The following is a 109786-nucleotide window of genomic DNA, read 5'->3' on the forward strand; positions in this document are numbered from 1 at the left end:
GACGGCAGGCACGAGCGGTCCACATCTCACGGAGCGTTAGCACCTTCGCGAGCGTGGCCCTCGTGCCTGCCCCCAACGATCAGCCACGCCGAAGGCGACGATCACGCCTACTGGCGGGGACTCTTAGGGGACGGGTTCGCGTCGGTGCCATCTCGTCCCGGATCTCGAGACGGCCGAGCTCGCGTCCCTGAGGCGGCGAGCACGGTGACGACCGCACGACAACAGGAGCCAGCATGCCGAGCGTCGCGATGCAATCGGGGTCGACCCAGGCCCGCCCTGGCATCAGTATCCCGGAGGTGCGGGGCCCTGTCCCTCCTGCGTCGTCGATGCCGGTGAGACCTTCGTCGCCTGGGGCGACACGCCTGAATGGCCCGGTGATGACGAGCTGTGAGCCAAGGACAACTCGGCCTGTGGATCTCCATCCACAATCTCGCGCGTGCTGCGGGTCCCGGCCCCGTCGGGCTTGTAGCGTGGCCCGCGTCCCCAGTCGTGGTCGCCCGACGCCGCGGCCGGCCTCAGGAAGGTGAGCGGTTGAAGTTCGATGTAATCCTCACGAATCCGCCCTTCCAGGACTCGGTGAACCGCAAGAAGACGCCACACAAGCTGTGGATCGACTTCACGTTGGCCGTCTTCGATCGCCTACTGGCCGAGGGTGGCAGCCTGGTGCAGGTCTCCCCGGCGAGCTTCTCCAGCCCGAGCAATGTGGTCTTGGAGCTCATGGAGGAGAACCAGACCAACGTCCTCCGCTTCGAGAACGAGCACCACTTCCCCGACGTTGCTTCGACCTTCTCTGATTACTGGATCAAGAAGACGGAGAACGACCCGACGCCCACGACCGTCATCAAGGGCGACGAGACGTTCGACATCGAGCTGGACAAGTCGATGTTGTATCTGCCGAACGACCTCGGCCGGCTGTCGATGTCGATCCACGGCAAGGTCATGTTCACGCCCCGCACCCGCCTTGGCGTGCAGTGGGACTACGTCGCCTGCCACAACATTCGGCGCTACGACAAGAACCCGACGCTCGTAGAAGTCGAGACGCCGGAACACCCGTATCCCATCTTCCACACGAACCGCTCGACCTGGTGGTCATCGGTCCGGCAGGACTGGGCCGGCAATCTCAAGGTGATGTGGACGCGCAGCGGCTACACCAAGCCGTTCTACGATCACGGCAAGCTCGGCGGGACCGACATGGTCTATTACGTGCCCGTAGAGACCGAGGAGCAGGGGCGGGTCCTCGCCCACAATCTCAACACCGAGCTGATGCAGTACATCTACAAGACCGCGAAGTGGTCCGGGTTCGGTAACGAGCGAGTGTTCTCGCGCCTGCCCGCGTTGCCCCGGTTTGAGGCGCTCACCGACGAGGAGATGTTCGCCTTCTTCGAGCTGACAGAGGAGGAGGTCGCGTATGTCCGAGCTGCTGTGGCGCCGCGTCGCCGAAAAGCTGGCTGAGCACGACTACATGGCGGGCGTCGAGCGCACGGTCGAACGTGCGCGCGCTACGGGTGAAGTCTTCACCCCGTCCAAGCTGGTCATCGAGATGCTGCAGTACGTCGACCTCGACCTCTTCTTGCCGGGCAAGACGGTCCTCGACCCCGCGTGCGGCGATGGACAGTTTCTGGTCGCGGCAAAGTGGGTGAAGGTGTTCCACCACGGCATGTCCGAGGCGGACGCGCTTGCCGACATCTACGGCGTCGACATCATGCGCGACAACGTCGACCTCTGCCGGCGGCGTCTCGGTGGCGGGACGATCGTGATGGGCGACGCCCTCAAGCCAGCCCGTCACCTCGACGGCCAGACCGACGAGGAACGGGGGCTGATGCTGTCGATCTTCGACGAGCCGCCCACCAAGGTCCGCAAGAAGGAACGGGTCAACGGCATGAAGCCCAGGTCAAAGACGCTGCGCGGCCAGCGTCTGCCTGTGGACGCCCCATACCCGGCCGAACGCGGCCTGGCGGTGGAGGTCGAGGTCGACGAGGAGCAGCGCGACCTGGCCCTGTTCTGATCGCTAGAGCAGGGCCAGGCCGGCCGGTCTGTCACTTGCCGAAGATGCCCACTCGACGCAGGTCGAGGTACGTGTTCGTCGATGTGGCGATCTCCTTACTCTTGTACGGGCGCCGCTGGCCCCACTTGAGCTTGATGAGGTGGCCCTTGTCGTCCTTCTCACGGAGCCCCTCGTAGCGCTCCTTGGGGCGGTACCAGGCTCCGTTCGTGTTGATCGTGAACGGCACGTCCGTGGCGAGCAGCACCTTGCCGGGCTGATCGGTGAACTCGAACCGGATGTTCTGCAGGTGCTGGCGGGCGGTGAACGTCGTGGTCTCGGCGTTCAGCTTCTCGCGGAGCTTGTGGTACGCCGGGTTCGTGATGCTGTCGACGTAGCGCGCGGAGTCGAAGAAGAGCGCCTCCTCCTTGCCGTCCATGCCGATGCGCGCGAGGAACTTCTCGCGGACCTGGTCCAGGCCGACCAGCCGGAAGATCTCGAGCACGGCTTCCATGCCGGGCTCAGCGGCCCGTTCGACGGCGGCGCGGACGCGCGCTTGGTCGTACATCTCACAGTCCGGACCCAGGAGGTCCGCCCGCATTTCGGCCTGGAGTCGGTCGAGCGTCTCCAGCGGAGCCTTCAGATCCACACGTCTCATGAAGTCGAGGACTGCGTTGCGGCGCGTGACATCGCTGCCGCTGAACGCCGGCGAGGGAGCATCCGGCCGCGGGTCTTCGTACGTCCCCACCCCGATCCGATTAAAGACGAAGCCGGCAGCGAAGGACAGGAACGTCCCGCTCGACACCTGCGGTCGGGTGATCCCGCCGCCGCCGATGTAGTTCTTCAGGCTGACCGGGATCGGCTCCCGCAGTCCGCTGACGTGGATGAAGACGTCGGCCTTACGGCCGGCGTTGCGTTCCCTTGCCTCCACGTTCTCGAAGAAGAACGTCGAGCCCTTGTAGTGCTGGGCCAGTCGCTGCACGAAGTTCGGCAGCTGGAGGTCGGCGTTCCGCTTGTACTTCCCATACTCGCCGAGTTCGAAGTCATCCAGCGTCAGGCCGCAGCCCGTCAGGTAGGACACGAACTCAGCCCAGCGCTCATGACTGCAGCGGATGGTCGCGACTCCGAGGTCCTCGGCGGTCTTCTGGAGGACGTACACGAAGTACGCCTCGCAACTGTCCTGAATGCCGTGCTGATCATCGTCCACGTTGGGCCCCGTCTTGTCGTCGGTCCACCTCTGCTTACGGACCGTGTTGCGGTGGCAACCTAGCGACATTCAGGTTGCGAACGAGGGACATTCGAGATGTTTCCCCCGTCCGAGTGGTCCGCGAGGTCGAACCTCCGCGGATCGGGGCAGGTGGAAATCTGACCGTAGCGACCCACCCAGCGCGCTCTGGCGAGCCACCGTCCGTGGCCGTCGCTGTGGTTCCTGTCGGTGTGACCTGCAGCGGATTGACCTGCGTGTTGACCAGTCCAAGGCGGTCGTGTCAGCCTGAGGTGTCCCGTTTGGGTCGGCGCACTGCCCGGGGCTAACGCCGACGGTCACGTCCCCGGGGATGGTGTAGCTCGTCCGCGTGCTGCTCTGCGGGAGTGCTGACTATGCCGTGTATAGGGCGGGCTGGTCGATCACCCCGCCGGGGTCGGTGCGGCGGGGCTTGAGAGCGGTCGGCTCGGGCGGGGTGAGCAGGGCCATGGAGGCCTCGGAGAGGTAGCGGCGGTCGGCGACCTGCCACTCGTCGTGGGCCTCGATGAGCACGCAGCCGGCGAGCCGGAGCAGGGAGGCGTCGTCGGGGAAGATGCCGACCACGTCGGTGCGGCGCTTGACCTCCTTGTTTAGCCGTTCCAGCGGGTTCGTGCTCCAGATCTTGCGCCAGTGGGCCTAGGGGAAGTCGGCGAAGGCGGTGATCTCCTCGCGGGCGTCGCGCAGCAGGCCGGCCACCGACGGGAACTGGCGCTCCAGGGTCAGGGCCACGTTCTCCACCGCCTCGCGGACGGTGTCGGCGGTGGGCTGGGCGAAGGTGGTGCGGATCGCGGCGGCGACCATCTCCGCCTGCCCCTTGCTGACGCGGGCGAGCACGAAGCGCTGAGAAGTGCACCCGGCAGCGCTGCCAGGCCGCGCCGGTGAGCACGGTGTCGATCGCGGCGGTCAGGCCGCGGTGGGAGTCGGAGACGACCAGCTGCACCCCGGCCAGGCCGCGGTCGCACAGGCCGCGCAGGAAGCCGGCCCAGAACACCTCGTTCTCGCTGTCGCTGACGTCGACCCCGAGGACCTCCCGGCGTCCGTCGGCGGCTACGCCGGTGGCGATGACCACCGCCCGGGAGACCACCCGCCGGTTGACCCGGGCCTTGCAGTAGGTGGCGTCGAGGAAGACGTAGGGGAAGGCCTGCTCGCCCAGGGATCGGTCCCGCCAGGCGGTCACCTCGGCGTCGAGCTGAGCGCAGATGCGGCTGACCTCGCTCTTGCTGATGCCGGACTCCACGCCCAGGGCGGCGACCAAGTCGTCGACCTTGCGGGTGGACACGCCCTCCACCCAGGCCTGCATCACCACCGCGTGCAGCGCGACGTCGATGCGCCGGCGCGGAGCCAGCAGCGAGGGGAAGAACGACCCCGAGCGCACCTTGGGGATCTTCACCGTCAGGTCCCCGGCGGTGGTCGCGACCAGCTTGTCGCGGGTGCCGACGCGCTGGGTGGTGCGGGTGTCGGTGCGCTCGTGGGGTGCCGCGCCGATGTGCGCGCTCGCCTCGGCGTCGATCACCGCCTGCAGCATCCTCAGCAGCAGCCGGCGCATCAGCTCGCCGTCGTCCGCGCTGCGCAGTGCCTCGCTCAGCTCGAGCTGGGCAGACTGGTCCAGGGCCATCGTGTGGGTGCTCTTCTGTGAGTTCCTTGGCGGGTTCTCACAGAGCCTCACGCGGTGGCCCCTCGACGTCGGTGACCGACACGATCACCGAGGCCAGGGGCCCGATCTACACCACTCCAGGGGACTCACCCTCGTAGTGGCACGCAGGTGGCTTGCGCCGTGCGGAGCTTGGCGGCCGGGCAGTCAGCTCGGCCGCGAAAGTCGATGTCACGAGGACGACGTGCGGGAGGGGGGAGTCGAACCCCCACGCCCGAAGGCACCAGATCCTAAGTCTGGCGTGGCTGCCGTTACACCACTCCCGCGCAGGAGCCCGAGTGTAGGAGTCGCCCGTGCGGGGGGAGCGGCCCGACGAGGACGCGCCGGTCGCGGACGCGTCTGGCAGGCTGTCGCCCGTGCCCCGCGACCCTCGCCAGATCCAGCTGGAGATCGACGCCGCCCGCGAGTCGCTCGCGGCCACCCTGGACCACCTGGTCGCCCGCACCAGCCCCCAGCGGCTGCGGGCCCAGGGGCAGGCGGCCGCGCAGTCCTTCCTGCAGAGCCCGGCCGGTCTGGCCACCATGGGCGCGCTCGGCCTGCTGGTCACACTCGTCGTGGTCCAGAAGGTCCGGTCCCGCTGACCCGGCCGTGAGCCACCCGCGGCCCGACCCGGTCGGCCCCGGCCAGGAGTCGGTGTGGGACTACCCGCGGCCCCCGTCGGCCGAGGTCACGCCGCGGCACGTGGTCGTCCAGATCGGCGGGAGGGTCGTGGCCGACACCACGCGCGCCGTCCGCGTCTGCGAGACCAGCCACCCGCCGGTCTACTACGTGCCCCGCGAGGACGTCGCCGAGGGCGTCCTGTCCCGCGGCCGCGGCAGCTCGTGGTGCGAGTGGAAGGGTGCGGCGACCTACTGGGACGCCGAGGTCGACGGGCGCCGGGTGCCGGCCGTCGGCTGGTCCTACGAGGCCCCCACCCCCGGCTACCGGCACCTGCGCGGCGCGGTCGCCTTCTACCCGAGCCGGGTGGACCGCGCGCTCGTCGACGGCGAGCAGGTGCGCGCCCAGGCCGGTGACTTCTACGGCGGCTGGATCACCGGCGAGGTCGTCGGTCCCTTCAAGGGGGAGCCGGGCACGCTCGGCTGGTGAGCCGCGGTCAGGGGCGGGCCACGTCCAGCAGCGGCCGCACCACGGTGTCGAACACCTCGTCGACGTACGCCTCGTCGACCGGCCGGCCGGTGAGCAGCCAGCGCTGGACGAGCAGGGCGCTGGTCGCCTCGGCGGTGATCGACCCGGACAGCTCTGGCCGGACCTCCCCGCGGGCCTCGGCCCGGGCCCACACCTCGTCGTAGGCGGTCCGCCAGGACCGCAGCGGCCCGTTCTCGAAGGCCGCCATCAGCTCCGGCTGGTGCCGCATGACCGGCAGCAGGGAGCGCAGCGCCGACCCGGCCGGGCTCTCGACGGCGCGGGCGACCGAGCTCATCAGCTGCCGCACGTCGCCGGCCACGGTCCCGGTGTCCGGCGGCACGGCGACCACCTGGTCGAGCTCGGCCAGGGTGTCGACGACGAGCTCCTGCTTGGTGCGCCACCGCCGGTAGATGGTGGCCTTGCCGACCCCGGCCTCGGAGGCGACGGCGTCCATCGTCAGCGCCCCGTAGCCCACCTCGGAGAGCAGCCGCAGGATCGCCGCCCGGATCACGCCGTCGCGGCTGGGGTCCCTCGGACGGCCACCGCGGGGTCTCGGTGGTTCGGTGACGGGTGCAGCGATCATGGCGCAAACCTTAGACACTCAACCTGCGGACGCCGGAATTCCTGGCGCGCGCCGTCCGGAAATCCGGGACGGCGGTCGCGCGTCGGCCCGGAACCCGGTCGCGGCTCGGTCATCCTGCTCCGGTGGCGAGCACCCCGGGCGGATCCGGTCGCCGGGAGGTCTGGGACGTCCCGGGGCCGGCGACGCGTCTCCTCCTGGCGACCCCGGACGAGCACCTGCTGCCCGAGGTGGCCCGGACGGCGCGCGCGCTCGGGCTGGCCGTCTTCGGCACCGGCGACCTGCTCGACGTGACCGACGAGCGGGGCGGCCGCGGTCTGGACCGGCTGCTCGCCCGCCTGGCCCGCGAGCTCACCCCCGCCGAGGCCGACGGGGTGCGGGTGGCCGCGGACCCGCCCGAGGAGTGGGCGGCGCTGGTGTCCCGGCTGCTCACCGCCCCCACGCTGGCGGTCGAGCTGGCCCGGCGCGGGGTGACCGCCGAGATCGCCGTGCTCGCCGAGGCCGAGTTCCGGTCGGTCTACCAGCCGCTCGTCCGGCTCGACGACCGCGCGGTGGTCGCTCACGAGGCCCTGCTGCGCGGGGTCGTCGACGGTCGCGAGGTCGGCGGCGGGGACCTGTTCTTCGTCGCCGAGTCGGCCGGCTGGCTGCCCCGGCTGGACCGCATCGGCTGGGAACTGGCCATCGCCGGCGCCGCCTCCTGGCTCGGGGACGCCGACCTGTTCGTCAACTCCCACCCGGCCGCCGTCGCCCGGCCCCAGGTGGGCCTGGCCGGCGCCGAGCAGGCCCTGCACGACGCCGGCATCGACCCCTCCCGGCTGGTCGTGGAGGTCGGGGAGATCTCCGCCGCCACCGACCGCGGTCACCTGCTCGCGGTGCTCGAGCACCACCGGTCCCTGGGGTGGCGGGTCGCCCTCGACGACGTGGCCGCCGGCTGGTCGAGCCGCTCGCTCATGGCCGCCATCCGGCCGGACGTCGTCAAGCTGGGCAAGGCGCTGGTGCAGGCGCTGCCCGACGAGGGGGCCCGCACCACCGTGGGCTCGGTGGTGGAGGCGGCGCACCGGCTCGGCGCGGTCGTCGTCGCCGAGGGGGTGGAGACCGAGGAGGTCGCCGAGGCGGTCGCCGCGCTGGGTGCCGACCTCGGGCAGGGCTGGCTGTTCGGCCGCCCGGTCCCCCCGCCCTCCGACGAGGAGGGCACCGCCTCGACCTACACCCGGGTGGCCCGCTCCCGCTAGGACAGACCCCAGCCGGTCAGCACCTGGCGGGCGTGCTCGTGGCCCAGCACGCCGTAGGAGCCGGCGGGCAGGGCGAGCAGCGCGCCGGCCTCCGGACCCAGGCCCAGCCAGCGGGCGGCGAGCACGCGCAGCACGTGGCCGTGCGCGATCAGCGCGACGTCACCGTCGGCGAGCCGGGTGCGGGCCCGGTCGAGCACCCGGTCGACCCGGACGGCGACGTCCGCCAGCGACTCGCCGGGGGTGTCGCCGGGCACGGTGCCGTCGACCCAGATCGACCACTCCCGCCCCATCTCCTCGCTGATGGCCGCGGTGGTGCGGCCCTCGTAGCCCCCGTAGTCGAGCTCGACCAGGTCGTCGTCCACCGCGGTGGGCCGCAGCCCCGCCAGCTCCGCCGTCCGGCCGGCCCGCTGCCGCGGGCTGACGCGGACGTCGGCGAAGTCGTAGGCGCCCAGCGGGCCGGCCAGCCGGCGCGCCTGCTCCTCGCCCTCGGGCAGCAGGGGCAGATCGGTCACGCCGGTGTGCTGGCCGCTGCGGCTCCACTCCGTCTGCCCGTGCCGCACCACCACGATCTCGCCCATCGAGCACCTCCCGTCCGGCCGGTTCCGTCCCGCACGAGCATGCGGGACGGCCGTGCGGCCCGGTCAGCGGGCCCGGCGACGGGGGGCAGGCGGCCTCGTGCCGGGTCCCACAGCGAGCGGAGCGAGGGGTGGGGAGGACGAGGTCCTTTCAGCGCCAGCGGCGCGGGGCGTCGAGGCGCGCGCTGCGGCGGCCGGCCTCCTCGGCCCGGCGCAGCGCGCGCATGCCGTGCCCGGGCACCCGCCCGCGGCGCAGCGGTGCCCGGTCCGCACCGGCCGGCTGCGCCGGGCCGGGCCCGGGGGGCTCGACGGCGGCCGGGCGCACCGGTTCGTGACCGCGGAGGGGCCCGTCGAGGGTCAGCCGGTCCTCCAGCCCGGACACCCGCACCAGGCGGCGCGTGGCGGCCGGGGCCCCCACGATGCGGCACTGCCGGCCGGCGGGAGCGAGGGCGGCGGTGAACGCGGTCAGCGCGTGCAGACCGGAGCAGTCCCAGAAGTGCGCTCCGGCGACGTCGACGACGACGCTGGCGGTCCCCAGGCCGGCGGCCCGCTCCAGGGCAGCGGTCAGGCGGTCGAGGGTGGAGAGGTCGGCGTCGCCGGTGAGCCGGACGACGACCTGGTCGGGGGCGGGGACGAGCGCTGTGTGCAGGTGGGGCACGAGGACTCCGGCGGTGTGCTGCACTCCCGCCACGTGGTTCGGGCGGTGGGCCGACCGTAGTTCGATCGGCGAAGGATCACAACGCGGCGTGCTCGGCTCGTCGCACTCTGCTCCGGCGTGTCGACGTCGACCCGCCGGTGGTAGCGCTCTCCCGCCAGGCCGGCTGCGCGGGCGGTCGCGGGGAGCGGCACCATGGCAGGCGTGGACGCCGAGGACTTCCGCCAGATCAGGGATGCCGTCCGTCAGCTCGTCCGGGAGGTCGCCGTCCCGCTCGAGGAGCGGATCGACGACGAGGACCGCATCCCCGACGAGCTGCGGGCCCGCATCGCCGAGATGGGGCTGTTCGGGTACGCGCTGCCCGAGGAGCACGGCGGCCTGGGGGTGTCGATGGCCGAGGACGTCGAGCTGGCGTTCGAGTTCGGCTACACGACCCCGGCCTTCCGCTCCCTGTTCGGCACCAACAACGGCATCGCCGGTCAGGTGATCGCCAAGTTCGGCAGCGAGGAGCAGAAGAAGGTCTACCTGCCGCGGCTGGCCGAGGGGTCGCTGATCGGCTCCTTCGCCCTCACGGAGGCCGAGGCCGGCTCCGATCCGGCCGGGCTGCGCACGACCGCCCGCCGGGACGGCGACTCGTGGGTGCTCAACGGCAGCAAGCGCTACATCACCAACGCGCCCCTGGCCGACCTGTTCGTCGTCTTCGCCCGCAGCGACCCCGAGCAGGCCGGCGGCCGCGGCATCTCCAGCTTCGTCGTGGAAGCGGGCACGCCGGGTCTGACCGTCGGCCCGAAGGACCGCAAGATGGGGCAGTCCGGGGCGTGGACGGCGGAGGTCTTCCTCGACGACGTGCGGGTGCCGGCCGACGCGCTCGTCGGCGAGGAGGGCCGCGGTTACTCCAGCGCGCTCACCGTCCTCTCCCGCGGCCGGCTGCACATCGCCGCGCTGTGCGTCGGCATGGCCCAGCGGGTGCTCGACGAGTCGGTCTCCTACGCCGCCACGGCCAAGCAGGGCGGGGCGCCGATCGGCCGGTTCCAGCTCGTCCAGGCCCAGCTCGCCGACATGCACGCCGAGCTGCTGGCCGGGCGGGCCATGGTGCGCGAGGTGGCCGCCCGGTACGACTCGGGGGAGGACACCTCCATCGGCCCCTCGTCGGCCAAGCTGTTCTGCACCGAGATGGTCGGGCGCGCCGTCGACCGCGCCGTGCAGGTGCACGGCGGGCTGGGCTACCTGCGGACCACGCCGGTCGAGCGCTTCTACCGCGACGCCCGGCTGTACCGGCTCTACGAGGGCACCAGCGAGGTGCAGCGGGTCATCATCGGCGGCGGGCTGCTGCGCGCCGCCGGCATGCCGCGTGGGTGACGGAGGGCCCCGCCCTCCCCACCCCTCGCACGCTCGGGGCGGTGCCCTGGGCGGGGCCGGTGGACCGGAGGAACCGGACGGTCGCGGCCCCGGGCTCTCCGAGCAGCAGCGGGCCGCCCGCCGCGCCGTGGTGGGGGACCTCGGCGACGCGCTGCGCGAGCTCGCCGACGCCGCGGTCCGCACCGAGGTCGCCGAGGAGGAGCTGGCCGCCGTCGCCGCGGACGCCCGGGGCCTGGCCGCCCGGCTGCGCGCCGACGCCCGCAGCCCGTACGAGGTGGCCCGCGTGGACGACCCGGAGCGGGCCGAGCGGTGGTACAGCCCGGTCTACGGGCCGGGCAGCCCCGTGGCCCCCGCCCTGGAGGCCTCCGACACCCCCGACGGGCGGGCCACCGGCCGGGTCACCGTCGGCAAGGCGCACGAGGGCCCGCTGGGCCTGGTGCACGGCGGGGTCGTGGCCACCCTGCTCGACCACGTGCTGGCCCGCGCCGTGCGGGCGGCCGGGCACGGCGGCCTGACGGCCACCCTCACCGTCCGCTACCGGCGACCCGTGCGGCTCGGCGTCCCGCTGCTGCTCGACGCCGAGGCGGGCACCGTGCAGGGCCGGCGGACCACCGCCACCGCCCGGCTGGTCGCCGAGGCCGAGCCGGACGTCGTCCTGGCCGAGGCCGAGGGCCTGTTCGTGGCGATGCGCGCCGCGCGGGCCGCGGAGGTGTTCGCCGCCACCGGCCGGAGCATCGGGGCCTGGAGCGCCCCGGATCAGCCCGCCGGGGACTGACCGGAGGGGGCGTCGGCGGGGTGCAGGAGCGGCCCGGTGCCGCCCTCGCCCCGGCCGAGCGCGGCGACGAACCGGCGCAGCACGTCGTCGCCCCGGTGGGCCGGCGTCCAGTCCAGGAGCCGCCGGGCCCGGCCGGTGTCCAGGGCCGGCGCCTGCGTGGCGATGTCCAGCCAGCCGGGCTCGGTCGGCACCACCCGGGTGTGGAAGGCGGCCGACAGCCCGGTGCGCAGCAGCAGGGACGGGAACGGGACCCGGACGGTGCCCAGGGCGTGCGCCAGCGCGCCGGGGTCCAGGGTGGGCCCGGCGGCCAGGTTGAAGGGGCCGGGCGCGCGGCGGTCGAGCATCCGCACGATCCCGTCGGCCACGTCGTCGGCGTGGATCAGCTGCACGCGCAGGTCGGGGAGGGGCAGCGGCAGCAGCCGGGCCAGCCGGCCGGGCACCAGGCGGGCCGCGCCGAACACCAGCGGGCCGAGGAAGTAGCGGGCGATCTCGCTGCCGGCCTCGGGCTGCAGCACCAGGGTGGGGCGGACGACGGTGACCGTGGTGTCGGGCGAGCGGGCCGACAGCTCCCGCAGCAGGCGCTCGGCCTCGGCCTTGTCCCGGCTGTACTGCGACGTGGGGATCCCCGTGGTCGGCCAGTCCTCGCCGACCTCCCGGTCCCCGCCGCCGCCGGCGTACGTGCCGAGCGAGGACAGGTGCACCACGTGCGGGACGCCGGCGGCCACCGCGGCCTCGACCACCCGGCGGGTGCCGTCGACGTTGACCCGGTGCAGCCGCTCGGGCTGCAGGCCCGGCTGCAGCGCCCACGCGCAGTGCACCACGGCGTCCGCCCCGTCGAGGAAGGACCCGAGCAGGGTCCGGCTGGTCGGCTCGCCGAGGTCGGCCAGGTGCCAGCGCACCCGGTCGTAGGGAGCGGTCTCCGGCGGCTTCCGGCGGGCCAGCCCGCGCACCTCGGCGACACCGCTCGCGGGGTCGGTCAGCCGCCGCAGCAGCGCCGTCCCCACGTTGCCGCTGGCGCCGGTGACGGCCACCGTCATGCCCTTCAGGTGGTCCGGGGTCAGTGCCTCCATGGCCCGTCGGCTACCCGCGCAGCGCCCCGGCAACCCGGCAGGGGCGCAGGCCGGGGGAGACCCCGGCCACGAGCAGCGCGTGGGCGGCGGTGGCCGGCCCCCGCCGCGGTCAGTCGCCCGGGTCGTCCAGGGCCCGGCCGCGGCGCTCCGGCAGGAGCGCGCCGCCGGCGGCGGCGAGCACGAAGGCCGCCGCGAAGACGCCGAAGACCAGGCCGTTCCCGCCGGCGGCCAGCAGCGGCGGCACGCACAGCGGCGCGGCGACGGAGGCGATCCGGCCGAAGCCCGCCGCGGCCCCGGCGCCGGTGGCCCGCAGTGCGGTCGGGTAGGCCTCGGGGGTGGCGGCGTAGACCGCCCCCCAGGCGCCGAGGTTGGCGAAGGACAGCACCATCCCGGTGACCAGGACGGCGGTGTCCCCCTCGGCCACGGCGAACAGCCCGGCGCCGACCGCCGAGCCGGCCAGGAAGGTCACCAGCGTCGGCCGCCGCCCCCAGCGCTCGATGAGCCAGGCCGCCGTCGCGTACCCCGGCAGCTGGGCCAGCGTGATCAGCAGCGTGAAGCCGAAGGACCGGACCAGCGAGAAGCCCGAGGCCACCAGCAGCGTCGGCAGCCAGATGAAGGCGCCGTAGTAGCCGAAGTTGATCCCGAACCAGACCGCCCACAGGGCGCCGGTCGGCCGGCGGTGGCCCGGCGCCCACAGCGCGCGCACCCCCGGGGTGCGGCCCGGTGCGGCCGGCGCCGGCGAGGGGACGGCGGCGACGCCGGCGGCCCGCTCGAACCGGCGGACGGCGGCCTCGGCCTCACCGACCCGCCCGCGCAGCTCCAGGAAGCGCACCGACTCGGGCAGCCCCCGGCGCACCACGACCGCGTACGCGGCCGGGACCGCGCCCAGCGCCAGCGCCCAGCGCCACCCGGCGTCGGACGCCGGGACGACGAAGTAGCCGATCAGCGCGGCCAGGAGCCACCCCACCGCCCAGAACGCCTCGAGCGCGACGACCACCCGGCCCCGGATCCGCGCGGGGGCGTACTCGCTGACCAGCGTCGAGGCCACCGGCAGCTCGGCGCCGAGGCCCAGGCCGATGAGGAACCGGAAGACCAGCAGGGCGCCCACCGACCACGACAGCGCGGCGGCCCCCGTGGCGAGCCCGAAGACGAGCAGGGTGAGCGCGAAGACCTGGCGGCGGCCGATGCGGTCGGCCAGCAGCCCGCCGAGCGTCGCGCCCAGCGCCATCCCGACGAAGCCGATCGACCCGATCCACGACAGCTCGGTCGGGGTGAGCGCCCACTGCACGGCCAGGGCGGCCATCACGAAGGAGATGAGGCCGACGTCCATCGCGTCCAGGGCCCAGCCGACGCCCGAGCCGACGACCAGCCGGCCGTGCTGGCGGGTGAAGGGCAGCCGGTCCAGCCGCTCGGCGCGGGTCGCGGTGGTCGTCCCGGTCATCCCGGTGGGGCCTCCCGCACGTCCACGACGCCGGGCACGGGGGTGGCGGCGGGGAAGGCCGCCCGGAGCGCGTCCACGCCGTGCTGGGGGTGTGCCCGGGAGGTGAGGTCCTGCCGCCGGCGGCGCTCGTCGGCGGTGTCGAGCCCCATGGCCTCGTCCCGGTCCCGCTCCAGCGCCGGGTCGCACTCGCCGTCGCGGTTGAACGACCACATCAGCACCGGGTCGCCCAGGGGCAGGTCGTGCCCGGGCCGGCCGTCGTGGCGGCCGGTGTGCCAGGTGTGCCAGGTCTTGCCGTAGCTGTTGAGCAGCCGGGCCATGAAGGCGTGCTCGGCGGCCGCGGGCAGGCCGGGGGCGACCAGCGTCCCGGAGAGCACCTCGAAGTTGTGCGGGTGCCAGTAGGGCCGCTCGTCGTCCGGCAGCGTGCCGAACAGGTGCTCGGAGACGATGTACTCGATGCCGATGAGGTTGGCCTCGCGGGTGTTGCCGTCGAAGATGACGCACTGCAGGAGGTCGTCGTCGACCACGCGGCAGTAGTGGTGGGCCTCCATCTGCATGGCCGGGTCGTCCTTGGCGCAGTGGAACCCGACGACGTAGACGTGGAAGGCGCGCAGGGGTGTCGTCTCCTGGAGCACGTGGGCCCCCTGCTCCAGGACGGCGAGCCAGGCGCCCTTGTCGCGGCCGGCCGGGCGGACCGGGCTGTGCCGGGCGCGGATCGCCGGGTTCACCGTCCTCAGCCCTCGTCCTCGCCGTCGGTGGCGTCGTCGACCTCCTGCTCGACCTCGTCCTGGACGTCCTCGACCTCCTGCTCGACGCCGTCGTCGACGACGTCCTCGCCGCAGGCGGCGGTGGTGAACGTGGCGGCCGCGATCGCGAACGCGGCGGCGGTGGCGCGCAGCAGGCGGGGGCGGGTGGACGCGGGCACGGGCGGTACCTCCTGTGTCGGGCGGCTCTGTCCCCGTGCCCTTCCCTCGGAGCACCCGCCCGTAACCGGCGGGAGCGGGGTGGATCCGTCGGCGTCACGACCGACGGATCCACCCCGCTCCGCGGGGGGTCAGCTGCCGAGGCGCGCCTTCAGGAGGGCCTTGCCCTGCTCGCCCCCCTTCTGGCTCTCGTGCTGGGCCTTGCGGAAGAAGTCGGCGAGCTCGGAGTCGCCGTCGCGCTCGGCGTCCTGGATGTAGGTCTGCAGCCGCAGCGCGTTGCTGAGGCTCTGCTCGGTGAACCAGAGGAGGTCGTAGTGCTTGTCCTTGGTCCCGGTCACGTCGCCGGTCTCGGTGCTGCTCATGACGAGGGTCCTCCCGGTGCTCGGGTGGTCATCCGGACGGCTGTGGCCTACCCCACATCGGGGGGATGGAACGCGCCGGGACCGGTCAGCCGTGGTCGGCCACGTGCCGGGCCACCAGGGCCGCGGTGCGCGCGGGGGCGAGCTCGGGCACCCAGTGCGGGAGCCCGTCGAGGACCTCCAGCCGGTACGGCGCGTCGACGTGCCGGTGGGTGCCCTCGGTGGCGGTACGGCCCAGGGCGGGGTCCGCGGTGCTCCAGACGTGCAGCGTGGGCACCCGCACCGGGCCCACCGGGTCCGACGCGGCCAGCGGCAGGGCGCGGTACCAGGCCAGCGCCGCCGAGAGCGCCCCGGGCTCGCGCATCCGGCGGGCGTACCGGTCGGCGGTGGCCTCCGGCAGCCCGCTGCGGTGCAGCAGCCGGCGCAGCGGCGCCGCGCCTCGGGCGAGCAGCAGCCGCTCGGGCAGGAGGGGCAGCTGGAACACCCCGACGTAGACCGACCGGAGCGCCTGGCCGCCGGTGACGCAGGCCCGCGCCATCGCCGCCGGGTGCGGCACCGACACCGCGGTCAGCGTGCGCACCCGGTCCGGGTGCCGGGCGGCCAGCGCCCAGCCGACGACCGCGCCCCAGTCGTGGCCCACGACGTGCGCCCGCCGCAGCCCGGCGGCGTCGAGCAGGGCCAGCACGTCGGCGGTGAGCTCCCGCAGCCGGTACGGCGCCCGTCCCGCCGGGCGGGCGCCGGGGGAGTAGCCGCGCTGGTCGGGGGCCAGGGTGCGCAGGCCGAAGGCGTGCAGGAGCGGGGCGACGTCGTCCCAGGCGCCGGCGTCCTGCGGGAAGCCGTGCAGCAGGACGACGGGGTCGCCACCGGGCGGGCCGCCGTCCCGGACGTCGAAGGCCAGGTCGCCGCGCCGGAAGCCGTCCACCCCGGAACCGTGCCCGGCGGCGGGTCCGCCCGCCACCCCGGGGTGCCGCTCGCCGGGCTCAGGACCCGGTGCCGGGGCCCACCCCCCGCTCCCCGGACGCGGCGGTGCTCCCCGTCGTGCCCGCGGAGGGGGCCGCCGGCCGGTCGATCGCCACCGCCAGGGCCGGCAGCAGGAGCACGGTGAGCGCCCCCGCACCGACCAGCGCCGCGGCGTCGGCCGAGGAGAGGAGGTCGTTGCGCTGCCCGATCTCGGCCAGCGCCACGAGCACCGGCAGCGCCGTGGCCGAGACCAGCACCGTCTGCACCCGCTGGCGGGCGGGCAGCACCGCCCGGTAGACGCCCAGCGCGGGCAGCCCGCGGACGGCGACCATCAGCCCGAAGAAGAGCAGCACGAGCAGCGGCGCCGCCGCGATCGCCTCGAGGTCCAGGCCCATCCCCGAGTAGACGAAGAAGACCGGCACGAAGAAGCCGTAGCCGACGGCGTCCAGCTTGGACTCCAGCGTCGGCGAGGAGGCACCCACCCAGTGCCGCAGCACCATGCCGGCCAGGAAGGCGCCGAGCACGGCGTCCAGGTGGACCTGGTCGGTGACGGCGATCAGCGCCACCAGCAGCAGCATCGTCGCGCGCAGGGTGACCTGCGCGGTCTCGTGCTGGTTGAGGAGCACCACGGTGGACAGCCGGCTGCCCTCCCGCAGCAGGTGCCGACCGGCGGCGAGCGCGCCGGCGAAGGCCGCGACCGCGCCGATGGAGAGCAGGGCGGTGAAGCGGCTCTGCGTGCCGAGGAACACCGCGATCGCCACCACGGGGAACAGCTCCCCGACGCCGCCGGCGGCGAGCAGGTAGCGCCCGAACCGGCCGTGCAGGAGCCCGTGCTCCCGGAGGATCGGCAGCAGGGTCCCCAGCGCGGTGGTCGTCAGGCCGATGGCCACCGGGACGGCGGACTCCACCAGGCCGACCGCGGTGAAGCCGGTCGCGATCCCGAGGGCCAGCACGGCCGAGATCCCCCAGGCGCCGATCGCCCGGCGCCCCGGGTCTGCCCGCAGCAGCCGCAGGTCGAACTCGTAGCCGGCGAGCAGGAAGACGAAGCCCAGGCCGACGTCGGCGAGGACCTGCACGTCCCCGGGCGAGCTGAGCCCCAGCGCGGAGGGGCCGATCGCGACGCCCCCGGCCAGCAGCAGGACGACCTGGGGCACCGGGAGGCGCGGCAGCAGCCCGACGAGGACCGGCGCGAGCAGCGAGACGGCCAGGACGGCGACCAGCGCGTCGATCGCGACGACCCCGTCCACCGGCCTCTCCCGTCCACGGCCCCGGGGCGGGTGGGCCCGCCGCGCGGGAGGGGAGATCGTCGCGCGGACGGGCCGGGTGCGTCCACACCCCTCCGTCCGCGACCCCGGCCGGGGCCGGGGTGCACGAGCCGTCGCCGGACGCGACGGCGGGGGATCCGGGAGGATGGGCGCCGTGACGGAGGAGCTCATCGTCCTGGTGGACGTCGACGGGACGGCGATCGGCACGATGCCCAAGCCGCTGGTGCACCACGGGGAGACCCCGCTGCACCGGGCGTTCTCCGCCTACCTCTTCGACGACGCCGGCCGGCTGCTGGTCACCCGCCGCGCCGACGGCAAGCAGACCTTCCCCGGCATGTGGACCAACACCGTCTGCGGGCACCCCGGGCCGGGGGAGGACGACGAGGCGGCGATCGCCCGCCGGGCCGCCGACGAGCTGGGCCTGCGCGTGCGCGAGCTGCGCCCGGCCCTGCCCTCCTACCGCTACCGCGCCGAGTTCCGTGGCGTGGTGGAGAACGAGGTCTGCCCCGTCTACCTCGGCCGGTTCAGCGGCGAGCCGGCACCGCACCCGGCCGAGGTCGGCGCCTGGGAACTGCTGGACTGGCCGGCCTTCCGCCGCCGCCAGGAGGCCGAGGACGGCGACGCCTGGTCGCCGTGGTGCCGGGAGCAGGCCCGCCTGATCGAGGCCGCCGGGCTGGCTCCCACCGGCTGAGTCACGCGGCGACCACCGTCCGTCGCGACGGCCCGGGGCGCCGGTGTCGCTACCGGGTCGCCGCGGTGCGCCGCCCTACGGTCCGCCGCGTGGAGCGCCGCAGGTTCCTGCTCACCCTCGCCGCGGGCCTGGTCGGGGCCGCGGTCGGCCGCGGCACCACCGGCCTGGTCGACACCGCCGCCGCGGCCGGCCCCGCCCCCGCGTCCCGTGCCGAGCCCGTGGCCACCGTCCTCGGCGAGGTCCCGCCGGCACCGCCCACGGGTGTCGTCGACCGGCTGCCGGGTGAGGGCGACGGGCTGGCCCTCACCATCGACGACGGCACGGATCCCGAGGTGGTCGCGGCGTTCTGCACCTTCGCCGCCGACACCGGCGTCCGGCTGACCTTCTTCCCCAACGGCCGCTACCGCTCCTGGCTGGACAACGGCGAGCTCCTGCAGCCGCTGGTCGACTCCGGCCAGGTGGCGATGGGCAACCACACCTGGTCGCACCCGGACCTCACCACGCTGCCCGACGACGCGGTCGCCGAGGAGATCGGCCGCAACCGCGACTTCCTGGCCGAGGCCTTCGGCGCCGGCCGGACGCCGTTCTTCCGCCCCCCGTTCGGGGCGCGCGACGAGCGCACCGACGCCCTGGCCGCCGCGGCCGGGCACCCCACCGTCGTCCTCTGGAACGGCACGCTGGAGGACAACCGGCTGCTCACCCCCGGCCAGCTCATGACCGCCGCGCGCCGCTGGTTCACCGCGCAGGCGATCGTCGTCGGCCACGCCAACCAGCGCACCGTGACCGGCCTGTACGACGAGCTGGTCGCGCTGATCGCCGAGCGCGGGCTGCGGACCGTGACCCTCGCCGACGCCTGGCCCTCCGGGCTGGCCCGGGTCGTCCCGGTCGTGGTCCGCGGCGCCGTCGGCTGACCCCGCTCGACCTGCGCGCCGCCGCCCCATCGGCCAGGCTGGGCGCGCGGAGTTCCACGAGCGCGACGGAGGAGCGGATGGCCGGCAGCGGGACGATGGCGGGCCGGGTGGCCCTGGTGACCGGCGGGGCGAGCGGGCTGGGCCGGGCCACCTGCGTGGCGCTGGCCGAGGCCGGGGCGCACGTGGCGATCGCCGACATCGACGCCGCCGGCAGCGAGGGCACGCACAAGCTCGTGGCCGACGCGGGCGGCTCGGCCGAGGTCGTGCCGCTCGACGTCACCGACGACGCCAGCCGCCGGGAGGTCGTCGCGCGGCTGTTCGACGCCCACGGCGACGCCTTCGACGTCCTGGTCAACGTCGCCGGCATCGACCGCCCCGGCTACGTCACCGACATCGACCTCACCGACTACCGGCGGGTGCAGGCGGTCAACTGCGAGGGTCCGGTCTTCCTCACCAGCGAGTTCACGAAGCGGGTGCAGCACCTGCCCGAGGGGCGCACCGCCGACGTCGTGCACGTCGTCTCGCTGTCGGCGATCACCTCGGGCAGCGGCGCGATCGCCTACAACGGCTCCAAGGCCGGGTTCCTCAACGCCACCCGCTGCATCCAGCGGGAGCTGCGCGAGAAGGCCGTCCGGGGCGGGGACGGCACCGAGCGGCCCTTCCCGTGCCGCGTGCAGGCGGTGATCCCCGCGGCCATGGACACCCCCATGATGGAGCAGTGGGGCATCCCGGCCCACCTGATGATGCCGCCGTCCGCCGTGGCCGAGATGGTCCGGTACCTGGTGACGCTGCACCCGTCGGCGTTCGTCCCGGAGATGCAGATCGTCCCCCGCCTGGAGCCGAACTTCCCCCGCTGACCGGGGTACCGGGATGGGGGCGAGCCGCATGAGGAGGCGCAAGGTGGGCAGATCCGTCCCCGAGGACCCGACCCCGGACACCGCGATGGCCTCGGGCAGCGACGCCGGCGAGCCGGGCGGCCACCTCGGGCCCGGCGACCTCGCGCCCGACGAGGAACGGTTGCTGGCCGCCCTCGAGCGGGACGCGGGCGGCACGCCGGCGTCACCGGAGGAGACGACGGCGGAGGTCCGGGCCGCCGAGGACGAGGCGCCGCTGCCGGCCGAGGGCGGGCGCCAGGACGACGGGCTGTCGGCCCGCTTCGCCGCGCCGGGGGACGGGCCGGATACCGGCGGGCCGCCCCCGGACGCCGGCGGGCCGCCCCCGGAGGTCGGCCCGCCGTCTCAGGACGCGCCGCTGCCCGACACCGACTGACCGCGCAGGCGGACGGCGACCAGCGCGACGTCGTCCTCCCCGCCGGCGGGCAGCAGCCGTGCGACGACCTCGTCGCACACCTCGCCGACCGGGGGCCCGCCGCCGAGGCGGTGCAGGATCGCGTCGACCGGCACCGGGCTGCCCGCCACGTCGAGGGTCAGCTCGACCGGGTTGCGCTCGCGCAGGTCGCCGAACGCCGCCGCCGACCGGGCGACCGCCTCCCCGGAGACCACTCCGAGGACGTCGGTCAGCCGCCGGCCCAGGGCGTCGGCCACCGGCACGCCGAGCAGGTCGGGCAGGTTCGCCGAGACCTGGGTGACCACCAGGTCCGGCTCGCGGACCGCGAGCAGCACGCCACGCGGCTGGACGCTGCCCGGGACGTGGATCGGCTCGCGCTCGCAGTTGGTCAGGTCGACCGGCGCGCCCGGCTGCAGCAGCCCCAGGTCCGGCCCGCTCCCCGTCACGCGGGACCCCCCGGGGAGGCCCCCACCGGTGCGCACCAGGCCGCCAGGGCGGCGAACGTGCCGCGGGCGGCACCGACCACCCGCCCGGCGTCCCCGCCGGCGGCCACGTGCGCCCGCGCGACCCGGCGGTAGGCGTGCCACATGGCGCCGGTCTCGCCGCCGTACGGGGCGAAGGCGGCGCCCGCCAGGCCCCCTCCCGGCCCGGGCAGCCCGGCCAGGTGGCGGGCGATGACGGTGCCGCCCAGGGTGGAGCCCTCCAGCACGTACATCCGGCCCAGTGCCTGGTCGGTGTCCTCGACCGCGGGCAGCTCGGGCGCGTCCGCGCCCGGCCCGGCGCCGAGGGCCCGCAGGTCGGCGGCGAACAGGTGGGCGCGCCGGCGCCGGTCCCACTGCACCGCCGCGGCGTCGGCGGGCTCGCGCTGCGCCCACCCCTGCAGACCCGCCTCGGCCGCGGCCCAGAAGCCGTGCAGCCGGCGCAGCACGGCGACCAGCCGCTCGCGGCTCAGCTGCGGGTCCATGAGGGCGAGGGTGGACTCGACCTGCCCGTGCTCGGCAGCGGTGGCGGCCCGCAGCGTCGTGAGGACGTCGGCGCAACCGTCGTCTCGAGGCAAGCCTCTCCTCCCGCTCCGTGCGACACCCGAGGATAGGTCGGCACCGCCGGCCCGGCCCGTCGACGGGGCGGGCCCGACCGGTCACGCCGGCCCGGTCAGCCTCGCCGCGCGCAGGGAGGCGTGCAGCAGCAGCCGGTCGTCCCCGTCGGCGAGGTCGAGGCCGGTCAGCTCGGCGATCCGGCCGAGCCGGTGGTACAGCGTCTGGCGGTGCACGCCCAGCTCGCGCGCCGTCCGGGTCGCGCCGGCGCCGGCGTCCAGCCAGGCCTCCGCGGTCGCGGCGAGCACGGGCTCGGCCAGCAGCGGTGCGACGGCGGGGTCCGGGCCGGGCAGCGCGGCGAGCAGCCGCCAGCTGCCCAGGCCGTCCCAGTGCGCCACGGGGGAGAAGCGGAGCACGGCTCCGGCGACCCGGGCGGCCAGCCGCGCCTGCGCGAAGCGCCCGGCGAGGTCCGCCGTGCCGCGGCCGACCGACGACACCCCGGCCGTGCTCCCGGCGGGCAGGGCGGCCAGCGCGGCGGCGGTGAGCGCGCCGGCCGGGCGCAGGTCGGCCGGCCCCGGCAGCGGCACCCCGACGGCGACCAGGGGTTCCCCGGGCAGGACCGCGGCGGCCGCGCCCGCCCGCGGCGCCCGCCAGCCCTCCGGCAGCGGGCCGGCGGGGCGCAGCGCGACCAGCACCAGCGGCGTCGTGGCGCCCCAGGCCGCGGCCAGCGCCTCGGCCGCCTCGGCCCGGGCCGCGGGCGGCCCGGTGAGCGCGGCGGCCAGCGGGCGGCCGAGGTCGCCGCTCGCCCGCTCGCGCTCGGCCAGCAGCCGGCCGGCCTCGGCGGCCAGCTCCTCGGCCCGGGTCAGGGCCGGGTCGCCGCGGTCGGCGGGGTCGGTCCGCCCGCCGTCGAGCAGCCAGAGGTAGCCGTGCGTCCGCCCGCCGTGCCGCACCGGCAGCACCAGACGGGTGCGGATGCCGGCGGCCGGGTCCTCCGGGGTGCGCAGCGGGCGCTCGGCGGTCGCGATGCCGAAGTCCTCGAACCAGCGGCGGACGGCGGGGGTCGAGCCGCGGCCGAGGATGGACCGGGTGCGGACGGCGTCCATGACCTCCGCGCCCCCGGCCCCCGCGGCGTCCCCCGCCGGGTGGGCGCAGAAGGCGAGCAGGGTGAACTCGGCGTCCTCCAGCGTCACCGGGGCCCCGAGCAGCCCGGCGACCCGGTCCACCAGGTCCTGCAGCTCGTCGCGCACCGGCCCTCCTCGCTGTACAGCTGTACGAGGCACGACCGTACGTCTGTCGGTGGTGGGTGACCCCGGCGGTGCCTAGCGTCGGGGGTGTCGTGCGGGTCCCGAGGCACCGGACCCGCCCCGGACCCGGAGGTGGCCGTGCTCTCCCAGAAGGCCCTGCTGCTCGGCGCGGCGCGACGGCCCGAGCTGCGCCGGCTGGTCACCGGCAACCCCGCCACCCGGCGGGTGGTCGACCGCTTCGTCCCGGGCGAGACGCTGGAGGACGCGCTCGCCGCGGTCCGGCGGCTCACCGGCGAGGGCATCGCGGTCACCCTCGACCACCTGGGCGAGGGCGTCACCGACCGCGCCGAGGCCACCCGCTCGCGCGACGCCTACCTGGCCCTGCTCGAGGGGCTGGCCCCGCTGGGCCTCGGCCGGGCCGCCGAGGTCTCGGTCAAGCTGTCGGCGTTCGGGCAGGCGCTGCCCGGCGGCGGCACCGACCTGGCGCTGGAGCTGGTCCGGCCCGTCGCCGAGGCGGCCACCGCGATCGGCACCACGGTGACCCTCGACATGGAGGAGTCCACCACCGTCGACTCGACCCTGGCCGTGCTGGCCGAGCTGCGCCGCGACCACCCGGGCACCGGGGCGGTGCTGCAGGCGGCGCTGCACCGGACCGAGGAGGACGCGGCCGCGCTGGCCGTGCCGGGCTCCCGCGTGCGGCTGGTCAAGGGCGCCTACGACGAGCCGCCGTCCGTCGCCTTCCAGGGCCGGCACGAGGTCGACGCCGCCTACGCCCGCTGCCTGGGCGTCCTCGTGCGCGGCGCGGGGTACCCGATGGTCGGCAGCCACGACCCGCGGCTGATCGCGATCGCCCGGCGGCTGGCCGGGCAGACCGGCCGGACGCCGGACTCCTGGGAGGTGCAGATGCTCTACGGCATCCGCCCCGGCGAGCAGCGCCGGCTGACCGACGCCGGGGTGTGCGTGCGCGCCTACGTGCCCTACGGCGCCGACTGGTACGGCTACTTCATGCGCCGGCTGGCCGAGCGCCCGGCCAACCTCCGCTTCTTCCTGCGCTCCCTCGTCACGACGTCCTGAATCAGGAGGACCCCCATGGACGGCGTCACCCGCGTCCCCCCGCCGCGCAACGAGCCGGTGCTGACCTACGCCCCCGGCACCCCCGAGCGGGCGGCCCTGCAGCAGCGGCTGACCGAGCTGGCCGCCGACCCGGTCGAGCTCACGATGACCCTCGGCAGCACCCACCGGCTGGGCGGTGGCGAGCGCTTCGACGTCGTGCAGCCGCACCGGCACGCCGCCGTCCTCGGCACGGCGGCGCACGCCACGCACGCCGACGCCGCCGAGGCCGTGCGGTGCGCGAAGGAGGCCGCCCCGGCCTGGCGCGAGCTCTCCTTCGACGACCGCGCGGCGGTCTTCCTCAAGGCCGCCGACCTGCTCGCCGGCCCCTGGCGGCAGACGCTCAACGCCGCGACCGTGCTGGGGCAGAGCAAGACCGCCTACCAGGCCGAGATCGACAGCGCCTGCGAGCTGGTCGACTTCTGGCGCTGGAACGTGCACTTCGCGCGGCAGATCATGGCCGAGCAGCCGGCGTCCTCGCCCGGCGTGTGGAACCGGGTCGACCACCGCCCGCTGGAGGGTTTCGTCTACGCGGTCACGCCCTTCAACTTCACCGCGATCGCCGGCAACCTGCCCACCGCCCCGGCGCTCATGGGCAACACGGTCGTGTGGAAGCCCGCGCCGACCCAGCAGTTCGCCGCGCACTTCCTCATGCGGCTGCTCGAGGCCGCCGGCCTGCCGCCCGGGGTCATCTCGATGGTGACCGGGGACGGGGTCGCCGTCTCCGACGTGCTGCTCGCCGACCCGGACCTCGCCGGCATCCACTTCACCGGGTCCACCGCGGTGTTCCAGCACCTGTGGCGGACGGTCGGGCAGAACATCGGCTCCTACCGCGGCTACCCGCGCATCGTCGGCGAGACCGGCGGCAAGGACTTCGTCGTCGCGCACGCCTCGGCCGACGTCGACGTGCTGCGCACCGCGCTGATCCGCGGGGCCTTCGAGTTCCAGGGCCAGAAGTGCTCGGCGGCCTCGCGCGCCTACGTCCCCCGGTCGGTGTGGTCCCGGCTGCGCGAGGACCTGGTGGCGCAGACCGAGTCGCTGGCGGTGGGGGACGTCACCGACCTCTCGAACTTCATGGGCGCGGTGATCGACCGGCGGTCGTTCTCCCGGCTCTCCGGCGTCCTCGACCGGGTGGAGGACGACCCGGCGCTGTCGATCGTCGCGGGCGGCACCGCCGACGACAGCGAGGGCTACTTCGTGCGGCCGACGATCATCGAGGGCACCGACCCCGGCCACGAGGTGTTCACCACCGAGTACTTCGGCCCGGTCCTGGCGGTGCACGTCTACGACGACGCCGACTACGACGCGGCGCTGGCCCAGATGGAGTCGGCGGCCCCGTACGCGCTGACCGGTGCGGTGATCGCGCAGGACCGGGCGGCGATCGCGCACGCCGAGCGGTTCCTGCGCTTCGCGGCGGGCAACTTCTACGTCAACGACAAGCCCACCGGCGCCGTCGTCGGCCAGCAGCCCTTCGGCGGCGGGCGGGCCTCGGGCACCAACGACAAGGCCGGCGCGCCGCAGAACCTGCTGCGCTGGACCTCCACCCGGGTGGTCAAGGAGAACTTCGTCCCGCCGACGGCGGTGGAGTACCCCCACATGGCCTGAGTGAGTGGATCCGTCGAGGTCACCGCGATGTCACCGCGACGGATCCACTCCGCTCACCAGCGGTCCAGGTGCAGGACGGTGTCCAGCGGCTCGCGCGGGGCGGGCTGGAACGTCTCGCCCGTGTAGAAGGCGGTGGGCACCAGCGCACCCTGGTGCACGCCGTCCGGCAGGCCCAGGATCCCGGCGACCTCGGCCTCGGCGCCCAGGTGCAGCGACGTCCAGGCGGTGCCCAGGCCGCGGGCCCGCGCGGCGAGCATGTAGCTCCACACCGCGGGCAGCAGCGAGCCCCACAGGCCGGCCTGGTTGCCGGCCGGCAGCGGCCCGCCGGTGGCCACGCAGGGCACCACGAGCACGGGGACCTCGCCGAGGTGCTCGCCGAGCCACGCGGCGCTGTCGCCGACCCGCTGCTGCACCTGCGCCCGCTCCGGGCGGTCGGCGAACAACCTCCCGGCGAACCCGCGCGATCCGGCGTACCGGGCGAACTGGGCGCGGTACACCTCGCCGAGGGCGGCGCGCTGCCCCGGGTCGGTCACGACCAGCCAGTGCCAGGTCTGCGCGTTGGAGCCCGACGGCGCCTGCAGCGCCACCTCGAGGCACTCCCGCACCAGCTCCAGGGGCACCGGCCGGGTGAGGTCCAGCCGCCTGCGGACCGCGCGGGTGGTCGTCAGCAGCTCGTCAGGGGTCAGCGGCAGCGTCATGGGCCCACCCTGCCCGACGCCGGCCAGTGCACGCGGCCGTCGGGGGAGCGCACCGCGCCGGCCGCCGGCACGTGCGGTGCGCTGCGCCCGCCGGGGAGCAGGTGCGTGACCGGCACGCCGCGGCCGAGGACGGCGACGTCGGCGACCAGCCGCCGGTGGCAGCGCCACCACACGTACTCGCTGCACAGCACGGCGACGGCCCGGTCAGCGGCCCCGGCCAGGAGCTCGTCGAGCGCGGCGGCGAACCCCGGCGTCCGGGTGTGCGCGGCGTAGGCGGCGAACTGGGCCACGGTCCACCAGTCGTCGGCCACCGGCTCGCCCGCCGGCAGCCGGCGCCGGCCGCCGAGCCGCTCGTCCCACCGGTAACCGATCCCGCTGCGCGGCAGCCACCGCTCCAGCGCCTCGCGGCGGACGTCGGGGTTGCGGCGGCTGCCCGGGAACCGGCGCACGTCGACGACCAGCCCGATCCCGGCGGCGGTGAGCCGGCCGGCCAGGGCCTCGCGGTCGTCGGCGCCGTGGCCGACCGTGAGCAGCGGCACGCCCGACCCCTACCCGCCGCGCGGCCGCGAAGGCGCGGCGGTCATGCTGGTCGGCCGGGCGACGGTGCCCGCGGTGAGGGGAGCGGTGTGGAGACGGCGGGGGAGCGGACGTCCCTGTGGCGGCTGCCGGCGATGCGGGCCCTCGTCGGCGCGACCGCGCTGGGGTTCGTCAGCTTCTGCCTGACCCTGGCCTCCCTGCCGGCCTACGCCGTGGCCGGTGGCGCCCCGGCGGGCACCGCGGGCCTGGTCACGACGGTCTTCCTGGTCGTCACCGTGGCGGGGCAGGCGCTGGTGCCGGCGGCGACCGCCCGGTTCGGCATCGGGCCGGTGCTGGCGGCCGGGCTGCTCGCGCTGGGCGCGCCCGCGCCGCTGTACGCGGTGGACGACGGGCTGGCGTGGCTGTCGGCCGTGTCGGCGGTCCGCGGCGCCGGGTTCGCCGTGCTGACCGTGCTCGGCGCGATGCTGGCCGCCCGGGTCGCGCCGGCCGACCGGCGCGGGGAGGCGATCGGGCTGTACGGGCTGGCGATCGCGGTGCCCAACCTGGTCGCGGTCCCGGCCGGGGTCGCCCTCGTCCTCGGCGGTCAGGTGGGGTGGCTGGCGTGGCTCTCCGCCGCGCCGGTGCTGGCCCTGCCGCTGGTGCCCGGCCTGGTGCGCGCCGTGACCCTCCCGCCGGCCTCGGGCACCGCCTCCGCGGCGGCGGCGCGGGCCGCGATGGTCCCGGCGGCCGTGCTGCTCGTGGTGACCCTGGCCGGCGGGGGACTGGTGACCTTCCTGCCCATCGAGCGTCCCGACGGGGCGCTGGCCACCGTTGCCCTGCTGGTCTTCGGGGTGACCGGGGCGGTCGCCCGCTGGCGGGCGGGGCTGCTGGCCGACCGGCTCGGGACCGGCGCGCTGCTGCCGGCCGGCCTGGTCGCCGCCGCGTTGGGGCTCGCCGGGGTCGCGGCGGGGCTGGTCGCCGGCGACGGGTGGGTGCTCGCCGGCGCGGCGCTGTTCGGGATCGGCTACGGGGCGGTGCAGAACCTCACCCTGCTGCGCGCCTTCGCGCGGGCGGGCGAGAGCGGGGCCACCGCGGCCAGCGCGATGTGGAACGCATCCTTCGACACCGGCACCGCCGTGGGTGCGCTGGTGCTCGGGCTGGCCGCCGAGCGCGCCGGGCTGCCGTGGACCTACACCGCGGTGGCGGTGGTGCTGCTGCTGACGCTGCCGCTGGCCCGGGCGGCGGCCCGCCCGGCGCCGGTCAGCCGGCGAAGCGCTCGGCCAGGGCCAGCTGCGAGCGGATGAGCACGACCTCCTCGGCCGAGCGCCGCAGCCACACCCGCAGCCCGTCGAGGTCGCTGCGGTTCCGGTCGCGGAGGATGCCGAGGTGCAGGTGCCGGGTGGTGGCCTGGGCCCGCTGCGCCGGGGGCAGCCGCCGGCTCTCGGTGCGGGCGATGCCGGTCAGGCCGGCCCCGACGTAGACCAGCTCGCGGATGGTCGGGACCCCTGCGAGCAGCGCGTCGGCGGCCTCGTGGTCGTCGGCGCTCAGCAGGGCGACCAGTTCGTCGGCGGTGCGCCGTCCGGTGGTGTGGGGGTCGGTCACGGCGCCATTGTCGCCCGCCGGACGACGGGCCCGCGGGGCCGTCCGCCGGCACGGGTCGTGCGGTGGCCGCGGGCGGACACCCGCGGGGCCGTCAGCGGGGCCGGTGCCCCCCGTCGTCGCCACCCGCCGCGGGCGGCGGTGCAGCAGCCGGCTCAGGACCCCGGGGGAGCGCGGCGCTGCCGGCGGGCCCTCGACCCGGACCCAGGCGTGCGTGCCCATCGTCATCGCGACCTCCTCGGCACTTCCCGGCAGCTCACCGCGAGCCTGCCGCCCCGACGCTCCCGCGGGAACCCGGGAACACCCTGATCCGCTGCCGGGAGCCGGCGGGGGCCCCCGGCCCGAGGTCTTGAGGGTTCCTTGCGGGAACGCGGCGGGGCTCCTGCGGACCGTCCGGCACCGTTCTCCTCGTCGCCGCGGGGGAACGGCGACGAACGGGAAGCGCCGGCGTCTCCGCAGCACGGGGGGACGGAGCCGCCGGCAGTCCGGGCCGGGACGCCGTGGGGGACGGCGCACCGGCCGGGGGACGCACGGGGCCGGTCGCGAGGGGGATCGCGGCCGGCCCCGCCGCGCGTCCGCGGGCGGGACGGGCGCCGGGGGTGCCGCTCACGCCGACCAGGCCCCCCGGGCGGCGGCCGCGGCGGCGTAGTCGCCGAAGGCCACCGGCGGGCGGCCGGTGATCTCCGCCACCACCCCGTTCGGGACGTCGTCCCCGCGCCGGCGCAGCGCGGCGAAGGCGGGCAGCGCCTGCTGCGCGGCCTCCACCGGGAGCCCGGCGGCGCGCTGCGCGTCCAGGAAGCCCTCGTCGCTGCCGTCGAACTGCACGCGCAGGCCGCTGACCCGCGCGACGGTCGCCACCGCCTCGTCGAAGGTCAGCGCCTCGGGGCCGTGCAGCTCGTGCACCCGCCCGGCGTGGTCGTCGGTGGTGAGGGCGGCGGCCGCGACCGCGGCGACGTCACCGGCGTCGACGAACGCCTGCCGCAGCCCGCCGACCGGCACGGCCACCACCCCGGCGAGCACCCCGGCCCGGAGGAAGCCCTCGTCGAAGTCCTGGTCGAACCAGTTCGGGCGCAGGATCGTCCAGCCGGCCCCGCTCCCGCGCACCGCGCGCTCGGCGCCGAGCAGCCGCTGGTCGCCCATCTCCTCGACCGCGGCGCTGGAGAGCAGCACGACGCGCCGCACACCGGCCCGCACCGCCAGGTCGACGAACGCGGGATCGACCGGCACCCCGTCGGGTGCCATGAGGTACAGGCCGGTGGCACCCTCGACGGCCGCCGGCCAGGTCGCGGGGTCGTGCCAGTCGAACGGCACCGCCCCGGACCGGGAGGCCGGCCGCACCCGGTGCCCCGCGCGGGCCAGCTCGGCGGCGACGCGCCGCCCGGTCGTGCCGGTGGCGCCCAGCACCAGCGTCGTCGGCTCGGACATCGTCGGAGGACCTCCCGCCCGTGGCTGCAGCTGACCCGGACAGGTCTAGCGCGCGGGGGTGACACGTACCGGTCGGGGCCGGGCGACGGTCCGGACACGGAAGCGGCGACGTCCCGTGGACGTCGCCGCTGGTGCGGAGGAGGAGGGTGCGCCATCAGGGACTCGAACCCCGAACCCGCTGATTAAGAGTCAGCTGCTCTGCCAATTGAGCTAATGGCGCGTGCCGCCCGGGGGGCCGGGCAACGGGGGAGAACGATACCAGCGCCCCCGACCCCCGTGCCGCCCGACCCCGGCCCGGCGCCACCGGCTCCGCCGTCCCGGCGTGGACACTGGGAGGCCGTGCCCGGCGCCCGCCGGGCGCGTGACACGGGAGGGGACGTCATGCGACGCACGGCCGTGCTGGTCACGACAGGGGCACTGCTCCTGCTGACCGGCTGCCAGGGGAACGGCAGCGGGGGTGCGGTGGCCGCCGGGACGACCACCTCGACCCCGCCGGCCCCCTCCGCGGCGGTCGAGCTGACCCCGGCCGACGGCGCCACCGACGTGGCCCCGGCCGACCCGGTGGAGATCTCCGTCACCGACGGCGAGCTCACCGAGGTCACGGTCGTCGACGACGCGGGCGCCGAGGTGCCCGGTTCGGTCGCCGACGCCCCGGACGGCGCCGGCGCCGAGCTGTGGACGCCGGAGGACGACCTCGACTACGGCACCACCTACACGGTCACCGCGACCGCCGAGGGGGCGGACGACGCGACCGCGGAGGCGGTGGCCACCTTCACCACCGTCACCCCCGACGTCCTCACCACCCCGGGCATCGGGCCCCTCGACGGCACCACCGTGGGGGTCGGCATGCCGATCCGGGTCTACTTCGACGAGCCGGTCACCGACCGGGCGGCGGCCGAGAGCCACCTGCTGGTCACCAGCTCGCGGCCCACCGACGGCCGGTGGAGCTGGTTCTCCGACACCGAGGTGCACTTCCGGCCCTCGACCTACTGGCCGGCCGACACCGACGTGACCCTGGAGGCCGACCTGCACGGCGTCGACCTCGGCGGCGGCGTCTGGGGGGAGAAGGACCGCACGGTCGCCTTCCACGTCGGCGACCGGCACGTCTCGATCGCCGACGCCGCGACCCACACCCTCGAGGTGTACGACGGCGACCGGCTGGTGCAGACCTGGCCGATGAGCGCCGGCAGCCCCGAGAACCCCAGCCACGACGGCCCCCACGTGGTGACCGAGCTCAACCGCAACCGGGTCATGGACTCGAGCACCTACGGGGTCCCCGTGGACAGCCCCGACGGCTACCGGACGCCGGTGGAGTACGCCGTCCGCCTGTCGAACAACGGGGAGTTCGTGCACGCCGCCCCGTGGTCGGTCGCGCAGCAGGGCCACGAGAACGTGTCGCACGGCTGCATCAACCTCTCCACCGAGCGGGCGGCCTGGTTCTTCGAGTTCTCCCGGCCGGGGGACGTCGTGGAGATCCGCAACTCGACCGGCCCGGACCTGTCCCGCGCCGACGGCGACATCTCCGACTGGACGATCCCCTGGGACGAGTGGGTCGCCGGCAGCGCGCTGGGCTGAGCGCGCCACCCACCAGGCGTTTCACCGCCCGCCCGCCGGGGAACTGAGCGATCCGCCCGTCCCCGAGCGCGAGGAGATGACCGTGGACACGTGGGTGATCGTGCTGATCGTCGTCGCGGCGGTGGTGCTGCTCGCCGTCCTGGCGCTCGCCATGGCCAAGCGCAGCCGCATCAACGGCGCGCGCAAGCGGGAGCAGGCCCGCGAGCACCTGCGGGAGGCGGAGCAGCGCCACGCCCAGGCGGAGCGGGACCGCGCGGCCGCCGAGGAGCAGGCCGCCCGGGCCCGCCGGGAGCGCCTGGAGGTCGAGGAGCGGACCCGCCTGGCCGAGGAGGAGGCCGCGCAGCGGGCGGCCGCCGCGCAGGAGCACGCCTCGGCCGCCGAGCAGCTCCGGGCCAAGGCGGACAAGCTGGCTCCCGGCCTGGCCGACCGGGACCGGCGGCACGTCGTCGAGGGCGGCACCGCGGTCGAGGGTGGCACCGCTGCCCAGGGCGACACCGTCGTCCAGGGGCGCGCGGGGGAGGGGCACCCGACGCCGGCCGGGGACGAGCACCCCACCGGCGGCGCCACCCGCCGCTGAGGCGGCGCGGCCCGGTGGCCGCCCGCTGCTGACCGGCCGATGAGTTCCGGCGCTCCCGCGGGTCCTACCCCGCGGGGGCGCCGTCCGGGCGCCCCGGACCGGAGGGCGCCATGACCGACCTGCTCGCCATCGGCACGCGCAAGGGCCTCTTCCTCGCCCGCAGCGACGACGACCGCCGCACCTGGACACTCGACGGCCCCCACCTCCTCGCCCAGGAGGTCGCGGCCGTCGCCGTCGACACCCGGCGGGCGCGGCCGCGCCTGCTGGCCGGCATCCAGTACGGCCACTGGGGCCCCACCGTGATGCGCTCCGACGACCTCGGCGGCACGTGGGAGGAGACGGAGTCCGGCGCGATCCGATTCCCCGAGGGCACCGGCGCCGCGCTGGCCCGGGTCTGGCAGCTGCGACCCGACACCGCCGAGCGGCCCGACGTGGTCTGGGCCGGCTGCGAGCCGCACTCGCTGTGGCGCAGCTCGGACGGCGGCGCGAACTTCGAGCTCGTGCGCGGCCTGTGGGACCACCCGCACCGGCCCACGTGGGAGCCCGGCGCCGGCGGCGGTGCGGTGCACACGGTGCTGCCCGACCCGGCGTCGGACCGGGTGACGGTCGCGATGAGCACCGGCGGCGTGTACGTCAGCGAGGACGGCGCGGAGAAGTGGCAGCCGCGCAACCAGGGGATCAGCGCGGTCTTCCTGCCCGAGCCGCCGCCCGAGTACGGCCAGTGCGTGCACAAGGTGGCCGTCGACGCCGCGGGCCCGGACCGGATGTACGCGCAGAACCACTTCGGCGTGTTCCGCACCGACGACGGCGGCGCGAGCTGGACCTCGATCGCCGAGGGCCTGCCGGCCGACTTCGGCTTCCCGGTCGTGGCCTCGCCCTCCACCCCGGGCACCGCCTGGGTGGTGCCGCTGGTCGCCGACGTGCAGCGGGTGCCCCCCGGCGGCCGGCTGCGGGTGCACCGCACCCGGGACGCCGGCGCGACGTGGGCCGAGGTCGGCGCCGGGCTGCCCGACGCCTCGTGGACGGCGGTGGTGCGGGACGCGGCCTGCGCCGACGAGGGCGACCCCACCGGCCTCTACGTCGGCACCCGGGACGGCTGCGTCTACGCCAGCCGCGACGAGGGCGACACGTTCACCACCGTCGCCGCCCACCTGCCGGACGTGCTCGTGCTCCGCGCGGCGCGGCTGCCGTGACCGCGGTGGAGGTCCTGCTGCCGGGGTCCCTCGCCGACCTGGCCGGCGGCGAGCGGCACCTGAGGGTCGACGCCGGGGGCGGGACCCTGCGCGACGTGCTGGACGGGCTCGACGCCGCCCACCCGGTGCTCGGCCGGCGGATCCGCGACGAGGCCGGGGCGATCCGCCGGTTCGTCAACGTCTACGTCGACGGCGACGACGTGCGCTTCGCCGGGGGCCTCGGGACCGCGGTGCCCGAGGGCGCGACGGTGCAGGTGCTGCCCTCGGTCGCCGGCGGCTGACGAGCGGCCGGGCCCGGCAGGACGGGGGACCTGCCGGGTCCGGCGGGGTGCGGGAGGCCGGTCCCGCGGACGGGGGGTGGTCAGAGGGTGGCGAGCGTGGCGCACTCGGCGCACAGCTGCCCGGGCTCGTAGCCCTCCGGCGGCCACACGGTCTCCTCGTCGAGCGCCACGTAGGCGCCGCACAGCGCCTTGCGGCTGCGGCCGTTGACCCGGCCGATGGTGGCGTGCGCCGGGCCGATCTGCCGCGCGACCAGGCCCTCCGCGCTGCCCACCGAGCCGACCATGACGACCGCGTGCGCGGTCCCGTAGGAGTAGGCGAGCGTCATGGGGCCAGGGTCGCCAGCGGCACCGGTGCGGGACCAGCACCGGCGGCGGGCGTGTCCGGCACAGCGGTCCCACCGTGCACACCGACCCCGTGCACCCCGACCCGGGTGTTCACCACCGCCGGACCGGCGGGCCGCCGTCGGTCCCGTCCAGGACCTCCTGGATGCGCCGCGCCGGCGCCACGTCGCGGTCGGTGCCGCAGTCGCAGGAGCGGGTGCGCAGCACGAGGGCGAGGCCGTCGGGCAGTTCCTCGGCGATGGCGCGGTGGTGCAGGTCCTGCTCGGCCCGGCGGATGCGCGCCAGCAGCAGACGCATCCGGCCGGGGTCGAGCACGGCGGTCCGCCGCAGTCCCGACTGTCCCCGCCCCAGCCGGGCAGACCTGGGACGGCGGCACCCGCGCGGGACGTCGTCCGGGCGCCGGTCGCGCGACCTCGGCTCGGCGCTCCCCGCGTACCGCGGCCCCGGCGCGCCCGGGGTCAGCCGGCGGCCGGCCGGGCGGGCAGCTTGACGACGTCCGCGGTCACCGAGTCGCCGACGAGCCGGGAGGGGGCCGGGCTGTCGTAGACGACCAGCAGCCGGTGCTCGTCGGCGTCGACCAGACCGATGCCCTCGGCGTGGTCGTCGCCGTCGCCGAAGGGGATCTCCACCTCGCGGGTCAGCGCCTCCCCGCGCACCACCTGGGGCGTCTCGGCCGCGCACGCCCCGTGCCAGCGGTAGACCCGCACCGGGCCGTCGAGGTCCATGGTCGGGCCGGCGAGGACGAGCAGGTCCTCGCCGTGCGGGCACAGGTCGCGCACGCCGAGGCCGTCCATCCGCAGCACGTGCTTGCGGTAGCGGCGGCCCCGGCAGAAGCGGGTCAGCCGCAGCCGCGCGGGGTCGTCGGGGTCGACCTCCGGCCGCAGCTCCAGGACGACGGCCCAGCCGCGCAGCACGGGCCCGCGCAGGCCGAGGTAGACCCGGTCGCCGCGCACCGCGATGCCCTCGACGTCGAGGCCGTTGTCCTTGCCGGGGAGCGGCAGGAACGGGGCCAGGTGCTCGTCGTCGGCCAGCAGCTCGCGGAGGTCGCGGCCGCGGGTGCCGAAGACGGCGGCCCGGTGGGTCCGGCCGTCGACGGTCAGCTCGCGGACCGGGGTGGGCAGGCCGCCCACGTCGGCGACGGGGAGGCGGACGATCACCTGGCGGTTGGCCTGGCCGGTCACCCGCGCGAGCCGGCGCAGCGCCTTCTCGCCGTCGTGCTCGTCGCGGATCCGCCGGCGGCGCAGGCTGTGCGATCCCACCGCCCAGAGGAAGTGCCCCGAGCGGGCCAGACCCTCGACGTCGGCCTCCTCGTCGGCGTCGGCGCCGGGCAGGTCGACGAGGTCGGCCAGCCGGAAGGTCGTCTGCGCGGCGTACTCGGACGGGTGGTCCGGGTCGTCGGCCACCAGTCGCTCGACGGTGGCCGTCTCGTCCCCGGCGACCCACAGGACCGGCCCGTCGCTGCGGACGGCGGAGAGGTTGGTGTGGGTCGCGGACGTGCGGGAGGAGTGGGAGAAGGTCAGCCGGACGGAGCGCTCGACGGTCATGGCGGCGCACCCTGGCACGGGATCGGCCGGACGGGGAGTCCTCCGCGCGTGGCGGCGGTCACGCGGTCGTGAACCGCCAGCGGGTCTGGCTGTAGGGGGCCTTGCCGAACCCGAAGGCGGTCTCCGGGCGCACCCGGAACACCAGCGCCGGCCCGCCCTCCCCGGCGAAACCGCCGTCGACCACGTCGAAGTGCCACTCCGCGCCGTACTTCGCCTCCCAGGCGTCGGCCAGGACCTGGAGGGTCCCGCGGTCGGTGACCCGCCGGGCGGTCCCCTCGAGGACGACGTCGAGCCCCTCGTGCAGCGCACCGGTGCCGGTGGCCAGCGCCACCCGCGGGTCGGCCGCCAGGTTGCGGGCCTTGCGCTCCTCCGCGCCGGTGCAGAAGTGCAGCGCGCCGTCGTGCCACACGGTGATCAGCGGGGTCACGTGGGGACGGCCGTCGGGGCGGACGCTGACCAGGAACGTGGTGCCCGCGGCGGCGAGGGCGTCCCGGGCCTCCTCCCACGTGCGGGGCGCGGCGCCCGGGTCGCCGTAGCGCGCGTCGATCTCGGTGGTCGGTGCAGTCGTCGTCATGGCGTTCCCCTCTCGTCCCCGGTACCGACCCCCCGGGCGCCGGGGGATCATCGGTGCCGGACGCGCCGGTACCGGGGTGAGGGCCGGTCAGCAGCAGGCCGCCGGGGGCCTGCCGGGGGCCGCCTGCGCACCGCTGCCGCAGCACGCCGTCGCCCCCGGGTCGGTGGGCGCGGACGGGCCGGTGCCGAAGGTGGGGCTGTCGGCCAGCACCGTGTAGACCTCCCAGCGCTCGCCGTCCGGGGCGGTCAGCCAGGCCTTGTCCTGGGTGGCGTAGCAGCAGGTGGTGCCCATCTCCTCGTCGGCGAGGAGCCCGGCGGCGGTCAGCCGGTCGATCTCGGCGCGCACGGTGCCCGGCGAGTCGACCTCGACGCCGAGGTGGTTGACGGTGCCCCCGGAGCCGGGGTTCTCCAGGAGCACGAGCTTGAGCGGCGGCTCGGCGACGGCGAAGTTGGCGTACCCGGGCCGCCGCTTGGCCGGCCCGGTGCCGAGGAGCGTGGAGTAGAACGAGACGGCCTGCTCGAGGTCGTCGACGTTGAGGGCGAGCTGGACGCGGGACACGGGAACCTCCGATTGGTGAGACATATGTCGAACTAGCGGCACCACCGTGCTCGCTCTCTCGACATATGTCAAGAAGGTGGCAGACTGGGTGCCATGCCGAAGGCCCTGCCCGTCGTCGACACCTCCGCGCCCGTGTGCTGTGCGCCGGTCGCGGCCGCGCCGATGGGGGAGGACGACGCGGTGGGGGTCGCGCTGCGGCTCAAGGCACTGGCCGACCCCACCCGGCTGCGCCTGCTCTCCCTGCTGATGGCCCGCGGCGAGGTCTGCACCTGCGACCTGGCGCCGGCCGTGGGCCTCACCGAGGCGACGGTGAGCCACCACCTCGGGCAGTTGCGGAAGGCCGGGCTCGTCTCGGGGGAGCGCCGCGGGATGAACGTGTACCACCGGGCGCGCCGGGAGGCGCTCGGTGCGCTCGTGCGGGTCCTCGACCCCGACTGCTGCTGACGCGGCACTCCTGGCGCGGCGCCCCCGGGGCGACCGGCGGCGTTCACCGGCTGTTCGCTTGACCGGCGGGTGCGGCCGTCGTTGCATCAGCGCGTGCTGACATCACCGGTGACTGACGAGTTGCTCCGGGCGCTCGCCGACCCCACGCGCGCGCGGATCGTCGAGCTGCTGGCCGCCGAGCAGCTGTGCGTCTGCCACCTGGTGGAGCTCACCGGGGCGACCAGCAGCAACCTGAGCAACCACCTGCGCGTCCTGCGCGGCGTGGGTGCGGTGGAGGCCGAGCCCGCCGGCCGGTTCACCTACTACCGGCTGCGCCCGGAGGTGCTGGAGGTCGTCTCCGCCCACTACGCCGGGCTGGCGTCGCGGGCCCGCCTGGCGCTGGTGGTGAAGCGGCCGTGCGACTGAGCCTGCTGGCCCGCCAGGCGGTCGCGGAGTTCCTCGGCTCGGCCGGGCTGGTCGCCGTCGTCATCGGCTCGGGCATCGCCGCCTCCCGGCTGTCCCCGACCGACCCCGGGCTGCAGCTGCTGGAGAACGCGCTGGTCACCGGCGCCGGGCTGGTCGCGCTCATCCTGGCCTTCGGCCCGGTCTCCGGCGCGCACCTCAACCCCGTCGTCACCCTCGCCGCCCGCGCCTTCGGCGGGGTCGGCAACCGCCAGGTCGCCGCCTACCTGCCCGCGCAGTTCGCCGGCGGCGCCGTCGGGGCGGTCATGGCCAACCTGATGTTCGACCTGCCAGCGGTGAGCATCGCGACCACCGACCGCGCAGCGGCCGGGCTGTGGCTGTCCGAGGTGCTGGCCACCTTCGGCCTGGTCGTGCTGGTCTTCGGGCTGGTGCGGGCCGGCCGCGGAGGTCTGGCCGCCTTCGCCGTCGGCGCGTACATCGCCGCCGCCTACTTCTGGTCCTCGAGCACCTCGTTCGCCAATCCCCAGGTCGCCGTCGCCCGGATGCTGTCGGACACGTTCGCCGGCATCGCGCCGGTCTCGGTGCCGATGTTCCTGCTCATGCAGCTGATCGGCGCGGCCGCCGCGGTGGCCGTGGTCGCGCTGCTCTACCCGGAGACGGCCGAGCGCGCCGAGCGGGCGGTCGTCCCGCACGAGCACCCCGTGCCGCACGCCGCCGGTGCCGCCGCGCCGGAACCCTCCGGTGCCGGGCCCACCGGTACCGCCCCCGGTCCCGCGTCCGAGCCGGCGCAGGGAGGAGCACGGTCATGACCGCGTGCACGCCCGAGCCGGGCCCAGGCGACCCCCAGGCGTGGCGGGTCCTCGACGACCTGGTCCGCGACCACGCCGACCGCTTCTCCCGTGACGAGGTCGTAGCTGTCTACCGGGACAGCCACGACCGGCTGGCCGCCTCGGCGCGGGTGACCACTTTCCGGCCGGTGCCCGCCGGCCGGTTCGCCCGCGAACGGCTCGACGCCCGCGTGCGCGACCTGATCGCCTCGCTGCTGCCCGGGCTCCCCCCGGCCGGCGCCGCTCTCCCCTCCGGCACCCGCTGACCACCGGCCCGCCCGGCCGCAGCGGGCGCCCGCCAGACCATCCCGACCCAGCACCCCGCCCACCCGAGAGGACCGGCGTGACCGACCGCCCCAGCATCCTGTTCGCCTGCATCCACAACTCCGGCCGCTCCGTGGCCGCGCAGGTCCTCGCCCGCCACCACGGCGGGGACGCCGTCGAGGTCCACTCCGCCGGCTCCGAGCCGGGCGCCGGCGTCAATCCCGCCGTGGCGCAGGTGCTGGCCGACCGCGGGCTGCCGGTCGACGACCACGTGCCCACGCTGCTGGACGCCGACCTGGTCCGCGCCGCCGACGTGGTGGTGACGATGGGCTGCGGCGAGACCTGCCCGGTGTTCCCGGGTAAGCGCTACGAGGACTGGCCGGTCGAGGACCCGAAGGGCCAGGACCTCGACACCGTGCGGCGGATCGTCGACGACGTCGAGACCCGGGTGCTCACCCTCCTCGCCGAGCTCGCGCCGGCGCGGAGCTGACCCGTCCCGCCGCGCATCGGTGGGCCCCGGCCAGGCGGCCGGGGTGCCGCTCGTAGCGGTCGGCGGGGAGTAGACGCGGGTGCCGCCCTCAGGGTCGAGGACGCTGGTGACCTCGACGAGGTGGGCCACCCGGCGGGCGAACAGCACGCAGTCGACCAGGACGCCGACACAGACGCCGACGGCCGGGTTGTGGGTGACCGGGGTGACCGCGACGGTCGACAGCATCTCGGTGGTCTCGCTGCGCGGCATGCGGTGGATGGTGCGCATGCTGTGCCAGTCGAAGGTGGCGATCGACACGAAGACCATCACCGCGACGAGGGCGGCCATCGGGATGATCGCGACCACGTCGCCGAGCGCGACGACGAGGACGAGCAGGAAGGTGCCGGCGAGGAAGGTGGACAGCCGGGTCCGCGAGCCGGGCGAAGTCGGGGTAGGCGGCCTCGTGGGCGGTGGCGTCGATGGCGATGACCCCGCCGGAGATGACGGCGTCCATGCAGGGGCCGAAGCCGGCCTCGTACTGGCGCTGGTCGAGCTGGGCGGCCGGGCCCCCCGGGTGGCCCTGACCCCGGCGGTGGGGGCCGCTGCCGTCACGCGCCTGCTCAGCGGTCGCCCCCGCGGCGACCGGGGCGTGGATCGGGCAGGACGCCGGTGGTGCAGAGCTCCTCGGCGAGGTCGACGACCTTGCGGTTGGTGTGCGAGGAGGCGCCGACCAGGATGCGGAAGGCCTCGTCCGCGGTGACCTTGAACCGCTCCATGAGGATGCCCTTCGCCTGGCCGATCAGGTCGCGGCTGGCGACCGCCGCGCGCAGGTGCTCCTCCTGCTGGGCGCCGGCCAGCGCGATGGCGGCGTGGCTGGCGAAGACCAGCCCGACCGACTCGGACTCCTCGTCGAAGGCGTGCGGCCGACGCGCGTAGAGGTTCAGCGCCCCGAGAGTGCCGCCGGTGACGAACAGCTGGAAGCTCAGGAGGCTGCCCATACCCGCCCGGGCCGCCTCTCGGGCGAACCGCGGCCAGCGGGCCTCGGCGTCGATGTCGTCGATCCGGACCGTCTTCTCCTCGTAGACGGCGTCCAGGCACGGGCCCTCGCCGAGCCGCTCCTGCACGAGGTCGATCACGCGCGGCAGTTCGCCGGTCGGCGCGCGGGACTCCACCCGGCGGCGGTCGATCACCAGCGTGACGCCGCAGTCGTCGCTGCCGGGCACCGAGCGCACCGCCGCGGCGGTGATGGCCCCCAGCGTCGCCTCGACGTCGCCGTGCTCCTGCTGCAGCGCCCGGGCCACCTGCCCCATGATCTCGCCCAGGTTGGGCAGCGCACCCTCACCGCCTGGCCCGACGCCCGTGGCCGAGGCAGGACGCTGCTCCTCGTCGCTGTGCTCCGAGCGACCGGCTCGATCGGGGCTCCCGTCCATCCACCGACCCTAGGGCGGACCGGCCGACCCGGGCACCCCTCGGGGATCGGGCGGCGCCGGGCAGGGAGAAGGCCCCGGTCGGTCGCCCGACCGGGGCCTCTCCTCGTGGGGTGAGTGACGGGGCTCGAACCCGCGAGTGAGGCCGGTCCCGGGCCTGGTGGCCCGGCGAATCCGCAGGATAGCGGCCTTCTCGTACGTCCCGGAGCGGTTCTGAGCGGTCTACAGCGGTCCTGAGCGGTCAGTTGCCCCCGGATCTGCCCCCCCAGCTCGGCGTGGTGACCGAAGAGGTTCATCGCCACCGGGCCGGCAGTCGATTGGGTGCCGCCACTGATGGTGGCGGTCGCCCTGGCACAGCAGCCTTGGGGGATGGCGCGGTGCAGACCGGGCTGCAGCCCGGCTGCCGGCCACGGAATCCGTCTGGAGGAGGCGCATGGACCTCACGCTGCCGGTCGACTCGATCGCGATCGCGGCCGTTCTCTGCTGTGCTCTGGTGGCGGGCTTGCTGTTCTCCTTCGCCGTCGTGGTGATGCCGGGCTTCCGCGGGCTCGGGGACCATGAGTTCCTCAGCGCGTTCCGCGCCGTCGACGGCGTGATCCAGGCCGGGCAGCCTGTCTTCCTCGCTGTGTGGGCCGGGTCGGCTGTCCTGCCAGTGCTCGCGGTCGTGGTGCGCCTGCTGTCCGAGGGTGGCCCGGGTCCGGGGCTGCTCGTCGCTGCGGCCGCCGTTTCCGTGGTCGGCGTGCACCTTCCGACGGTGGCGGTGAACATCCCGCTCAACAACCGGCTGCAGGCGGTCGACGTGGGCGTTCTCGACGGACCGGGGGCCGAGCGGGTCCGTGTCGGGTTCGAGTCGCGGTGGACGCGCTGGAACCTGGCGCGCACCGTCGCGTCCGTCGTGGCCGTGCTGCTGCTCGTCCTCGCACTGGCCGGATGATCCGTTGCGGCGACTCCTGAGCCTTCTCGCACTCGGCAGCGCAACCTTGCTCGTTCTCGGCGTCGGTGGTCCCGCGCAGGCACGGGTGCCCGTCGGGTCGATCGAGGATGTCGTCGACCGCGAGCTGGCCCCCTCGGGCGTCCCCGGCCTGGCCTACGCCGTGGTGGCCGACGGCCGGATCACCTCGGTCGGCGGGCGCGGCGTGGTCAGGGGCGGAGGAGACGTGGAGGTCACGCCGGACACGGCCTTCGTGACCGGCTCGATCTCGAAGAGTTTCACGGCACTGGCCGTGATGCAGCTGGTCGAGGCGGGCGAGGTCGACCCGGACGCCGAGGTCTCGCGCTACCTCGACACCTTCTCGGGCCGACCCGCCGGCGCGATCACGGTCCGGCAGCTGCTCAGCCACACGAGCGGCTTCTCGACGCTGCAGGGCAACGTCTCGCACACCGACACCACCGGCGGCGCGGACGAGCTCGCGCGCCGCGTGGACCGGCTCGCCGCGGCCACTCCGGCCTACGCACCCGGCGAGAAGTGGGAGTACTCCAACGCGAACTACGAGATCCTCGGGCGCCTGGTCGAGGTCGTGAGTGGACAGGAGTTCCAGGACTACGTCGCCACGAACGTCCTGGAACCGGTCGGCATGGAGCACAGCTTCGTCGCCGACGGCGAGGTCCATCCGGCGATGGCCACCGGGCACACCCCGTGGTTCGGTGCCAAGCGTCCGCTGCCCACGGGCGTGACCGAGCGCGGAACGGCTCCTCAGGGCGGGATCGTCGCGAGCGCCGGCGATCTGGCGCGCTACCTGCTGGTGATGATGAACGGCGAGGACGACGTGCTGAGCGCGGCGGGCAAGGCGTCGATGATGCGCCCGGCCGGCGGAGCATCCCCGTTCTACGGCTTCGGCTGGTTCGTGGATTCCGGCAACGGGCGCGTCTGGCACTCCGGCTCCACACCCGGTTTCGAATCGCTCGCCACGATGGTCCCCGCCGAGGGGAAGGGGGTCGTGGTGCTGGTCAACGGAGGAAGCGGAGTGGGCTTCGGGGAGACGGCCCAGCTCCGCAACGGCATCACCGCCGCGGCGTTGGGCTTCGACTACGAGGGCGAGGGGTCCCGCATCTTCCAGAAGGCTCTGTTCGTCGCTCTGGTGCTCCTGCCGGTGATCTACCTGCTCAGCATGGTCTGGGCGTGGCGTCACCGCGGCGAGATCCGCGCCAAGTCGGGCGCCTTCGGGCTGTTCAGCCTGTGGTTCCCGCTGCTCACCACGGCCGGCGCGGCATGGGTCGTCCTCGACCTGGTGCCGAGGCTGCTCGGCTCACCGCTGCGCACGATCCGCCTGTTCCAGCCCGATCTCGGTCTGGCGATGACCGCCACCGCCGTGACTGGCGTGCTGTGGGCTGTCTTCAGGCTGGCCGTCGCGTACACCGGACGGTCCGGCTCGTCCTGACCTGTCGCGCGGAAGTGATCGACGTAAATGGGTGCCGCCACGGATGGTTCGCAGTGGGAGGGAGCGCGAGCGTGGGTTCACGACGCGGAGGCCCTGCGCGTCACCGGCGGCACCAGGCGCCGGTCTGCCGACCCTCGGGAGAGACCGATGAAGGCGATCGTGCAACGCGGCTACGGCGGTGTGGACGTCCTCGAGTTCAGCGATGTCGAGCGGCCGCAGATCGGACCGGAGGAGGTTCTGGTCCGGGTGCAGGCCGCGGGCGTGGACCGGGGCACGTGGCACCTGATGGCCGGCCTGCCGTACCTGGTGCGGCTGATGTTCGGGCTGCGCGGCCCGAAGAACCCGGTGCCCGGCCTGGACGTCGCCGGCGTCGTGGAGGACGTCGGGGAGAGGGTGACCCGGTTCGCCCCCGGCGACGAGGTGTTCGGCATCGCCGCGGGTTCGTTCGCCGAGCACGCCCGTGCCCGGGAGGACAAGCTGGTCGCCAAGCCGGCCAAGGTCGGCTTCCCCGAGGCGGCCACGGTCGGGGTCTCCGGTCTGGCAGCGCTGCAGGCCGTCCGCGACCACGGGCAGGTCCGCCCGGGGCAGCGCGTGCTCGTCCTCGGCGCCTCCGGCGGCGTGGGCAGCTTCGCCGTCCAGCTCGCGAAGGCGCACGGCGCGCACGTCACCGGCGTGTGCAGCACGGCCAAGACCGACCTGGTCGCCGGGCTCGGCGCCGACGAGGTCATCGACTACACCCGGGACGACGTCACCGACGGCCGGCGGCGCTGGGACGTCGTCCTCGACATCGGTGGCAACCGGCCGCTGCGAGCTCTGCGACGTGCTCTCATGCCCACCGGGCGGCTGGTCATCGTCGGCGGCGAGGGCGGCGGGAAGGTGGTCGGCGGCGTGGACCGTCAGGTGCGCGCGATGCTGCTCTCGCCGTTCGTGCGCCAGGAGCTGGGCACGTTCATCTCCTCGGAGAACGCCCGGGACCTCGAGGTGCTCGCCGACCTGGTGCAGTCCGGCCGCCTGTCCCCGGCGGTGGACACCACGTACGCGCTGGCCGATGCACGGGCCGCGGTCGACCACCTCAGCGCGGGACGCGCGCGGGGCAAGCTCGCTCTCACCGTCTGACCGGACCGGCCACCGCGGAGACCTGACATGGCAACTGAGACGGCAACCGAGACGACGGCCCGACCGGACGTCGCGAACCCGAACCGGCTGGCCCGGGTGATCGGCGCGCTGTTCGTCGTGCTGGCGGTGCTCGGGCCGTTCGCCCTGCTGTACGTGCCCGGGCAGATCGTGGTGGACGGCGACGCCGCCGCGACCGCGGCCAACCTGCGCGACTCGGGTGGCCTGTTCCGCGCCGGCATCGCCGTCGAGGTCGTGATCGTGCTCGTCGAGATCGCGATGCCGGTGCTGCTGTACCTGCTGTTCCGGCCGGTGAACCGCGCGGTGGCGCTGACCGCGGCGTTCGCCCGGTTCGGCGAGGCCGTCGTGATCGGGGTGGGCCTGCTCGCGTCGATCCTCGCGCTGCGACTGGTCGGCGACGCCGGGTACCTCGACGCGGTCGACACCGGGCAGCGCGACGCGCTCGCGCTGCTGGCGCTGGACAGCCACGGGGACGGCGTGTTCGTCTCGCAGATCTTCTTCGGCTTCTCGCTGCTGCTGCTGGGCTGGCTGGTCTTCCGGGCCGGGTTCGTGCCCCGGCTCCTCGGCGTCCTGCTGGCCGTCGCCGCGGCCGGCTACCTGGCCGACAGCCTCGGCCACCTGCTGTGGAGCGGCTACGACGACGCCTTCGGGTGGTTGGTCGGTGTCACCGCCGTCGTCGGCGAGGTGCCCTTCTTCCTCTGGCTGCTGATCAAGGGCGTCGACGCGCGGACCTGGCACGCCCGCGACGCGGCCACCCCGACGGGCCGGATGCCTCCACCGGCTGCGCGGGAGGCGACCGTCCGGTGACCGTGCCCGTGCGGGCCCGGCCGACGGCGGGTGGGGGCGAAAGGGCTTACCTCCCGCCCCGGCTGCCCGTCAGGGTGGAGGTCATGACGACGCCCCCGCCGGCGCCCCTGGTCTCGCTGCCTGCCGCGCGGGCGCGCAGGCCGGGGCAGAAACGGCCCGTCGCGGCCCGGCGGCGCGCCTCGCTGTACGCGCGGGTCGTCGCCGTGAACGCCACCATCCTGCTCGCCGCGGTGTTGGCGCTGACCTTCACCCCCGCGACGGTGTCCTTCCCGGTGACCGGGGACGAATGGACGATCCTCGGCGTCGGGCTGGCGCTGCTGGTGGTTGCCAACGCGGTGCTGCTGCGGATCAGCTTCCGGGGACTGACCGCGCTCGTCCGGCAGATGGAGACCCTCGACCTGCTGCAGCCGCGCGAGCGGCTGCCGGAGATGGGCGGCCCCGAGACCCGGACGCTGATCGCCGGCTTCAACACCATGCTCGATCGGCTGGAGGCCGAGCGGCGCGCCAGCGTGCGCCGGACGATCACGGGCATGGAGGCCGAGCGCCGGCGCATCGGCCAGGAACTGCACGACGAGATCGGGCAGCGGCTCACCGGCATCCTCCTGCAGTTGGGCCGCATCCACGACGATGTTCCCGCGTCCCTGCGTGCGCGCGTGGAGGGGGTGCAGGAGGAGGCACGGGCGACGATCGACGAGGTGGGCGCGCTGGCCCACCAGGTGCGCCCCGGCGTGCTCACCGACCTCGGGCTGCGCAGCGGGCTGGACGCCCTGGTCGCCTCCTTCCGCCAGCACGCGCAGGCACGGGTCGACGCGACGTTCCCGGAGCGCCTGCCGCCGATGACCGGCGAGGCGGAGCTGGCCGTCTACCGCATCACGCAGGAGGCGCTGACCAACGCCGCCCGCCACGCCGAGGCCACCCGGATCGCGGTCGCGGTCGCGGTCACCGCGGACGAGCTGGTGCTGCAGGTCAGCGACGACGGCCGCGGGCTGGGGGAAGCCGGCGAGGACCAGGGGATGCGCGGCATGCGGGAGCGCGCCCTGCTGATCGGCGGCCGGCTGCGCATCGACAGCCCCCCCTCCCGCGGCGTGCGGGTCCGCCTGGCGGTACCCGCGGCCAACCTCACCGGCTGACCCCGTCCGACCATGCCGATCCCCTTCCCCGCCCGCGTGCTGATCGCCGACGACCACGCCGTCGTCCGCGAGGGCCTGAAGGCCGTCCTCGAGCGGCAGGCCGACCTGCAGGTGGTCGCCGAGGCCGTCGACGGTCTCGACGCGGTGCAGCAGATCGCCGCCACCGACATCGACCTGGCCATCCTCGACGTCGCCATGCCCCGGATGACCGGCCTGCAGGCGACGCGGGAGCTCACCCGCCGCCGCCCGGCCCTGCCGGTGCTGCTGCTGTCGATGTACGACCGGGAGCAGTACTTCTTCGAGGCGGTCGCCGCCGGCGCGGCCGGCTACGTGCTCAAGCGGCAGGCCGACCGTGACATCGTCGACGCCTGCCGGGCCGCGCTGCGCGGCGAGCCGTTCATCTACCCCGCCGCACTGTCCGCGCTCATGCGCGACTACGTGGACCGGGCCGCCCGCGGGGAGCGACCCGGTCGCGGGCCGCTGACCCCGCGGGAGAGCGAGGTCTCCAAGCTGATCGCCGAGGGGCACAGCTCCGGTGAGATCGCCGAGCTGCTCGCCATCAGCCCGAAGACCGTCGAGCGGCACCGGGCGAACATCCTGGACAAGCTCGGCCTGCGCGACCGGGTCGAGGTCACCCGCTACGCCATCCGCAACGGCCTCGTCGAGCCCTGATCGGCCCCGGCAGCCGCCCCCGGCTGTGCACGGCAGGACCGGCCGGAGATGGGTGTCAGCACGGATGGTCGCCGGCCGGACCGACGCGAAGGGTGAGGGGCAGGCGGTGACGGCGGCATCGCCGCCATCCTCCGGTCCCCGTCCCCGACCTCTCGCTCCCCGGCGAGCCGACCTGACCTCCGGTGGTGCAGTGTGACGAAGACGCCGACGACTCCTCCGACGCCGACACCGACCACCCCGGCGGCCGCGGGCATCGGCCCGGCCCCGGCCTCACCCCGCCGGCTGGCGCGGATCGCGGGCCTGTTCTACCTGCTCGTGCTGGTGTTCGGTGTCTTCGCGCACCTCGTCGTCCGGGGTGAGCTGTACGTGCCCGGTGACGCCGCGGCGACCGCGGCCAACCTGGCCGAGCAGCCCACGCTGTTCCGCCTCGGCTACGTCGCCGACCTGCTCATGGCCACGTTCCTGCTGCTCACCGCGATGGCGCTGTACCGGCTGCTGCGGCACGTGCACGCCGACGCCGCCCGGGCGATGGTGGTCTTCACCGCCGTCGGCACCGCCATCACCTTCGCCGTGCTCAGCTCGTCCTTCGCCGCCCTGCTGGCCGCCACCGAGGAGCCCTACCCGGCCGCGCTCGGCGACAGCGGGTCCGCGGCGACCGCGCTGCTGCTGCTCGACACCCACCACTACGGCTACCTCAGCGCCCAGGTGTTCTTCGGGCTGTGGCTGCTGCCGCTGGGCTACCTGGTCTACCGCTCGGGCATGTTCCCGCGCTGGCTCGGCGTGCTGCTGATCGCCGGTGGCGTCGGCTTCCTCGTCGACACGGTCCTGCTGTTCCTGGTCCCCGGCGTCCGCGACACCCTCGACCCGGTGGTCGGCACGCTCACCTCGGTCGCCGAGCTGGTCATGATCGCGTGGTTGCTGATCCGCGGCGCCCGACCCGCCCGGCTCAGCGCGCCGGCGGGGTCCCCGTCCGCCCCGGCGCCGACCGCCGCCACATGACCTGCGCTCGGCCACGGTGCACCCGACGCGGCCCGGCTCGGCCATGACCCCGCCGACCGGGCCCGGCCGGTGGGCTGCCCCGCGATCGGGCCGGCGATGAGCTTCCGCGAGTACCTGCGCTGGGAGGGCGGCCTCGCGGTGGTCATCGGGGTGACCCTGTGCGCCTACGGCTGGCACGCCAGGCACCAGGGCGCCGCCGACGCGGCGATCAGCGGCGCCATCATGCTCACCGGCACCGGGGTGTTCCTGGCCCTCCGCCACAAGGTGCCCTTCCGCGCACCGGGCGGCTGGTTCACCGCCACGCCGCTCGCCGCCGCGGGCGAGGCGCATGCCACGGCCAGCACCCGTCGCCACCTGATGGCGGCACTTGTCGCTGAGATCGCCGTCATCACCGCGGTGACCGTCGCCCTGAGCGTCCTGACCCGGTTCTGGCTCACCTACGTCGACTTCGGCGTCTGGCTCGTCGCCGTCGGCGTGCTCAAGGCCGGGCCCGCAGTCGCTCGCGTCGCGCGGGACGAGGCGAGATCCGGGGCGACCTACTGCGTGGCCCGGCGGCCGATCCGCGGCCTGGTCGAGCTGGGCCGGTGCAGTGACGCCGAGATCGTGGCGCGCTGATGGCGGCGGGAGAGGTCCCCGCTGCTCGCGGTCGTCGCGGCCTGCCTGATCGGCCTGGTGGTGGCATTCCAGATCACCCTGGCCGCCGGAGCGCCGTGGGGCGCCGTCGCCTACGGCGGCCGGGTGGTGCAGGACGACGGCAGGTTGCCGATCCGCTACCGGTGGGGCAGCGCCGCCGCGGCCGTCCTCCTCGCCGGCGCAGCCTGGCTGGTCCTGGCGACCGGCGGGGTCGTGGATCGAGGGCCGGTGCCAGCATCGGCCCTCGAGGGCGGCGCGTGGGTGCTGGCCGGCTTCTTCGCCCTCAACACCGTGGGCAACCTCGCGGGCAGGCACCCGGTCGAGCGGTTCGGTGCCGCTGCGCTAGCCGCAGTCCTGGCCGTGCTCTGCGGCGTCGTCGCGATGATGCGCTGAAGCCTGCCGTGCCGGGGGACGGTCAGGTGATCACCGTGGAGCGACGGTTCACGTCGGTAGCACCGGACTCGGTAGTCCACGTTCCCGAGACCTGGCGCCGCCGGGCTCAAGAGGTATGCGGCGTCGGGCTCGTCGGCCAGCTCGGCTCGGAGAATGGCCGTGATGTGGTGCGCCACCACGCCGTGGGCCTCGTTGCGGTGGCAGGCCGGGTCCGAGCAGAGGTCCATCGGGATCAGGCGCAGGACGGTGCGGGCGAGTCGCAGCCGCCGGTGAAGATCATGTGCTCGGCGCCGACCAGCGCGAACTGGACCTTGCGCGGGCTTGATGTGCTCCTGGGTGCCTGCAGCGACCGGCTGTGGACCCGGAGCTGGCCCGTCCCGACGCCGACAGGGCAGGAGAACCCGGCGGGGATTGCCCCCGGGGGCCGGCCGCCGGACGGGTCGGAGGGTGAACAACGAGCAGGTCGCCGCCGTCCGCTGCTACAAGCGGGCCGAGGTGGCGCGGATCCTGAACATCGAGGAGACCTGGCTGAAGCGGTGGGTCACCGCCAGGTGCATCCCGCACCAACGCAGCGGCAACCCCGACGGCGTGCAGCAGCGCGGCGTGTGGTTCACCTGGGCCGACATCCTGGCGATCGGTGCGATGCTGCCTGAGCTCATGACGCCGCGTCAGGCCAAGCGAGCCGCGGCCGCCGACGCGCACTCCGCGGCGCCGGACGCACCGGAGCCGCTCACCAGCGACGTGCTCGACAGGTGGGCCAGCATCGGTCTGCGCTGATCGAGGAGCACCACCGGCGGACGCAGCCGATGGCGGACCCCCGGAGCCGAGACGGTGACGCGGCACCGCTGACCCGGTCGGTGTGACGGACCGGGGTCAGCGGTGAGCCCGATCTGGTTCAGCGGGCTCTGGACAGCCGGTCCAGCGCCAGGTTCAGCTCGACGACGTTGACGTGCGGCGCGCCGATGAACCCGGCGTCCCGGCCGGAGGAGTACTCCGCCACGAGGGCGGCCATCTCGCTGGCCGGCAGGTCACGGGCGGCGGCCACCCGGTCGATCTGGATCTCGGCGTACTCGGGGGAGATGTGCGGGTCGAGGCCGGACGCCGAGGCGGTGACCGCGTCGGCCGGCACGTCGGCCGGGTCCACTCCGTTGAACTGCGCGACCTCGGCCCGGCGTTGGACGATCAGGTCGGCCAGCTCGGCTGAGTTCGGGCCGAGGTTGGAGCCGCCGGACGCCGCGCCGTCGTAGCCGGAGGCCGACGGACGGGGCTGGAAGTACTGGGGCAGCGGTGCACCGTCGGCGTCGGTGAACGCCTGCCCGATAAGCGAGGAGCCGGCCACCTGCCCGTCGACCTCGACGAGCGAGCCGTCGGCCCGCCCCGGGGCGATCAGCTGCGCCGCGCCGGTGATCAGCAGCGGGTAGGCCACGCCGAGGACGACGGTGGCGATGAGCAGGGCCCGCACGGCCGCGCCCAGTTGGCGGCCGGAGAGCAGGAGCGGGGCAGACATCAGGCGATCCCGGGGAGCAGGCTGACGAGCAGGTCGATGAGCTTGATGCCGACGAACGGCAGAACCACCCCGCCGACGCCGTAGATGAGCAAGTTGCGGCGCAGCATCGCCGAGGCCGACGCCGGCGTGTAGCGGACGCCGCGCAGCGCGAGCGGGACCAGCGCCACGATGATCAGCGCGTTGAAGATGACCGCGGAGAGGATGGCCGACTCCGGCGAGGACAGCCGCATCACGTTGAGCGCGTCCAGCGCCGGGAACGCGCCGGCGAACATGGCCGGGAGGATTGCGAAGTACTTCGCCAGGTCGTTGGCGATCGAGAACGTGGTGAGCGAGCCGCGGGTGATCAGCAGCTGCTTGCCGATGGCGATGATCTCGATGAGCTTCGTCGGGTTGGAGTCGAGGTCGACCATGTTGCCGGCCTCCTTCGCCGCTGTGGTGCCGGTGTTCATCGCCACCCCGACGTCCGCCTGGGCCAGCGCCGGGGCGTCGTTGGTGCCGTCGCCGGTCATGGCGACCAGCCGGCCGCCGTCCTGTTCGCGGCGGATCAGCGCCAGCTTGTCCTCCGGCGTGGCCTCGGCCAGGACGTCGTCCACCCCGGCCTCGGCGGCGATGGCGCGGGCGGTGCGCTCGTTGTCGCCGGTGATCATGACGGTGCGGATGCCCATGCGGCGCAGCTCGTCGAAGCGTTCCCGCATGCCGGTCTTGACGACGTCCTTGAGGTGGATGACGCCGAGCACCCGGGCCGAGTCCCCGTCGGCGCAGGCCAGTGCCAGCGGCGTGCCCCCGGAGCCGGAGATCGCGTCCACCGTGCGACTGACCTCCGACGGGACAGATCCGCCGAGCGAGCGGACCCAGCCGGTGATCGCACCGGCCGCGCCCTTGCGCAGCTGCCGGCCGTCGGGCAGGTCGACACCGCTCATCCGGGTCTGCGCGGTGAACGGCACGAACCGGGCGCCGGGCAGATCCGAGCGGGCGCGCAGGCCGAACTCGTTCTTGGCGAGCACGACCACGCTGCGGCCCTCGGGGGTCTGGTCGGCGAGCGAGGCGAGCTGGGCGGCGTCGGCCATCTCCTTCTCACCGGTCCCGCCGACCGGCAGGAACTCCACGGCCTCGCGGTTGCCGAGGGTGATGGTGCCGGTCTTGTCCAGCAGCAGGGTGCCGACGTCGCCGGCCGCCTCGACGGCGCGGCCGCTCATCGCGAGGACGTTGCGCTGTACGAGGCGGTCCATGCCAGCGATGCCGATGGCCGAGAGCAGCGAGCCGATGGTGGTCGGGATGAGGCAGACGACCAGCGCGATGAGCACCGCGAGCGGCTGCTCGGCGCCGGAGTAGGTCGCCAGCGGTTGCAGGGTGACGACGGCGAGCAGGAAGACGATGGTCAGCGAGGACAGCAGGATGTTCAGCGCGATCTCGTTCGGGGTCTTCTGCCGGGCGGCGCCCTCGACGAGGGCGATCATCCGGTCGACGAAGGTCTCGCCGGGCTTGCTGGTGATCGTCACGACGATGCGGTCCGACAGCACCGTGGTGCCGCCGGTGACCGCCGAGCGGTCGCCGCCGGACTCGCGGATCACCGGTGCGGACTCCCCGGTGATGGCGGACTCGTCGACGCTGGCGATGCCCTCGATGACGTCGCCGTCGCCGGGGATGGTCTGCCCGGCGGCGACCACGACGGTGTCGCCGGGCTGCAGACCGGCGGCCGGCACCTCGCGGCCGTCGAGCAGGTGCGCGACGGTCGTCGTGCGCGCCCGGCGCAGGGTTGCCGCCTGCGCCTTGCCGCGGCCCTCGGCGATGGCCTCGGCGAGGTTGGCGAACAGCACGGTGAGCCACAGCCAGCCGGCGATCAGCCAGCCGAAGAGGGTCGGGTCGGCCACGGCGAGCACGGTGGAGAACACCGAGCCGACCCACACCACGAAGATGACCGGCTGCCGCAGCAGGGTCCGTGGGTCGAGCTTGCGGACGGCGCCGGCGAGCGCCGGGCCGACCTGATCGGCGCTCAGCAGGGAGCGGGCGGGTGCGGGGCGGTGTTCCGCAACGGCGGTCACGGTCACAGTCCTTCGGCGAGCGGGCCCAACGACAGGGCCGGGAAGTAGGTGAGGCCGACGACGACGAGGACGACGGCGGACAGCAGCCCGACGAACAGCGGCCGGTGGGTGGGGAAGGTGCCGGCGGTGACCGCGGTGCGCCCCTGGGCGGCCAGCCGGCCGGCGAGGGCGAGGACGAGCACGATCGGCAGGTACCGGCCGATCACCATCGCCAGCCCGAGGGCGGTGTTGTAGAAGGGCGTGTTCGCCGACAGGCCGGCGAACGCCGAGCCGTTGTTGTTGCCGGCGGAGGCGAAGGCGTACAGCGCCTCGGACAGCCCGTGCGGCCCGGTGTTGAGCAGCGAGTCGCGGCCGGCCGGCAACGCCATCGCCACCGCGGCGCCGATCAGCACGAGCGCCGGGGTGGTGAGGATGTACAGCGAGGCGAGGGTCATCTCGCGGCGTCCGAGCCGCTTGCCGAGGTACTCCGGAGTGCGGCCCACCATGAGGCCGGCGACGAAGACGGCGACGACGGCGAGCACGAGCATCCCGTACAGGCCGGAGCCGACCCCGCCGGGCGCGACCTCACCGAGCATCATGTTTGCCAGTACTGTGCCGCCGCCGAGGGCGGTGTAGCTGTCGTGCATGGAGTTCACGGACCCGGTCGAGGTCAGCGTGGTGGCGGCGGCGTACAGCGCGGACAGCGGTTCGCCGAAGCGCACCTCCTTGCCCTCCATCGCCGCGCCGGCCAGCTGCGTCGCCGTTCCGCCGGCCCGGGCCTCGAACCACGTGACCAGCCCGATCGAGGCCGAGGCCAGGCCCGCCATCACGCCGAGGATCGCCCAACCCTGCCGCCGGTCGCCGACCATGCGGCCGAACGTGCGGGGGAGCGCGAGCGGGATGAGCAGCAACAGGAAGACCTGGAACAGCGACACCCACGCGGTCGGGCCCTCGAAGGGGTGGGCGGCGTTGGCGTTGTAGAACCCACCGCCGTTGGTGCCCAGCTCCTTGATCGCCTCCTGCGAGGCGACCGGGCCGCCGGGCACGAACTGGGTCGCGCCGGCCAGGGTGCTCGCGCCGGTGCCCGAGCCGAGGTTCTGCACCACGCCGCCCAGCACCATGACCAGCGCGCCGACGACGGACAGGGGCAGCAGCAGGCGGGTGACGGCGCGGGTCAGGTCGACCCAGAAGTTGCCCAGCCGGTCGGTCTTCGTGCGGGCGAAGCCCCGGATGACCGCGATCGCCACCGCGATGCCGACCGCGGCGGAGAGGAAGTTCTGCACCGCCAGGCCGGCCATCTGCACCAGGTGGCCCATCGTCGACTCGCCGCTGTAGCCCTGCCAGTTGGTGTTGGTCACGAAGCTGACCGCCGTGTTCCAGGCCGAGCCCGGCTCGACCGCGGCCCGGCCGTTGTCCAGGGGCAGCCACTGCTGCACGCGCTGCAGGGCGTAGAGCAGCAGCACGCCGACGAGCGAGAAGGCCAGCACGCTGCGCAGGTAGGTCGGCCAGCGCTGCTCGGTGTCGGCGTCCACCCCGACAGTCCGGTGGACCAGCCGCTCCACCCGCCAGTGCCGCGGAGTCGTGAACACCTGCGCCATGTGGTCGCCCAGCGGCCGGTGGACCACGGCGAGGGCGGCCACGAGCACGCCGAACTGCAGCCACCCCGCGGCGGCGGCGCTCATCAGAACCGCTCCGGGAACAGCAGCGACGCCAGCAGGTACAGAACCAGCGCGGCGGCCACCACCAGCCCCACCACGTCGAAGACGCTCACAGCCGCTCCACCCCGCGCACGGCCAGCGCCAGCAGCCCGAACACCACCAGGGTCAGCACCACGAACACCACGTCGGCCACGCCGCTCACCTGCGATCGGTCCCGGCGGACGACCCGTCGTCGTCCACGCCGCGGGGCGACGCTAGGCCGCTGGTGGGGGCCTTCCCCGGGGCCTTGACGCATCGCTGACGGGCCGCCCGGCCTTCTTGACGCGACCTTGACGCGGGCAGCCGGCCCTCGACGTCCGGTCCGGGGCGATCATGGGTCCCGTGGCTGCCCGCGGGACCCTGCGCATCTACCTGGGCGCCGCCCCCGGTGTCGGGAAGACGTTCGACATGCTGGGGGAGGCGCACCGGCGGCTGTCCCGCGGCACCGACGTCGTGGTCGGGCTCGTCGAGACCCACGGCCGGGCGCGCACCGCCGAGCAGCTCGAGGGCCTGGAGGTCCTGCCGCGCACGCAGGTCACCCACCGCGGGGTGACGCTGACCGAGCTCGACGTCGACGCCGTGCTCCGCCGGCACCCGGAGGTCGTGGTCGTCGACGAGCTGGCCCACACCAACGCCCCCGGCTCGAAGAACCCCAAGCGCTGGCAGGACGTCGAGGAGATCCTCGACGCCGGCATCCACGTGCTGACGACGGTCAACATCCAGCACCTGGAGAGCCTCAACGACGTCGTCGAGCAGATCACCGGCATCACCCAGCAGGAGACGGTCCCCGACGCCGTCGTCCGCCGCGCCGACCAGATCGAACTGGTCGACATGACCCCCGAGGCGCTGCGCCGCCGGATGGCGCACGGCAACGTCTACCCGCTCGAGCGGGTCGACGCGGCCCTCGGCAACTACTTCCGCGTCGGCAACCTCACCGCGCTGCGCGAGCTGGCCCTGCTGTGGCTGGCCGACCGGGTCGACGAGGGGCTGCGGCGGTACAAGGCCGAGCACCACATCGACCACGTCTGGGAGACCCGCGAGCGGGTCGTCGTCGCGCTGACCGGAGGAACGGAAGGGGAGACCCTGGTCCGGCGGGCGTGCCGGGTGGCCCAGCGCGCCGGCGGTGACCTGCTCGCCCTCCACGTCCTCGCCTCCGACGGGCTCACCGGCGCCTCGCCCACCGCGCTGCGCGCCCAGCGGGAGCTCGTCGAGAGCCTCGGGGGCACCTACCACGAGGTCGTCGGCGACGACGTGCCCCGGGCCCTGCTCGAGTTCGCCCGCAGCGTCGACGCGACCCAGCTCGTGCTGGGCACCAGTCGCCGCTCGCGCTCGTCGCGCGCCATCCGCGAGGGCATCGGATCCCAGGTCATCGCCGATTCCGGTGAGATCGACGTGCACATGGTCACCCACGCCGCGGCCGGGTCCCGCGGCTGGCGGCTGCCCCCGCTCACCGGCGCGCTCACCCCGCGGCGACGGTGGCTCGGCCTGGCCCTCGCCGTGGTGGGGGTGCCCGCGGTGACCGCAGCGTGCCTGGCCGCCGGCCCGGCGGTCTCGCTGTCGATCGTGCTGCTGGCGTTCCTGCTGCTGGTGCTCGCCGTCGCCCTGGTCGGCGGGCTGTGGCCGGCGCTCGTGGCCGCGGTCCTCGGTGGACTGGCCGCGAACTGGTTCTTCACCGAGCCCACCGGGCGCTTGACGGTGAGCCGGGTCGACGACGTCGTGGCGCTCATCGGTGGGGTGATCGTCGCGGTCGCCGTGGCCACGGTGGTCGACCGGTCCGCCCGCCGGGCCACGGCAGCCGCCCGGTCCCGGGCGGAGACGGCGATGCTCGCCTCACTGGCCCGGTCGGTGCTCGCCGGGGATCGCGCGTTGCCCAGCCTGCTCGAGCAGATCCGCGAAGCCTTCGGGCTCGGCTCGGTGACGATGGTCGAGCGCACCGACGGCGGCGAGACCGAGGTGGGCAGCTGCGGCCGGCCGCCGGCCGATGACGCGGAGATCGAGACCGTCGCGATCACCGACACCCTCGCGCTCCGGCTGGCCGGGCGCACCCTGCCCGCCAGCGACCGGCGGGTGCTGGTGGCCTTCGCCGAGCAGGCCGCCGTCGCGCTGCAGCGGCACCGCCTGGCCGCGCAGGCCGCCGAGGCCGACCGGCTCGCCGCCGCCAACCGCATGCGCACCGCCCTGCTCGCCGCGGTCAGCCACGACCTGCGCACCCCGCTGGCCGGCATCAAGGCGGCCTCCTCGGCGCTGCGCTCGCACGACCTGGACCTCACCGAGGCCGACCGCGCGGAACTGGTCGCGACCGTCGACGAGTCGGCCGACCGGCTCACCGCGCTGGTGGACAACCTGCTGGACATGAGCCGCCTGCAGGCCGGGGCGGTCACCCCCACGCTCGCGCCGACCGACGTGCCCACCGCCGTCCACCGCGCGCTGTCCTGGGTGGAGGAGCCCGACCTCGGGCGGGTGGAGCTGGACTGGCCCGAGGAACTGCCGCCCGCGCTCGCCGATCCCGGCCTGCTCGAGCGCGTGCTGGCCAACCTCGTGGGCAACGCCGTCCGCCACGCGCCGTCCGGACCGGTCACCGTCGCCGCCGGGATGCTCGACGAGCACGTCGAGGTGCGCGTCGTCGACCACGGTCCCGGAGTGGGGCCGGGCGATCGGGAGCGGCTGTTCGCACCGTTCCAGCGGCTCGGGGACTCGCCCGCCGGCCAGGGGGTCGGCCTGGGGCTGGCGGTGGCCCGCGGCCTGACCGAGGCGATGGGCGGGACCGTCAGCGCCGAGGACACCCCGGGCAGCGGGCTGACGGTGGTCGTGAGCCTATCGGCGGCGCCGGTCCCTGCCACCGCCCCGCCGTCGACGGTCCCGGCGAAGGTGCCGTGAGCCGGGTGCTCGCGGTCGACGACGACCGACAACTGCTCCGGGCGCTGCGGATCACCCTGCGGGCCGCCGGGCACGACGTCGTCACCGCGGAGGACGGCCGCTCCGCCCTGCGCGCCGCCGCCGAGAACCACCCGGACGTCGTCGTCCTCGACCTGGGGCTCCCCGACCTGGACGGCACCGAGGTGCTCGCCGGCCTGCGCCCGTGGTTCCCCGGTCCGGTCCTCGTCCTGTCCGCGCGCAGCGACAGCCGCGACAAGGTCGACGCGCTCGACGCCGGCGCCGACGACTACGTGACCAAGCCGTTCGACATGGGCGAGCTGCTCGCCCGGCTGCGGGCGCTGCAGCGCCGCGGGACGCCGGAACCGGAGGAGCCGGTCGTGCGCACCGAGCACTTCACCGTCGACCTGGCCGCCCAGCAGGTCAGGGTCGACGGCGGGGTGGTGCGGCTGACCCCCACCGAGTGGGGGCTGTTCTCGGAGCTGGTGCGCGCCCCCGGCCGGTTGGTCGGCCAGCGGCACCTGCTCCAGGCGGTCTGGGGGCCGGCGTACGAGAAGGAGACCAACTACCTGCGGGTCTACATGGCGCAGCTGCGCCGCAAGCTGGAGCCCGACCCGGCCAACCCCCGGTACCTGCGGACCGAGCCCGGCATGGGCTACCGGTTCACGCCATGACCGGGGTCCTCGGGAAGGTCGGCCAGGTCGCCTCCCTCGTGCTGCTCGTACCGGGCGTCGTCGCCATGCACGCCGCCGCCCTCCTGCTGCGGCGGCCGCGGCCGAGCATGCGCCCGCGGAGCCGGACGCCGTGGCTGCTGGCGGCGGGCGGGGCCGTCGTGATCGTCCTCGGCAGGGTGGGGCTGTGAGCGGGTACGACCGCCCTGACCGCGGACCGGCAGCGCGCCCCGGCCCGCGTCCCGGTCAGGAGGGGTTCGGGTGACCGAGGCCCTCCGTCGCGGTGCCGGCCGCTCAGCGCCGTCCGGCGGCTTCCGCCACCCCGGCCGGATCATCGCCGGCGCCTTCGCGGGGGCGATCGCGGTCGGCACCGCCCTGCTGTCGCTGCCCGTCGCCACCGCTGGTCCCGGCCGCGCCGATGTCCTCACCGCGCTGTTCCACGCGACCTCGGCCGTCTGCGTCACCGGGCTCGTCACCGTGGACACGGGCACCTACTGGTCCGGCTTCGGGCAGGCCGTGATCCTGCTGTGCATCCAGGCCGGCGGGCTGGGGATCATGACGCTGGCGACCCTGGTCGCGCTCGTGCTGTCCCGTCGCCTGGGGCTGCGGGCCCGGCTGATCGCGCAGGCGGAGACCAAGGCGCTGTCCGCGGCCGACGTCCGCCGGGTCGTCCGCCGGGTCGTGGTCTTCAGCCTCGCGACCGAGGCCGTGGTCGCCGTCGTGCTCGGGGTGCGGTTCGCCACCGGCTACGAGCACTCGCTGCCGTCGGCGGCCTACTTCGGGGTGTTCCACGCCATCTCGTCGTTCAACAACGCAGGATTCGGGCTCGACGCCGACAACCTCATGGGCTACGTCGCCGATCCGTGGATCAGCCTGACCATCTGCGCCGCCGTCATCGTCGGGGGGCTGGGGTTCCCGGTGGTGTTCGAGCTGGCCCGCGAGTGGCGGACGCCGAAGGCCTGGTCGGTGCTGACCCGGATCACCGTCATCGTCACCGTGGCGTTGCTCGTCGTCGGCACGGTGGTGTTCCTGATCGCGGAGAGCCGCAACCCCGGCACCCTCGGTCCGCTCAGCGCCGGCACCAAGGTGCTGGCCGCGTTCACCGCCGCGGTGATGCCCCGCACCGCCGGGTTCAACAACCTCGACATCGCCGCCTACCAGCCCGAGACGCTGCTGCTCACCGACGCCCTCATGTTCATCGGCGGCGGCAGCGCCGGCACCGCCGGTGGCATCAAGGTCACCACCTTCGGCCTGCTGGCCTACGTGCTGTGGGCAGAGATGCGCGGCGACCCCGACGTCGAGGTCGGCCGCCGCCGCGTGCCGGCCACCAACCAGCGCCAGGCGCTGGCCGTCGCCCTGCTCGGCATCGGCGTGGTCGCCGTCGCCACCTTCCTGATGGCAGCGCTGAGCGACTTCACCTTCGACCAGGTGCTGTTCGAGGTCGTCTCCGCGTTCGCCACCGTCGGCCTGTCCACCGGCATCACCGCCGACGTCCCGGCAGCCGGGCAGGTGCTGCTCGTGCTGCTCATGTACAGCGGCCGCATCGGTCCGCTGACCCTGGCGTCCGGACTGGCACTGCGCGAGCGCGCCCGCCGCCACCAGCTCCCCGAGGAGAGGACGATCGTTGGCTAGTAAGGAACCCGTCGCCGTCATCGGCCTCGGCCGGTTCGGCACCGCGTTGGCGCTCGAGCTCACGCGCGGCGGCACCGAGGTGCTCGCCGTCGATGCCCGGCCCGACATCGTCCAGCGCCTGTCCGGGCAGCTCGGCCACGTCGTCATCGCGGACTCCACCGATCCGGAGGCGCTCACCGAGATCGGCATCGCCGACTTCAGCCGCGTCGTCGTCGCGATCGGCAACGACCTGGAGGCCAGCATCCTCACCACCGCGCTGCTGGCCGAGCTGGGCATCCGCGACATCTGGGCGAAGGCGATCAGCCGGCAGCAGGCGACCATCCTCGAGCGGATCGGAGCCCACCACGTCGTCTTCCCCGAGCAGGACATGGGCGAGCGGATCGCCCACCTCGTCGCCGGCCGGCTGCTGGACTGGGTGGAGCTGGACCCGCAGTGGGTGCTCGCCAAGACCAAACCGCCGCGGGAGATCGTCGGCGTGCCGCTCGGCGAGACCGGGCTGCGCACGAAGCACCGCATCACCGTCGTCTCGGTCAAGGCGGAGAACCAGGCGACCTACACGCACGCCGACTACGACACCGTGCTCACGTACGGCAGCGTGATCCTGATCGCCGGCCGCCCCCACGATGTGGAGAGGTTCGTCGAGCTGCAGTGACTTCTCTCCCGATGACCGGTGATCGCGCAGCTGCGGTGGGTCACCGAGCACCGGGGTTCCGCACCAGCGCAGCGGGATGGTGCGCGGCGTGTGGTTCACCTGGGACGACGTCCTGGCCATCGGGGCGATGCTCCCCGACCTCATGACCACCCGGCAGTCCGCCGGTCTCGCGGCGGCCGGGATCCTCTCCGACGAGCAGCTCGACCGGTGGGTCCACCTCGGCATCTGACACGCCACCGGCGTCGGACGGTGGGACTGCCGCCCCGTCGAAGCGTGCGACGGCGCGGCCGCCGAAGGAGCCGGGGAACCTCGGCGCGGCCGCCCGGACGCCGTCGCGCGCAGCGGGGGTCCGCTCCTGCAGGTGTCGGGTACGCGCCGGTCTCGTACCGTCGTGCCAGGTCGAAGCACCGGCCGTCCATGCGCTACTGCAAGCAGTGCGTCCGATGGCCTGCCGCTCCGTGGCGGGTGACCGTTCCCCGTTCGCCGTGCGGATCGATCTCGTCGGCGGGCGTGTCGAGGTGATCGGCCAACTCGGCCGTCGCACCGCTCACCTGGTGCAGGACGCCGTCTCCGCGCTGCTGCAGACCGATGGCGCTGCGTGGGTGCTCGACGTGGCCGGGCTCACCGGCTGCGACCGGGCCGGTGTGCGCGTGATCGGAGGTGCCTACCGGTGGGCGCTGCGGCACGGTCGCCGGCTCGCGCTGGTCGGCGCGCGCCCGTCGCTGCAGGCCGAGCTGGCTCGCCTGCGCCTGGACGGACACCTGCTGGCGGCCGGCGACGGCGCGCCGTCCACCGCCGACCGGCGCTCGGCCTAGCCGCACATCCGCGGGGGCCGGCCCCTTTGACCCTGGCCGGCCCCCGCCACCTCCCCGTCGACCGGGGGTGCTCGGCGTCCCGGACGCAGGCATCCGGGACCGGTGGGTAGCGGCAGCAACCGGCTGTCGTGTCCGCCGGCGGAGGGGCGGGTAGGTGTTCGTGCACGGTCGTGCGGGATCCCGGGGTCCCGCACGACCCAGACCCGGCGGTCCGAGAACGTGGCCGCCGGGTCGCCCCGGCATCTCACTTTCGCCCGTCGGGGATCTCGCCGGTCTCCACCAGCCGCCGCGCCACCTCCCGCAGCTTGACGTTGGTGTGCTGCGACAGCCGGCTGAGCACCGCGAAGGCTTGATCGGGGGTGATCTTCAGCCGCTCCATCAGGATGCCCTGCGCTTGGCCGATCAGCGTGCGAGTGGCCATCGCCGTGCGCAGGTGCTGCTCGCTCTGCGCGCTGCGCAGCGCCACGGCGGCCTGCGCGGCGAAGGCCAGCCCCTCTCCTCGGGTCTCCGCATCGAAGGCCCCGGGGACCGGCGAGTACAGGTTCAGCGCGCCGAGGCTGTTGTGCTCCTCGTCGGTGTACAGCTGCAGCGACAGGCTGCTGCGGATGCCGGTCCGCTCGGCCACCGCACGCGCCCACCGCGGGTAGCGCTCCTCGGTGGTCATGTCCTCGATCTGGAAGGTCTCCTGTTCCCAGATCGAGTCCAGGCACGGCCCCTCCGCCAGCTCGTACTGCAACCGGTCGGCGTGGCCGGCCCGGTCGTCGGTGACGACCGGGGTCTCGATCTCGCGGCGCTGCGTGACCAGCGACACGCTGGCCCACACGGTGCCGTCCAGGTTCTCGGCGGCCGCATCTACGACGCGCTGCAGGGTGTGCTGGGTGTCCGGCTCGTTGAGCAGATCCCGCGCGATGGATGCCAGCCGCTCGTCGAAGGTGCGGTCCTCGGCCACGAGATCCTCCTCGGGTCGGTCCCCACTTCGAAGGCGTGGAAACGGGGATCGGTCGATCGGCCCACTACCCCCCCGTGCCCGACGGAAGCACCGTCGGTCTGCCGCCGCCGCTGACGGTGCGGCCCGGGCTCGGTACCCGCGACGTGCCCGGGCGAACGCGGACGGCGAGAACTGCCGTCGCCCCCCCGGGGGCTGGGGCATCGGGGTCCGATCCCGGTCGAGCAGGCGACGAATCCTGGTCCGTGCAGGCGCTCACCACGTGGGACGGGGCGCTCAGCCCGATGTCGAGGTGGCAGTCGCAGCAGAGCACCAGGCAGCGGCCGGCTGCGGCGTCGCACCGCAGGCGCGGTGACCCGGTGCCCCCGCAGGCCGGCTGCTGTCACACGCCCTCAACCGATCGGGAGTAGGAGCGCTCGCCGTGGGTACCGGCGCGGCGTCGGCGCCCGATGTCGCGGCCACGACACACCGGCTCCAACAGCGGGCCGACCTCCGACACCACGGAGTGCGCGATGGTCGCCCCTGCCTCCTCCCAGCACGCCTGCTCGTCGATGCCTCCGCCCGGCGCGGCCCTCGACCCCGACGACATCGCCGGCCAGGCATCGCTGCTCGGCGAGGTCAGCCACGAGCTGCGGAACCGCCTGACCCCGACGCTCGCCGCCGTGCACGTGCTGGTCACCTACCGCGCGCACCTCCCGCCCACCGGCCAGCAGGCGCTGGACCTGCTCGCCGAGGAAACCGCCTCCTTCGCGCAACTGCTCACCGAGCTGCTCGACCTGGCCCGCGAGGAGGCCGACGGCCGCGACCCGGTCGTGGAGACGCTGCCAGTGCAGGCCGTCGTCCGCGCTGCGCTGGACCGGCAGGTCGGCGAGCAGCGCGCCACCGAGCTGCTCCGCACCGCGCCCGGTGCGCATGCGCTGCTCGTCCGCGCCGACCGGCGCCGCCTCGCGCGCGTGCTGGGCAACCTGCTGACCAACGCCGACACCCACGGCGGCGGCTGCGTGGCCGTCCACGTCCGACCCGGTGAGGCGGCCGTCCTCATCCAGGTCGACGACGCCGGACCGGGGGTGCCCCACGCCGACCGCGACCGCGTCCTCGAATGCTTCGCGCGCGGCCCGCACTCGGCCGGCGCGGGCCTCGGCCTGGCGCTGGCCTCCCGCTGGGTCCACCGGCTGGGCGGCACCCTCTCCGTGGACGATAGCCCGGCCGGAGGCGCACGCTTCACCCTCCACCTGCCGGCGGTGCACCGCATCACCGCCGTCCCGATGGGAGGGCACCGGCCGATCGGGCAGGAAGTCGACCGACTCCCGCCCGCCGCCGCACTGCCCGGCCGGCACAGCGCTCCCGGCGTCAGCAGCACCAGCGTCCCGCGCGTCCCCCCGACCAGCGAGGACATGCGGGTGCGCTCGACCACGTCCTGACCGACTCGGCAACGGAGCTGACCGCGGAACCGGCCATCGTCGTCGGCGACTGCGCGGGTGAGGAACCTGCGCACCGTCCTCGGCATGACGACGCACCGCACGTCGGAGGACGACACGGTCGGGATCGACGAGCTCGACCTGGGGCCCGGCTCCCGGCCGGCCGATCCCGCTCATCTCGCGGCCCTCGCCGAGGTCCTCGACGACACCCCGCCGGTGCTCGTCCTCGTCCACGGCGGCCGGCTCCGTCTGCTCGACGGCTTCATGCGCGTGGACGCCGCCCGCGCGCTGGGCCGGGCCACGGTGCGGGTCAGCGGGTGCGCTGCGACGATGCGTCCGCGGTGGAGCGGGCGGTCCGCACGAACGCCAACCACGGCCTGCCGATGTCCGGGCGCAGCGCCGGACGGCGGGGCTGCGGTTGCTCGCCCCCGCCCCGGACTGGTCGGACCGGAGGATCGCGTCGACCTGCGGAGTGGACCCGCGGACGGCCGGCGGTACCTGTCGGCGGAGCAACCCGAGTCTCGGCGTGGCACCGCGCGGCAACTGCTGCCGGACGCCCGGCGGCTGTCGGACCGGAGGTCGGTCGCCGTGCCGGGCTGTCGGGGGGCGCGGTCCGCCGGATCCGGGCCGGCACCGCGGCGGGGACGGCGGCGGGCGTGGCAGGGCCTGTGTCGACGCCGCCTGAACCGACCTCCTGGCAACGGTGCTGGCGGCCCCGCTTCTCGATCCACGTGCTGGGCGGCTTGAGGGACGTGGTGGGTGGGCTCCGTGCGGCCGTCGGTCGGTTGACCGGCCGCACGGTGCGCAGCGCGAGCCGCTGCGCGGTCGTCCCGCCACCGCCCCCGAAGTGCCCCCCAACGAGGGGGCAGCGGGCGTGATCGTGCCCCTCAGCGCGGGCCGGGGAACGGGAGAGGCCCTGGTCGGCGAACCGGCCAGGGCCTCTCCCGTGGGGTGAGTGACGGGGCTCGAACCCGCGACACCCAGGATCACAACCTGGTGCTCTACCAGCTGAGCTACACCCACCGTGCGCCCCCACCGGGGTGGCGGCAACGGTACGACGATACCGGGCGGGTCAGCCCTCCGACGCGACCGGGGGTGCGGTGGCGCCCGCGCCTGCGTCCCCCGCGGCGAGCAGCTCGGCGAACGAGCCGGTCACCCGCTCGGCGGCGGCCTGCGCGTCGGCGCTCGACGGCCCCGGCCCGTCGGCGAACAGGGTCTGCCGGTAGTAGGCCAGCTCGCGCACCGACTCGATGATGTCGGTCAGCGCCCGGTGCGCCAGCCCCTTCGACGGCTGGGCGAAGTACACCCGGGGGAACCACCGCCGGGCCAGCTCCTTGATCGAGGAGACGTCGATCATCCGGTAGTGCAGGTGGTCGTCGAGCTCCGGCATGTCCCGGGCCAGGAAGCCGCGGTCGGTGCCGATCGAGTTGCCGCACAGCGGGGCGGTCCGCCGCTCGGGCACGAACCGCCGCACGTAGGCCAGCAGCTGCTGCTCGGCCTCGGCCACGGTGAGGGTCGAGGCCCGTACCGCGTCGGTCAGCCCGGACTTGGCGTGCATCTCGGTGACGACGTCGGCCATGCCGTCGAGGTCGGCGTCGTCGGCGGAGATCACCAGGTCCAGGCCGGGGTCGAGGACGGTGAGCTCCGAGTCGGTGACGAGCACCGCCACCTCGATCAGCTTGTCCCGGGAGAGGTCCAGCCCGGTCATCTCGCAGTCGATCCAGACCAGGTGCCCTGCGCTGTCCGCCACGGGGGAGGACCCTACGTCCCTGCAGCCCCGGCCGCCCCGCCGGTGCACCACGTACCGCACGCGGCGCGCGCGTGCCACTCGGGACCCGTGATCGGGGCGGACCCGCCGCTAGGCTCCCGCGGACCGACCCCGAGACCAGGAGTCCCGCCGTGCCCGCTGCCGCCCCCGACGCGACCGACCGCGCGGCGCCCCCGGCGCCCGGGTCGCTGACCGCCGCGCTGCGCCGGCCGGGGGCGGCGGTGCGCTGGGCCCGGGCCGCCTACGGGGCGCCCGGGCGGCCCGGCCGGCCGACCACCCCGGAGGAGCTGCGCTGGCTCTACACCGCGTGGCTGGGTGCCTTCCTGCTCAAGATGCTCGGGTCGTCCTGGGACGTGTCGTGGCACTTCCGCTGGCTGCGCGACGACCTGGCCCCGCCGCACCTGCTGAACACCGCCGGTACCGCCGTCGTGGTCGCCCTCGTCGTCGTGCACAGCCACACCGGGCTGGGGGTCGACCGCCGGGCGCTGCGGCTCATGCAGTGGGGCACCGCCACCTTCCTCGTCGCCGTCCCGGTCGACATCGTCAACCACCGCATCAACGGCCTGGACATCACCAGCTGGAGCCCCAGCCACGCCCTCCTCTACCTCGGGACGGCGATCATGCTCGCCGGCGCGATCCGCGGCTGGTGGCTCTACGCCGCGCCCGGGCGGCTGCGCGACCTGGTGCACGCCGGGCTGTGGCTGTTCTTCGTCGAGAACGTGCTCTTCCCGAACCAGCACCAGGAGTACGGCGTCCTGTCGCTGCAGGCCTACGAGGCCGGCCGGACGACGGCCGAGCCGCAGCTGCTGGACTTCGCCGTCGCCCAGGGGCAGACCCCGACGACCTTCATGCTGCCGGTGCCCGACTGGGTGCACCCCGCCTGGCTGCTCTGCGCGGGCGTGCTCTCCCTGGTGGTGGCCCGGCGCGTGGTCGGGCTGCGCTGGACGGCGACGACCCTGGCCGCCGCCTACCTCGGCTACCGCGGCCTCATGTGGCTGGGCCTGGTCGGCCTGGACTTCCCGCCGTCCGTGCTGCCGCTGGTGCTGCTCGTCGGCGCTCTCGGCGTGGACACCGCGGTCACCCTGCGGACGCCGGGCTGGCTGGCCGGCCCGCTCGTCGCCGCCGCGGTCTACGGCGCCGGTGCGGTGCAGTCGGCCCTCGGCCTGCTGCCGCCGTGGGACTGGGGCCGGCCGGCGGTCCTCGGCACCGGCGTGGCCTTCGCCGCGCTGTGGGCCGTCGTCGACGCGGTCGCGGGCAGCTCCTGGCTCGCGGCGTGGGCCCGCCCGGTGGAGCCCGGCCGCGGTACCCCGGCCGGCGTGACGCCCGAGGGCGCGCCGACCCGCTGAGGGTCCGCACCCGCGCCGTCACATGACGTAACGTCGGGCCCGACTCCGCCGACCGTCGCGGCCCGCTCGGCCCACCGCGGTCCCGCCGCACCGGCCAGGCCCGTGCCGCCCGCCCCCTAGACCCACCCGGAGGACGACGTGCTGGCCCTGACCCCTGCGCCGCTGCAGACGGCGGGGGAGCGCGCGCTGTTCGCGGAGCTCGCCCGCTGGGACACCGGAGGGGCCGTCCGCGGCGCCGTCGTGGCCTCCATCCCGGTGGTCGACGGCCCCATGGAACGGCGGCTGTCGGACGCGGTGCTGTTCGTGCCGGAGGGCGTCGCCGTCGTCCGGGTCGTGGAGGTGGTGCGCCAGCGGGGCGTGGTCACCGCCCTGCCCGACGGCGCCTGGACGATCGGTGCCGGAGCAGGTCCCGGTGACGTCCTGCAGCTCTCCGGTGGCGGGTCGACCCCGCTGGACGGGCTGATGCGCGCCGGGATGGACGCCGCCGTCCGGCTCCGCCGGGCCGGGCTCGAGCCGGGCCGGATCGCGCGGCTGACCGTGCTCGTCGGCGAGATCACCGGACTGCACCCCGCCGACGGCGACCTCGGCGAGGGGGACCAGGTCGCGCTGCTCGACCCCCGCTCCCTGCTGCTCGGCATCGCCCGGTCGGGCCGGTACGCCGGTGTGGACAACCCCCGGCTGTGGACCACCGCCGACGTCCGCGCCGCGCTGGAGGCCCTGGGCCTGGCCGGCCGCGTGCCGACGGTGCAGGAGCTCAACGGCGAGGGCTTCCCGTACTCGCCCTACGTGCTGCGCACCCCCGACCTGCTGGCCCCGGCCGCGATGGCGGCCAGCCGTCCGGCGGCCCCCGGCGAGGACCCCGGCGGCGCGGTGCCCCCCGCCGTCGCGGTCGCCCCGCCGGTGCCCCCCGCCGTCGCGGTCGCCCCGCCGGTGGCGCCCGTGCCGTCCCCGGGCGCCTGGACCCCGGCCCGCCCGGCGCCGGCCGGGTGGGGGACCCCGCAGCAGCCGCACTCCCCGCTGCCGCAGCAGCCCGGCCCGGCCTGGCCGGCGCCCGCCGGCCGCCCGCTGGTCGACCCGGCCGCCGCTGCAGCGGTCGCGGCCGCCGCGATCCGGGCCGACGAGGAGGCCGCCGCGCGCGCCGCCGCGGCACCGGTCACCCCGGCGCCCGTGCTCCCGCCGGCGCCGGCCGCCCGCGACACCCTCGTCGGACCGACCGTGGGGGTGACCCCCGAGGAGACCGGTGGCATCGGGGGTCTGTTCGCCGGCGGCGAGCGCGACACCGACCAGGACGACGTCCCGCCGCCCGCTCCCGTCGGGCCGGTGCCGTTCGAGCCGGTGCCCGTCGAGCCCGCGCCGCCCGGCGTCGGGTCGCCGGTGGCGTCCGCGCCCCCCGCGCACCACGGCGGGGCGCTGGTCGGCCGCCGGCCGCGCCCGGCCCGGCGCACGGCGGTGCTGCTCGCCGCGGCCCTGGCGCTGGTGGCCGTCCTCGGCGCCGGGGGAGCGCTCCTGCTCTCCGGTGGGGACGACGACGTCGCCGCGGCGCGCGGCGGCACCACCACCTCGGCGGCCACCGGGGCGCCCGAGCCGGTCGTCGACACCGGCCCGCGGCCCGGGGACCGCGAGGTGGTCGACGGGCTGACCCTCGTCACCCGCGAGGTCCAGGTCGCCGACACCTGCGTCGGCAACTCCTACGGGGCGGTGGCGGAGTTCTTCGCGAGCAGCGACTGTGCCGGGCTGGCGCGGGCCCTGTGGTCCACCGAGGTCGGCGGCCGGCCGGTCGTCGTCTCGGTCTCCGCCGTCGACATGGGCGACGCGGCGTCCGCCCGGGCGCTGCGCGCGCTCACCGACCAGAGCGGGACCGGCAACGTCAGCGACCTGCTGCGCGAGGGCGTCCGCTACGAGGGCGGGCCGGAGGCGCTGTCGAGGGCCGAGTACGCCTCGGCGGTCTCCGGCGCCACGGTGACGATCGTGGAGACCTCCTGGGTGGACCCCGCGCGGGCCGGCAGCACCGCCGACCTCGACGTGGTGGCCGGCACGAGCCTGGTGCTGCCCATGCCCGACCCCGGGGCCTGACCCTCCCGGGGCACAGGAAGCTCTTCCCACGTCCACGGGCCCGTGACGCGGGCAGAGCTTCCTCTTCCTCGGGGGCCGCGGACGCCGTGGGAGCCCCGGGGCGTGATCAGGGGCGGGGGGACGGCGCGGTCGCGGCGGACTCCGCCATCGCGGTCAGCAGCGCGCCCAGCGCCTCCCGCGGCAGCCGCCCGGCGGTGTGCGGCGTGGAGTTGACCAGCCCGAAGAGGGCGTGCGCGCGGGCGCGGCAGGCCGCGGCGTCCTCCCCGGGGTGCAGCCGGGCCAGCACCGCCACCCACACCTCGACGTAGCGGCGCTGCAGCCGCCGCACCCGGGCCGAGTCGTCGGGGGTCAGCGAGCCCAGGTCCCGGTCGTGCACCGTGATGAGCGCCGGGTTGTCGACGGCGAAGTCGACCTGGAAGGCGATCAGCGAGCGCAGCTGCTCGGCCGGGTCCGCGCCGGCCGCGGCGACCCGCTCGGCCCCGCCGGCCAGCAGCCGCTCGCTGATCCGCAGCAGCATCTCGGCGAGCATCGCGTCCTTGCTCGCGAAGTGCCGGTAGATGGCGGGGCCGGTCACGCCCACGGCCGCGCCGACGTCGTCGACCCCGACCGCGCGGGCCCCGCGCTCGGCGAAGAGCCGGGCCGCCGCGCGCAGGATCTGCTCCCGCCGCGAGGGGCGCGCGGCGTCGACCGCCAGCGCGGTGTCGGTGCCTGCGTCGCCCACGGCCGCAGATGTTAACCGTTCCTCACGCGATGCTGGCCACCACGGTGAACCGTGGTTAACATCGGCGACGTGGACGCTCCCGCCCTGGCCCTCCCCGCACCCGCGGACGCCGAGGCCGCCGCCCGCAACGCCGCGGCCCACACCGCCCTCGTGGCCGACCTCTCCGAGCAGCTGCGCCGCGTCGCCGAGGGCGGCGGCGAGCGGGCCCGGACGCGGCACACCGAGCGCGGCAAGCTGCTGCCGCGGGAGCGGGTCGACGCGCTGCTGGACCCCGGCAGCCCCTTCCTCGAGCTCTCGCCGCTGGCCGCGCACGGCCTCTACGGCGGGGAGGCCCCGGCCGCGGGGATCATCACCGGCGTCGGCCGGGTCGCCGGCCGGGAGTGCGTGGTGGTCGCCAACGACGCCACCGTCAAGGGCGGCACCTACTACCCGATGACGGTGAAGAAGCACCTGCGCGCCCAGGAGGTGGCGCTGCACAACCGGCTGCCCTGCGTCTACCTCGTCGACTCCGGCGGGGCGTTCCTGCCCCTGCAGGAGGAGGTGTTCCCCGACCGCGAGCACTTCGGCCGGATCTTCTACAACCAGGCCACGATGTCGGAGGCGGGCATCCCGCAGATCGCCGCCGTCCTGGGGTCGTGCACCGCCGGCGGGGCGTACGTGCCGGCGATGAGCGACGAGGCGGTCATCGTCCGCGAGCAGGGCACGATCTTCCTCGGCGGCCCGCCGCTGGTGAAGGCGGCCACCGGCGAGGAGGTCACCGCCGAGGAGCTCGGCGGCGGCGACCTGCACAGCCGGGTCAGCGGGGTCACCGACCACCTGGCCGAGGACGACGCGCACGCCCTGCAGCTGGTCCGCCAGATCGTCGGGACCCTGGGCCCGCGCGCGCCCCGGCCGTGGGACGTCGAGCCGGCCGAGGACCCGCTGTTCCCGTCGGAGTCGCTCTACGAGGTGGTGCCGCCGGACCCGCGCACCCCCTACGACGTGCGCGAGGTCATCGCCCGGCTGGTCGACGGTTCCCGGTTCGCCGAGTTCAAGCCCCTCTACGGGCAGACGCTGGTCACCGGCTTCGCCCGGCTGCACGGCCACCCGGTCGGCATCATCGCCAACAACGGGGTGCTGTTCGGGGAGTCGGCGCTCAAGGGCGCCCACTTCATCGAGCTCTGCGACCGCCGCAGCACCCCGCTGCTGTTCCTGCAGAACATCTCCGGGTTCATGGTGGGCCGCGACTACGAGGCCGGCGGCATCGCCAAGCACGGCGCCAAGATGGTGACGGCGGTGGCCTGCGCCCGGGTACCCAAGCTGACCGTGGTGATCGGTGGCTCGTTCGGTGCGGGCAACTACTCGATGTGCGGCCGGGCCTACTCGCCCCGGTTCCTGTTCACCTGGCCCAACGCGCGCATTTCGGTGATGGGCGGCGAGCAGGCCGCCAGCGTGCTCGCCCAGGTCCGCCGCGACGGGATCGAGGCCCGCGGCGAGCAGTGGCCGGCCGAGGAGGAGGAAGCCTTCAAGGCCCCGATCCGCGCGCAGTACGAGGAGCAGGGCCACCCGTACCACGCCACCGCCCGCCTGTGGGACGACGGCGTCATCGACCCCGCCCAGACCCGCACCGTGCTCGGGCTGGCCCTCTCGGCGTGCGCCAACGCGCCGCTGGGCGAGCTCGGCTACGGCGTCTTCCGGATGTGAGGCAGACCGTGTTCGACACCGTCCTGGTCGCCAACCGCGGCGAGATCGCCGTCCGGGTCATCCGGACGCTGCGCCGCATGGGCATCCGCTCGGTCGCCGTGCACAGCGCGGCCGACGCCGGTGCGCTGCACACCCGCGTGGCCGACGTGGCCGTGCCGATCGGCCCGGCGCCGGCCGCGCAGAGCTACCTGTCGGTCGAGCGCGTGCTCGACGCCGCCGCCCGCACCGGCGCCCAGGCGGTGCACCCCGGCTACGGCTTCCTGTCGGAGAACGTCGAGTTCGCCCGGGCCTGCGAGAAGGCCGGCATCGTCTTCATCGGCCCGCCGGTCGCCGCGATCGAGGCGATGGGGGACAAGATCCGGGCCAAGCGGACCGTGATGGCCGCCGGGGTGCCCGTCGTCCCGGGTCGGACCGAGCCCGGCATGGACGACGACACCGTGGCCGCCGCCGCCGTCGAGGCCGGGTTCCCGGTGCTGCTCAAGCCGAGCGCGGGCGGCGGCGGCAAGGGCATGCGGGTGGTGCGGTCGCAGGCCGAGCTCGCCGACGCGATCGCCGCAGCCCGCCGCGAGGCCCGCGGCTCCTTCGGCGACGACACGCTGCTCGTCGAGCGCTACATCGGCTCGGCCCGGCACATCGAGGTGCAGGTGCTCGGCGACGCCCACGGCGGCGTCGTCCACCTCGGCGAGCGGGAGTGCAGCCTGCAGCGCCGGCACCAGAAGGTGATCGAGGAGGCGCCGTCCCCGCTGCTCGACGATGCGCAGCGCGCGCGGATGGGCGCCGCCGCCGTCGAGGCCGCCCGCGCCGTCGGCTACACCGGCGCCGGCACCGTGGAGTTCATCGTCGACGCGGACTCCCCGGGTGACTTCTTCTTCCTGGAGATGAACACCCGGCTGCAGGTCGAGCACCCGGTCACCGAGATGGTGACCGGCCTGGACCTGGTCGAGCTGCAGGTGCGGGTCGCGGCCGGCGAGCCGCTGCCGTTCGGGCAGGACGACGTCGTCCTCGACGGGCACGCGATCGAGGCCCGGCTCTACGCCGAGGACCCCGCCCGCGGGTTCCTCCCGCAGACCGGCACCGTGCTCGGCCTGGTCGACCCCGCCGGCCCCGGCGTCCGCCTGGACACCTCGCTGGCCGTCGGCTCGGTCGTCGGCACCGACTACGACCCGATGCTGGCCAAGGTCATCGCGCACGGCCCCGACCGGGAGACCGCGCGCGCCCGGCTGGTCGGCGCGCTCGGGCACACCGCCGTCCTGGGCGTGCCGACCAACGCCGTTTTCCTCCGGGCGCTGCTCACCGACCCCGACGTGGTCGCCGGGCGGCTGGACACCGGGCTGATCGAGCGGCGCGGCGAGGCGCTGACCGCCGCCGAGCCGCCGGGGGAGGCCGAGTTCGCCGCCGCGGCGCTGGCGCTGCAGCTGGAGGGCGAGCCGGCCGGCCCGGTCGTCGACCGGTGGGACGTGCCCGACGGCTGGCGGCTGGGCGAGCCGGCCTGGGCGCTGCGGCGGCTGCAGGCCGCCGGCGGCGACCCGGTCCCCGTCCGGGTGCGCGGCCTGGCGGGCGACGCGCAGGTCCGCGTGGGGGACGGCGCGCCCCGGGCGGCCGCCGCGGTGCGCGACGGGGACGGGCTGCGGGTCACCCTCGACGGGGTCACCCGGCGGTACGCCGTCGTCCACGCCGGGGGCGAGGTGTGGCTGGCCGCCGACGGGCGGGTCGCCGCGTTCCGCGAGCACGAGCGGCTGCACTCGGCGGTCGAGGGGGCCGGGGGCGACGGCGTCGTCACGGCGCCGATGCCCGGGACGGTGACCGTCGTCCGGGCGGCGGTGGGCGACCAGGTCGAGGCGGGGACCCCGCTGCTGGTCGTGGAGGCGATGAAGATGGAGCACGTGCTGACCGCCCCCGTCGCGGGGACGGTCACCGAGCTCGGCGTGACGGCCGGCCACCAGGTCCGGCTCGACGAGCGGGTGGCCGTGGTGACCCCACCGGCCGCCGACGAGGGGAAGTGACGAGACGTGCTGGACTACCGGCTCGACGAGGAGACCGAGGCGCTGCGGAAGACCGTCCGCGAGTTCGCCCACGACGTGATCGCCCCGGAGATCGGCGAGTACTACGAGCGCGACGAGTTCCCGGTGCACATCGTGCGCCAGATGGGGGAGCTGGGCCTGTTCGGCCTGCCCTTCCCCGAGGAGTACGGCGGCGGCGGCGGGACCTACTTCGACCTGTGCGTGGCGCTCGAGGAGCTGGCCCGGGTCGACTCGTCGATGGCGATCACCGTGGAGGCCGGGGTCTCCCTCGGCGCCATGCCCATCTACCGCTTCGGCACCGAGGAGCAGAAGCAGCGCTGGCTGCCGGCGCTGTGCTCCGGTGAGGAGCTGGGCGCGTTCGGGCTGACCGAGCCCGGCGGCGGCTCGGACGCCGGCGCCACCCGCACCACCGCCCGCCTGGAGGACGGGCACTGGGTGGTCAACGGGTCGAAGTCCTTCATCACCAACTCCGGCACCGAGCTGACCTCGGTCGTCACGGTCACCGCGGTGACCGGCACCCGCCCCGACGGCGGCAAGGAGATCTCGGCGATCGCGATCCCCGCCGGGACCCCGGGTTTCGGCGTCGGCCAGCGCTACTCGAAGGTCGGCTGGAACGCCTCCGACACCCGCGAGCTCTCCTTCGCCGACTGCCGGGTGCCCGAGGAGAACCTGATCGGCGAGCGGGGCCGCGGCTACGCCCAGTTCCTCTCCATCCTCGACGAGGGGCGGATCGCGATCTCGGCGCTCGCGGTCGGGCTCGCGCAGGGCTGCGTCGACGAGAGCGTGAAGTACGCTGCGCAGCGGGAGGCGTTCGGGCAGCCGATCGGCCGCAACCAGGCGGTGCAGTTCATGATCGCCGACATGGAGGTGCGCGCCTCCACCGCGCGGCTGGCCTACTACCGGGCGGCGGAGAAGATGCTGCGCGGCGAGCCGTTCAAGCGCGAGGCCTCGATCGCCAAGCTGTACAGCTCCGAGGTGGCCATGGACAACGCCCGCTACGCCACCCAGGTGCACGGCGGCTACGGGTTCATGAACGAGTTCCCGGTCGGCCGGTTCTACCGCGACGCCAAGATCCTGGAGATCGGCGAGGGCACCAGCGAGGTGCAGCGGATGCTCATCGCCCGCGACCTCGGCGTCGGCTGACAGCGGACCACCCTTCGCCCCACGCCACGCAGGCGCAGGCGGAGGGCCCCTGACGGGTGACCGCCCCTGCCCCTGCTCCTCCAGGGGCAGGGCGGGCCCTAGTCGGCGTCGGCCTGCCACAGGTCGGGGCCGAACACCTCGTACTGGATGTCCCGGGTCGGGACGCCGCGGTCGATCAGCGCGCTGCGCACCGCCTTCATGAACGGCAGCGGGCCGCAGAGGTAGTAGACCGCGCCGTCGGGCAGGTCGACCTCGGCGAGGTCCATCGCCCCCGCGTGGACGCCGTCCACCTCCAGGCCGCACTCGGCGCCCCGCTCGAACCAGACGTGCACCGACCCGCCGGGCAGCCGGTGGACGTCGTCGACCACCTGGCGGCGCAGCGCCCACGAGGCCTCGTCGGTGTCGGCGTGCAGCAGCGTCACGTCCAGGTGGGACCCCGCGGTGACCAGGTGGGAGAGCATCCCGGCCATCGGCGTGATGCCGATGCCGGCGCTGGCGAAGACGACCGGCCGCCCGGAGTCGTCGAGGACGACGTCCCCGAACGGCAGCGACATGGTGACCGTGTCACCGACCCCGACGCGGTCGTGCAGGAGGTTCGACACCTCGCCGTCCGGCTTGTCGCCGCCGTGCACGCGCTTGACCGCGAAGGAGCGGTGCTCGCCGTCGTCGGCGCAGGTCAGGCTGTACTGCCGCGGCTGGCGGACGCCGTCCGGCATGGCCATGCGCACCGTGACGTACTGGCCGGGCAGCGAGGTCTTCACCAGGCGGTCGTCGATGCGCTTGCAGCGGAAGACCACCACGTCGTCGGTCTCCCGGACCTTGTCCACGACCTCCCAGTCGCGCCACACCGTCTCCGGGCGCACGCCGCGCGCGCTGTAGAGGCCCCGCTCCTGGTTGATCAGCGCGAAGGCCATCAGCCAGTAGACCTCGTCCCAGGCGGCGGCGACCTCGGGGGTGACCGCGTCACCGAGGACGTCGACGATCGCCCAGAACAGGTTGTCGTGCACGACCTGGTACTGGTCCGGTCGGATGCCGAGCGAGGCGTGCTTGTGCGCCACCCGGTCGAGCAGGTGCTCGGGCAGCCGCTCCGGGTGCTCGACCAGGGCGCTGGCGAACACCGCCACCGAGCCGGCCAGCGCCTGCTGCTGGGTGCCCTCGGCCTGGTTGCCGCGGTTGAACGTGCCGTCGAGCAGGTCGGGGTGCTCGCCGAACATGTGCTGGTAGAAGCGCTCGGCGATCTTCCCGATGTTGTCGCCGACCACGGGGAGCGTCGCCTCGATGATCGGCCGGGACTTCTCGGAGAGCACGTGGTCTCCCTTCCGTCGTGGGGGAGCACGACGGGCCGCGTCTCGGGCCCCGTCGCTGCCGGCACCGGCGACGTTAGTTGCGGTCGGTGAGGTCCACCAATCCGTCGTGTGCCTGCCGGACCGACTGGTAGGAAGGGATGCGGACGAGCCGGTGGACCCGTCGTCGGTGCGCTCCGCCCTGCTGGGCAGCCCGCCGCGGTGGGCGACGTGGGGAGTGCCCGTGAACAAGCTCAGCCTGGACGCCGTCGGGCGTCAGCTGCTCCGAGCGGTCAGTGCCGGGACGAGCGGCCGGGCCGCCGAGACCGTCTACGGCGGTCACGAGAAGTCGCTCCGGCAGACCGTCGTGGCCCTCGCCGCGGGTCGGTCGCTGGCCGAGCACGAGAACCCGGGCGAGGCGACCGTGCTGGTGCTCAGCGGCCGGGTGCGGCTGGCCGCGGGGGACGTCTCGTGGGAAGGGCGGCAGGGGGACCTCATCGTGGTCCCGCAGGCCAGGCACAGCCTCGAGGCGCTCAGCGAGGCCACCGTCCTGCTGACCGTCGCCAAGCGCTGACGGCGCCGGCACCCGAGGTGGGGTGGATCCGTGGGCGTCACGCCCACGGATCCCCTCCACCTCAGCCGGTGACGTCGACGAGCACCTTGCCGACGGCGCCCTCCTGCACCGCCTGGTGCGCCACCGCGGTCTCGGCCAGCGGGTACACGTGCAGCGGCAGCCCGGCCTCCCCGCCCACCCGGACGGCGCCGTCGAGCACCGCCGCGTTGACGTCCTCGACGCCGAGGGCCTTGGCCCGCTCGGGCTCGGTGTAGACGAGCACGAACTGCCAGCGGGCGTTCTGCACCATCTGCGCGCGGACCGGGATCGTGACCTCGTCCCCGGCGTCGTCGGCGTAGAGGGCCACCGCCCCGTGCTGCGCGAGGACCTGCGCGTCGACGGCGGCATTGACCGCCGGGTTGACCTCCGCGATCACGTCCACGCCGCGCGGCGCGATCTTGCGCACCTCGGCGACGACGTCCTGCTGCCGGTAGTCGACGACGTGGTCGGCGCCGGCCGCGGCGGCCAGCTGGGCCTTCTGCGGGCTGCTCACCGTGGTGATCACCGTCGCGTCGGCCCACCGGGCCAGCTGGATCGCGGCGTTGCCGACCGCGCCGGCCCCGCCCTGCACCAGCACGGTGCGGCCGGTCAGCGACCCGGGGCCGAGCCGGTCGGGCACCGTCTCCCCGAGGGTCAGGCAGCGGTGCGCGGTGAGGAACGGGATGCCGAGGGCGGCGCCGAGCTCGAAGGACGGCGCGGCCCCGAGCAGCACCGCCTGCCGGGCCGGGACGACGGTGTACTCCGCGGCCGTCCCGTGCGGGCGCTGCCAGGCCGCCTCCCAGACCCACACCCGCTCGCCGACGAGCACCGGGTCGACGCCCTGGCCGACGGCGTCGACGGTGCCCGCGCCGTCCTGGTTGGGCACCTGGCCGTCCGGGCCGGGTCGGGCCCTGGTGCGGGACTTCCAGTCGGTGGGGTTGACGCCGGAGAAGGCGAGGCGGACCCGGACCTCGCCGGGGCCGGGCTCGGGGACGGGGCGGTCGACGAGCTCGAGGACCTCGGGACCGCCGGGCTGGGTGTAGGTGATGGCTCGCACGCAGGCCTCCCTACCCGGTCCGCGGGCGCGGGTCACGGTGCGGGCCCGGACCGGACAGGCCGGCGGCCCGGGCGCGCTCCTCGACGGTGCGCACCGCGGCCCGCAGGTCGGGGAGGTGGCGCTGCACCATCCCGGTCCGGGACAGCACCTGCCGCCGCCAGGTGAGGTTGATCGTGCCGGCCACCCGCTCGCCGAACCGGACGGGGACGGCGATCGACTCGCGCCCGTCGTCGACCTCCGCCCGCGGGCGCGCGTAGTCCCCGCCGAAATCCGCGGCGCGCACCCCGTAGCCGCGCTCCCGCGTGGCCGCCAGCACCCGCTCCAGCTCGGGGGCGTCGAAGGCCAGCCGGTGCGCCGGCACGTCACGCTGCCGCAGCCGGGCCAGCACCGCCGCCCGCTCCCCGGGCGGGCAGAACGCCAGGTAGGCCCGGCCCGACGCCGACCGCAGCACGTTCACCCGGAAGCCGTGCGGGCGCCGGGGGAGGACGTCGAAGTAGGTCCGGGAGCTGTTGGTCTCCAGCGTCTCCATGTGGTCGAGCCGGGGCACGGCCAGCACCGAGGGCCACTGCAGCCGGCGGGAGAGCTCCTCGAGCACCGGGGAGGCGATCTCCACCAGCCAGGCCTCGTCGTCCTCCGCGCTGCGCGGCTGCAGCGTGTGCGCGGGCAGGAAGGCGCCGTCGACCATCCGCCGCCACACCAGCCCGTGCCGGTGGGCGGTCCACAGGATCCGGATCAGCGTCGGCTTCGGGATCCCGGTCGCGCGGTGCAGGTCGTGCGGGCTGGCCGCGCGCATCCCCCGCAGGACCTCCAGGACGTGCAGCCCGCGCGACAGCGACTCGATCGGCTTGACGCGGTACTCCCGCACGGCCCGCGCTCCCTTTCACCCTGCGAAACCCGGCGCCGCGAGTGTTGCCGGTCACACCGCCCCTGCGCCAGGGTCCCGGCATGCCGATGACGTCCGGGGCCCGTGCGAGCGTCCGCGAGGGGGACGTCCTCTGGACGCCGTCGCCCGAGCGGGCCGCCGGCACCCGGCTGGCGGCCTTCACCCGGTTCGCCGAGGAGCGCACCGGCCGGCGGTTCGGGGAGTACGAGGAGCTGTGGCGCTGGTCGACCACCGACCTCGACGGCTTCTGGCAGGCGGTGTGGGACTTCTCCGGGGTGCGCGCCTCGGCGCCGCCCACGGCGGCCGTGCTGGCCGACCGGAGGATGCCCGGCGCCCGCTGGTTCCCCGGGGCCCGGCTCAACCTCGCCGAGCACGTCCTCGCGGCCGAGCGCCCGGGGACCCCGGCGCTGCTGCACTGCTCGGAGCGCTCGCCGGTCACCGAGCTGCCCTGGGAGGAGTTCACCGCCGCCGTCCGGGCGGTGGCCGGCCGGCTGCGGGCCCTCGGCGTCCGCCCGGGCGACCGGGTCGCCGGCTACCTGCCCAACGTGCCCGAGGCGGTGGTGGCCTGCGTCGCGACGGCCGCGGTCGGCGCGGTGTGGGCCACCGTCTCACCCGACTTCGGCGCCCGGGGGGCGCTGGACCGGCTGGGCCAGCTCGACCCGGTCGTGCTGGTCGCCTGCGACGGCTACCGCTACGGCGGGCGCGAGTTCGACCGCCGCGGCGAGGTGGCCGACCTCGCCGCCGGGCTGCCCGGGCTGCGCGAGGTGCTGCACGTGCCGGTCCTCGGCCTCGACGCGCCGGGGACGGCGTGGGCCGACGTCCTCGCCGGCCCGGCGACGCCGGCGGAGGAGTTCACCTGCGCGCAGGTGCCCTTCGACCACCCGCTGTGGGTGCTGTTCTCCTCCGGCACCACCGGCCTGCCCAAGCCGCTGGTGCACGGGCACGGCGGGATCCTCCTCGAGCAGCTCAAGTCCCAGGCCCTGCACATGGACCTGCGCGCCGGCGACCGCGCGTTCTTCCACACCACCACCGGCTGGATGATGTGGAACTTCCTGGTCACCACCCTGGCCTCCGGCGTCGTCCCGGTCCTCTACGACGGCCACCCGACCCACCCGGAGGTCGACGTCCTGTGGCGGATCGCCCAGGACAGCCGGGCCCGCCTCTTCGGGGCCGGCCCGGCGCACGTCGAGCTCATGCAGAAGGCCGGCGTCGTGCCGCGGGAGCGCTTCGACCTCTCCGCGCTCGAGGTGGTCATGCCGGCCGGCTCCCCGGTGGCCCCGGCGATCACCGCCTGGTTCTACTCCGACGTGAAGGACGACCTGTGGGTGGCCACCGGCAGCGGCGGCACCGACATCTGCACCGGCCTGGTCGGCGGCGTGCCGACCCGCCCGGTGCGGGCCGGGGAGATCCAGGGCCGCTGCCTGGGGGTGGCCGCCGAGGCCTGGGACGACGACGGGCGGCCGGTCGTGGGCCGGGTCGGCGAGCTGGTGGTCACCGCGCCGATGCCGTCGATGCCGCTGTTCCTCTGGGGCGACGGGGACGGCTCCCGGTACCGGGAGAGCTACTTCGGGACCTTCCCCGGCGTGTGGCGGCACGGGGACTTCCTGGAGGTGGACGAGCGGGGCGGGTGCTTCGTGCGGGGCCGGTCCGACGCCGTCCTCAACCGGCACGGGGTGCGGATCGGCACCGCGGAGGTCTACCGCGTCGTCGAGGACGAGCCCGCCGTCGTCAGCTCGCTCGTCGTCCACCTCGACCTGCCCGGCGGGAGGAGCCACATGCCGCTGTTCGTGGCCCTCGCGCCGGGGGCCGAGCTCGACGAGGAGCTCGAGGCGCGGTTGCGCCGGCGGCTGCGCGAGGAGAACAGCCCCCGGCACGTGCCCGACCGCGTCGTCGCCGTCCGCACCATCCCGCTGACCCGCAGCGGCAAGAAGATGGAGGTCCCGGTGCGCCGGGTGCTGCTCGGCGCCGACCCCGCCGAGGTGGCCGACCCCTCCGCGATGGCCGACCCGGACGCCCTCGCCGACTTCGCCGCCTACGCCCGCACCCTCCAGGACTGAGCCCACCGACAGGAGCCCGACCATGGCCGAGCGTTCGTTCCCGCTGCCGTCCCGGATCGAGCCGGTTCCCGGCGCCGAGGGGTGGGAGCAGATGTACCCCTACTTCAGCCGGTTCCAGCCCGAGGACGACCAGCGGTTCTGGTTCTACAACTCGATGCACTTCCCGGAGGTCGTGCCGGCCTTCGACGGGATCACCTCCGAGATCCCCTACACCGCGATCGGCGCGAACACCGCGCGGCTGTTCCCCCTGCCGACCTCGATGGGCATCGAGTACCGGATCCTGCACGGGCGGGTCTACATCACCGCCAACCCCGTCCTCGACGAGGCCGAGCAGGGCCGGCGGCTGCCGCACTTCCAGGAGCGCGCCGGCCACTACTACGCGAACTGGGACCGGCTCTACGGCGAGTGGCAGCAGCGGATCGAGGCGCTGATCGCCGACATCGAGGCCGTCGAGGTGCCGCAGCTCGGCGAGCTCGACGACCTGGCGGTGGTCATGGAGGCCCGCGGCGTGGCGTCCAACCACTTCCTCCGGGAGAACTTCCACCGCTGCATCGACCTGTACTCGCGGATGTGGCACCACCACACCGAGTTCCTCATGCTCGGCTACGGCGCCTACGTCGTCTTCTTCGAGTTCTGCCGCAACGCCTTCCCGGAGATCGGCGACCAGACGGTGGCCCGGATGGTCGCCGGCATGGACGTCACCATGTACCGGCCCGACGACGAGCTGAAGAAGCTGGCCGCGCTCGCCGTCGAGCTCGACCTCGCCGACCTGTTCGTCGAGGGCGCCGAGCCGCCGAAGGTGCTGGCCGCCCTCGCCGAGCGCGGTGACCCCGGCGCCCGCTGGCTGGCCGCGTTCGAGCGGTCCAAGGACCCGTGGTTCCACGTCTCCACCGGCGACGGCTTCTACCACCACCACCTGTCGTGGGCCGACGACCTGACCGTGCCGTTCGCGGCGCTGCCCCGCTACGTCGAGCAGGTCCGGGCCGGCGCCGACCTCACCCGGCCCACCGAGCGGCTGGCCGAGGAGCGCGAGCGCATCGCCGGCGAGTACCGCGCGCTGCTCGGCAGCGACGAGGAGAGGGCCGCCTTCGACCAGATGCTCGGCCTGTGCCGGATGGTGTTCCCCTACATCGAGTCGCACAAGTTCTACTGCGAGCACTGGTTCACCACCCGGTTCTTCCAGAAGATCCGCGCCTTCGGCCGGCTGCTGGCCGACCGCGGCGTGCTCGCCGAGGCCGACGACGTCTTCCACCTGCGGCACGTCGAGGTGGAGGACGCCCTCGCCGACGTCCAGCTGGCCTGGGCGTCGGGCGGCACCGAGCTCGGTGCCCGGCACTGGCAGCCGGTCGTCGCCGAGCGCAAGCGGATCCTGGCGGCGCTCGCCGGGTGGTCACCGCCCCCCGCTCTGGGCCCGGTGCCCGAGGCGCTCAACGACCCCGCCGTGAAGATGCTCTGGGGCATCACCGACGAGACCATCCAGACCTGGCTCGGGGACGAGGAGCTCGACGAGGACGTCGTCCGCGGCTACGCCGCCTCGCCGGGCGTGGTCGAGGGCGTCGCGCGGGTGCTCTCCGGCGTCAACGAGATCGGGCGGATCCGCGAGGGCGAGATCCTCGTCTGCCCGGTCACCGCACCGAGCTGGGGCCCGGTCTTCGGCAAGATCGCCGCCGCGGTCTCCGACATCGGCGGCACGATGTCGCACGCCGCGATCGTCGCCCGCGAGTACGGCATGCCCGCGGTCGTGGGCACCGGTCGGGCCACCTCCCGGATCCGGACCGGCGACCGGGTCCGCGTCGACGGCGACCGCGGCGTCGTCACCGTCCTGCGCTGACCGGTGGGGACCGTGATGACCACGACCGCACCGGTGCTGCACGTCCGCGACGTGGGCCGCGACGACGTCCCGCGCGTCGGCGGCAAGGGCGCGAGCCTCGGCGAGCTGCTGCGCGCGGGGATCCGCGTGCCCACCGGGTTCGCGGTGACCACCGCGGCGTTCGCCCGGGCGGTCGGGCACCTCGCCCTCGACGGCGAGCCGGTCGCCGCCCGCGTGGCCGCGCTCGACCCGGCCGACGCCGAGGGCGTGGCGGCGGCGACCGCGCGGGTCCGGGACGTGGTGGCGTCCGCTCCGCTGCCGGCCGACCTCGCCGACGCGATCGCCGCCGGCTACGCGGCGCTGTGCGACGAGTGCGGGCACCCCGACCTGCCCGTCGCGGTCCGCTCCAGCGCGACCGGCGAGGACAGCGCCGAGGACAGCTTCGCCGGCCTGCAGGACACCTACCTGTGGGTGCGCGGCGGGGACGCGGTGGTGGCCTCCGTGCGCCGCTGCTGGGCCAGCCTCTACAGCGCGGAGTCGGTGACCTACCGGCGCCGCCGCGGCATCCCGGAGACCGACCTGCGCATGGCCGTGGTGGTGCAGCGGATGGTCGACGCCCGCAGCTCCGGGGTGATGTTCACCCGCAGCCCGGTCAGCGGGGACCGCTCGGTGGTGGCCATCGACGCGAGCTGGGGGCTCGGCTCGGCCGTGGTCGGCGGCGACGTCACCCCGGACTCGTTCGTCGTCAGCAAGGTGACCGGCGAGATCACCCGGCGCACCGTCGCCACGAAGACCCGCTGGCACCGCCCGGACCCCTCGGGCAGCGGGGTGGTGGAGGCCGACGTCCCGGAGGAGCTGCGGGACCGCCCGTCGGTCTCCGACGCGGAGATCGCCGAGCTCGTGGCCACCGCCCGCCGGGTGGAGGAGCACTACGGCTGCCCGCAGGACGTCGAGTGGGCGGTGGCCGAGTCCGACGGCGCGGTGCACCTGCTGCAGAGCCGGCCCGAGACGACGTGGGCCGAGCGGGACGCCCAGCGGACCGCGGCCCCGGTCGCGGTCCCCTCCGAGCGGGCCTTCGACCACGTCTTCGCGCTGTTCGGCGGCAAGCAGCCGCCGGCGAGGGGGTGAGCGCGGGTGCAGCTGAGCCCGGACGACGTCCGCGACGTCCTGCGGGTGCTCGACTCCAGCGGCCTGGACGAGATGCACCTGGAGCTGGCCGACCTGACCCTCACCGTCCGCCGCGAGGGCGCGAGCGGGTGGACCGTCGAGCAGCGGGTGCACCGCGAGCCGGTGCTGGTCGAGGACGGCCGGGAGGGGGCCCCGGAGGGCGACCGCGGCCCCGGCGCCCCGCCGGCCGACGTCCCCGAGGGGCTGGTCGCGGTGCGCCCCCCGTTGCTCGGCACCTTCTACCGGGCCCCGCAGCCGGGGGCGCCGCCCTTCCTGGACGCCGGTGACCCGGTGGAGGAGGACACGGTCGTCGGCATCGTGGAGACCATGAAGATGATGACGCCGGTGCACGCGGGCGTCCGGGGCACGGCCGTCGAGTTCCGCACGGGCGACGGCGAGTTCGCGGCGGAGGACGCCGTCCTGCTGCTGGTGCGCCCGGCCGGGGACGGGGCGACGGGTGGCTAGCGGTCGGCGGATCCGCCGCCTGCTGGTCGCCAACCGCGGGGAGATCGCCGCGCGGGTCGTGCGCACCTGCACGCGGCTGGGCGTCGAGTCGGTGCTCGCCGCCTCCGACGCCGACCTGCGCTCCCTGCCCGCGCGGCTCGCCGACCGGGTGGTCCGGCTCGGCCCGGCCGCGCCGTCGGCGAGCTACCTCGACCCGGCCGCCGTGGTGCGGGCCGCGGTCGCGGTGGGCGCCGACGCGGTGCACCCCGGTTACGGCTTCCTGTCGGAGAACCCGGCGCTGGCCCGCGCCTGCGCCGACGCCGGCGTGGTCTTCGTCGGGCCGGACCCGGGGGTGCTGGCGGCGGTCGGCGACAAGCTCAGCGCCCGGGCGCACGCGGTGGCCGCCGGGCTGCCGGTCGTGCCGGGCGGCGAGGCCACCGACCTGGCCGGCGCCCGGGCGGTGGCCGCCGAGGTCGGGTACCCGCTGCTGGTGAAGGCGGTCGGCGGGGGCGGTGGGCGCGGCATGAAGCTGGTGCGCGACCCGGCCGATCTCGCGCACGTGCTCGACCTGGCCGTCTCGGAGGCCGCGGCCGCGTTCGGCGACCCGCGGGTCTACCTGGAGCGGTTCGTCGCCTCCGGCCGGCACGTCGAGGTGCAGGTCCTCGGTGACGGCACCGACGCCGTCGCCCTCGGCGACCGCGACTGCTCGGTGCAGCGCCGCTACCAGAAGCTGCTCGAGGAGGCGCCCGCGCCGCTGCTGCCGGCCCGGCTGCGGCGGGACATGGCCGAGGCCGCGCTGGCCCTGGCCCGGCACCTCGGCTACCGCGGGCTGGGCACCGTGGAGCTGCTGGTGGACCGCGAGCGCGGCACCTTCTCCTTCCTGGAGATGAACGCCCGCATCCAGGTGGAGCACCCGGTCACCGAGCTGGTCACCGGCCTGGACCTGGTCGCCGAGCAGCTCGCCGTGGCCGAGGGCCTGCCGCTGCGGCTGCGGCAGGAGGACGTCGTCCTCACCGGGCACGCGGTCGAGTGCCGGATCAACGCCGAGGACTGGGCGCACGACTTCCGGCCGTCGCCCGGGCAGGTCCGGCGGGTGGTCCTGCCGGCCGGCGACGGCATCCGCGTGGACACCGCCGTGCAGGGCGGCTCGGTGGTGCCGCCGTTCTACGACTCGCTGCTGGCCAAGCTGGTCGTCCACGGCACCGACCGGGCCGACGCGCTGGCCCGGGCACGTGCGGCGCTGCGCCTGCTGCGGATCGAGGGGCCGGCCACGACCGTGCCCCTGCACGAGGCGCTGCTGGCCGACCCGGAGTTCCGCGCCGGCGGCGTGGACACGACCTTCTTCGAGCGGTTCCTGGGGGCCGCGGGGCCGCGACCGGTGGGGGTGCGCTGATGGCCGACGTCGGGCTGGCCGACGTCTCGATCCGCGACGGCAACCAGAGCCTGTGGGGCGCCACCGGCCTGCGCACCGGGCACGTGCTGCAGGTCGCGCCCCTGCTGGAGCGGGTCGGGTTCCGGGCGCTGGACTACTGCTCGTCGACCTGGATGGGGGTCGCCGTCCGGACCCACCGCGAGGACCCGTGGGAGCGCATCCGGCGGACCCGCGCGCTGGTGCCGAGGACGAGGCTGCAGTTCATCGGCACCGGCTTCCGGTTCATCTCCTGGGAGCGGTCCCACCCGGACACCATGCAGCTGGTCTACGACCGGCTGGTGGTCAACGGCATCGACCGGGTGGTCGTGCTCGACCCGATGCACGACATGGACGCCGCCCGCACGACGGCGGCGATGCTCAAGAAGGCCGGCGTCGAGGAGGTGATCGGCGCGCTGACCTTCACCGTCAGCGCGGTGCACGACGACGCGTTCTACGCCGACCTGGCCGGGCAGATGGCCGGGTGGCCGCACTTCGACCGGGTCTACGTCAAGGACCCGGCCGGCATCCTCACCGCCGAGCGCGCGCGGACGCTGCTGCCCGCGATCCGGGCAGCGCTCGGGACGACGCCGCTGGAGCTGCACTCCCACGCCACCATCGGGCTGTCCCCGCTCACCTACTCGATCGCGCCGGACCTGGGCGTCGAGGTGGTGCAGACCGGCTGCGGGCCGCTGGGCAACGGGTCGTCGCTGCCGGAGGTGCGGCGCACGGTCGCCAACCTCCGCGAGATGGGGCACACCGTCGACGTCGACGACCGGGCGCTCGACCTGGTCTGCGGCTTCTTCGACCGGCTGGCCGCCGCCGAGGAGCTCCCGGTGGGCACGCCGCAGGACTTCGACGCGGCCTTCTTCCACCACCAGATCGCCGGCGGCGTGATGACGACGACCCGCCGGCAGCTGCGCGAGATCGGCATGGAGGACCGGTTCGAGGCGCTGGTCGAGGAGGTCGGCCGGGTCCGCGCCGAGCTCGGCCACCCGATCATGGTCACGCCGTTCCCGCAGATGGTGGTCTCCCAGGCGCTGTTCAACGTGCTCGGCGAGCGCTACGCCACCGTGCCCGACCAGGTGGTCCGCTACGTGCTGGGCAGCTTCGGCCGGCCCACCGGCCCCGTCGACCCGGACGTGCGGGACCGCATCCTCGACCGCCCCCGGGCCCGGGAGCTGGCGGCCGAGCCGCCACCGGCGCCGCCGGAGGAGCTGCGCCGCCGGTTCCCCCGGGGGATCAGCGACGAGGAGCTGCTGCTGCGGGCGCACATGCCGGGCGAGCAGGTGGACGCGATGCTGGCCGCCGGCCCCGCGCCGCGGTCCGCCGACCCCGGGCTGGCGCCGGTGCTGTCGCTGCTGGCCGAGCTGGGCTCGCGGCGGTCGGTGCACGACCTCGCGGTCGCCAAGCCCGGCTTCCGGCTCGCCGTCCGCCGCTCAGGAGGGGGCACCGGTGGCTGACCCGCGGGTCGCCGACCGGTTGCGGCGGGCCGGCGGCGTCGTGCTCGACATGGACGGCACGCTGGTGCTCGGCGACCGGGAGAACCGCGGGCTGGCTCCGCTGCCCGGCGCGGGGGAGCTGTTCGCGGCCCTCGCCGAGCGCGGCCTGCCGTTCCGGGTCTTCACCAACGGCACGGTGAAGACCCCCGCGCAGTGCGCCGACGCGCTGCAGCGGGCCGGCCTGCCCGTCCCCGCCGAGGCGGTGCTGACCCCGGCGAGCTCAGCGGTCGACGTGTTCCGCCGGCGGGGGCACCGGCGGGTCGTGGTGCTCGGCGGCAAGGGCCTCACCGAGCCGCTGGAGGCCGCCGGCATCGAGACCCTGCCACCGCTGCGCGGCACCCGCGCCGACGCGGTGATGGCCGGCTGGTACCGGCAGGAGCTCACCTTCGACGCCCTCGAGGCCGCGGTGGGGACGGTGGTGGGCGGCGCCCGCTACTACAGCGCCTCGCAGTCGCCGTACTTCGCCACCTCGGAGGGCCGCACCCTCGGGTCCTCCCGCGTGATCAGCGCCGTGGTCCGCGACCTCACCGGCGCCCGGGTGGAGGTGGTCGGCAAGCCGTCGCTGCAGGCGCTGCGGACCGCCGCCCGCTCGCTCGGGGTGGCCCCCGCCGACCTGGTCGTGGTGGGGGACGACCCGGAGCTGGAGGTGCCGATGGCGCACCGCGGTGGGGCGCTCGCCGTCGCCGTCCACACCGGCATCGGGCACGCGGGCTCGTTCACCGATCTTCCGGTCGAGGTCCGCCCGCACCTGGACCTGCCCGACGTCGGCGCGCTGGCCGAGCTGCTGCGGGGCTGACCGCGCCCGCCGCGGCCGGCGCTCGGCACCGCCCCCCGGACGGGTGAGCCGCGCCCCTCCGGGCTCGCGCCCCGGGGCCGGCGTGCCGAGGACCTCTGCGTGGACCTGATGCGACTGCACCAGCGCCTGGCCGCGCTGCTCCCCGAGGGCCGGCTGCTGCCGGACGCGGTCTGGCACCGCCGGCACCGCGTGCTGCTCCGGATCGCCGGCGCGCAGGCGGTGCTGATGGGCCCGCTCGCGCTCGCGCTCGGCGAGTCGCTCCCGGTGGCCGCCGGCGTCCTGGTCGCGGTGGGCTACCCGCTGGCCTTCGCGGCCCTGCCCGGCGCCGGGCGCCGGCTGCGGTCGGGCGCGACCACGGTCAGCCTGCTCGCCGCCTCGGTCGCGCTGGTGTACCTGCTCGACGGGCTCACCGAGGCGCACTTCCACTTCTTCGTCGTCATCGGCCTGGTGGCGCTGTACCAGAGCTGGGCGCCGTTCGGCATCGCGCTGCTGGTCGTCGTCCTGCACCACGGCGTCCTCGGCATGCTGTGGCCGCACACCGTCTTCGGGCACGCGGCGGCGCACCACGACCCGTGGGTCTGGGCCGGCATCCACGCCGCCTTCGTCCTGGCCGCCAGCCTGGCCCACCTGGCCTCGTGGCGGCTCAACGAGCAGCAGGGGCTGCGCGACCCGCTGACCGGGCTGGCCAACCGGACCCTGCTGGTGGAGACCGCCGACCGGCTGCTGCAGCGGCGGTCCGGGCCGGTGAGCGTGCTCTTCGTCGACCTCGACGACTTCAAGGACGTCAACGACTCCCGCGGGCACGCCGCCGGTGACCAGCTGCTGCTGACCGTGGCCGACCGGCTGCGCTCCTGCGTCCGCGCCGGCGACGAGGTCGCCCGGCTCGGCGGTGACGAGTTCGCCGTCGTCGTCGACGGCGGCCCCGACACCGCCGTCACGATCGGCGAACGGGTGCTGCGGGCGGTGGCCGAGCCGCTGCCGGTGGGCGGCCGGCCGCTGGTGATCGGGCTGAGCATCGGCGTGGCCGACAGCACCACCGCCGCCGACCGACGCGCCGGGACCCTGCTGCACAACGCCGACCTGGCCATGTACCGGGCCAAGGGCCTCGGGAAGAACCGGCTGGTCCGCTACACCGAGGGCATGGCGCAGGCCGCCGAGGACCGGGCCACGCTCGGTGCCGACCTCGCCGTCGCCACCCGGGCCGGCCAGCTCGAGGTCTACTACCAGCCGACGGTCGAGCTGGCCGCCGGCCGCACCACCGGCTACGAGGCCCTGGTCCGCTGGCGCCACCCGCGGCGCGGGCTGGTCCCGCCGGCGGAGTTCGTGCCGCTGGCCGAGGAGAGCGGGCATATCGTCGAGATCGGCCGCTGGGTCCTGGACCGGGCGGTCCGCCAGGCGGCCGCGTGGTCGGCCGGCTCGGGGCAGCCGCTCGGCATCGCGGTGAACCTCTCCCCGCGGCAGCTGACCGACGACGACATCGTGCGCCGCGTCGCCGACGTGCTGGCCGACACCGGGCTGCCCGCCGGGCAGCTGACCCTCGAGGTCACCGAGGGGGTCCTGGTCCGCGACGTCGACACGGTGATCGACCAGCTGCACGCGCTGCGGGCGCTCGGCGTGCGGATCGCCATCGACGACTTCGGCACCGGCTACTCGAGCCTGTCCTACCTGCGCCGGCTGCCGGCCGACATCGTCAAGATCGACCGCAGCTTCGTGCAGGACCTGCGGCCGGGGGGACCGTCGACCACCCTGGTCTCCTCGATCATCGAGCTGGCCCGCAGCCTGCACCTCGAGGTCGTCGCGGAGGGCGTCGAGACCGAGGTGCAGCGGGCGGTGCTCGACGACCTGACCTGCTCGCACGCCCAGGGCTACCTGTTCGGCCGGCCGCAGCCGGCCGACGCCCACCGCCGCGGCGACGAGCACGCCGCCCCGCCGGTCCCCGCCGGGGCCTGACCGCGCCGTACCGGGACCGGCCGCAGACCTGCGTGAAGTGCGCAGGTTTTCCCTCGGTAGCGCTTGCACTGCGCAGGTGTGTCGCGCACCATAGCCGGGGCGTCCCCCGACGGCGGGGGACGACGAGGAGGTACCCGCGTGGACGTGAAACTGCTCCTGGCCCTGCTGCTCGGCATCGCGACGATCGTCGTCCTGGTCCTCCGCACCCGGCTCGACGCCTTCGTGGCGCTGCTCGTCGCGGCCCTGGTGACCGGCTTCGTGGCCGGCTCGCCGGCGGGGGAGACGATCACCTCGATCACCACCGGCTTCGGCAACACGCTGGCCTCGATCGGCATCGTGATCGGCCTGGGTGTGGCCATCGGCAAGGTGCTCGAGGTCTCCGGTGCCGCCGACGCGCTGGCCCGCACCTTCGTCCGGGCGCTGGGCCGGGGGCGCGAGCACTGGGCGATGGCGGGCACGGGCGCGGTCGTGTCGATCCCCGTGTTCTGCGACTCCGGCTACGTGATCATGAACCCGCTGGCGCGGTCGATCGCCCGCCGGCTGCGGGGCCGCTACGTCACCCTCGCCCTCGCGCTGGGCTGCGGGATGACGCTCACGCACCACCTCGTGCCGCCGACCCCCGGCCCGCTGGGCGTGGCCGGCATCCTCGGCGCCGACCTGGGCGCGCTCATCCTCGCCGGGCTGGTCTTCACCGTGCTGCTCGTGCCGGTGGTCATCGGCTACGCGAGCTGGATCGGGCCCAGGCTCGAGCCCGAGGTGGACGAGACGGTGCGCGAGGCCGTGTACGCCGGCAGCCGCGCCCCCTCGCCGACCACCGGGGCGTCCTCGGGCGGCGGGGCCGCGCTCACCGAGACCGGCGGGCCGACCAGCCCGCCCGCCGGCGGCGAGCCGCCGTCCGACGAGCCGCTCAGCCACCAGCTCGGCGAGGCCCCCGAGGGCGAGCAGCCGCACCGGGTCGGCTTCGGGCTGGCCGCCCTGCCGCTGCTCGTGCCCCTGCTCCTCATCGTGCTCAACACGGTCGCCACGGCGATCGACCGCAACGCCCAGGGGGTCCTGGACCCGAACGCCGACTACACCCCGTCGGCCTGGGCCGCGGTCCTGGCCTTCGTCGGCAACCCGGTCGTCGCCCTCATCGTCGGCATCGTCCTGGCCGTCTACCTGCTGCTGCCGCGCTGGACGCCGCGCAAGCGGGTGCACGGCTGGCTGGCCGACGCGGCCGCCTCCGCCGGGCTGATCATCCTCATCACCGGTGCCGGCGGTGCGCTCGGCCAGGTGCTGCGCGACTCCGGTGTCGGGGACGCGCTCGCCGAGGCGATCGCGGACCTCTCGCTGCCGGCGGTCCTCATCCCGTTCGTCGTCGCCTCGCTGGTGCGCGTGGCCCAGGGCTCGGGCACGGTCGCGATGATCACCGCGGCCTCGGTCACCGCGCCGCTGGTCGCCACCATCGGGCTGTCCCCGCTGCTGGCCGCCCTCGCCTGCTGCGCCGGCTCCATGGTCTTCAGCTACTTCAACGACTCCTACTTCTGGGTCGTCACCCGCTTCACCGGGCTCGACGGCACCGCCGCCCTGCGCGGCTGGTCGGGCATCACGACGGCGGTCTGGGCGGCCTCGCTGCCCCTGCTGCTCGTCGCGAGCCTGTTCCTCTGAGGCCGCGCCCGTGGCCTCCGTGCTCGTGGTCGCCGACGACCTCACCGGCGCCAACGCCGCCGCGGCCGGCTTCGCCTCGGCCGGGCTGCGCGCGGTGACGGCCAGCGCGGCCGAGCGCGGGGACGTCGTCACCGAGATGGTGTCCCGCTTCGACGTCGTCGTGGCCACCACCGACAGCCGGCACGCCGACCCGCGCACCGCCCAGCAGCGGGCCCGCGAGGTCGTGCGGGCCGGCTGGCCGGTGCGGCTGGTGTGCAACCGCATCGACACCACGCTGCGCGGCAACGTCGGCGCCACCACCGCGGCGGTGCTCGAGGAGGTGGCCGGGCTGACCGGCGCGCGGGCGGTGGCGCTGTGCGCGCCGGCGCACCCGGCCGCCGGCCGGCACACCATCGGCGGCCACCAGCTGCTCGGCGGGCGGCGGCTCGAGGAGACCGAGGTGGCCCGCGACGCCCGGACCCCGATGCGCACCTCCGACGTGGTCGGGATCATCCGCCAGCAGGCCGCCCTGGCCGCGCGGGTGCTCGACATGGCCGCGGTCACCGGCCCGCGCGACGAGCTGGTCGCCGCCGTCCGCGCGGCGCTGGACGGCGGCGCGGAGCTGGTCGTCGCCGACGCCACCACCGCCGAGCACCTCGACCGCGTCGCCGAGGCCGCGGTCGCCGCCGCCGAGGGCACGGGCGTCGTGTGGGTCACCAGCGACCCCGGGCCCGCGTCGGTGGCCATGGCCCGCGCCCTCGGCCTGGACGGCGCCGCTCGCGGGGCGCCGCTGCTCGTGGTCTCCGGCTCTGCGACCGTGCTGACCCGCCGGCAGCTGCGCCAGCTGGCCGGCGAGCGCGGTGCCCACCTGCACCGGGTGCCCACGCCGGCCGGCGGCATCGTGCCCGACGTCGACGCCACCACCGCGCTCCTCGACGAGCTGCTCACCGCGGCCGGGCAGGACGACGTCGTCGTCCTGGCCACCGCGCTCGAGGACGCCGACGTCCGGGGCGCCGCGCCCGCGGACGCCGACCGCATCCCCCGGGAGCTGGCGCGGGCCGTGCGGCGCAACCTGGAGACGCACGCCGTCGAGGGCCTGTTCACCACCGGCGGCGACGTCACGGCCGCGGTGCTGGCCGAGCTCGGCTCGCACGGCCTGGAGATCGCCGAGGAGGTCGTGCCGCTCGCCGTCGCCGGCAGCGTGGTCGGCGGCCCCTGGGACGGGTTGCAGGTGGTCACCAAGGGCGGGTTGGTCGGCGACGCGGGTACCACCGTGGCGTGCGTCGACCACCTGCGCCGCACGGTCGAGCTCAACCGCCGGCACGTGACGTCGGCCGAGTCCCGCACCCCGTACTGACAGGAGCAACGACATGACCCGACACGTCCTCGCCGTCACCTTGGGTGACCCGGTCGGCATCGGCCCGGAGATCACCGCCGCCACGCTGGCCCGGACCGCGGGCGCCGCCGACCACCACGGCGTCGCGGTCGGCGACCCCGCCGCCCTGCGCCGCGGCGCCCGGGCCATGGGCCTCGACGTCGAGGTGCGCACCGTGGCCGGCTTCGACACCGAGCCGGTCGACGGCGTCATCGACGTCGTCGACACCGGCGTCCTCGGCGACGACGTCCCGGAGTGGGGGGAGGTCGACGAGCGGGCCGGCCGCGCCGCCGTCGCCGCGATCGAGCTGGCCACCCGGGCCGCGCTCGACGGCCAGGTGGCCGGCGTGGTCACCAGCCCGATCAACAAGGAGGCGATCTGGGCGGCCGGGTCGAAGCACCTGGGCCACACCGAGATGCTCGGCGAGCTCACCGGCGTCACCCAGCAGGACACGATGTTCGTCGTCCGCAACACCGCGCAGGAGGGCCACCACCTGCGGATCTTCTTCACCACCCGGCACGTCGCGCTCCGCACGGCCATCGAGCAGATCACCGCGGAGCGGGTGGAGGGGGCGATCCACCGGGCGCACACCGCGCTGCAGGTCTTCGGGGTGGAGCACCCCCGCCTGGCCGTGGCCGCGCTCAACCCGCACGGCGGGGAGAACGGCAACTTCGGGGACGAGGAGATCGTGCACATCGGCCCGGCCTGCGAGGCGGCGCGCGGGAAGGGGCTCGACGTGCGCGGGCCGATCCCGGCCGACTCGGTGTTCCACCAGGGGCTGGTGGGCCGCTACGACGGCGTGCTGTCGCACTTCCACGACCAGGGGCACATCCCGGCCAAGACGTTCGACTTCGACGGGACCATCTCGGTGACGGTCGGGCTGCCGATCCTGCGCACCTCGGTCGACCACGGCACCGCCTTCGACATCGCCGGCACCGGCAGGGCCGGCGCCGGCACGATGCTGTCGGCCTACCTCGCCGCCGTCGACTACGCGCCGTTCGCCGACACCATCCGCAAGGCGTACGCGCCCTGAGCCCCCCCGAGGGCACCGGCGCCCGGCGGGCCACCCAGCAGCGCCACGCCGAGCTGCTGGAGCTGCTGCGCACCGGCGTCGACGGCGTCGAGGCCCTGGCCGAGCGGGTCGGGGTGTCGCCGTCGACGGTGCGCCGCGACCTCGCCCGGCTGCAGCGCGAGGGCCGGATCGCCCGGACCTACGGCGGTGCGCTGGTCCGCGACGACGTCCTCCACGAGCGGTCCTTCGGCGAGAGCGCGCGGCTGCACGCGCAGGCCAAGCGGGCCGTCGCGGCGGCCGCCGCCGGGCTCGTGCCGCCCGGGGGGACGGTCTTCCTGGACGCCGGGACCACCTGCCTCGCGCTGGCCCGGGTGCTCGCCGGCGCCGGCCCGCTCACCGTGGTGACCCGCGGGCTGGAGGCGGCGCTGCTGCTGTCCCGCTCCGCCGACCTGCGCGTCGTCGTGGTGGGCGGGCAGGTGCAGCCGCTCAGCCACGGCCTGATCGGCCCGCTGGCCGCGGTCGCGCTGGACCGGCTGGCCTTCGACGTGGCCTTCCTCGGCGCGGACACCGTCGACCCCGAGCGGGGGCTGGGGGAGCCCACGGTGGAGGAGACCTGGGTCAAGGAGGTGGCCGCCGGCCGGGCGCGCCGGGTGGTGCTGCTGGCGGACTCCTCGAAGTTCACCGCCGGGGCGGCCCCGGCCTACCTCGGCATCGGGCCGGACTGGACGGTGGTCACCGACGCCGGCATCCCCCCGGCCACCGCGGCGGCCTTCGACCGGCGCGGGGTCAGCGTGCGGGTCGCGCCGTGAGGTGCTGCCCGAGCAGCTCGGCGCCCAGCCGCTCCAGCAGCGGCGCGGCCCCGGCCATGCTGCGCGCCGGGTCGGGCTCGAGGTCGGCCAGCGCGTAGGCGGCCGCGAAGCCGGCCGCGCGCAGCTGCGCGTCGTCGAGCGCCCGGACGCCGCAGACCGCGACCACCGTCGCGCCGGCCTCCCGCGCGACGCGGGCCACCCCCACCGGCGCCTTGCCGCGCAGCGACTGCTCGTCCAGCGACCCCTCCCCGGTCACCACCAGGTCGGCGCCGCGGACGTGGCCGGGGAAGTCGAGCAGGTCCAGCAGCAGGCCGATGCCCGGTCGCAGCGCCGCCCCGAGGACGGCGAGGGCGGCGAAGCCCACCCCGCCGGCGGCGCCCGCCCCGGGCTCCCCGCGCAGGTCCCGGCCCGTGGCGGCGGCCACGACGTCGGCGAAGCGGCCCAGGCACCGGTCGAGCAGCGCGACGTCGTCGGGGCCGGCGCCCTTCTGCGGGCCGTAGACCGCGGCCGCGCCCTCCGGCCCGGTGAGCGGGTTGTCGACGTCGCAGGCGACCAGCACCTCGGCCCCGGCCAGCGCCGGGTGCCGCCCGGCGAGGTCGACCCGCGCCAGCCGCTCCAGCGCCGCCCCGCCCGGGCCGAGCTCGACCCCGTCGGCGTCGAGCAGCCGCACGCCGAGCGCCTGCAGGAGCCCCGCCCCGCCGTCGGTGGTCGCGCTGCCGCCGATGCCGAGCACGACGCGCCGGGCGCCGGCGTCGAGGGCCGCGGCGACGAGCTCCCCGGTGCCCCGGCTGGTCGCCGTCCGCGGGGCGGCCCGGCCCCCCGGCAGCCGGGCGAGGCCCGAGACGTCGGCCATCTCCACGACCGCGGTGCCCCCCGACCGCGCCCAGGCGGTGCCGACCGGCTCCCCGGTCGGGCCGGTGGCGGTCGCCGGCACCCGGGTGAACCCCGCGGCGACCGCCGCCGCCAGCGTGCCCTCGCCGCCGTCGGCCACCGGCAGCGCGACCACCTCGGCGTCGGGGCGGGCCCGGGTCAGGCCGCGGGCCAGCGCCGCGGCGACCTCGGGGGCCGGCAGGGAGCCCTTGAACTTGTCGGGGGCGAGGAGGACGCGGGGCACCCTGCTCGTCGTCATCAGCGCGGGGTGAGGGAGAGGGTGAGCCGGCGGCGGCCCTCCTCCGACCGCGCGGTGGCCAGCCGCTCGGCCGACGGGGTGCCGTACTCCGTGGTGCGCTGCCGCGCGGGGCGGCCGATCGCGGCGGCCATCGCCTCGAGCTCGGCGATGGTCTTCAGCGAGCCGTTCTCGCTGCCGGCCATCCGGCTGATCGTCTCCTCCATCAGCGTGCCGCCGAGGTCGTTGGCCCCGCCCTGCAGGACGGTCCGGGTGCCGACGTCGCCGAGCTTCACCCACGAGGTCTGCACGTTGGCGATCCGGCCGTGCAGCAGCAGCCGGGCGACCGCGTGCACGGCGCGGTTCTCCCGCACCGTCGGCCCGGGCCGGGCCACGCCGGCGAGGTAGATCGGCGAGCTGTGGTGCACGAACGGCAGCAGCACGAACTCGGTGAACCCGCCGGTGTCGTCCTGCAGGGCGGCCAGCGTGCGCAGGTGCGCCACCCAGTGCGCGGGGGTGTCGACGTGGCCGTACATCATCGTCGAGGTCGTCGGGATGCCCACCCGGTGCGCGGTGCTGATGATCTCCACCCAGGTCGCCGCGGGCAGCTTCCCCTTGGTGAGCACCCACCGGACGTCGTCGTCGAGGATCTCCGCCGCGGTGCCCGGCACGCTGTCCAGCCCGGCCTCCTTCGCCGCGGCGAGGAACTCGGCGAACGACAGCCCGGTGCGGGCCGCCCCGTTGACGATCTCCATGGGGGAGAAGGCGTGCAGGTGGATGCCGGGCTGCCGGCGCTTCACCTCGCGGGCCAGCTCGAGGTATGCGGTGCCGGGCAGGTCGGGGTGGATGCCCCCCTGCATGCAGATCTCGGTGGCCCCGGCCGCCCACGCTTCGTCGACCCGGTCGCCGACCTGCTGCAGGGAGAGGGTGTAGGCGTCGGCGTCGGTGCGCCGCTGGGCGAAGGCGCAGAACCGGCAGCCGGTGTAGCAGACGTTGGTGAAGTTGATGTTCCGGTTGACCACGTAGGTGACGTCGTCGCCGACGGTGTCCCGGCGGACGGCGTCGGCCAGCGCGCACAGCGCCTCCAGGTCGGCCCCGTCGGCGCCCAGCAGCGCCAGGTACTGCGCGTCGGTCAGCCCGGCCGGGTCGGTCTCGGCCCGGCGCAGCGCCGCGTGCACCTCCGGGTCGCCGACGGCCAGCGCGGTCGAGGAACCGTCGCGGGCGCCCTCGGTGCGGTCGCGCAACTCGGCCCAGTCGCCGTAGACGGCGTCGAAGTCGCTGCGCCGGTCACCGGTGCGCCCGACGGTGTCGACCTCGACGTGCAGGTCGACCCGGCCGCTGGCCGTCCAGGCGTCGTCCGGCTCCTGCCACGGCAGCCCGGCGGGCAGCCGGCCCTCCACCGCCAGCCCGTCGGGGCCGGCCAGCGCCGACACGTGCGGGCGCACCCGGGGGTCCAGCCACGGCTCGGGGGCCAGCACGTACGGCGGCTGGGCGGCCAGCCGCTCGCGGAGGGTGAACCCGGCCTCGGCCGACAGCGCGGCCAGCTTGTCGATGTTCGGCCAGGGCCGCTCGGGGTTGACGTGGTCGGGGGTCAGGGGGCTGACCCCGCCCCAGTCGTCGACGCCGGCGCGCAGCAGCAGGCCGAGCTCGGTGGAGTCCGACAGGTTCGGCGGGGCCTGCACCCGGGCCTTCGGGCCCAGCAGCAGCCGGGTGACCGCGACCGCGGCGACGTACTCCTGCAGCTCCAGGTCGGCGGAGGCGGCCATCGCGGTGCGCGGTTTGGCCCGGAAGTTCTGGACGATGACCTCCTGCACGTGCCCGTGCCGGGCGTGCGCGGCGCGGATCCGCAGGACGGCGTCCACCCGCTCGGCGGCGTCCTCCCCGATGCCCAGCAGCACCCCGGTGGTGAACGGGACGGCGGAGCGGCCGGCGTCCTCCAGCACCCGCAGCCGGACGGCGGGCTCCTTGTCCGGGGAGCCGAAGTGCGGGCCGCCCCGCTGCGACCACAGCCGGGTCGCGGTCGTCTCCAGCATCATGCCCATCGACGCCGACACCGGCTTGAGCCGCTGGATCTCCTCCCAGGTCATCACCCCGGGGTTGAGGTGCGGCAGGAGGCCGGTCTCCTCGAGCACCCGGATCGCCATCGCCCGCAGGTAGCCCGGGGTGGAGTCGAAGCCGTGCGCCTCCAGCCACTCGCGGGCGACCGGCCAGCGGTCCTCGGGCCGGTCGCCGAGGGTGAACAGCGCCTCCTTGCAGCCCAGCGCGGCACCGGCCCGGGCGACGTCGAGCACCTCGTCGGGGGAGAGGAACGGCGCCTTCCCCTCCCGGCGCAGCTGCCCGGGCGTGGTGACGAACGTGCAGTAGTGGCAGCGGTCGCGGCACAGGTGGGTGAGCGGGATGAAGACCTTGCGGCTGTAGGTCACCACGCCGGGCCGGCCGGCGGAGGCCAGGCCGGCGTCGCGGACCCGGCCGGCGGCGGTGAGCAGCCGGTCCAGCGGCTCGCCCTCGCCCAGGCCGCGGGCGGCCAGCAGGGTCTCGGCCTCGGAGGCGTCCAGCGTGGCGCCGCGCTCGGCCCGGGCCAGGGCCCGGCGCAGCGCGTTCGGCTGGACGGTCGGCTGCTCGCTCATCACCTGCACGCTAGCCCCCGCGGGTGCCGGGCAGGTTCCCGCCCGGCGCCGGTGTCAGTGCAGGCCGGCGTACCGGCCGCGCAGCCGCAGCAGCGGGACGGCGTCCTCGCGCAGCGCCGGCATCCCGGTGACCTCGAGCAGCACCAGCAGGTGGTCGCCGGCGGGGACGACCCGGTGCAGCCGGCAGTCCAGCGCCGCGGGGGCGTCGGTCAGCACGATCGCGCCGCTGCCCCCGGCCCGCTCCCAGGGCACCCCCTCCAGCAGGTGGCGGGCGCTGGGCCGGCCGGCCGAGGCGAACCGGCTGGCGACGATCGCGTGCTGCGCCCCGAGCACGGTCAGCCCGCACGAGCCCACCTCGGCCAGCACCTCGGCCGGGTAGCCGTCCGCGGCCAGACCGACGGCGACCAGCGGCGGGGCGGCCGAGACGCTCATCACCGAGGAGACGGTCGTGCCGACGTCGTCGATGCCGTCGCGGACGGTCAGCAGGCACACCCCGGCGGCGTACTGGCGCAGCGCGTCGGCGTACTCGCGGGGGGAGACCGGCATGGCGGCCAGTCGACCACACCGACAGGATGACCCGGTGAGCGACGCTGACGGGAAGACCTACGACGTGGTCGTGCTGGGCGGCGGGTCGACGGGGGAGAACGTGGCCGACGCCGTCGTCCGCGGCGGGCTGACCGCGGCGCTGGTGGAGGCCGAGCTGGTCGGTGGGGAGTGCTCGTACTGGGCCTGCATGCCGAGCAAGGCGCTGCTGCGGGGCGGGGACGTGCTGGCCGCGGCCCGCGCCGTCGACGGCGCCCGGCAGGCGGTCACCGGGGACCAGGACGTCGCCGCCACGCTCGCCCGCCGCGACACCTTCACCCACGACTGGGACGACTCCCCGCAGGTGGAGTGGGTGCGCGGCGCCGGCATCGCCCTGCTGCGCGGCACCGGCCGGCTCGACGGCGAGCGCAGCGTCGTGGTCACCGCCGACGACGGCAGCACCACCCGGCTGACCGCCCGGCACGCCGTGGCGGTGTGCACCGGCTCGCAGCCGGTCCTCCCGCCGGTCGACGGGCTGGCCGACGTCGACCCCTGGGTCCCGCGGGACGCGACCAGCGCCAAGGAGCCGCCCGGCCGGCTGCTCGTGCTCGGTGGCGGCTACGTCGGCTGCGAGATGGCCACCGCCTGGTCCGACCTGGGCGCGCGGGTCACCGTGCTGCAGCGGGACGAGCAGCTGCTCGACGGCGCCGAGCCCGAGGCCGGCGAGGCGGTCGCGGCGGCCCTGCGGGCGGCCGGGGTCGACGTCCGGCTGGACGCGGAGGTCACCGCCGCGCGCCGGGAGGGCACCGAGGTGGTGCTGACCACCTCCGACGGCGAGGTCCGCGGCGACGAGGTGCTCGTGGCGGTGGGCCGGGCCGCCCGCACCGGCGACGCGGGGCTGGAGACCGTCGGCCTGACGCCGGGGGAGTACCTGGACGTCGACGACACCCTGCTCGTGCGCGGCTCCGACTGGCTCTACGGGGTGGGGGACGTCAACGGCCGCGCCCCGTTGACCCACATGGGCAAGTACGAGGCGCGGCAGGCGGGGGCGGCGATCGCCGCCCGGGCGCGGGGCGAGCAGGTGCGGCCCGACGCCTGGGCGCCGTGGGCGGCGACCGCCGACACCGCCGCCGTCCCCTCGGTGGTGTTCACCCGCCCGCAGGTGGCCTCCGTCGGGCTGACCCGGGCGGGGGCCGAGGCGGCCGGGCTGCCGCACCGCGCGGTCACCTACCCGCTGGGTGGCGTGGCCGGCGCCGCGCTGCTCGCCGACGGGTACGAGGGCACCGCGGTCGCCGTGGTGGACACCGAGCGCGAGGTGCTGCTCGGCGCCACGTTCATCGGCGCCGACGTCGCCGAGCTGCTGCACGCCGCGACGATCGCCGTGGTGGGCCGGGTGCCGATCGCCCGGCTCTGGCACGCCGTGCCGGCCTACCCGACGGTGAGCGAGATCTGGCTGCGGCTGCTGGAGGCCTGGCGGGACGGCTGACCGGCCCTCAGGTGCGGTCGAGCAGCAGCAGGCCGTAGCCCGCCAGGCTGGGAGCGTCGGTGAACCGTCCGTCGCGGACCATGGCCCGCAGCTCCGCCTCGGTCACGAACGCGGTCTCCATCCCGGCCTCGGTCACCTCCCGCGCCGTCGGCCCGGGGGTCAGCCCGGTGGCCAGCCAGACGTCGAACTCCTGGGTCGACTGCCCGGGGGCCAGGTCGAGGTGGCCCAGGTGGCGCAGCGACGCCGCCCGCAGCCCGGTCTCCTCGGCCAGCTCGGCGCGCGCCAGCTGCTCGGGCGTGCCCCCGGCCCCGGTGCTCCACGTGCCCTGGGGGAACTCCCAGGTGCGCCGGGCGACCGGGTGGCGGTACTGCTCGACCAGCCAGAAGCCGTCCCGCTCGGCCGCGATCACGAGGGCGAAGTGGGCCTTCTCGACGACGCCGTACACGCCGGTCGAGCCGTCGGCCAGCTCCACCTCGTCCTCCCGGACCCGGATCCACGGGTTCCGGTAGACCTCCCTGCTGCCCGTCGTCCGCACCCGGCCAGCCTCGGGCATCCCCGCGGCACCTGCACACCCGAAGGACCCGGGCCACCCGGGCGGGCCGGGGCTCAGGGCAGCGGGTGCGGGGCGGTAGACGCCGCGGGCAGGGTGCCGTCGACGGTCGCGGTGACCGCCATCGACTCGAACCGGGCCACCCCGCCCAGCGTGGTGAGGAACGCGGTGTCAGCGGCGTCCCGGCCCGAGCAGATCCGCACCAGCGAGTGCAGCGGGGCCAGCCGCGTGGCGTCGACGACGTGCCAGACGCCGTCGACGTCGGCCTCCACGACGGCGTGGAAGTCCATCGGGGTCCAGCCCGGGCGCGTAGACGGCGACCAGCCGGGCGGGCACCTCCAGCGCCCGCAGCAGCGTGGCGGTCAGGTGCGCGTAGTCCCGGCACACGCCCCGGCCGGCCAGCAGGGTGTCGACGGCGGTGTCGACGGGGCGGCTGGCGCCGGCGCTGTAGGTGAGCCGGTCGTGCACCCAGCCGGCGACGGCGGCGACGAGCTCCGGGCGCGGCAGGCCGCGGTCGAACTCGGCGGTGGCGAAGCCCTCCAGCTCGTCCGACGGGCAGTAGCGGCTGGGCCGCAGCGCCTCCGCCCACGCCGCCGGGGTCACCGGGCGGGGCGGGCCGTCACCGTCGACGGCCGCCGTGTAGGCCACGGTCGTCGTCCCGGCCCCCAGCCGCACCCGGTGCACCCGGGCCTCGCCGACGGCGAGCTCCTCGACGTCCAGCGGCCGCCCGTCGCACAGCACGGTCAGCTGCTCGGGCGAGCGGGGCCGCGGCGGCCACCTGCAGCAGCGCCGTCGCCGGGGCGGGGGAGGAGACGGTGAGGGTGGCGGCGACGTCGGTGCGCATGCCGACCATCGTGGCGTCGGTGCTGGTCGGGCGGGGTGTGGGCTCACTCACGCGGCACGCCCGCGGGGACGGCGGCGAGGGCGTGCTGGAGTGGGACCGTGCACGTCTCGCCGTCCCGCAGCCCCTGGCACCGCTACGTCGCCCTCGGCGACTCCTTCACCGAGGGGCTCTCCGACCCCGATCCCGACCGCGCGGGGGAGTTCCGCGGCTGGGCCGACCGGCTGGCCGGGCACCTGGCCGCCGCGGCCGGCCACGACGTCGAGTACGCCAACCTGGCCGTGCGGGGTCGGTTGCTGGGCCAGGTGCTCGAGGAGCAGGTGCCCGTCGCGCTGGACGCCCGGCCGGACCTGGTCAGCCTGGTGGCCGGCGGCAACGACCTGCTGCGCCCCGGCGCCGACCCCGACCGGCTGGCCGCGGCCCTTGAGGACGCCGTCGCCCGGTTCCGCGCCGCCGGTGCCGACGTGCTGCTGGCCACCGGCGTCGACCCGCGGGAGACGCCGATCATCCGGCGCACCCGGGGCCGGGTCGCGGTGTTCAACGCCTCGCTGTGGTCGATCGCCGCCCGCCACGGCGCGGTCGTGCTGGACCTCTGGGGCTCGCCGTGGCTCTACGACTGGCGGCTGTGGGACGGCGACCGCATCCACCTCACCGCCGAGGGTCACCGCCGCACCGCCTTGGCCGCCGCGGCGGCGCTGGGGCTGCCCGCCGAGGGGGACTGGCGCGAGCCGCTGGTCCCGCAGCCGCCCCGGGCGCTGCGGGCGGCGGTGGCCGAGGAGATCGCCTGGCTGCGCGGTTTCGTCGTGCCGTGGGTGGCCCGGCGGGTGCGCGGGCGCTCCTCCGGGGACGGCCGCGCCGCCAAGCGCCCGGTGCCGCTGGCGCTGCCGCGGGTCTGAGGGCGGTCACCGTGCGCGCGCGGCCCTGTCGACCCGGGTGACGGGGCCGGGCGCGCTGTCGGGGTCCCCGGCACCTACGTCATCGGAGTGCTGGGGCACCCAGAGACGTAGGACCCCGGGCGGGTCGGTCGCGGCGCGGGCCACCCCGCCGGTGATCAGGGCCGCGGCTGCCCGGGGGCGTCCCCGCCGTCCGCGGTGCCGTCGTCCGCGGTGCCGTCGTCGGTGGGGTCGCCGACCGGGAGCGCGTCGTCCGGCGGTCCGGCGTCCGCCCCGGGCGCCGGGTCCGCGGCCAGGACGTCCTCGACGGTGACCACACCGGGCGGCAGGGTGCCGGTCGCGTCGTCCGGGGCCCCCTCCGCGGCGGTGTCCCGGGCCGGCAGCGGTGCGGGCCGGCCGAACGCGTAGCCCTGCGCCATGACGCAGCCGTGGTCGCGCAACCACTGGGCCTGGTCGAGGTCCTCGATGCCCTCGGCGATCACCTGCAGCCCCATGCCCAGGCCCAGCTGCACCAGCCCCTGCACGAGCGCGGCGGTCGAGGGTTCGGTGACCACGTCGGCGACGAACGAGCGGTCGATCTTGACCGTGTGGATGGGCAGCCGGTGCAGCGCGGTGATCGCCGAGTAGCCGGTGCCGAAGTCGTCGAGGGCGAGGGTGACGCCGGCGTCGGTGACCTCCGAGACCGCCTGGAGGGTCGCCTCGGCGGCGAACAGCGCCGTCGACTCGGTGATCTCCAGCTCGAGCTGCTCGGGAGGCAGCCCGGTCACGGCGAGGGTGTCGGTGACCAGGTCGGCGAACCCGGGCTCGGCCAGGTGCCGCGCCGAGATGTTGACGTGCACGCGCAGCCCGGCCGGCCACCCGGCGGCGTCCGCGCAGGCCCGGCGCAGCACCCAGGCGCCGAGCCGCGAGGTGAGCCGGTTGTCCTCGGCGGCGGCCAGGAACGCGCCGGGCGGGAGCAGCCCGCGGGTGGGGTGCTGCCAGCGCAGGAGCGCCTCGTACCCCAGCAGCGTCTCGTCCGACAGCGCCACGATCGGCTGGTAGAACAGCCGCAGCTCGTCGTTCTCCAGGGCGTTGCGCAGGTCGGCCTCCAGCTGGAGCTGGTCGACCTCGCGGTCGCTGAGCACCCCGTCGTAGACCTCGATGCGGGCCCGGCGGCCGTCGGCCTTGGCCCGGGCCAGCGCGCCGTGCGCCTGGCGGAGCAGGTCGTCGGGGGCGACGTCGGAGCCCAGGGTGAGCCCGACGCTGGCCGACAGCACGATCTCGCGGTCGCCGATGAGGAACGGGTCGTCCAGCACGGTCAGCAGCCGGTCGGCCAGGGCGCGCAGCCCGTCGAGGTCCTCGACGTCCTCGGCCAGGATGAGGAACTCGTCGCCGCCGAGGCGGACGGCGGTGTCCTCGACCCGGGTGCTCCAGCGCAGCCGGTCGGCGACCTGGCTGAGCAGCTGGTCGCCGCCCTCGAGCCCGAGCGCGTCGTTGACCGCCTGGAAGCGGTCGAGGTCGAGGTGGACGAGGCCCACCTGCAGCCCGCGGCGGCGGGAGAGCGCGAGGGCGTGGTTGAGCCGGTCGTTGAGCGCCCGCCGGTTCGGCAGGCCGGTGAGCTGGTCGGTGAACGCGCGCCGGACCAGGTCCTCCTCGGCGCGGCGGCGGTCGGTGACGTCGACCAGCGAGAGGACCGCGAAGTGCGGCTGCCCGGTGCTGGTGTGCACGACCTCGTGCGACTGCAGCGCCCACAGCTCGGTGCCGTCGGCCCGCCGCAGCCGGCGCTCGCCGTCGACCCGCAGCCACGGGTCCACCGGCTCGTCGGTGCCGCCGGGCCGGTCGGGGACCGGCGCCTCGTCGGGGTGGGCGAGCAGGTCGACGTGCCGGCCGACGAGGTCCTCGGGCACCCGCCCGGTCATCGTGCACAGCGCCTCGTTGACGACCAGGAAGTGCCCGTCCGGGTCGACCAGCGCCTTCGGGATGGGCGCGGTGAGGAACAGGGCCCGGAACAGCTGGCCGCGGTCGGCGAGCAGGGTGTCGATGGCCCGCAGCCTCGAGCCGGCCGCGCCGGGGCCGCCGGCACGGGGCCGCGGGACGTCGGGAGCGCTCAGGGTCACCGACACAGGGTGGCCGATGGAACTCCGTGAGTGACGGAACCCCGTCCCCGGAGAGTCGTGGTCACTCGATCACTCCGCGTCACCAGACCAGGCCCAGATGCGCAGCCCGGCGATCTGCACGTGCCCCTCCGCGGCGGCCGCCGGCGCGACGGCGTCGGCGGTCTCGGTCTGCAACACCCAGCGCATCGGCCCGGTCGGGATCGCCCGGGGGTCGGTGGTCTCGCCGACGACGGCGCCGTCCAGCAGGAAGGCCAGCCGACCCGGTGCCCACTCGGTGACCGCCGTGCGCCAGCCGGACATCCGCCCCAGCGGCGCGCTGTGGAAGCAGAACTCCGGTGCGGCGCCGATGCACAGGCTGTGCGCGGCGAACTCGCCGTCGAGGGGGCCCTCGGGGTAGTCGACCTCACCGTCGTCCCAGACGTCGGACGCCGGCCAGAGCAGCCAGGCGATCTTGTATCCCGGCACCGGGTCGGCGCGGAAGGTCACCTCGTAGCGCCCGTGCACCTGCCCGGACCACGGGTCGCCACCGACCGGCGGGAGGAGCGCGGCCACCGTCGGCTGCCCGTCGATGCTGCGCACCCAGACGTCGGCCACCCCGCCGGCCACCGAGACCGTGGCCGCGGTGTCGTAGCGCCCGCGGCCGGTCGTGTCGGTCAGCCCGTCGTAGCGCCCCCAGCCGGGGTAGGCCCCGGCGAAACCGCCGAGCGGTGCAGGGGTGGCGAAGCGCTCGTCCAGCACGAGGACCCAGGGGCCGGTCACGGCACCCATCCTGCGGTGCGCGGGAACACCGCGCCGCCCACCGGTGCTGCCCTCCCCGGACGAGGAGAGAGGTGGACGACGTGGACGCAGAACCGAAGCGGATCGGCTTCCTGAGCTTCGGGCACTGGCAGCCGGTGCCGGGCTCGCAGGTGCGCACGGCCCGCGACGCCCTGGTGCAGAGCGTGGAGCTGGCGGTGGCCGCCGAGGAGATCGGCCTCGACGGGGCCTTCGTGCGGGTGCACCACTTCGCCCGCCAGCTCGCCTCGCCGTTCCCGCTGCTGGCCGCGATGGCGGCGCGGACCCGGCGGGTGGAGCTGGGCACCGGCGTGGTCGACATGCGCTACGAGAACCCCCTCTACATGGCCGAGGAGGCGGCGGCGACCGACCTGCTCGCCGACGGCCGGCTGCAGCTGGGCATCAGCCGGGGCTCGCCGGAGACGGCGCTGCGCGGCTCGGAGGCCTTCGGCTACGTGCCGTCGGCGGGGACGACGGACGCCGACCTCGCGCGGCAGAAGACGGAGCTGTTCCTGGCCGCGGTCTCCGGCCGGACGGTGGTCGAGGCCGACCCCGGGATGACCGGCGGGGCCTCGGGCCGGCTGGCCGTCCAGCCGCAGTCGCCGGGGCTGCGGGAGCGGATCTGGTGGGGGTCGGGCACCCGGGCGACCGCGGAGTGGACCGCCCGCCAGGGGATGAACCTGATGAGCTCCACCCTCCTGGTCGAGGACACCGGGGTGCCCTTCGACGAGCTGCAGGCCGAGCAGATCGCCCGCTACCGCGCCGCGTGGGCCGAGGCCGGCTGGGAGCGCACCCCGCGGGTGTCGGTCAGCCGCAGCGTGATCCCCGTGACGACCGATCTCGACCGGCGCTACTTCGGCGAGCGGTCGGGCGAGGACCAGGTGGGCCTGCTGGAGGGCGTGCGCGCCCGGTTCGGCAAGAGCTACGTGGGCGAGCCCGACCAGCTGGCCGAGGAGCTGGCCAAGGACGTCGCCGTCCGCGAGGCCGACACCCTCCTGCTCACCGTCCCCAACATGCTGGGCGTCGAGTACAACGCCCGGCTGCTCGAGACGGTGGCCCGGGAGGTCGCGCCGGCGATCGGGTGGGCCCGGGGCGGCTGAGGGCCCTCGCCCGGGCGGGCTGAGGCCCCTTGGCCGGGGGGCTCGCCACCGGCAGCATGTGGACCGCGCGCGGGGGACGAGCGTCCGGACGTGGTGGCCATGAGGGACTTCGCCGAGCTGCAGCAACGGCTCGAGACGGCCTGCGCGGTCGACAAGCCGGGCTCCCGGGTACCGCACGTGCTCATCGCGCTGCCGTCGTTCAGCCTGGGCGAGTCGCTGCTGTCGCACTACGTCGACCGGATCCCGGCGCTCGAGCACCGCTACCTGGTCGCCGCGCTGGTCCTGCCCCGGATCCCCGGCGCCGAACTGGTCTTCACGAGCTCGCAACCGCCCGACGACGCCGTGGTCGACCACTACCTCTCCCTCGTGCCGCCCGCCGAGCGGGCCTCGGTGCGCCGCCGGCTGCGGGTCCTCGTCGTCCCCGACCGCTCGGGCCGCTCGATCGCCGCGAAGCTGCTGGACCGCCCCGACCTGCTGGCCGGGCTCCGCGGGTGGATCGGCGACCGCCCGGCGTTCATCGAGCCCTGGAACGTCACCGCGGACGAGGTGCAGGTCGCGCGGTGGCTGGACGCGCCGATCAACGGGACCGCACCGGAGCTGTGGCCGCTCGGGTTCAAGAGCGCCGGCCGCCGGCTGCTCCGGGGCAGCGGCGTCCCGGTGCCGTTCGGCTGCGAGGACGTCCGCAGCGTCGAGGACGTCGACCGCGCGGCGGGGGAGGTGCTCCGGCGCCGCCCCGGGGCGGCCGGTGTCGTGGTGAAGCTGGACGACAGCGGCGCCGGTGACGGCAACGTGGTGCTGCGCTGCGACGGCCTGCCCGGGGCGGCCGGCCGGCTGCGCGACGCGGCCCGGCGACTGCCCGGCTGGTTCCTGGCGGCGCTGCGCTCCGGTGGCGTCGTCGAGGAGTTCGTCACCGGCGACCGGTTCGCCAGCCCCAGCGTGCAGGGCGACATCTCGCCGGACGGCAGCGTCACCGTGCTGGCCACCCACGAGCAGGTGCTCGGCGGGGACAGCGGGCAGGTCTACCTGGGCTGCACGTTCCCCGCGGACTCGGGCTACGCGGCCGAGCTGGGCCGGTACGGATCGGCGGCGGGGGAGGCACTGGCCCGGTGCGGGGCCCGCGGGCGGTACGGCGTGGACTTCGTCGCCTCCGCCACGGGCGACCGGTGGCACGTCCAGGCGCTCGAGATCAACCTCCGCAAGGGCGGCACCACCCACCCCTACGCCGTGCTGCGCAACCTGGTCCCGGGTCGCTACGACGTCGAGGGCGGGCGCTGGGTCGCCGAGGACGGCGAGATCCGGGCCTACAGCTCGACGGACAACCTCGTGGACCCGGACTGGACCGGCCTGGACCCGCGGCGGGTGGTCGACGCCGTCACCGCGGCGGGCCTGCGCTTCGACCGGGGCACCCGGACAGGCGTCGTCCTGCACATGCTCTCCGGGCTGGCGATCGACGGCCGGTGCGGGCTGACCGCCATCGCGACCTCCACGGCGGCGGCCCTGGAGATGGTGGAGCGGACCCGTGCGTGCATCGACGAGGCGGCGCGGCGGCCGGCCGGCGCCGGACGCGCGGCGGAGGGGTGACGCCGGGTTCCCGGCGCCACCCCTCCGCTGCGTGGTTCGGCGGTCAGAGGACCTCGTAGCTCACCGTGCCGGTCTCGTCGACCTCGGCGGCGACGTCGACGCTGTCGGTCGCGTCGGTGGCGTTGGTGACCGTGCAGTCCAGCGGGGCCTGGGTGGCGCCCACCAGGACGGTGCGCCCGTCGGCCTCGCAGGTGGCGACGGCCTCGACACCGGCCTGCGCGCCGATCTCGTCGGCCAGGAAGCCCTCGACGTCGGCGACCAGCGTGTAGGAGTGGTCGCTGGTGAACTCCACGTTGCCCTCGTCGTCGGTCTGCTCGACGGTGAACGACGTCTCCTGGCCGTCCAGGGTGGCGGTGCAGGTGAAGGTGTTGCCGGCGCGGGCCTCGACGTCCTCGGGGCACGTCACGTCGCTCGCCGCGAGGCCCACCCGGTCCTCGGTCAGCGCGGCGATCTGCCGCTCGGCCTCGGCGGTGTCGATGGTCGTGGCGCCGAAGAGGAAGATCGCGCCGACCACCAGGCCGCCGATGGCGACGAGGGCGCTGACGATGCCCCCGACGATCGCGCCGGTGCGCTTCTTCTTCGGAGCGGCCGGGGGCTGGCCCCAGCCGGCCGGCGGGGCGCCGAACGGGGGCGGGCCGCCGAAGCCGGCGGGCGGGCCGCCGAAGCCGGCCGGCGGGCCGCCGAAGCCGGCCGGCGGGGGCGGCGGGTAAGCAGCCGGGCCGCCGCCGTGCGGGGTGTTGATCTGCTGGGTCATGGCGTTCTCCTCGGACGGTGCTGGGGGGGCTCGGGGAGAACCGTGCCGCGCCGCGCTTCGGGCGGACTTGCGGCGCACTTGCAGGGCGGTCCAAGTGCCGGGCGTTCACCCGATCGGGTGAACGCCGCGCTGATCAGCGGGTCAGCGTCTCGTCGAGCCGGTCGAGGTCGCGCCGCTCCAGCAGCGTGGGCAGCGGTCGGGCGGGCGTCGCCCACCGGGGGCGAGCGCGCACCCCGGGATCGGCGACAGGTCGCTGATCGGGCACGTCGTCCGCAGCCGGTCGTCGACGTGCCGGAGCGCGACCGAAGGGGATCGACAGGCGACCGCGAGCGCGGTTCACCCCGACCCACCGCGCAGGTCCAGCGCTGCGGAGCGCATCTCTGGGGAGGCCCAGGATGGACGAGGCCGGACGGCCCGGGGGCGGGTCGAGCGCGACGGGTCTGCTGACCCGTGCTGCGGGAAGCCCGTTCGCCGGGTTCGTCCCGTGGATCGTCTTCTGGGTCGTCGCCGGTTCTGGGTCGTCGCCGGCAGCCCGAGCACCTGGGAGTACGGCGCGCTGGGCGCGGCGCTGGTGGCGGTCGTCCTGGCCCTGCCGTCGGTCGCCCAGCGGCGGCCGAAGATCCTCGACGTCGCCACGATCGCGTTCTTCGCGGCTCTGGCGGTCATCGGGGCGTTCGTGGGCGCCGAGGACCGGGACTGGCTGGATCGCTGGTCGATGGTGCTCTCCAGCGGCCCTGGGGCTGATCGCGCTGTGCTCCCTGGCGTTCGTCCCGTTCACCGAGCAGTACGCGCGGGAGCAGACCCCGCCCGAGGTCTGGGACCACCCCGAGTTCCGGCGGGTCAACCGGGTGCTGACCCTGGTGTGGGGCATCACCTTCCTCACCACCGCCGTCCTCGGCTGGATCGCGGTCGTCGCGCCGAGCACCAGCGACTGGACGAACCGGGTCCTGCCCGGCGTGTTCATCGCCGGCGCCTTCACCTGCACCGCCCGCTACCCGGAACGCGTGCGCGCCCGGGCCGGGTGACGGCCACGCGCGCCCGGCAGGGATCGAACCTGCGACCAAGTGCTTAGCAGACTGGTTGGTTGTTCCCTGTTAGCCCTCGTGCGGCGATGTTCCTCTGAACAGCTAGTTCATGCTGTCATGCGACGACTGAAGTCAGTCAAGGTCGCTGGGGATGAGGGGCCGTTACCTCCGTGGTCGGTAACTAAGTCGGTAACGACCCCGGAGCTTGGGCCGGCCAGGTTCAGGGAGTCCACCGAAGGGCAGCGCGTGTCGCCCTCACCCCACAGAGGGCAGTTGCCTCATCCGCCGCTTGCGTCACGTCTGCACCACGGCCCCGCTGTCTACGAAGTATCCTTCGAGACGAAACGGCCCGATCGAGCCCCGAAGTCCAGCGGGGCAAGGCGATGCACCACATGTGGCCTGTGGAACGACCTGAAGGCACACCCCGGACGACTACGAAGCCCCCTGGACGGCGAGGCGTAGCGGCCCCGGGGAGATCCCATTCACCTGGGGTCTCCCTGTTGGGCTGCCCGTCGTTCGGGTCGTGCCTGACTGGAGGCCCCTCCGTCTCATCGGAGGCAGCCCCGTGCGAAAGCACGTCACCTCGTCCATGCCCACCGGCCGCGACGTTCATCCGCCGTCGGCCTACGGCAGTGCCCACCTGACCGGTCCGGTCTGGCTCCGGGAGCCCGAGGCCGCCGAGGTGCTCGGCTTCGCTCCCGGCACCCTGCGCCAGTGGCGGCACCACGGACGTGGGCCGACGTTCCACAAGGTCGGCCGATCCGTGCTCTACAACCTGGCCGAACTGCACTGCTTCGTTTCCGCCGGTCGCGTTGAGACGAGCGCCGCGTGACCGCCCCGGAGCTGACCCGCGCGGAAACCCCGGAAACCATCGGTCAGGCCCGCGCATGGGACCGCCGCCGGAACGCCTACGCCGACCGCGCCGGTCTCTGCGACCGGTGTGCGGCTTCCGCTGCCTGGGGGCACGCGCTGGGCTGGACGAACGCGCCACACCCTCCGTGCGACGAATGCGCGCCGATCGTCGCCACCTTCCCCGAGGAGACGGCCCACCCCGCATGGCGAGCGCACACCCGTGGGCGCGTGAGCGTCCGCTCAAGCAGGCCCGCAACGCTGACCCGTGTGCTTGGGTGTCCCTCTCCTGTGGGCACGTTCTGCGAGCCGCTGGCGGTGTCCGCGTTGCTGGCGGTGTCCTTGTGAGCGCCCCGATCGCGACCACGCCCTCCGGCCCGGACGTCTCGTGGTTCCGCCGACGGGTGGTGCGGAGCAAGCCGGCACCCGTGTCCCACCCAGTCCGCACGAGGACGTGGAAGACCATCCCGGAGTGGTCCACGCCCTCGTTGGAGGAGTGGGAGGCCATGCCGAACGGAACCCGTGTGGCGATCACTGCAGGGGAAGCCCTGCAACTGACCCTGGAATGCCGGGGTGAGCGGTGGACCGTCCTCGCACGGACCGAGGTGCCCTCGCGCGCCCTGGTCGGTCTGGCCTGCGCCCCTCGGGTGCGGGTGCGGAACGTCGAGGGACAGGAGGCGGGCGCGTGAGGGCCCGTCAGCCTGCTTGGGCCAAGCACTACCAGTACGCGTGGGCGGAGAAGGCGGGCAGCCCTGGCCTGCCCCGGGACTGCTGCACGAGTAGGTGACATCTGATCTGTGGTGCCGAGAGGCGCCGCTGGAAGGATGCTCACCGTGCCCAAGCCCTACCCCAAGGAGTTCCGCGACGACGTCGTGAACGTCGCTCGCAAC

108 protein-coding genes, 3 tRNA genes and 1 pseudogene are annotated in these 109786 nt (G+C 75.3%); 65 read left to right on the forward strand and 47 right to left on the reverse strand.

What is annotated here, in order from left to right:
- Positions 1–576: 576 nt before the first annotated feature.
- Both D0Z06_RS16490 and D0Z06_RS16495 read left to right on the forward strand, forming a co-directional pair.
- A complete protein-coding gene (locus D0Z06_RS16490) occupies positions 577–1452 on the forward strand; it encodes a hypothetical protein (RefSeq protein ID WP_147332074.1) in 876 nt (291 codons plus the stop codon).
- On the forward strand, positions 1409–2005 hold the full coding sequence (locus D0Z06_RS16495; protein WP_117378652.1) for an N-6 DNA methylase: 597 nt from the start codon (positions 1409–1411) through the stop codon (positions 2003–2005). Before D0Z06_RS16490 ends, D0Z06_RS16495 begins: the two co-directional genes overlap by 44 nt.
- 31 nt (positions 2006–2036) lie before the next feature.
- On the opposite strand, the gene D0Z06_RS16500 is transcribed toward D0Z06_RS16495, so the two are convergent.
- The 3 genes and pseudogenes from D0Z06_RS16500 to D0Z06_RS16510 all read right to left on the reverse strand — a co-directional run bounded on the left by D0Z06_RS16500 (position 2037) and on the right by D0Z06_RS16510 (position 5141).
- Positions 2037–3188 (reverse strand): hypothetical protein, encoded by a 1152-nt coding sequence (locus D0Z06_RS16500; RefSeq protein WP_117378653.1) that lies wholly within the window; start codon positions 3186–3188, stop codon positions 2037–2039.
- Between the two features lie 390 nt (positions 3189–3578).
- Positions 3579–4839, reverse strand: a pseudogene (locus tag D0Z06_RS16505) (IS256 family transposase).
- A 221-nt stretch (positions 4840–5060) separates the two neighbouring features.
- Positions 5061–5141: transfer RNA gene (locus D0Z06_RS16510), tRNA-Leu, on the reverse strand.
- 90 nt (positions 5142–5231) lie between these two features.
- Here D0Z06_RS16510 and D0Z06_RS16515 point away from each other — a divergent pair.
- Together D0Z06_RS16515 and D0Z06_RS16520 are read left to right on the forward strand one after the other, a co-directional pair.
- A complete protein-coding gene (locus D0Z06_RS16515) occupies positions 5232–5456 on the forward strand; it encodes a DUF3618 domain-containing protein (protein ID WP_117378735.1) in 225 nt (74 codons plus the stop codon).
- Between the two features lie 7 nt (positions 5457–5463).
- Positions 5464–5961, forward strand: a complete 498-nt coding sequence (locus D0Z06_RS16520; RefSeq protein WP_117378654.1) for a DUF427 domain-containing protein — start codon at positions 5464–5466, stop codon at positions 5959–5961.
- A gap of 7 nt (positions 5962–5968) precedes the next feature.
- Here D0Z06_RS16520 and D0Z06_RS16525 read toward each other — a convergent pair whose 3' ends face one another.
- On the reverse strand, positions 5969–6583 hold the full coding sequence (locus tag D0Z06_RS16525; protein ID WP_117378655.1) for a TetR/AcrR family transcriptional regulator: 615 nt from the start codon (positions 6581–6583) through the stop codon (positions 5969–5971).
- A gap of 122 nt (positions 6584–6705) precedes the next feature.
- Here D0Z06_RS16525 and D0Z06_RS16530 point away from each other — a divergent pair, with 122 nt between their 5' ends.
- Complete coding sequence (locus tag D0Z06_RS16530; RefSeq protein ID WP_117378656.1) at positions 6706–7812, forward strand: EAL domain-containing protein; 1107 nt, start codon at positions 6706–6708, stop codon at positions 7810–7812.
- Here the strand turns inward: D0Z06_RS16530 and D0Z06_RS16535 are convergent.
- Together D0Z06_RS16535 and D0Z06_RS25445 are read right to left on the reverse strand one after the other, a co-directional pair.
- Positions 7809–8390 (reverse strand): histidine phosphatase family protein, encoded by a 582-nt coding sequence (locus D0Z06_RS16535; RefSeq protein ID WP_117378657.1) that lies wholly within the window; start codon positions 8388–8390, stop codon positions 7809–7811. The two genes, D0Z06_RS16530 and D0Z06_RS16535, sit on opposite strands and share 4 nt — an antisense overlap.
- Before the next feature lie 148 nt (positions 8391–8538).
- Positions 8539–9045 (reverse strand): STAS domain-containing protein, encoded by a 507-nt coding sequence (locus D0Z06_RS25445; RefSeq protein WP_158580013.1) that lies wholly within the window; start codon positions 9043–9045, stop codon positions 8539–8541.
- Positions 9046–9237: 192 nt separating this feature from the next.
- Between D0Z06_RS25445 and D0Z06_RS16545 the strand changes: the two genes are divergently transcribed.
- The gene (locus tag D0Z06_RS16545; RefSeq protein WP_233517744.1) at positions 9238–10401 is read left to right on the forward strand and encodes an acyl-CoA dehydrogenase family protein; all 1164 of its coding nucleotides are present in this window, start codon (positions 9238–9240) and stop codon (positions 10399–10401) included.
- A 127-nt stretch (positions 10402–10528) separates the two neighbouring features.
- Entirely contained in the window at positions 10529–11176 is a 648-nt protein-coding gene (locus D0Z06_RS16550; protein WP_117378660.1) for a PaaI family thioesterase, read from the forward strand.
- Here the strand turns inward: D0Z06_RS16550 and D0Z06_RS16555 are convergent.
- The 7 genes from D0Z06_RS16555 to D0Z06_RS16585 form a co-directional block, all read right to left on the reverse strand.
- Positions 11158–12246 carry an NAD-dependent epimerase/dehydratase family protein gene (locus tag D0Z06_RS16555; protein ID WP_117378661.1) on the reverse strand — a complete coding sequence of 363 codons (1089 nt, stop codon included), beginning with the start codon at positions 12244–12246 and terminating at the stop codon, positions 11158–11160. The genes D0Z06_RS16550 and D0Z06_RS16555 overlap by 19 nt on opposite strands.
- Positions 12247–12355: 109 nt before the next feature.
- Positions 12356–13687 carry an MFS transporter gene (locus D0Z06_RS16560; protein ID WP_117378662.1) on the reverse strand — a complete coding sequence of 444 codons (1332 nt, stop codon included), beginning with the start codon at positions 13685–13687 and terminating at the stop codon, positions 12356–12358.
- Positions 13684–14412, reverse strand: coding sequence for an OBAP family protein (locus D0Z06_RS16565; protein ID WP_117378663.1), 729 nt, complete (start codon positions 14410–14412; stop codon positions 13684–13686). The genes D0Z06_RS16560 and D0Z06_RS16565 overlap by 4 nt, the downstream gene beginning before the upstream one ends.
- A gap of 5 nt (positions 14413–14417) precedes the next feature.
- Entirely contained in the window at positions 14418–14609 is a 192-nt protein-coding gene (locus D0Z06_RS16570; RefSeq protein WP_117378664.1) for a hypothetical protein, read from the reverse strand.
- 129 nt (positions 14610–14738) lie between these two features.
- Positions 14739–14969, reverse strand: a complete 231-nt coding sequence (locus tag D0Z06_RS16575; protein ID WP_117378665.1) for a hypothetical protein — start codon at positions 14967–14969, stop codon at positions 14739–14741.
- A gap of 85 nt (positions 14970–15054) precedes the next feature.
- Positions 15055–15888 (reverse strand): alpha/beta fold hydrolase, encoded by an 834-nt coding sequence (locus tag D0Z06_RS16580; protein ID WP_117378736.1) that lies wholly within the window; start codon positions 15886–15888, stop codon positions 15055–15057.
- Between the two features lie 58 nt (positions 15889–15946).
- Positions 15947–17173: a cation:proton antiporter gene (locus tag D0Z06_RS16585; protein WP_117378666.1), complete on the reverse strand. Its 1227-nt coding sequence runs from the start codon at positions 17171–17173 to the stop codon at positions 15947–15949.
- A 163-nt stretch (positions 17174–17336) separates the two neighbouring features.
- Here D0Z06_RS16585 and idi point away from each other — a divergent pair, with 163 nt between their 5' ends.
- The 4 genes from idi (at position 17337) to D0Z06_RS16605 (ending at position 20062) form a co-directional block, all read left to right on the forward strand.
- Positions 17337–17882, forward strand: a complete 546-nt coding sequence (gene idi, locus D0Z06_RS16590) for an isopentenyl-diphosphate Delta-isomerase (protein WP_117378667.1) — start codon at positions 17337–17339, stop codon at positions 17880–17882.
- A gap of 89 nt (positions 17883–17971) precedes the next feature.
- On the forward strand, positions 17972–18793 hold the full coding sequence (locus D0Z06_RS16595) for a polysaccharide deacetylase family protein (RefSeq protein ID WP_199522369.1): 822 nt from the start codon (positions 17972–17974) through the stop codon (positions 18791–18793).
- 77 nt (positions 18794–18870) lie between these two features.
- Entirely contained in the window at positions 18871–19650 is a 780-nt protein-coding gene (locus tag D0Z06_RS16600; protein WP_117378669.1) for an SDR family NAD(P)-dependent oxidoreductase, read from the forward strand.
- A 43-nt stretch (positions 19651–19693) separates the two neighbouring features.
- Positions 19694–20062 (forward strand): hypothetical protein, encoded by a 369-nt coding sequence (locus D0Z06_RS16605; protein WP_199522370.1) that lies wholly within the window; start codon positions 19694–19696, stop codon positions 20060–20062.
- Here the strand turns inward: D0Z06_RS16605 and D0Z06_RS16610 are convergent.
- The 3 genes from D0Z06_RS16610 to D0Z06_RS16620 form a co-directional block, all read right to left on the reverse strand.
- A complete protein-coding gene (locus tag D0Z06_RS16610; protein ID WP_117378737.1) occupies positions 20032–20526 on the reverse strand; it encodes a hypothetical protein in 495 nt (164 codons plus the stop codon). The genes D0Z06_RS16605 and D0Z06_RS16610 overlap by 31 nt on opposite strands.
- A complete protein-coding gene (locus tag D0Z06_RS16615) occupies positions 20523–21137 on the reverse strand; it encodes a biliverdin-producing heme oxygenase (RefSeq protein WP_117378670.1) in 615 nt (204 codons plus the stop codon). The genes D0Z06_RS16610 and D0Z06_RS16615 overlap by 4 nt, the downstream gene beginning before the upstream one ends.
- Positions 21138–21218: 81 nt before the next feature.
- Positions 21219–22361: a PucR family transcriptional regulator gene (locus D0Z06_RS16620; protein WP_117378671.1), complete on the reverse strand. Its 1143-nt coding sequence runs from the start codon at positions 22359–22361 to the stop codon at positions 21219–21221.
- A 135-nt stretch (positions 22362–22496) separates the two neighbouring features.
- Between D0Z06_RS16620 and D0Z06_RS16625 the strand changes: the two genes are divergently transcribed.
- Both D0Z06_RS16625 and pruA read left to right on the forward strand, forming a co-directional pair.
- Positions 22497–23432 carry a proline dehydrogenase family protein gene (locus D0Z06_RS16625; protein WP_117378738.1) on the forward strand — a complete coding sequence of 312 codons (936 nt, stop codon included), beginning with the start codon at positions 22497–22499 and terminating at the stop codon, positions 23430–23432.
- Between the two features lie 15 nt (positions 23433–23447).
- Positions 23448–25073, forward strand: a complete 1626-nt coding sequence (pruA, locus tag D0Z06_RS16630; RefSeq protein WP_117378672.1) for an L-glutamate gamma-semialdehyde dehydrogenase — start codon at positions 23448–23450, stop codon at positions 25071–25073.
- Positions 25074–25126: 53 nt separating this feature from the next.
- On the opposite strand, the gene D0Z06_RS16635 is transcribed toward pruA, so the two are convergent.
- Positions 25127–25771: a nitroreductase family protein gene (locus D0Z06_RS16635; protein ID WP_117378673.1), complete on the reverse strand. Its 645-nt coding sequence runs from the start codon at positions 25769–25771 to the stop codon at positions 25127–25129.
- Positions 25768–26310, reverse strand: a complete 543-nt coding sequence (locus tag D0Z06_RS16640) for a DUF488 domain-containing protein (RefSeq protein WP_117378674.1) — start codon at positions 26308–26310, stop codon at positions 25768–25770. Before D0Z06_RS16640 ends, D0Z06_RS16635 begins: the two co-directional genes overlap by 4 nt.
- Before the next feature lie 87 nt (positions 26311–26397).
- On the opposite strand from D0Z06_RS16640, the gene D0Z06_RS16645 reads away from it, so the two are divergent.
- Positions 26398–27591, forward strand: coding sequence for an MFS transporter (locus tag D0Z06_RS16645; RefSeq protein WP_233517745.1), 1194 nt, complete (start codon positions 26398–26400; stop codon positions 27589–27591).
- Here the strand turns inward: D0Z06_RS16645 and D0Z06_RS16650 are convergent.
- The 3 genes from D0Z06_RS16650 to D0Z06_RS16660 all read right to left on the reverse strand — a co-directional run bounded on the left by D0Z06_RS16650 (position 27548) and on the right by D0Z06_RS16660 (position 29531).
- On the reverse strand, positions 27548–27889 hold the full coding sequence (locus D0Z06_RS16650; protein ID WP_117378740.1) for a hypothetical protein: 342 nt from the start codon (positions 27887–27889) through the stop codon (positions 27548–27550). The two genes, D0Z06_RS16645 and D0Z06_RS16650, sit on opposite strands and share 44 nt — an antisense overlap.
- A gap of 603 nt (positions 27890–28492) precedes the next feature.
- Complete coding sequence (locus tag D0Z06_RS16655; RefSeq protein WP_117378675.1) at positions 28493–29311, reverse strand: NAD(P)H-binding protein; 819 nt, start codon at positions 29309–29311, stop codon at positions 28493–28495.
- 147 nt (positions 29312–29458) lie between these two features.
- A tRNA-Lys gene (locus D0Z06_RS16660) sits at positions 29459–29531 on the reverse strand.
- A gap of 161 nt (positions 29532–29692) precedes the next feature.
- Between D0Z06_RS16660 and D0Z06_RS16665 the strand changes: the two genes are divergently transcribed.
- The 4 genes from D0Z06_RS16665 (at position 29693) to D0Z06_RS16680 (ending at position 32937) form a co-directional block, all read left to right on the forward strand.
- Positions 29693–30886, forward strand: a complete 1194-nt coding sequence (locus D0Z06_RS16665; protein WP_117378676.1) for a L,D-transpeptidase — start codon at positions 29693–29695, stop codon at positions 30884–30886.
- An 82-nt stretch (positions 30887–30968) separates the two neighbouring features.
- Complete coding sequence (locus D0Z06_RS16670) at positions 30969–31463, forward strand: hypothetical protein (protein ID WP_199522371.1); 495 nt, start codon at positions 30969–30971, stop codon at positions 31461–31463.
- A 110-nt stretch (positions 31464–31573) separates the two neighbouring features.
- Complete coding sequence (locus D0Z06_RS16675) at positions 31574–32656, forward strand: WD40/YVTN/BNR-like repeat-containing protein (protein ID WP_117378677.1); 1083 nt, start codon at positions 31574–31576, stop codon at positions 32654–32656.
- Positions 32657–32661: 5 nt separating this feature from the next.
- Positions 32662–32937 carry a ubiquitin-like small modifier protein 1 gene (locus D0Z06_RS16680; protein ID WP_117378741.1) on the forward strand — a complete coding sequence of 92 codons (276 nt, stop codon included), beginning with the start codon at positions 32662–32664 and terminating at the stop codon, positions 32935–32937.
- Positions 32938–33017: 80 nt separating this feature from the next.
- On the opposite strand, the gene D0Z06_RS16685 is transcribed toward D0Z06_RS16680, so the two are convergent.
- From D0Z06_RS16685 to D0Z06_RS16705, 5 genes are all read right to left on the reverse strand, one after another.
- Positions 33018–33263 carry a hypothetical protein gene (locus D0Z06_RS16685; RefSeq protein WP_117378678.1) on the reverse strand — a complete coding sequence of 82 codons (246 nt, stop codon included), beginning with the start codon at positions 33261–33263 and terminating at the stop codon, positions 33018–33020.
- A gap of 109 nt (positions 33264–33372) precedes the next feature.
- Positions 33373–33576 (reverse strand): hypothetical protein, encoded by a 204-nt coding sequence (locus D0Z06_RS16690; RefSeq protein ID WP_147332075.1) that lies wholly within the window; start codon positions 33574–33576, stop codon positions 33373–33375.
- Between the two features lie 161 nt (positions 33577–33737).
- Positions 33738–34823 (reverse strand): DUF3616 domain-containing protein, encoded by a 1086-nt coding sequence (locus D0Z06_RS16695; RefSeq protein WP_117378680.1) that lies wholly within the window; start codon positions 34821–34823, stop codon positions 33738–33740.
- Positions 34824–34881: 58 nt separating this feature from the next.
- Entirely contained in the window at positions 34882–35397 is a 516-nt protein-coding gene (locus D0Z06_RS16700) for a pyridoxamine 5'-phosphate oxidase family protein (RefSeq protein WP_117378681.1), read from the reverse strand.
- An 87-nt stretch (positions 35398–35484) separates the two neighbouring features.
- On the reverse strand, positions 35485–35955 hold the full coding sequence (locus D0Z06_RS16705; protein ID WP_199522372.1) for an ArsI/CadI family heavy metal resistance metalloenzyme: 471 nt from the start codon (positions 35953–35955) through the stop codon (positions 35485–35487).
- 93 nt (positions 35956–36048) lie between these two features.
- Between D0Z06_RS16705 and D0Z06_RS16710 the strand changes: the two genes are divergently transcribed.
- The 5 genes from D0Z06_RS16710 (at position 36049) to D0Z06_RS16730 (ending at position 38382) form a co-directional block, all read left to right on the forward strand.
- Complete coding sequence (locus tag D0Z06_RS16710) at positions 36049–36399, forward strand: Rv2640c family ArsR-like transcriptional regulator (protein ID WP_117378683.1); 351 nt, start codon at positions 36049–36051, stop codon at positions 36397–36399.
- A gap of 93 nt (positions 36400–36492) precedes the next feature.
- Positions 36493–36804 (forward strand): ArsR/SmtB family transcription factor, encoded by a 312-nt coding sequence (locus D0Z06_RS16715; protein ID WP_117378684.1) that lies wholly within the window; start codon positions 36493–36495, stop codon positions 36802–36804.
- A complete protein-coding gene (locus tag D0Z06_RS16720) occupies positions 36795–37610 on the forward strand; it encodes an aquaporin (RefSeq protein ID WP_199522373.1) in 816 nt (271 codons plus the stop codon). Before D0Z06_RS16715 ends, D0Z06_RS16720 begins: the two co-directional genes overlap by 10 nt.
- A complete protein-coding gene (locus D0Z06_RS16725; protein WP_117378685.1) occupies positions 37607–37894 on the forward strand; it encodes a three-helix bundle dimerization domain-containing protein in 288 nt (95 codons plus the stop codon). Before D0Z06_RS16720 ends, D0Z06_RS16725 begins: the two co-directional genes overlap by 4 nt.
- A 77-nt stretch (positions 37895–37971) precedes the next feature.
- Entirely contained in the window at positions 37972–38382 is a 411-nt protein-coding gene (locus D0Z06_RS16730; RefSeq protein ID WP_117378686.1) for an arsenate-mycothiol transferase ArsC, read from the forward strand.
- Positions 38383–38981: 599 nt separating this feature from the next.
- On the opposite strand, the gene D0Z06_RS16740 is transcribed toward D0Z06_RS16730, so the two are convergent.
- The gene (locus tag D0Z06_RS16740) at positions 38982–39791 is read right to left on the reverse strand and encodes a GAF and ANTAR domain-containing protein (RefSeq protein ID WP_117378687.1); all 810 of its coding nucleotides are present in this window, start codon (positions 39789–39791) and stop codon (positions 38982–38984) included.
- A 430-nt stretch (positions 39792–40221) separates the two neighbouring features.
- On the opposite strand from D0Z06_RS16740, the gene D0Z06_RS16745 reads away from it, so the two are divergent.
- From D0Z06_RS16745 to D0Z06_RS16790, 10 genes are all read left to right on the forward strand, one after another.
- A complete protein-coding gene (locus D0Z06_RS16745) occupies positions 40222–40722 on the forward strand; it encodes an anthrone oxygenase family protein (protein ID WP_117378688.1) in 501 nt (166 codons plus the stop codon).
- Between the two features lie 4 nt (positions 40723–40726).
- Positions 40727–42166: a serine hydrolase domain-containing protein gene (locus D0Z06_RS16750; protein ID WP_117378689.1), complete on the forward strand. Its 1440-nt coding sequence runs from the start codon at positions 40727–40729 to the stop codon at positions 42164–42166.
- Positions 42167–42313: 147 nt separating this feature from the next.
- Positions 42314–43282, forward strand: a complete 969-nt coding sequence (locus D0Z06_RS16755) for an NAD(P)-dependent alcohol dehydrogenase (RefSeq protein WP_117378690.1) — start codon at positions 42314–42316, stop codon at positions 43280–43282.
- A 27-nt stretch (positions 43283–43309) separates the two neighbouring features.
- Positions 43310–44107 (forward strand): DUF4386 domain-containing protein, encoded by a 798-nt coding sequence (locus tag D0Z06_RS16760; protein WP_117378691.1) that lies wholly within the window; start codon positions 43310–43312, stop codon positions 44105–44107.
- 83 nt (positions 44108–44190) lie between these two features.
- Complete coding sequence (locus tag D0Z06_RS16765; RefSeq protein ID WP_117378692.1) at positions 44191–45237, forward strand: sensor histidine kinase; 1047 nt, start codon at positions 44191–44193, stop codon at positions 45235–45237.
- Positions 45238–45249: 12 nt separating this feature from the next.
- Positions 45250–45909 (forward strand): response regulator transcription factor, encoded by a 660-nt coding sequence (locus D0Z06_RS16770; RefSeq protein ID WP_117378693.1) that lies wholly within the window; start codon positions 45250–45252, stop codon positions 45907–45909.
- 192 nt (positions 45910–46101) lie between these two features.
- Positions 46102–46908 carry a DUF4386 domain-containing protein gene (locus tag D0Z06_RS16775; protein ID WP_233517746.1) on the forward strand — a complete coding sequence of 269 codons (807 nt, stop codon included), beginning with the start codon at positions 46102–46104 and terminating at the stop codon, positions 46906–46908.
- Positions 46909–47004: 96 nt separating this feature from the next.
- Positions 47005–47523, forward strand: coding sequence for a hypothetical protein (locus D0Z06_RS16780; protein ID WP_147332076.1), 519 nt, complete (start codon positions 47005–47007; stop codon positions 47521–47523).
- A 57-nt stretch (positions 47524–47580) separates the two neighbouring features.
- Positions 47581–47934, forward strand: coding sequence for a hypothetical protein (locus D0Z06_RS16785; RefSeq protein WP_117378695.1), 354 nt, complete (start codon positions 47581–47583; stop codon positions 47932–47934).
- A 447-nt stretch (positions 47935–48381) separates the two neighbouring features.
- A complete protein-coding gene (locus tag D0Z06_RS16790; protein WP_117378696.1) occupies positions 48382–48711 on the forward strand; it encodes a hypothetical protein in 330 nt (109 codons plus the stop codon).
- Between the two features lie 118 nt (positions 48712–48829).
- Here the strand turns inward: D0Z06_RS16790 and kdpC are convergent, their stop codons facing one another.
- The 4 genes from kdpC to kdpF are packed head-to-tail and all read right to left on the reverse strand — an operon-like array spanning position 48830 to position 53233.
- A complete protein-coding gene (gene kdpC, locus D0Z06_RS16795) occupies positions 48830–49441 on the reverse strand; it encodes a potassium-transporting ATPase subunit KdpC (protein ID WP_117378697.1) in 612 nt (203 codons plus the stop codon).
- The gene (gene kdpB, locus D0Z06_RS16800) at positions 49441–51483 is read right to left on the reverse strand and encodes a potassium-transporting ATPase subunit KdpB (RefSeq protein WP_233517747.1); all 2043 of its coding nucleotides are present in this window, start codon (positions 51481–51483) and stop codon (positions 49441–49443) included. Before kdpB ends, kdpC begins: the two co-directional genes overlap by 1 nt.
- A 2-nt stretch (positions 51484–51485) precedes the next feature.
- Positions 51486–53144 carry a potassium-transporting ATPase subunit KdpA gene (kdpA, locus tag D0Z06_RS16805; RefSeq protein ID WP_117378699.1) on the reverse strand — a complete coding sequence of 553 codons (1659 nt, stop codon included), beginning with the start codon at positions 53142–53144 and terminating at the stop codon, positions 51486–51488.
- The gene (gene kdpF, locus D0Z06_RS16810; protein WP_117378700.1) at positions 53144–53233 is read right to left on the reverse strand and encodes a K(+)-transporting ATPase subunit F; all 90 of its coding nucleotides are present in this window, start codon (positions 53231–53233) and stop codon (positions 53144–53146) included. Before kdpF ends, kdpA begins: the two co-directional genes overlap by 1 nt.
- A gap of 268 nt (positions 53234–53501) precedes the next feature.
- On the opposite strand from kdpF, the gene D0Z06_RS16815 reads away from it, so the two are divergent.
- The 7 genes from D0Z06_RS16815 to D0Z06_RS16840 all read left to right on the forward strand — a co-directional run bounded on the left by D0Z06_RS16815 (position 53502) and on the right by D0Z06_RS16840 (position 59803).
- Positions 53502–56036: a sensor histidine kinase gene (locus tag D0Z06_RS16815; RefSeq protein ID WP_370453369.1), complete on the forward strand. Its 2535-nt coding sequence runs from the start codon at positions 53502–53504 to the stop codon at positions 56034–56036.
- Positions 56033–56707: a response regulator gene (locus tag D0Z06_RS16820; protein ID WP_117378702.1), complete on the forward strand. Its 675-nt coding sequence runs from the start codon at positions 56033–56035 to the stop codon at positions 56705–56707. Before D0Z06_RS16815 ends, D0Z06_RS16820 begins: the two co-directional genes overlap by 4 nt.
- The gene (locus D0Z06_RS16825; RefSeq protein ID WP_117378703.1) at positions 56704–56895 is read left to right on the forward strand and encodes a hypothetical protein; all 192 of its coding nucleotides are present in this window, start codon (positions 56704–56706) and stop codon (positions 56893–56895) included. The genes D0Z06_RS16820 and D0Z06_RS16825 overlap by 4 nt, the downstream gene beginning before the upstream one ends.
- A 70-nt stretch (positions 56896–56965) precedes the next feature.
- Positions 56966–58336: a TrkH family potassium uptake protein gene (locus D0Z06_RS16830; protein WP_117378704.1), complete on the forward strand. Its 1371-nt coding sequence runs from the start codon at positions 56966–56968 to the stop codon at positions 58334–58336.
- Entirely contained in the window at positions 58329–58988 is a 660-nt protein-coding gene (locus D0Z06_RS16835) for a potassium channel family protein (protein ID WP_117378705.1), read from the forward strand. Before D0Z06_RS16830 ends, D0Z06_RS16835 begins: the two co-directional genes overlap by 8 nt.
- A 76-nt stretch (positions 58989–59064) precedes the next feature.
- Positions 59065–59217 carry a hypothetical protein gene (locus D0Z06_RS25450; protein WP_233517748.1) on the forward strand — a complete coding sequence of 51 codons (153 nt, stop codon included), beginning with the start codon at positions 59065–59067 and terminating at the stop codon, positions 59215–59217.
- A 229-nt stretch (positions 59218–59446) separates the two neighbouring features.
- Positions 59447–59803, forward strand: a complete 357-nt coding sequence (locus tag D0Z06_RS16840; RefSeq protein WP_233517749.1) for an STAS domain-containing protein — start codon at positions 59447–59449, stop codon at positions 59801–59803.
- Positions 59804–60047: 244 nt separating this feature from the next.
- Here D0Z06_RS16840 and D0Z06_RS16845 read toward each other — a convergent pair whose 3' ends face one another.
- Positions 60048–60752, reverse strand: coding sequence for a GAF and ANTAR domain-containing protein (locus D0Z06_RS16845; RefSeq protein ID WP_199522374.1), 705 nt, complete (start codon positions 60750–60752; stop codon positions 60048–60050).
- A gap of 509 nt (positions 60753–61261) precedes the next feature.
- Here D0Z06_RS16845 and D0Z06_RS16850 point away from each other — a divergent pair.
- Positions 61262–62170, forward strand: coding sequence for a sensor histidine kinase (locus D0Z06_RS16850; RefSeq protein WP_158580015.1), 909 nt, complete (start codon positions 61262–61264; stop codon positions 62168–62170).
- Positions 62171–63114: 944 nt separating this feature from the next.
- Here the strand turns inward: D0Z06_RS16850 and D0Z06_RS16855 are convergent.
- Both D0Z06_RS16855 and orn read right to left on the reverse strand, forming a co-directional pair.
- Positions 63115–63190, reverse strand: a tRNA-His gene (locus tag D0Z06_RS16855).
- A 49-nt stretch (positions 63191–63239) separates the two neighbouring features.
- Positions 63240–63917 (reverse strand): oligoribonuclease, encoded by a 678-nt coding sequence (gene orn / locus D0Z06_RS16860; protein WP_117378709.1) that lies wholly within the window; start codon positions 63915–63917, stop codon positions 63240–63242.
- Positions 63918–64066: 149 nt separating this feature from the next.
- Here orn and D0Z06_RS16865 point away from each other — a divergent pair, with 149 nt between their 5' ends.
- Both D0Z06_RS16865 and D0Z06_RS16870 read left to right on the forward strand, forming a co-directional pair.
- Positions 64067–65281, forward strand: a complete 1215-nt coding sequence (locus D0Z06_RS16865; RefSeq protein ID WP_117378710.1) for a hypothetical protein — start codon at positions 64067–64069, stop codon at positions 65279–65281.
- A 138-nt stretch (positions 65282–65419) separates the two neighbouring features.
- The gene (locus tag D0Z06_RS16870; RefSeq protein ID WP_117378711.1) at positions 65420–67354 is read left to right on the forward strand and encodes a hypothetical protein; all 1935 of its coding nucleotides are present in this window, start codon (positions 65420–65422) and stop codon (positions 67352–67354) included.
- 106 nt (positions 67355–67460) lie between these two features.
- Here the strand turns inward: D0Z06_RS16870 and D0Z06_RS16875 are convergent, their stop codons facing one another.
- The gene (locus tag D0Z06_RS16875) at positions 67461–68075 is read right to left on the reverse strand and encodes an SACE_7040 family transcriptional regulator (RefSeq protein WP_199522375.1); all 615 of its coding nucleotides are present in this window, start codon (positions 68073–68075) and stop codon (positions 67461–67463) included.
- Positions 68076–68144: 69 nt separating this feature from the next.
- On the opposite strand from D0Z06_RS16875, the gene D0Z06_RS16880 reads away from it, so the two are divergent.
- From D0Z06_RS16880 to D0Z06_RS16890, 3 genes are read left to right on the forward strand one after another with little or no spacing between them, the layout of a single operon-like run.
- The gene (locus D0Z06_RS16880; RefSeq protein WP_117378712.1) at positions 68145–69758 is read left to right on the forward strand and encodes a carboxyl transferase domain-containing protein; all 1614 of its coding nucleotides are present in this window, start codon (positions 68145–68147) and stop codon (positions 69756–69758) included.
- Positions 69755–71761 (forward strand): acetyl/propionyl/methylcrotonyl-CoA carboxylase subunit alpha, encoded by a 2007-nt coding sequence (locus tag D0Z06_RS16885; protein ID WP_233517750.1) that lies wholly within the window; start codon positions 69755–69757, stop codon positions 71759–71761. The genes D0Z06_RS16880 and D0Z06_RS16885 overlap by 4 nt, the downstream gene beginning before the upstream one ends.
- Positions 71762–71767: 6 nt before the next feature.
- Positions 71768–72922 carry an acyl-CoA dehydrogenase family protein gene (locus D0Z06_RS16890; protein ID WP_117378713.1) on the forward strand — a complete coding sequence of 385 codons (1155 nt, stop codon included), beginning with the start codon at positions 71768–71770 and terminating at the stop codon, positions 72920–72922.
- Positions 72923–73020: 98 nt separating this feature from the next.
- On the opposite strand, the gene D0Z06_RS16895 is transcribed toward D0Z06_RS16890, so the two are convergent.
- Positions 73021–74229 (reverse strand): globin domain-containing protein, encoded by a 1209-nt coding sequence (locus D0Z06_RS16895; RefSeq protein ID WP_117378714.1) that lies wholly within the window; start codon positions 74227–74229, stop codon positions 73021–73023.
- A gap of 220 nt (positions 74230–74449) precedes the next feature.
- On the opposite strand from D0Z06_RS16895, the gene D0Z06_RS16900 reads away from it, so the two are divergent.
- A complete protein-coding gene (locus D0Z06_RS16900; protein WP_117378746.1) occupies positions 74450–74779 on the forward strand; it encodes a cupin domain-containing protein in 330 nt (109 codons plus the stop codon).
- 61 nt (positions 74780–74840) lie between these two features.
- Here the strand turns inward: D0Z06_RS16900 and D0Z06_RS16905 are convergent, their stop codons facing one another.
- Complete coding sequence (locus tag D0Z06_RS16905) at positions 74841–75854, reverse strand: NADPH:quinone reductase (protein WP_117378715.1); 1014 nt, start codon at positions 75852–75854, stop codon at positions 74841–74843.
- A 10-nt stretch (positions 75855–75864) separates the two neighbouring features.
- Positions 75865–76719, reverse strand: coding sequence for an IclR family transcriptional regulator domain-containing protein (locus D0Z06_RS16910; RefSeq protein ID WP_117378716.1), 855 nt, complete (start codon positions 76717–76719; stop codon positions 75865–75867).
- A gap of 80 nt (positions 76720–76799) precedes the next feature.
- Here D0Z06_RS16910 and D0Z06_RS16915 point away from each other — a divergent pair, with 80 nt between their 5' ends.
- The 12 genes from D0Z06_RS16915 to D0Z06_RS16970 all read left to right on the forward strand — a co-directional run bounded on the left by D0Z06_RS16915 (position 76800) and on the right by D0Z06_RS16970 (position 92693).
- Positions 76800–78794: an acetoacetate--CoA ligase gene (locus tag D0Z06_RS16915; RefSeq protein ID WP_117378717.1), complete on the forward strand. Its 1995-nt coding sequence runs from the start codon at positions 76800–76802 to the stop codon at positions 78792–78794.
- Positions 78795–78816: 22 nt separating this feature from the next.
- Positions 78817–80625: a PEP-utilizing enzyme gene (locus tag D0Z06_RS16920; RefSeq protein WP_117378718.1), complete on the forward strand. Its 1809-nt coding sequence runs from the start codon at positions 78817–78819 to the stop codon at positions 80623–80625.
- Positions 80626–80640: 15 nt separating this feature from the next.
- Positions 80641–81732 (forward strand): PEP/pyruvate-binding domain-containing protein, encoded by a 1092-nt coding sequence (locus D0Z06_RS16925; protein WP_233517751.1) that lies wholly within the window; start codon positions 80641–80643, stop codon positions 81730–81732.
- A 6-nt stretch (positions 81733–81738) separates the two neighbouring features.
- On the forward strand, positions 81739–82236 hold the full coding sequence (locus D0Z06_RS16930) for an acetyl-CoA carboxylase biotin carboxyl carrier protein (RefSeq protein ID WP_233517752.1): 498 nt from the start codon (positions 81739–81741) through the stop codon (positions 82234–82236).
- On the forward strand, positions 82229–83608 hold the full coding sequence (locus D0Z06_RS16935) for an acetyl-CoA carboxylase biotin carboxylase subunit (protein ID WP_117378720.1): 1380 nt from the start codon (positions 82229–82231) through the stop codon (positions 83606–83608). Before D0Z06_RS16930 ends, D0Z06_RS16935 begins: the two co-directional genes overlap by 8 nt.
- On the forward strand, positions 83608–85086 hold the full coding sequence (locus D0Z06_RS16940) for a biotin carboxyl carrier protein (RefSeq protein ID WP_117378721.1): 1479 nt from the start codon (positions 83608–83610) through the stop codon (positions 85084–85086). Before D0Z06_RS16935 ends, D0Z06_RS16940 begins: the two co-directional genes overlap by 1 nt.
- On the forward strand, positions 85079–85921 hold the full coding sequence (locus tag D0Z06_RS16945; RefSeq protein WP_117378722.1) for an HAD-IIA family hydrolase: 843 nt from the start codon (positions 85079–85081) through the stop codon (positions 85919–85921). Before D0Z06_RS16940 ends, D0Z06_RS16945 begins: the two co-directional genes overlap by 8 nt.
- A gap of 108 nt (positions 85922–86029) precedes the next feature.
- Positions 86030–87871: a putative bifunctional diguanylate cyclase/phosphodiesterase gene (locus D0Z06_RS16950; protein WP_117378748.1), complete on the forward strand. Its 1842-nt coding sequence runs from the start codon at positions 86030–86032 to the stop codon at positions 87869–87871.
- A 138-nt stretch (positions 87872–88009) separates the two neighbouring features.
- Complete coding sequence (locus D0Z06_RS16955) at positions 88010–89518, forward strand: GntP family permease (RefSeq protein WP_117378723.1); 1509 nt, start codon at positions 88010–88012, stop codon at positions 89516–89518.
- Between the two features lie 10 nt (positions 89519–89528).
- Entirely contained in the window at positions 89529–90854 is a 1326-nt protein-coding gene (locus D0Z06_RS16960; protein WP_117378724.1) for a four-carbon acid sugar kinase family protein, read from the forward strand.
- A gap of 13 nt (positions 90855–90867) precedes the next feature.
- Positions 90868–91905, forward strand: coding sequence for a 4-hydroxythreonine-4-phosphate dehydrogenase PdxA (gene pdxA, locus D0Z06_RS16965; protein WP_117378725.1), 1038 nt, complete (start codon positions 90868–90870; stop codon positions 91903–91905).
- A gap of 53 nt (positions 91906–91958) precedes the next feature.
- Entirely contained in the window at positions 91959–92693 is a 735-nt protein-coding gene (locus D0Z06_RS16970; protein WP_255419355.1) for a DeoR/GlpR family DNA-binding transcription regulator, read from the forward strand.
- On the opposite strand, the gene D0Z06_RS16975 is transcribed toward D0Z06_RS16970, so the two are convergent.
- The 3 genes from D0Z06_RS16975 to D0Z06_RS16985 are packed head-to-tail and all read right to left on the reverse strand — an operon-like array spanning position 92671 to position 96971.
- Entirely contained in the window at positions 92671–93822 is a 1152-nt protein-coding gene (locus tag D0Z06_RS16975) for a glycerate kinase (protein ID WP_117378726.1), read from the reverse strand. The two genes, D0Z06_RS16970 and D0Z06_RS16975, sit on opposite strands and share 23 nt — an antisense overlap.
- Positions 93822–96425 carry a bifunctional FO biosynthesis protein CofGH gene (locus D0Z06_RS16980; RefSeq protein WP_117378727.1) on the reverse strand — a complete coding sequence of 868 codons (2604 nt, stop codon included), beginning with the start codon at positions 96423–96425 and terminating at the stop codon, positions 93822–93824. Before D0Z06_RS16980 ends, D0Z06_RS16975 begins: the two co-directional genes overlap by 1 nt.
- A 54-nt stretch (positions 96426–96479) precedes the next feature.
- Positions 96480–96971, reverse strand: a complete 492-nt coding sequence (locus D0Z06_RS16985) for a flavin reductase family protein (protein ID WP_117378728.1) — start codon at positions 96969–96971, stop codon at positions 96480–96482.
- Positions 96972–97005: 34 nt separating this feature from the next.
- Between D0Z06_RS16985 and D0Z06_RS16990 the strand changes: the two genes are divergently transcribed.
- Positions 97006–98433, forward strand: coding sequence for a dihydrolipoyl dehydrogenase family protein (locus D0Z06_RS16990; protein ID WP_233517753.1), 1428 nt, complete (start codon positions 97006–97008; stop codon positions 98431–98433).
- Between the two features lie 7 nt (positions 98434–98440).
- Here D0Z06_RS16990 and D0Z06_RS16995 read toward each other — a convergent pair whose 3' ends face one another.
- The 3 genes from D0Z06_RS16995 to D0Z06_RS17000 are packed head-to-tail and all read right to left on the reverse strand — an operon-like array spanning position 98441 to position 99724.
- Positions 98441–98986 carry an NUDIX domain-containing protein gene (locus D0Z06_RS16995; protein WP_233517754.1) on the reverse strand — a complete coding sequence of 182 codons (546 nt, stop codon included), beginning with the start codon at positions 98984–98986 and terminating at the stop codon, positions 98441–98443.
- Between the two features lie 53 nt (positions 98987–99039).
- Complete coding sequence (locus D0Z06_RS26435) at positions 99040–99186, reverse strand: hypothetical protein (protein WP_233517755.1); 147 nt, start codon at positions 99184–99186, stop codon at positions 99040–99042.
- The gene (locus D0Z06_RS17000; RefSeq protein WP_233517756.1) at positions 99155–99724 is read right to left on the reverse strand and encodes a transglutaminase-like domain-containing protein; all 570 of its coding nucleotides are present in this window, start codon (positions 99722–99724) and stop codon (positions 99155–99157) included. The genes D0Z06_RS26435 and D0Z06_RS17000 overlap by 32 nt, the downstream gene beginning before the upstream one ends.
- Positions 99725–99925: 201 nt before the next feature.
- On the opposite strand from D0Z06_RS17000, the gene D0Z06_RS17005 reads away from it, so the two are divergent.
- Positions 99926–100720: an SGNH/GDSL hydrolase family protein gene (locus D0Z06_RS17005; protein WP_117378730.1), complete on the forward strand. Its 795-nt coding sequence runs from the start codon at positions 99926–99928 to the stop codon at positions 100718–100720.
- A gap of 155 nt (positions 100721–100875) precedes the next feature.
- Here the strand turns inward: D0Z06_RS17005 and D0Z06_RS17010 are convergent, their stop codons facing one another.
- A complete protein-coding gene (locus D0Z06_RS17010; RefSeq protein ID WP_117378751.1) occupies positions 100876–102813 on the reverse strand; it encodes a putative bifunctional diguanylate cyclase/phosphodiesterase in 1938 nt (645 codons plus the stop codon).
- Between the two features lie 69 nt (positions 102814–102882).
- Entirely contained in the window at positions 102883–103572 is a 690-nt protein-coding gene (locus D0Z06_RS17015) for a LamG domain-containing protein (RefSeq protein ID WP_117378731.1), read from the reverse strand.
- An 80-nt stretch (positions 103573–103652) separates the two neighbouring features.
- Here D0Z06_RS17015 and D0Z06_RS17020 point away from each other — a divergent pair, with 80 nt between their 5' ends.
- A complete protein-coding gene (locus D0Z06_RS17020) occupies positions 103653–104687 on the forward strand; it encodes an LLM class flavin-dependent oxidoreductase (protein WP_117378752.1) in 1035 nt (344 codons plus the stop codon).
- Positions 104688–104786: 99 nt separating this feature from the next.
- Positions 104787–106268, forward strand: coding sequence for a peptide ligase PGM1-related protein (locus tag D0Z06_RS17025; RefSeq protein ID WP_147332078.1), 1482 nt, complete (start codon positions 104787–104789; stop codon positions 106266–106268).
- 43 nt (positions 106269–106311) lie between these two features.
- Here D0Z06_RS17025 and D0Z06_RS17030 read toward each other — a convergent pair whose 3' ends face one another.
- Complete coding sequence (locus D0Z06_RS17030) at positions 106312–107022, reverse strand: DUF4333 domain-containing protein (protein WP_117378733.1); 711 nt, start codon at positions 107020–107022, stop codon at positions 106312–106314.
- A gap of 848 nt (positions 107023–107870) precedes the next feature.
- Between D0Z06_RS17030 and D0Z06_RS25880 the strand changes: the two genes are divergently transcribed.
- Together D0Z06_RS25880 and D0Z06_RS17040 are read left to right on the forward strand one after the other, a co-directional pair.
- Positions 107871–108047, forward strand: a complete 177-nt coding sequence (locus D0Z06_RS25880; RefSeq protein WP_199522376.1) for a hypothetical protein — start codon at positions 107871–107873, stop codon at positions 108045–108047.
- Positions 108048–108612: 565 nt separating this feature from the next.
- On the forward strand, positions 108613–108879 hold the full coding sequence (locus D0Z06_RS17040; protein ID WP_233517757.1) for a helix-turn-helix transcriptional regulator: 267 nt from the start codon (positions 108613–108615) through the stop codon (positions 108877–108879).
- Positions 108880–109786: the final 907 nt, after the last annotated feature.

The organism is Geodermatophilus marinus, assembly GCF_003428645.1.
GTDB lineage: Bacteria > Actinomycetota > Actinomycetes > Mycobacteriales > Geodermatophilaceae > Geodermatophilus.

Bases quoted from the DNA above. Each gene is read 5' to 3' on its own strand.
- D0Z06_RS16495 (WP_117378652.1), top strand. From the start codon at position 1,409: ATGTCCGAGCTGCTGTGGCGCCGCGTCGCCGAAAAGCTGGCTGAGCAC.
- D0Z06_RS16525 (WP_117378655.1), bottom strand. From the start codon at position 6,583: ATGATCGCTGCACCCGTCACCGAACCACCGAGACCCCGCGGTGGCCGT.
- D0Z06_RS16535 (WP_117378657.1), bottom strand. From the start codon at position 8,390: ATGGGCGAGATCGTGGTGGTGCGGCACGGGCAGACGGAGTGGAGCCGC.
- D0Z06_RS16545 (WP_233517744.1), top strand. From the start codon at position 9,238: ATGGCAGGCGTGGACGCCGAGGACTTCCGCCAGATCAGGGATGCCGTC.
- D0Z06_RS16555 (WP_117378661.1), bottom strand. From the start codon at position 12,246: ATGGAGGCACTGACCCCGGACCACCTGAAGGGCATGACGGTGGCCGTC.
- D0Z06_RS16560 (WP_117378662.1), bottom strand. From the start codon at position 13,687: ATGACCGGGACGACCACCGCGACCCGCGCCGAGCGGCTGGACCGGCTG.
- D0Z06_RS16575 (WP_117378665.1), bottom strand. From the start codon at position 14,969: ATGAGCAGCACCGAGACCGGCGACGTGACCGGGACCAAGGACAAGCAC.
- idi (WP_117378667.1), top strand. From the start codon at position 17,337: ATGGGCGCCGTGACGGAGGAGCTCATCGTCCTGGTGGACGTCGACGGG.
- D0Z06_RS16600 (WP_117378669.1), top strand. From the start codon at position 18,871: ATGGCCGGCAGCGGGACGATGGCGGGCCGGGTGGCCCTGGTGACCGGC.
- pruA (WP_117378672.1), top strand. From the start codon at position 23,448: ATGGACGGCGTCACCCGCGTCCCCCCGCCGCGCAACGAGCCGGTGCTG.
- D0Z06_RS16635 (WP_117378673.1), bottom strand. From the start codon at position 25,771: ATGACGCTGCCGCTGACCCCTGACGAGCTGCTGACGACCACCCGCGCG.
- D0Z06_RS16655 (WP_117378675.1), bottom strand. From the start codon at position 29,311: ATGTCCGAGCCGACGACGCTGGTGCTGGGCGCCACCGGCACGACCGGG.
- D0Z06_RS16665 (WP_117378676.1), top strand. From the start codon at position 29,693: ATGCGACGCACGGCCGTGCTGGTCACGACAGGGGCACTGCTCCTGCTG.
- D0Z06_RS16675 (WP_117378677.1), top strand. From the start codon at position 31,574: ATGACCGACCTGCTCGCCATCGGCACGCGCAAGGGCCTCTTCCTCGCC.
- D0Z06_RS16685 (WP_117378678.1), bottom strand. From the start codon at position 33,263: ATGACGCTCGCCTACTCCTACGGGACCGCGCACGCGGTCGTCATGGTC.
- D0Z06_RS16690 (WP_147332075.1), bottom strand. From the start codon at position 33,576: ATGCGTCTGCTGCTGGCGCGCATCCGCCGGGCCGAGCAGGACCTGCAC.
- D0Z06_RS16695 (WP_117378680.1), bottom strand. From the start codon at position 34,823: ATGACCGTCGAGCGCTCCGTCCGGCTGACCTTCTCCCACTCCTCCCGC.
- D0Z06_RS16700 (WP_117378681.1), bottom strand. From the start codon at position 35,397: ATGACGACGACTGCACCGACCACCGAGATCGACGCGCGCTACGGCGAC.
- D0Z06_RS16710 (WP_117378683.1), top strand. From the start codon at position 36,049: ATGCCGAAGGCCCTGCCCGTCGTCGACACCTCCGCGCCCGTGTGCTGT.
- D0Z06_RS16725 (WP_117378685.1), top strand. From the start codon at position 37,607: ATGACCGCGTGCACGCCCGAGCCGGGCCCAGGCGACCCCCAGGCGTGG.
- D0Z06_RS16740 (WP_117378687.1), bottom strand. From the start codon at position 39,791: ATGGACGGGAGCCCCGATCGAGCCGGTCGCTCGGAGCACAGCGACGAG.
- D0Z06_RS16745 (WP_117378688.1), top strand. From the start codon at position 40,222: ATGGACCTCACGCTGCCGGTCGACTCGATCGCGATCGCGGCCGTTCTC.
- D0Z06_RS16755 (WP_117378690.1), top strand. From the start codon at position 42,314: ATGAAGGCGATCGTGCAACGCGGCTACGGCGGTGTGGACGTCCTCGAG.
- D0Z06_RS16760 (WP_117378691.1), top strand. From the start codon at position 43,310: ATGGCAACTGAGACGGCAACCGAGACGACGGCCCGACCGGACGTCGCG.
- D0Z06_RS16765 (WP_117378692.1), top strand. From the start codon at position 44,191: ATGACGACGCCCCCGCCGGCGCCCCTGGTCTCGCTGCCTGCCGCGCGG.
- D0Z06_RS16770 (WP_117378693.1), top strand. From the start codon at position 45,250: ATGCCGATCCCCTTCCCCGCCCGCGTGCTGATCGCCGACGACCACGCC.
- D0Z06_RS16780 (WP_147332076.1), top strand. From the start codon at position 47,005: ATGAGCTTCCGCGAGTACCTGCGCTGGGAGGGCGGCCTCGCGGTGGTC.
- kdpC (WP_117378697.1), bottom strand. From the start codon at position 49,441: ATGTCTGCCCCGCTCCTGCTCTCCGGCCGCCAACTGGGCGCGGCCGTG.
- kdpA (WP_117378699.1), bottom strand. From the start codon at position 53,144: ATGAGCGCCGCCGCCGCGGGGTGGCTGCAGTTCGGCGTGCTCGTGGCC.
- D0Z06_RS16825 (WP_117378703.1), top strand. From the start codon at position 56,704: ATGACCGGGGTCCTCGGGAAGGTCGGCCAGGTCGCCTCCCTCGTGCTG.
- D0Z06_RS25450 (WP_233517748.1), top strand. From the start codon at position 59,065: ATGGTGCGCGGCGTGTGGTTCACCTGGGACGACGTCCTGGCCATCGGG.
- D0Z06_RS16850 (WP_158580015.1), top strand. From the start codon at position 61,262: ATGGTCGCCCCTGCCTCCTCCCAGCACGCCTGCTCGTCGATGCCTCCG.
- D0Z06_RS16915 (WP_117378717.1), top strand. From the start codon at position 76,800: ATGCCGATGACGTCCGGGGCCCGTGCGAGCGTCCGCGAGGGGGACGTC.
- D0Z06_RS16920 (WP_117378718.1), top strand. From the start codon at position 78,817: ATGGCCGAGCGTTCGTTCCCGCTGCCGTCCCGGATCGAGCCGGTTCCC.
- D0Z06_RS16925 (WP_233517751.1), top strand. From the start codon at position 80,641: ATGACCACGACCGCACCGGTGCTGCACGTCCGCGACGTGGGCCGCGAC.
- D0Z06_RS16940 (WP_117378721.1), top strand. From the start codon at position 83,608: ATGGCCGACGTCGGGCTGGCCGACGTCTCGATCCGCGACGGCAACCAG.
- D0Z06_RS16950 (WP_117378748.1), top strand. From the start codon at position 86,030: ATGCGACTGCACCAGCGCCTGGCCGCGCTGCTCCCCGAGGGCCGGCTG.
- pdxA (WP_117378725.1), top strand. From the start codon at position 90,868: ATGACCCGACACGTCCTCGCCGTCACCTTGGGTGACCCGGTCGGCATC.
- D0Z06_RS16975 (WP_117378726.1), bottom strand. From the start codon at position 93,822: ATGACGACGAGCAGGGTGCCCCGCGTCCTCCTCGCCCCCGACAAGTTC.
- D0Z06_RS16980 (WP_117378727.1), bottom strand. From the start codon at position 96,425: ATGAGCGAGCAGCCGACCGTCCAGCCGAACGCGCTGCGCCGGGCCCTG.
- D0Z06_RS16985 (WP_117378728.1), bottom strand. From the start codon at position 96,971: ATGCCGGTCTCCCCCCGCGAGTACGCCGACGCGCTGCGCCAGTACGCC.
- D0Z06_RS16995 (WP_233517754.1), bottom strand. From the start codon at position 98,986: ATGCCCGAGGCTGGCCGGGTGCGGACGACGGGCAGCAGGGAGGTCTAC.
- D0Z06_RS17025 (WP_147332078.1), top strand. From the start codon at position 104,787: ATGAGGGACTTCGCCGAGCTGCAGCAACGGCTCGAGACGGCCTGCGCG.
- D0Z06_RS17030 (WP_117378733.1), bottom strand. From the start codon at position 107,022: ATGACCCAGCAGATCAACACCCCGCACGGCGGCGGCCCGGCTGCTTAC.